115 protein-coding genes, 1 tRNA gene and 1 pseudogene (2 of these 117 running past the window's edge) are annotated in these 108732 nt (G+C 69.4%); 57 read left to right on the plus strand and 60 right to left on the minus strand.

Features of this window, described 5'->3' with window-relative positions; all coding sequences use genetic code 11:
• The 9 genes from GN153_RS08625 to GN153_RS08665 form a co-directional block, all read left to right on the plus strand.
• On the plus strand, window positions 1-251 hold the end of the coding sequence (locus GN153_RS08625) for a twin-arginine translocation signal domain-containing protein (protein WP_159901717.1). It extends 604 nt beyond the left edge of the window; the window shows 251 of its 855 coding nt (coding positions 605-855); the start codon falls outside the window, past its left edge; it ends in the stop codon at window positions 249-251.
• A 93-nt stretch (window positions 252-344) separates the two neighbouring features.
• Entirely contained in the window at window positions 345-530 is a 186-nt protein-coding gene (locus tag GN153_RS08630; RefSeq protein ID WP_159901719.1) for a DUF7550 family protein, read from the plus strand.
• Between the two features lie 46 nt (window positions 531-576).
• Window positions 577-704, plus strand: a tRNA-Met gene (locus GN153_RS08635).
• 176 nt (window positions 705-880) lie between these two features.
• Window positions 881-2452 carry a DUF6517 family protein gene (locus tag GN153_RS08640; protein ID WP_159901721.1) on the plus strand — a complete coding sequence of 524 codons (1572 nt, stop codon included), beginning with the start codon at window positions 881-883 and terminating at the stop codon, window positions 2450-2452.
• Window positions 2439-2999, plus strand: coding sequence for a hypothetical protein (locus GN153_RS08645; protein WP_159901723.1), 561 nt, complete (start codon window positions 2439-2441; stop codon window positions 2997-2999). The genes GN153_RS08640 and GN153_RS08645 overlap by 14 nt, the downstream gene beginning before the upstream one ends.
• A gap of 149 nt (window positions 3000-3148) precedes the next feature.
• Entirely contained in the window at window positions 3149-3925 is a 777-nt protein-coding gene (locus GN153_RS08650) for a 2-phosphosulfolactate phosphatase (RefSeq protein ID WP_159901725.1), read from the plus strand.
• Window positions 3926-4102: 177 nt separating this feature from the next.
• Window positions 4103-4858, plus strand: coding sequence for a winged helix-turn-helix transcriptional regulator (locus tag GN153_RS08655; protein WP_159901727.1), 756 nt, complete (start codon window positions 4103-4105; stop codon window positions 4856-4858).
• Between the two features lie 119 nt (window positions 4859-4977).
• Window positions 4978-5349, plus strand: coding sequence for a DUF7344 domain-containing protein (locus tag GN153_RS08660; protein ID WP_159901729.1), 372 nt, complete (start codon window positions 4978-4980; stop codon window positions 5347-5349).
• Window positions 5350-5363: 14 nt separating this feature from the next.
• Entirely contained in the window at window positions 5364-5648 is a 285-nt protein-coding gene (locus GN153_RS08665) for a HalOD1 output domain-containing protein (protein WP_159901731.1), read from the plus strand.
• A gap of 95 nt (window positions 5649-5743) precedes the next feature.
• Here the strand turns inward: GN153_RS08665 and GN153_RS08670 are convergent, their stop codons facing one another.
• The 5 genes from GN153_RS08670 to GN153_RS08690 form a co-directional block, all read right to left on the minus strand.
• Complete coding sequence (locus tag GN153_RS08670) at window positions 5744-6511, minus strand: enoyl-CoA hydratase/isomerase family protein (protein WP_159901733.1); 768 nt, start codon at window positions 6509-6511, stop codon at window positions 5744-5746.
• Window positions 6512-6561: 50 nt separating this feature from the next.
• Entirely contained in the window at window positions 6562-7731 is a 1170-nt protein-coding gene (locus GN153_RS08675; RefSeq protein ID WP_159901735.1) for an acyl-CoA dehydrogenase family protein, read from the minus strand.
• Window positions 7732-7813: 82 nt separating this feature from the next.
• On the minus strand, window positions 7814-9421 hold the full coding sequence (locus GN153_RS08680) for a lipopolysaccharide biosynthesis protein (RefSeq protein WP_236544777.1): 1608 nt from the start codon (window positions 9419-9421) through the stop codon (window positions 7814-7816).
• A gap of 3 nt (window positions 9422-9424) precedes the next feature.
• Window positions 9425-10561, minus strand: a complete 1137-nt coding sequence (locus GN153_RS08685) for a thiolase family protein (protein ID WP_159901737.1) — start codon at window positions 10559-10561, stop codon at window positions 9425-9427.
• Between the two features lie 85 nt (window positions 10562-10646).
• Window positions 10647-11252, minus strand: coding sequence for a HalX domain-containing protein (locus GN153_RS08690; RefSeq protein WP_159901739.1), 606 nt, complete (start codon window positions 11250-11252; stop codon window positions 10647-10649).
• Between the two features lie 146 nt (window positions 11253-11398).
• Here GN153_RS08690 and GN153_RS08695 point away from each other — a divergent pair, with 146 nt between their 5' ends.
• The 5 genes from GN153_RS08695 to GN153_RS08715 all read left to right on the plus strand — a co-directional run bounded on the left by GN153_RS08695 (window position 11399) and on the right by GN153_RS08715 (window position 13695).
• Complete coding sequence (locus tag GN153_RS08695) at window positions 11399-11836, plus strand: hypothetical protein (RefSeq protein ID WP_159901741.1); 438 nt, start codon at window positions 11399-11401, stop codon at window positions 11834-11836.
• Window positions 11837-11918: 82 nt separating this feature from the next.
• On the plus strand, window positions 11919-12545 hold the full coding sequence (locus GN153_RS08700) for a reverse transcriptase-like protein (protein WP_159901742.1): 627 nt from the start codon (window positions 11919-11921) through the stop codon (window positions 12543-12545).
• Window positions 12546-12732: 187 nt separating this feature from the next.
• Window positions 12733-12987 (plus strand): hypothetical protein, encoded by a 255-nt coding sequence (locus tag GN153_RS08705; protein ID WP_159901743.1) that lies wholly within the window; start codon window positions 12733-12735, stop codon window positions 12985-12987.
• Between the two features lie 39 nt (window positions 12988-13026).
• The gene (locus GN153_RS08710) at window positions 13027-13269 is read left to right on the plus strand and encodes a BolA family protein (RefSeq protein WP_159901744.1); all 243 of its coding nucleotides are present in this window, start codon (window positions 13027-13029) and stop codon (window positions 13267-13269) included.
• A gap of 84 nt (window positions 13270-13353) precedes the next feature.
• The gene (locus GN153_RS08715; RefSeq protein ID WP_159901745.1) at window positions 13354-13695 is read left to right on the plus strand and encodes a glutaredoxin family protein; all 342 of its coding nucleotides are present in this window, start codon (window positions 13354-13356) and stop codon (window positions 13693-13695) included.
• An 11-nt stretch (window positions 13696-13706) separates the two neighbouring features.
• On the opposite strand, the gene GN153_RS08720 is transcribed toward GN153_RS08715, so the two are convergent.
• Together GN153_RS08720 and GN153_RS08725 are read right to left on the minus strand one after the other, a co-directional pair.
• Window positions 13707-14012 carry a MazG nucleotide pyrophosphohydrolase domain-containing protein gene (locus tag GN153_RS08720; protein WP_159901746.1) on the minus strand — a complete coding sequence of 102 codons (306 nt, stop codon included), beginning with the start codon at window positions 14010-14012 and terminating at the stop codon, window positions 13707-13709.
• Between the two features lie 74 nt (window positions 14013-14086).
• The gene (locus GN153_RS08725) at window positions 14087-16345 is read right to left on the minus strand and encodes an NADP-dependent malic enzyme (RefSeq protein ID WP_159901747.1); all 2259 of its coding nucleotides are present in this window, start codon (window positions 16343-16345) and stop codon (window positions 14087-14089) included.
• A gap of 223 nt (window positions 16346-16568) precedes the next feature.
• Between GN153_RS08725 and GN153_RS08730 the strand changes: the two genes are divergently transcribed.
• Complete coding sequence (locus GN153_RS08730) at window positions 16569-17084, plus strand: COX15/CtaA family protein (RefSeq protein ID WP_159901748.1); 516 nt, start codon at window positions 16569-16571, stop codon at window positions 17082-17084.
• A 45-nt stretch (window positions 17085-17129) separates the two neighbouring features.
• Here the strand turns inward: GN153_RS08730 and GN153_RS08735 are convergent, their stop codons facing one another.
• Window positions 17130-18638, minus strand: a complete 1509-nt coding sequence (locus GN153_RS08735) for a replication factor C large subunit (RefSeq protein WP_159901749.1) — start codon at window positions 18636-18638, stop codon at window positions 17130-17132.
• A gap of 142 nt (window positions 18639-18780) precedes the next feature.
• Here GN153_RS08735 and GN153_RS08740 point away from each other — a divergent pair, with 142 nt between their 5' ends.
• The 5 genes from GN153_RS08740 (at window position 18781) to GN153_RS08755 (ending at window position 21464) form a co-directional block, all read left to right on the plus strand.
• On the plus strand, window positions 18781-18999 hold the full coding sequence (locus tag GN153_RS08740) for a hypothetical protein (RefSeq protein ID WP_159901751.1): 219 nt from the start codon (window positions 18781-18783) through the stop codon (window positions 18997-18999).
• A 186-nt stretch (window positions 19000-19185) separates the two neighbouring features.
• Window positions 19186-19341 carry a hypothetical protein gene (locus tag GN153_RS17490; protein ID WP_201287833.1) on the plus strand — a complete coding sequence of 52 codons (156 nt, stop codon included), beginning with the start codon at window positions 19186-19188 and terminating at the stop codon, window positions 19339-19341.
• A 96-nt stretch (window positions 19342-19437) separates the two neighbouring features.
• Window positions 19438-19920, plus strand: coding sequence for a cupin domain-containing protein (locus GN153_RS08745; RefSeq protein ID WP_159901753.1), 483 nt, complete (start codon window positions 19438-19440; stop codon window positions 19918-19920).
• Window positions 19921-20027: 107 nt separating this feature from the next.
• Window positions 20028-20642, plus strand: a complete 615-nt coding sequence (locus GN153_RS08750) for a VOC family protein (RefSeq protein ID WP_159901755.1) — start codon at window positions 20028-20030, stop codon at window positions 20640-20642.
• Between the two features lie 114 nt (window positions 20643-20756).
• Entirely contained in the window at window positions 20757-21464 is a 708-nt protein-coding gene (locus tag GN153_RS08755) for a helix-turn-helix domain-containing protein (RefSeq protein WP_159901757.1), read from the plus strand.
• A 45-nt stretch (window positions 21465-21509) separates the two neighbouring features.
• Here the strand turns inward: GN153_RS08755 and hmgB are convergent, their stop codons facing one another.
• Complete coding sequence (gene hmgB, locus GN153_RS08760) at window positions 21510-22847, minus strand: hydroxymethylglutaryl-CoA synthase (protein WP_159901759.1); 1338 nt, start codon at window positions 22845-22847, stop codon at window positions 21510-21512.
• Between the two features lie 123 nt (window positions 22848-22970).
• On the opposite strand from hmgB, the gene GN153_RS08765 reads away from it, so the two are divergent.
• Window positions 22971-24407 (plus strand): type IV pilin, encoded by a 1437-nt coding sequence (locus tag GN153_RS08765; protein ID WP_159901761.1) that lies wholly within the window; start codon window positions 22971-22973, stop codon window positions 24405-24407.
• A 96-nt stretch (window positions 24408-24503) separates the two neighbouring features.
• Here the strand turns inward: GN153_RS08765 and GN153_RS08770 are convergent, their stop codons facing one another.
• Window positions 24504-25748, minus strand: coding sequence for a hypothetical protein (locus GN153_RS08770; RefSeq protein ID WP_159901763.1), 1245 nt, complete (start codon window positions 25746-25748; stop codon window positions 24504-24506).
• A 56-nt stretch (window positions 25749-25804) separates the two neighbouring features.
• On the minus strand, window positions 25805-26392 hold the full coding sequence (locus tag GN153_RS08775) for a DUF2150 family protein (RefSeq protein ID WP_159901765.1): 588 nt from the start codon (window positions 26390-26392) through the stop codon (window positions 25805-25807).
• Window positions 26393-26711: 319 nt separating this feature from the next.
• Between GN153_RS08775 and GN153_RS08780 the strand changes: the two genes are divergently transcribed.
• Window positions 26712-28052 carry an NAD(P)/FAD-dependent oxidoreductase gene (locus GN153_RS08780; RefSeq protein ID WP_159901767.1) on the plus strand — a complete coding sequence of 447 codons (1341 nt, stop codon included), beginning with the start codon at window positions 26712-26714 and terminating at the stop codon, window positions 28050-28052.
• A gap of 33 nt (window positions 28053-28085) precedes the next feature.
• Here GN153_RS08780 and GN153_RS08785 read toward each other — a convergent pair whose 3' ends face one another.
• Window positions 28086-28487: a PaaI family thioesterase gene (locus GN153_RS08785; RefSeq protein ID WP_159901769.1), complete on the minus strand. Its 402-nt coding sequence runs from the start codon at window positions 28485-28487 to the stop codon at window positions 28086-28088.
• A 239-nt stretch (window positions 28488-28726) separates the two neighbouring features.
• Here GN153_RS08785 and GN153_RS08790 point away from each other — a divergent pair, with 239 nt between their 5' ends.
• Together GN153_RS08790 and GN153_RS08795 are read left to right on the plus strand one after the other, a co-directional pair.
• Window positions 28727-29488, plus strand: a complete 762-nt coding sequence (locus GN153_RS08790) for an SDR family NAD(P)-dependent oxidoreductase (RefSeq protein WP_159901771.1) — start codon at window positions 28727-28729, stop codon at window positions 29486-29488.
• A 103-nt stretch (window positions 29489-29591) separates the two neighbouring features.
• Window positions 29592-30230, plus strand: a complete 639-nt coding sequence (locus GN153_RS08795; protein WP_159901773.1) for a hypothetical protein — start codon at window positions 29592-29594, stop codon at window positions 30228-30230.
• A 12-nt stretch (window positions 30231-30242) separates the two neighbouring features.
• Here the strand turns inward: GN153_RS08795 and GN153_RS08800 are convergent, their stop codons facing one another.
• Complete coding sequence (locus GN153_RS08800) at window positions 30243-30866, minus strand: DUF6149 family protein (protein ID WP_159901775.1); 624 nt, start codon at window positions 30864-30866, stop codon at window positions 30243-30245.
• Window positions 30867-30983: 117 nt separating this feature from the next.
• On the opposite strand from GN153_RS08800, the gene GN153_RS08805 reads away from it, so the two are divergent.
• The 7 genes from GN153_RS08805 (at window position 30984) to GN153_RS08835 (ending at window position 40575) form a co-directional block, all read left to right on the plus strand.
• The gene (locus GN153_RS08805) at window positions 30984-32234 is read left to right on the plus strand and encodes an NAD(P)/FAD-dependent oxidoreductase (RefSeq protein WP_159901777.1); all 1251 of its coding nucleotides are present in this window, start codon (window positions 30984-30986) and stop codon (window positions 32232-32234) included.
• A gap of 84 nt (window positions 32235-32318) precedes the next feature.
• Window positions 32319-32744 carry a DUF7124 domain-containing protein gene (locus tag GN153_RS08810; RefSeq protein WP_159901779.1) on the plus strand — a complete coding sequence of 142 codons (426 nt, stop codon included), beginning with the start codon at window positions 32319-32321 and terminating at the stop codon, window positions 32742-32744.
• Between the two features lie 88 nt (window positions 32745-32832).
• Window positions 32833-33366 carry a DUF5815 family protein gene (locus GN153_RS08815; protein ID WP_159901781.1) on the plus strand — a complete coding sequence of 178 codons (534 nt, stop codon included), beginning with the start codon at window positions 32833-32835 and terminating at the stop codon, window positions 33364-33366.
• A 167-nt stretch (window positions 33367-33533) separates the two neighbouring features.
• Entirely contained in the window at window positions 33534-33764 is a 231-nt protein-coding gene (locus GN153_RS08820) for a hypothetical protein (RefSeq protein WP_159901783.1), read from the plus strand.
• A gap of 306 nt (window positions 33765-34070) precedes the next feature.
• Window positions 34071-34964 carry a mechanosensitive ion channel family protein gene (locus tag GN153_RS08825; protein WP_159901785.1) on the plus strand — a complete coding sequence of 298 codons (894 nt, stop codon included), beginning with the start codon at window positions 34071-34073 and terminating at the stop codon, window positions 34962-34964.
• 114 nt (window positions 34965-35078) lie between these two features.
• Window positions 35079-38342 carry a carbamoyl-phosphate synthase large subunit gene (gene carB, locus GN153_RS08830; protein WP_159901787.1) on the plus strand — a complete coding sequence of 1088 codons (3264 nt, stop codon included), beginning with the start codon at window positions 35079-35081 and terminating at the stop codon, window positions 38340-38342.
• A 94-nt stretch (window positions 38343-38436) separates the two neighbouring features.
• Entirely contained in the window at window positions 38437-40575 is a 2139-nt protein-coding gene (locus GN153_RS08835; protein WP_159901789.1) for a hypothetical protein, read from the plus strand.
• A 6-nt stretch (window positions 40576-40581) separates the two neighbouring features.
• Here GN153_RS08835 and GN153_RS17810 read toward each other — a convergent pair whose 3' ends face one another.
• Window positions 40582-40716 carry a DUF7503 family protein gene (locus tag GN153_RS17810; protein WP_268893124.1) on the minus strand — a complete coding sequence of 45 codons (135 nt, stop codon included), beginning with the start codon at window positions 40714-40716 and terminating at the stop codon, window positions 40582-40584.
• 401 nt (window positions 40717-41117) lie between these two features.
• Here GN153_RS17810 and GN153_RS08840 point away from each other — a divergent pair, with 401 nt between their 5' ends.
• Window positions 41118-42035: a response regulator gene (locus GN153_RS08840; protein WP_159901791.1), complete on the plus strand. Its 918-nt coding sequence runs from the start codon at window positions 41118-41120 to the stop codon at window positions 42033-42035.
• Between the two features lie 30 nt (window positions 42036-42065).
• Here the strand turns inward: GN153_RS08840 and carA are convergent, their stop codons facing one another.
• Complete coding sequence (carA, locus tag GN153_RS08845; protein ID WP_159901793.1) at window positions 42066-43118, minus strand: glutamine-hydrolyzing carbamoyl-phosphate synthase small subunit; 1053 nt, start codon at window positions 43116-43118, stop codon at window positions 42066-42068.
• 102 nt (window positions 43119-43220) lie between these two features.
• On the opposite strand from carA, the gene GN153_RS08850 reads away from it, so the two are divergent.
• Entirely contained in the window at window positions 43221-43634 is a 414-nt protein-coding gene (locus GN153_RS08850; RefSeq protein ID WP_159901795.1) for an Lrp/AsnC family transcriptional regulator, read from the plus strand.
• Between the two features lie 52 nt (window positions 43635-43686).
• Window positions 43687-44256 (plus strand): NUDIX hydrolase, encoded by a 570-nt coding sequence (locus GN153_RS08855; RefSeq protein ID WP_159901797.1) that lies wholly within the window; start codon window positions 43687-43689, stop codon window positions 44254-44256.
• Between the two features lie 21 nt (window positions 44257-44277).
• Here the strand turns inward: GN153_RS08855 and GN153_RS17495 are convergent, their stop codons facing one another.
• Together GN153_RS17495 and GN153_RS08865 are read right to left on the minus strand one after the other, a co-directional pair.
• Complete coding sequence (locus GN153_RS17495; RefSeq protein ID WP_201287834.1) at window positions 44278-44637, minus strand: hypothetical protein; 360 nt, start codon at window positions 44635-44637, stop codon at window positions 44278-44280.
• Complete coding sequence (locus GN153_RS08865) at window positions 44637-45677, minus strand: zinc-binding dehydrogenase (RefSeq protein WP_159901799.1); 1041 nt, start codon at window positions 45675-45677, stop codon at window positions 44637-44639. The genes GN153_RS17495 and GN153_RS08865 overlap by 1 nt, the downstream gene beginning before the upstream one ends.
• 139 nt (window positions 45678-45816) lie before the next feature.
• Between GN153_RS08865 and GN153_RS08870 the strand changes: the two genes are divergently transcribed.
• The 4 genes from GN153_RS08870 (at window position 45817) to GN153_RS08885 (ending at window position 48697) form a co-directional block, all read left to right on the plus strand.
• Window positions 45817-46221 (plus strand): hypothetical protein, encoded by a 405-nt coding sequence (locus GN153_RS08870; protein WP_159901801.1) that lies wholly within the window; start codon window positions 45817-45819, stop codon window positions 46219-46221.
• Window positions 46218-47192 (plus strand): hypothetical protein, encoded by a 975-nt coding sequence (locus GN153_RS08875; protein ID WP_159901803.1) that lies wholly within the window; start codon window positions 46218-46220, stop codon window positions 47190-47192. The genes GN153_RS08870 and GN153_RS08875 overlap by 4 nt, the downstream gene beginning before the upstream one ends.
• A gap of 31 nt (window positions 47193-47223) precedes the next feature.
• Complete coding sequence (locus GN153_RS08880; protein ID WP_159901805.1) at window positions 47224-47922, plus strand: molybdopterin-binding protein; 699 nt, start codon at window positions 47224-47226, stop codon at window positions 47920-47922.
• Window positions 47923-47986: 64 nt separating this feature from the next.
• Window positions 47987-48697, plus strand: a complete 711-nt coding sequence (locus tag GN153_RS08885) for an MBL fold metallo-hydrolase (RefSeq protein WP_159901807.1) — start codon at window positions 47987-47989, stop codon at window positions 48695-48697.
• 12 nt (window positions 48698-48709) lie between these two features.
• On the opposite strand, the gene GN153_RS08890 is transcribed toward GN153_RS08885, so the two are convergent.
• The 4 genes from GN153_RS08890 to GN153_RS08905 all read right to left on the minus strand — a co-directional run bounded on the left by GN153_RS08890 (window position 48710) and on the right by GN153_RS08905 (window position 52383).
• The gene (locus GN153_RS08890; protein WP_159901809.1) at window positions 48710-49021 is read right to left on the minus strand and encodes a DUF7126 family protein; all 312 of its coding nucleotides are present in this window, start codon (window positions 49019-49021) and stop codon (window positions 48710-48712) included.
• A gap of 55 nt (window positions 49022-49076) precedes the next feature.
• On the minus strand, window positions 49077-49994 hold the full coding sequence (guaA, locus tag GN153_RS08895) for a glutamine-hydrolyzing GMP synthase (RefSeq protein ID WP_159901811.1): 918 nt from the start codon (window positions 49992-49994) through the stop codon (window positions 49077-49079).
• Complete coding sequence (locus GN153_RS08900) at window positions 49994-51640, minus strand: CTP synthase (protein ID WP_159901813.1); 1647 nt, start codon at window positions 51638-51640, stop codon at window positions 49994-49996. The genes guaA and GN153_RS08900 overlap by 1 nt, the downstream gene beginning before the upstream one ends.
• A gap of 113 nt (window positions 51641-51753) precedes the next feature.
• Complete coding sequence (locus GN153_RS08905; RefSeq protein ID WP_159901815.1) at window positions 51754-52383, minus strand: alpha/beta hydrolase; 630 nt, start codon at window positions 52381-52383, stop codon at window positions 51754-51756.
• Window positions 52384-52435: 52 nt separating this feature from the next.
• Here GN153_RS08905 and GN153_RS08910 point away from each other — a divergent pair, with 52 nt between their 5' ends.
• Window positions 52436-53305, plus strand: coding sequence for a PspA/IM30 family protein (locus tag GN153_RS08910; RefSeq protein ID WP_159901817.1), 870 nt, complete (start codon window positions 52436-52438; stop codon window positions 53303-53305).
• Window positions 53306-53364: 59 nt separating this feature from the next.
• Here GN153_RS08910 and GN153_RS08915 read toward each other — a convergent pair whose 3' ends face one another.
• The 3 genes from GN153_RS08915 to GN153_RS17500 form a co-directional block, all read right to left on the minus strand.
• Window positions 53365-55320: an SLC13 family permease gene (locus GN153_RS08915; protein ID WP_159901819.1), complete on the minus strand. Its 1956-nt coding sequence runs from the start codon at window positions 55318-55320 to the stop codon at window positions 53365-53367.
• Window positions 55321-55363: 43 nt separating this feature from the next.
• On the minus strand, window positions 55364-55837 hold the full coding sequence (locus GN153_RS08920) for a hypothetical protein (RefSeq protein ID WP_159901821.1): 474 nt from the start codon (window positions 55835-55837) through the stop codon (window positions 55364-55366).
• Between the two features lie 176 nt (window positions 55838-56013).
• Window positions 56014-57618, minus strand: coding sequence for a hypothetical protein (locus tag GN153_RS17500; protein ID WP_201287835.1), 1605 nt, complete (start codon window positions 57616-57618; stop codon window positions 56014-56016).
• Between the two features lie 267 nt (window positions 57619-57885).
• Here GN153_RS17500 and GN153_RS08930 point away from each other — a divergent pair, with 267 nt between their 5' ends.
• Window positions 57886-59727 (plus strand): threonine--tRNA ligase, encoded by a 1842-nt coding sequence (locus GN153_RS08930; RefSeq protein ID WP_159901823.1) that lies wholly within the window; start codon window positions 57886-57888, stop codon window positions 59725-59727.
• Window positions 59728-59797: 70 nt separating this feature from the next.
• Window positions 59798-60223 carry a universal stress protein gene (locus GN153_RS08935; protein WP_159901825.1) on the plus strand — a complete coding sequence of 142 codons (426 nt, stop codon included), beginning with the start codon at window positions 59798-59800 and terminating at the stop codon, window positions 60221-60223.
• Window positions 60224-60259: 36 nt separating this feature from the next.
• Here GN153_RS08935 and GN153_RS08940 read toward each other — a convergent pair whose 3' ends face one another.
• The 3 genes from GN153_RS08940 to GN153_RS08950 form a co-directional block, all read right to left on the minus strand.
• Window positions 60260-60985 carry an SOS response-associated peptidase gene (locus GN153_RS08940; protein ID WP_159901827.1) on the minus strand — a complete coding sequence of 242 codons (726 nt, stop codon included), beginning with the start codon at window positions 60983-60985 and terminating at the stop codon, window positions 60260-60262.
• A 304-nt stretch (window positions 60986-61289) separates the two neighbouring features.
• Window positions 61290-62594 carry a hypothetical protein gene (locus GN153_RS08945; protein WP_201287836.1) on the minus strand — a complete coding sequence of 435 codons (1305 nt, stop codon included), beginning with the start codon at window positions 62592-62594 and terminating at the stop codon, window positions 61290-61292.
• A gap of 135 nt (window positions 62595-62729) precedes the next feature.
• The gene (locus tag GN153_RS08950) at window positions 62730-63221 is read right to left on the minus strand and encodes a hypothetical protein (RefSeq protein WP_159901829.1); all 492 of its coding nucleotides are present in this window, start codon (window positions 63219-63221) and stop codon (window positions 62730-62732) included.
• Between the two features lie 133 nt (window positions 63222-63354).
• Between GN153_RS08950 and GN153_RS08955 the strand changes: the two genes are divergently transcribed.
• The gene (locus tag GN153_RS08955; RefSeq protein ID WP_159901831.1) at window positions 63355-63774 is read left to right on the plus strand and encodes a hypothetical protein; all 420 of its coding nucleotides are present in this window, start codon (window positions 63355-63357) and stop codon (window positions 63772-63774) included.
• Between the two features lie 73 nt (window positions 63775-63847).
• The gene (locus GN153_RS08960) at window positions 63848-65077 is read left to right on the plus strand and encodes an ornithine cyclodeaminase (RefSeq protein WP_159901833.1); all 1230 of its coding nucleotides are present in this window, start codon (window positions 63848-63850) and stop codon (window positions 65075-65077) included.
• A gap of 338 nt (window positions 65078-65415) precedes the next feature.
• On the opposite strand, the gene GN153_RS08965 is transcribed toward GN153_RS08960, so the two are convergent.
• Window positions 65416-65679 (minus strand): DUF7553 family protein, encoded by a 264-nt coding sequence (locus GN153_RS08965; protein ID WP_159901835.1) that lies wholly within the window; start codon window positions 65677-65679, stop codon window positions 65416-65418.
• Between the two features lie 103 nt (window positions 65680-65782).
• Window positions 65783-66178 (minus strand): universal stress protein, encoded by a 396-nt coding sequence (locus GN153_RS08970; RefSeq protein ID WP_159901837.1) that lies wholly within the window; start codon window positions 66176-66178, stop codon window positions 65783-65785.
• Window positions 66179-66316: 138 nt separating this feature from the next.
• Between GN153_RS08970 and GN153_RS08975 the strand changes: the two genes are divergently transcribed.
• Window positions 66317-67270: a phytoene/squalene synthase family protein gene (locus GN153_RS08975; RefSeq protein ID WP_159901839.1), complete on the plus strand. Its 954-nt coding sequence runs from the start codon at window positions 66317-66319 to the stop codon at window positions 67268-67270.
• 31 nt (window positions 67271-67301) lie between these two features.
• On the opposite strand, the gene cruF is transcribed toward GN153_RS08975, so the two are convergent.
• The 3 genes from cruF to GN153_RS08990 are packed head-to-tail and all read right to left on the minus strand — an operon-like array spanning window position 67302 to window position 70652.
• Window positions 67302-68168, minus strand: coding sequence for a bisanhydrobacterioruberin hydratase (gene cruF, locus GN153_RS08980; protein WP_159901841.1), 867 nt, complete (start codon window positions 68166-68168; stop codon window positions 67302-67304).
• Between the two features lie 36 nt (window positions 68169-68204).
• Entirely contained in the window at window positions 68205-69089 is an 885-nt protein-coding gene (locus tag GN153_RS08985) for a prenyltransferase (protein WP_159901843.1), read from the minus strand.
• Window positions 69090-69134: 45 nt separating this feature from the next.
• Window positions 69135-70652: a phytoene desaturase family protein gene (locus GN153_RS08990; RefSeq protein WP_159901845.1), complete on the minus strand. Its 1518-nt coding sequence runs from the start codon at window positions 70650-70652 to the stop codon at window positions 69135-69137.
• A 130-nt stretch (window positions 70653-70782) separates the two neighbouring features.
• On the opposite strand from GN153_RS08990, the gene GN153_RS08995 reads away from it, so the two are divergent.
• Entirely contained in the window at window positions 70783-71475 is a 693-nt protein-coding gene (locus GN153_RS08995; protein ID WP_159901847.1) for an SDR family NAD(P)-dependent oxidoreductase, read from the plus strand.
• On the opposite strand, the gene GN153_RS09000 is transcribed toward GN153_RS08995, so the two are convergent.
• Window positions 71476-71817, minus strand: coding sequence for an amphi-Trp domain-containing protein (locus tag GN153_RS09000; RefSeq protein ID WP_159901849.1), 342 nt, complete (start codon window positions 71815-71817; stop codon window positions 71476-71478).
• Window positions 71818-71988: 171 nt separating this feature from the next.
• Between GN153_RS09000 and GN153_RS09005 the strand changes: the two genes are divergently transcribed.
• Window positions 71989-73566: a CocE/NonD family hydrolase gene (locus tag GN153_RS09005; protein ID WP_159901851.1), complete on the plus strand. Its 1578-nt coding sequence runs from the start codon at window positions 71989-71991 to the stop codon at window positions 73564-73566.
• 88 nt (window positions 73567-73654) lie between these two features.
• On the opposite strand, the gene GN153_RS09010 is transcribed toward GN153_RS09005, so the two are convergent.
• Both GN153_RS09010 and GN153_RS09015 read right to left on the minus strand, forming a co-directional pair.
• Window positions 73655-75067: a sulfatase gene (locus GN153_RS09010; protein ID WP_159901853.1), complete on the minus strand. Its 1413-nt coding sequence runs from the start codon at window positions 75065-75067 to the stop codon at window positions 73655-73657.
• Window positions 75068-75251: 184 nt separating this feature from the next.
• Window positions 75252-75842 carry a DUF1684 domain-containing protein gene (locus GN153_RS09015; RefSeq protein WP_236544778.1) on the minus strand — a complete coding sequence of 197 codons (591 nt, stop codon included), beginning with the start codon at window positions 75840-75842 and terminating at the stop codon, window positions 75252-75254.
• Between the two features lie 137 nt (window positions 75843-75979).
• On the opposite strand from GN153_RS09015, the gene GN153_RS09020 reads away from it, so the two are divergent.
• The gene (locus tag GN153_RS09020; protein ID WP_159901857.1) at window positions 75980-76234 is read left to right on the plus strand and encodes a hypothetical protein; all 255 of its coding nucleotides are present in this window, start codon (window positions 75980-75982) and stop codon (window positions 76232-76234) included.
• 35 nt (window positions 76235-76269) lie between these two features.
• Here the strand turns inward: GN153_RS09020 and GN153_RS17920 are convergent, their stop codons facing one another.
• The 3 genes and pseudogenes from GN153_RS17920 to GN153_RS09030 all read right to left on the minus strand — a co-directional run bounded on the left by GN153_RS17920 (window position 76270) and on the right by GN153_RS09030 (window position 78892).
• Window positions 76270-76968, minus strand: coding sequence for a DUF7305 domain-containing protein (locus tag GN153_RS17920; RefSeq protein ID WP_449329032.1), 699 nt, complete (start codon window positions 76966-76968; stop codon window positions 76270-76272).
• Window positions 76951-78033, minus strand: a pseudogene (locus tag GN153_RS17925) (DUF7289 family protein); the annotation flags it as partial. The gene GN153_RS17920 and the pseudogene GN153_RS17925, both read right to left, overlap by 18 nt.
• A gap of 286 nt (window positions 78034-78319) precedes the next feature.
• On the minus strand, window positions 78320-78892 hold the full coding sequence (locus GN153_RS09030) for a peroxidase-related enzyme (protein WP_159901861.1): 573 nt from the start codon (window positions 78890-78892) through the stop codon (window positions 78320-78322).
• A gap of 112 nt (window positions 78893-79004) precedes the next feature.
• Between GN153_RS09030 and GN153_RS09035 the strand changes: the two genes are divergently transcribed.
• Window positions 79005-79862, plus strand: a complete 858-nt coding sequence (locus tag GN153_RS09035) for a ZIP family metal transporter (RefSeq protein ID WP_159901863.1) — start codon at window positions 79005-79007, stop codon at window positions 79860-79862.
• 35 nt (window positions 79863-79897) lie between these two features.
• Here GN153_RS09035 and GN153_RS09040 read toward each other — a convergent pair whose 3' ends face one another.
• From GN153_RS09040 to GN153_RS09055, 4 genes are all read right to left on the minus strand, one after another.
• Window positions 79898-80968, minus strand: coding sequence for a CNNM domain-containing protein (locus tag GN153_RS09040; RefSeq protein WP_159901865.1), 1071 nt, complete (start codon window positions 80966-80968; stop codon window positions 79898-79900).
• Window positions 80969-81033: 65 nt separating this feature from the next.
• Window positions 81034-81918: a hypothetical protein gene (locus GN153_RS09045; protein ID WP_159901867.1), complete on the minus strand. Its 885-nt coding sequence runs from the start codon at window positions 81916-81918 to the stop codon at window positions 81034-81036.
• 95 nt (window positions 81919-82013) lie between these two features.
• Window positions 82014-83165, minus strand: coding sequence for a hypothetical protein (locus tag GN153_RS09050; RefSeq protein WP_159901868.1), 1152 nt, complete (start codon window positions 83163-83165; stop codon window positions 82014-82016).
• Window positions 83166-83304: 139 nt separating this feature from the next.
• Window positions 83305-83631: a transcription factor S gene (locus tag GN153_RS09055; RefSeq protein ID WP_159901869.1), complete on the minus strand. Its 327-nt coding sequence runs from the start codon at window positions 83629-83631 to the stop codon at window positions 83305-83307.
• A gap of 137 nt (window positions 83632-83768) precedes the next feature.
• On the opposite strand from GN153_RS09055, the gene GN153_RS09060 reads away from it, so the two are divergent.
• Entirely contained in the window at window positions 83769-84044 is a 276-nt protein-coding gene (locus tag GN153_RS09060) for a ubiquitin-like small modifier protein 1 (RefSeq protein ID WP_159901870.1), read from the plus strand.
• 35 nt (window positions 84045-84079) lie between these two features.
• Here GN153_RS09060 and GN153_RS09065 read toward each other — a convergent pair whose 3' ends face one another.
• The 5 genes from GN153_RS09065 to GN153_RS09085 form a co-directional block, all read right to left on the minus strand.
• Window positions 84080-85756: an aldehyde ferredoxin oxidoreductase family protein gene (locus GN153_RS09065; RefSeq protein ID WP_159901871.1), complete on the minus strand. Its 1677-nt coding sequence runs from the start codon at window positions 85754-85756 to the stop codon at window positions 84080-84082.
• Between the two features lie 56 nt (window positions 85757-85812).
• Window positions 85813-86523 carry a hypothetical protein gene (locus GN153_RS09070; protein WP_159901872.1) on the minus strand — a complete coding sequence of 237 codons (711 nt, stop codon included), beginning with the start codon at window positions 86521-86523 and terminating at the stop codon, window positions 85813-85815.
• Window positions 86520-87413, minus strand: coding sequence for a hypothetical protein (locus tag GN153_RS09075; RefSeq protein WP_159901873.1), 894 nt, complete (start codon window positions 87411-87413; stop codon window positions 86520-86522). Before GN153_RS09075 ends, GN153_RS09070 begins: the two co-directional genes overlap by 4 nt.
• Window positions 87414-87558: 145 nt before the next feature.
• Window positions 87559-88398: an RAD55 family ATPase gene (locus tag GN153_RS09080; RefSeq protein WP_159901874.1), complete on the minus strand. Its 840-nt coding sequence runs from the start codon at window positions 88396-88398 to the stop codon at window positions 87559-87561.
• A 163-nt stretch (window positions 88399-88561) separates the two neighbouring features.
• Window positions 88562-89539, minus strand: coding sequence for a beta-ribofuranosylaminobenzene 5'-phosphate synthase family protein (locus tag GN153_RS09085; RefSeq protein ID WP_159901875.1), 978 nt, complete (start codon window positions 89537-89539; stop codon window positions 88562-88564).
• A gap of 613 nt (window positions 89540-90152) precedes the next feature.
• Here GN153_RS09085 and ilvD point away from each other — a divergent pair.
• Window positions 90153-91913 (plus strand): dihydroxy-acid dehydratase, encoded by a 1761-nt coding sequence (gene ilvD / locus GN153_RS09090; protein WP_159901876.1) that lies wholly within the window; start codon window positions 90153-90155, stop codon window positions 91911-91913.
• A 204-nt stretch (window positions 91914-92117) separates the two neighbouring features.
• Here ilvD and GN153_RS09095 read toward each other — a convergent pair whose 3' ends face one another.
• Window positions 92118-93047, minus strand: coding sequence for an SDR family NAD(P)-dependent oxidoreductase (locus tag GN153_RS09095; protein WP_159901878.1), 930 nt, complete (start codon window positions 93045-93047; stop codon window positions 92118-92120).
• Between the two features lie 104 nt (window positions 93048-93151).
• On the opposite strand from GN153_RS09095, the gene GN153_RS09100 reads away from it, so the two are divergent.
• Complete coding sequence (locus GN153_RS09100) at window positions 93152-93484, plus strand: hypothetical protein (protein ID WP_159901880.1); 333 nt, start codon at window positions 93152-93154, stop codon at window positions 93482-93484.
• 101 nt (window positions 93485-93585) lie between these two features.
• Here GN153_RS09100 and GN153_RS09105 read toward each other — a convergent pair whose 3' ends face one another.
• The 3 genes from GN153_RS09105 to GN153_RS09115 form a co-directional block, all read right to left on the minus strand.
• Entirely contained in the window at window positions 93586-93780 is a 195-nt protein-coding gene (locus tag GN153_RS09105; protein ID WP_159901882.1) for a cold-shock protein, read from the minus strand.
• A gap of 86 nt (window positions 93781-93866) precedes the next feature.
• A complete protein-coding gene (locus GN153_RS09110; RefSeq protein ID WP_159901884.1) occupies window positions 93867-95162 on the minus strand; it encodes a DR2241 family protein in 1296 nt (431 codons plus the stop codon).
• Between the two features lies 1 nt (window position 95163).
• Window positions 95164-96039, minus strand: a complete 876-nt coding sequence (locus GN153_RS09115; RefSeq protein ID WP_159901887.1) for a CbiX/SirB N-terminal domain-containing protein — start codon at window positions 96037-96039, stop codon at window positions 95164-95166.
• 148 nt (window positions 96040-96187) lie between these two features.
• Between GN153_RS09115 and GN153_RS09120 the strand changes: the two genes are divergently transcribed.
• On the plus strand, window positions 96188-97432 hold the full coding sequence (locus tag GN153_RS09120; protein WP_159901889.1) for a hypothetical protein: 1245 nt from the start codon (window positions 96188-96190) through the stop codon (window positions 97430-97432).
• Here GN153_RS09120 and GN153_RS09125 read toward each other — a convergent pair.
• Entirely contained in the window at window positions 97407-97709 is a 303-nt protein-coding gene (locus tag GN153_RS09125; protein WP_159901891.1) for a DUF7521 family protein, read from the minus strand. The genes GN153_RS09120 and GN153_RS09125 overlap by 26 nt on opposite strands.
• A complete protein-coding gene (locus GN153_RS09130; RefSeq protein ID WP_159901893.1) occupies window positions 97706-98053 on the minus strand; it encodes a winged helix-turn-helix domain-containing protein in 348 nt (115 codons plus the stop codon). The genes GN153_RS09125 and GN153_RS09130 overlap by 4 nt, the downstream gene beginning before the upstream one ends.
• Before the next feature lie 160 nt (window positions 98054-98213).
• Between GN153_RS09130 and cysS the strand changes: the two genes are divergently transcribed.
• Complete coding sequence (gene cysS, locus GN153_RS09135) at window positions 98214-99692, plus strand: cysteine--tRNA ligase (RefSeq protein WP_159901895.1); 1479 nt, start codon at window positions 98214-98216, stop codon at window positions 99690-99692.
• Here the strand turns inward: cysS and GN153_RS09140 are convergent.
• The 6 genes from GN153_RS09140 to GN153_RS09165 all read right to left on the minus strand — a co-directional run bounded on the left by GN153_RS09140 (window position 99687) and on the right by GN153_RS09165 (window position 104412).
• Window positions 99687-100919, minus strand: coding sequence for a tripartite tricarboxylate transporter permease (locus tag GN153_RS09140; RefSeq protein WP_159901897.1), 1233 nt, complete (start codon window positions 100917-100919; stop codon window positions 99687-99689). The genes cysS and GN153_RS09140 overlap by 6 nt on opposite strands.
• 193 nt (window positions 100920-101112) lie before the next feature.
• On the minus strand, window positions 101113-101460 hold the full coding sequence (rpl12p, locus tag GN153_RS09145; protein ID WP_159901899.1) for a 50S ribosomal protein P1: 348 nt from the start codon (window positions 101458-101460) through the stop codon (window positions 101113-101115).
• A gap of 2 nt (window positions 101461-101462) precedes the next feature.
• A complete protein-coding gene (locus tag GN153_RS09150) occupies window positions 101463-102521 on the minus strand; it encodes a 50S ribosomal protein L10 (RefSeq protein WP_159901901.1) in 1059 nt (352 codons plus the stop codon).
• Window positions 102518-103159, minus strand: a complete 642-nt coding sequence (locus GN153_RS09155; protein WP_159901903.1) for a 50S ribosomal protein L1 — start codon at window positions 103157-103159, stop codon at window positions 102518-102520. The genes GN153_RS09150 and GN153_RS09155 overlap by 4 nt, the downstream gene beginning before the upstream one ends.
• Window positions 103160-103652: 493 nt before the next feature.
• Window positions 103653-104141, minus strand: coding sequence for a 50S ribosomal protein L11 (locus GN153_RS09160; protein WP_159901904.1), 489 nt, complete (start codon window positions 104139-104141; stop codon window positions 103653-103655).
• Window positions 104142-104211: 70 nt separating this feature from the next.
• Window positions 104212-104412, minus strand: a complete 201-nt coding sequence (locus GN153_RS09165) for a VNG_1110C family protein (RefSeq protein ID WP_159901905.1) — start codon at window positions 104410-104412, stop codon at window positions 104212-104214.
• 98 nt (window positions 104413-104510) lie between these two features.
• On the opposite strand from GN153_RS09165, the gene GN153_RS09170 reads away from it, so the two are divergent.
• From GN153_RS09170 to GN153_RS09180, 3 genes are all read left to right on the plus strand, one after another.
• Window positions 104511-105623, plus strand: coding sequence for an OBG GTPase family GTP-binding protein (locus tag GN153_RS09170; RefSeq protein ID WP_159901906.1), 1113 nt, complete (start codon window positions 104511-104513; stop codon window positions 105621-105623).
• 4 nt (window positions 105624-105627) lie between these two features.
• Window positions 105628-106074, plus strand: a complete 447-nt coding sequence (locus GN153_RS09175) for a TIGR04206 family protein (RefSeq protein WP_159901907.1) — start codon at window positions 105628-105630, stop codon at window positions 106072-106074.
• A gap of 94 nt (window positions 106075-106168) precedes the next feature.
• Window positions 106169-106927 carry a VOC family protein gene (locus tag GN153_RS09180; protein WP_236544779.1) on the plus strand — a complete coding sequence of 253 codons (759 nt, stop codon included), beginning with the start codon at window positions 106169-106171 and terminating at the stop codon, window positions 106925-106927.
• 30 nt (window positions 106928-106957) lie between these two features.
• Here GN153_RS09180 and dph5 read toward each other — a convergent pair whose 3' ends face one another.
• Window positions 106958-107776 (minus strand): diphthine synthase, encoded by an 819-nt coding sequence (dph5, locus tag GN153_RS09185; protein ID WP_159901908.1) that lies wholly within the window; start codon window positions 107774-107776, stop codon window positions 106958-106960.
• 247 nt (window positions 107777-108023) lie between these two features.
• Here dph5 and GN153_RS09190 point away from each other — a divergent pair, with 247 nt between their 5' ends.
• Window positions 108024-108732 carry the 5' portion of a class I SAM-dependent methyltransferase gene (locus GN153_RS09190; protein WP_159901909.1) on the plus strand. It continues 317 nt past the right edge of the window, so 709 of the gene's 1026 nt are visible here — the first part of the coding sequence; the start codon lies at window positions 108024-108026; its stop codon lies beyond the right edge, outside the window.

Raw genomic sequence — 108732 nt, forward strand, 5'->3', positions numbered from 1 at the left:
CCGCCGGAGCGGACGCCGACCCGACGGCCACCCTCCGGGTGGCAAACGGCGGCGACCGGGGCGGCACGCTCCGTGCGGCGCTGAACTACGCGGGCGCCGTAGACGCCTCCGAGACCCTCTCCGTGTCGGTCCCCGCGGGGGAGACGACGGCGACGGAGTACGGCCTCCCCTGGAGCGGCCGGCGCCTCGAGGTCGAGCTCGCGTGGGCGGGGGCCCACGAGCAGCGGACCATCGACCCCGAGAGCGGGTAGACGGCCGCGAGCGGCGGCGCTGGCCACGGCCCCCCATCGGCTGCGAGCCGGGGAACCGACACACGGAAGTGGTCGAGCGGAGAAGGCCGGCGTATGGCAGACGACCACGACGAGGACCGGCCGGCCTACGACCCGGATGCACCGACCCCGCCCGAGCGCGAGCCGCCGCTGCGCTCGACGGCCCCACAGAGCGAGTTCACCTCGGGCCAGGTCGGCGTCGGGGCCCTGGTCACGCTCGTCGGGCTGGTGGTCACCTTCGGCCTGCCGCTGCTCCTCTGAGCGAGATGGGAAGGTTAAAGACCGGGACAGCGCTACGACCGTCTGCGCCCGGGTGGCTTAGCTGGACATAGCGCCGCACTCATAGGGTTCTCACACACGCGGCACGCGTCCCCCGAGGTTCGTCCTCGGACCTGGGATATGCGGAGATCGAGGGTTCGGAGCCCTCCCCGGGCACTCTTTCCATGTCGAGCGACAGGACCCGCCAGCCACGGCTCCTCCTCCGAACGGCCACGGCCCTGCACGCCCGTCGGACCCGCCACGGCTCCCGGATGTCCGCCAGGCTGCCCGGTCACTACGTATCTAGCGCCCCCATTTAGGACGGTAGATCGCAACGGACCTCAACGCACGGGATGAGGGTACCACGCACGCGGACAGCAGCGGACGGAACCGACTCCGACGAACACACTGACGACGCGGGCGACCCGGAGTGTGCCGACTCCGGTGGAGCGCCGTCGACCGCGACGGGCCGACACTCCCGCCGCGCGTTCCTCGCGACCGCGGCCGCCGTGGGCGGGACGCTCGCACTCGCCGGCTGCAGCGAGATCACCGACCAGGAGTTCACCGCCGACAGGGTCGTGCTTCCGGAGGACGCACGCGAGGAACTGGTCCTCTCGGAAGTCGCGAGCGAGTCCCGGACGGTCTCGCGGACCCCCTCCGCGGGCGGTGTCGAGGGGGAGGTCTCGGTCACGAGCCACGCCGTGGCCTACCACCGCGGGCCGGCACGGGGCACGCCCACCGCGACGGAAGCGTTCCTGAGCGGGGTCAACGGCACGGAGGGCGCCGGGCCGGCGAAGGTCATGTCGGCCAGCGCCGCCGGGGTCGAGGAGGTTCGGCCCGACCCCGGGCGGCTCCCCTTCGATGTCGATTCGTCGCCGTTCTTGCCCGGCGACAGCGTCGGCCTGGTCGTCCCTGCCGGTGCACGCGACGGCGAGAGCGTCGACCCCACACGGACGCTCGCGCTGATTTCCGGCAGGACCTGGGCCGACCGACACGGACCGATGCGCGTCCCGGACCGCCACGGACCGATGCGGATCCCGAGTACCACTTGGATGCCCGACCGCCACGGGCCCCTCAAGGAAGAGATACCCCCGAGCCTCTGGATCCCGAGTACCACCTGGGTCCCAGAGGACCCGGGGAGTATCGGGGTCGTCGTCGAGACCGGCGAGCAGTCTCTCGAAGAGGTTGTCGGGGTATCCGCGGAGGCGGTAGACGCCGAGCCGGTCGAGAGCGGCGCGGAGTTCGACCCCGAGAGCACGATGATCGCACACCGCCCGGGTCGAACGTGGGCCGACCGGCACGGGCCGATGAGAGCCGAGACGGTCTTCGGCGCCGGGTTCCCGGCCCCGCTGGGCGGGGCGACCTTCGGGATGGGGGTGCTGTCGACGCCGACCGCGGAAGTCGGCGGGGAAATCCAGAACCCCTTCGCCAGCGAGGACCTGGGGACGCTGCTCGGCGGGAACCGCGCCCGGATGCTGCTCCAGCAAGCGGGCCTCGACCGGGCCGGGGAGTTCGAGTGGCTCGCCGGGCCGGAGGAGGCCACCGCCGAGAGGGTGGCCGAGACCCTCGGGAACGAGGGGACCCAGGTGCCAAAGACCTGGCCCGAGTTCGACTCGCTGTCCGTGCTGGGGGCCGACGCCGAGGTGAAGAGTTTCGCGGGGGTCATCGGCGGCGGCGAGGGACCGACTGCCGTCGGCATCCACGTCGCGCGGGTGCGGAGCGACGGCAACACCGTCATCGCGGCCGGCGTTCACCGGACGCCGGCCGGCAGCGCAAAGTCGACCGGGTATCCGGTGCCGCGACCCGACTACTACCCGGACGCCAGACCCGATTCCTACCCCGTACCGCGACCCGATTACTTCCGCTCGCGGGCGCTTGCCGGGGAGACGGCCGGACGGGTGGTGTACGCCGATGAGCCGGAGTAGCGACCCCGACGGGCGGGGCGCGCCCGGCGCATCCACCGTGTTCCGGTACGCGGTGTACTACCGGGCAGTCGCCACGGTCTCCTTTCTGGTCGGGATGGGCATCGCGCTGGCTGGCGTCTGGCTCGGCCTGGGCGAGGCCGTCTCTGTCGCGCTGGACAGCTTCCTCCAGGAGGGGGTGATGGGGCGGGCGATGGACGCCGCGAACCTCCCGCTGACGCTCGCGCTCGTCGCCGTCGGCGTGCTCGTCTGGCAGGTCGGCAAGACGGCCGCGTTCTACTGGACCTTCAGTGCGGCACTGGCGGAAGGCGACGCCAGTCCAACCGGTGGCGAGCCCGCACCGCCCGCGGGCTCCGGTTCCCCGGACACCCCGACCGGGGCGACGCAGGGCCGGGGTGAAACGGCCCCGTCGCGCCAGGGGGAGTCGACGACTCCGGCTGAGCCGACTGCCGGCTCCGAGACGGCCGGAGACGGGTCGGCCGACCCCCTCGCTGGCGGGACCGAAGCCGCCGAGGGCGGCCGGCCCGACGACGGCGGCGCCCCGGAGTGAAACGGTCCGGACCGCGGGGTCGTCCCACCTGCTGTCGGCCACCGTCCACGGACCTGGCCCGTTGCGCGGGGCTTTCGACTGACCGGTATATATTGCTCTATGTGTATATTAGCAGATTTTATTTATAAACGCCCGGAAAAAAATATACGATGGCAACCGACGTCGGCGGCGGCCGGCCGGCGAACCGCCTCGACGACCGACTCATCGAGCGGTGTGAGGCGCTCCCGGACCGGCCCGCCCCCGGGGTGTACGTGGTCATCGACACGATGCACTTCTCGAACACCGTCATCGAACTGCTGGCGAACGGGGCCGACCACGTCCACGTCGCTGCCGAGCGCGGGCTGGAGTTCGACTACCGCGCCTCGAATCCCGGGACGCTGGTCGGCGGCGAGGCAACCGCCGCGTACGAGCCCGCACCGGGTTACGACTTCATCAACTCCCCGAGCTACGTGCAGGACCTGACCGTCGAGGGGCGGCCCGTCAGCATGACCTCGACCAACGGCGGCCGGACTGTCACGACGCTGCGCGAACGGGGGGGCGACGGGGTCGATGTCTACGTCGGCTCGCCGCTGAACGCGGCGGCGCTCGCGACCCACCTTCGGGAGCAGGACCGCCCGGTCCACCTGGTCAGCGCGGGCACGAGAGGCGACGTCGCCGTCGAGGACCACGTCGGCGCTGCACTCATCAGCCGCTACCTCGACGGGCTCCCGGTCTCGGAGACCGAACGTCACCTGCTCCGCCAGCAACTGCGGGACGCGAAGGGCGTCGACTACGTCGAGAGCCACGAACTCCGGCGCCGGGACGTCCTCGACTTCGCGATGGACCTGAACGGCCGGAGCGTCGTTCCCCGGATGGTCGACGGTGCCCTCGTCGACATTGGGGGCGCTACGGAGAGCCGACTGGTCGGGGAACGGACCGCCGACTGAGACTGTCGGGCAAACCGGCAGCAGTCGGTACGGGACCCACACACGACCTGACAGTAACCCGGCCCGACCCCGTACGTTCGCTTTTTGCCGTCCGTCGGATACGGTGGTGCGGCGACGGAACATGCTGGCCCGCACGGCCCGGTATCGGTAGCGAGGTATCGGTCGAACTCCGGACTCATGTCAGGACTTCCGACCTACGCCGCGGGGGTCGTCGCCGCGGTCGCGCTGCTGGCGGCCGGTGTCGGACCGGCCGCGGCCACCCCCGCGGGGCAGTACGGCCCGACGACCGTCGACTGTGCCACCCAACCACCGACCGGCGCCGACGACGGTGCCCCGCTCCCGGCCGACGGGGCGGGTGACTCCGGTCCGAGGCTGCCTGTCGGTTCCGAGGTGTCGCTCGGTTTCGACGTGACGTCGCTCGCGGTGTCGGACGTGCCGCCGACGGTGCTGGTCCCGCTGGCCGGCTACAGCCGGTTCGACGACTCCGACCCCCTCAACAGTGACCTCCGGGCCCGACTGTACGAGACGGTCGCCGAGTCGCCGGGGACCTACCTCAGCGAACTCGCCGCGACGGCCGACGTGCCGGTGTCGACGGCCCGGTATCACGTCCGGGTCCTCGAACGCGAGGGGGTCGTCGAGACCGAACGGATCCGCGGGAAACGGCGGCTGTTTCCCGGGAACGCCGCGACCGGCCCGCTCGACGCCGCGCTCAACGACGCGTCGACGGAGCCGATCCTGCGGGCGGTCCGCCGCGAGGAACCCGTCAGCGTGTCGGGGCTCGCGGACTCGGTCGACCGGGCGGCGAGTACGGTTTCGTACCACCTCGCGCGCCTGGAGGACGCGGACCTGGTCGAGCGCGCCCGGGACGGCACGTCCGTCCGCGTCTCGCTGACGCCGGCGACCAGGGCGGCCCTCCGCGGGCCGTCCAACTGACGCCGCGTCGATGCCCGTGCGTGACCGCTCCCCGTCGCCACGCCGCCTCCCGTTTTTCGACCCTTTCGAGAGTTCCGTCAGAATCCCTTAGGAGCGTCCAACCCTCGGTCCGACTGACGATGTCACGGAATTCCCACATCGACGAGACGGGCGGAGAGCCCCCCCTGGCGCTGATGCGGGCCGTGCTGGACACGAACCGCATCCACGTGCTCGCTCGGCTTGAGGCCGCCCCCGGCCCGGTCGACGTCGAGGCGCTGGGCGACTCGCTCGCGGCCGAACGGACCGACGGCCGCCACTCCAGCCGGGACGCTCTCCGGATGCGGACAGCCCTGGTCCACGTCCACCTCCCCAAGCTCGAGGATGCCGACCTGGTCAGCCACGACCGGGAGCGCGGTGAGGTGAGTCCGGGCGAGTCGTTTCGACCGCTCTCGGAACTGCGCCAGGCGTGGGACCGCTGTCTGGCCGACTCCCGATACCACCCCAGCGAGTGACCGGGCGGGTAACGATGCCACTCGACTGCCGGGACGTCTCGACCGTGAGCTACGACCCCGCGACTGACTCGCTGGCCGTCCGGCTCGCCTGTGCGGTCGCAGCCGTCCGGGGGGTCGAGCCGACCCGGCTCCCGCCGCTGGCCGATGTGCTCGACCCGGAACCGCTTGAGCGGCTGCTCGCCTCGGCTGCCACCGACCCGCCGGCCGAAGTCTCCGTCCGGTTCCAGTACGCCGGGCTGGTCGTCCGGGTTACCGCCGACCGGATCTTTCTTCTGGACTGCGACGCGGCTGGCTGCTGAACCAGTCTCCGGCGGCCAGCCCGTGCTCGTTTCCCGGCAATATCGGCACTCCTCCGCCGCGGAGACCGGGGGCTACCCCCGCCGGAGGCCGCCGCTCACTCCCCCCGGAAGGTCGGCTCCCGACCCTCCAGAAACGCCCCCATCGCCTCGGACTGGTCGCGGGTGTCGAAGCAGGCGGCGATGAGTTCCATCGTGTGGTCGATTCCGCGCTCGACCCCCACGGAGCGCCAGGCGCGGAAGGCCTCCTTCTGCCGGCGCATGACCAGCGGGCTCTTCGCGGCGAGGGTCCCGACGAGGTCGTCGACTGCCTCGTCGTGGTCGTCGGCCGGGACCGCGCGGTTGACGAGCCCGAGCTCCGCGGCTTCCTCGCCGGAGACCGGCTCGCCGGTATAAATCATCTCTTTCGCGGCCTGGAGGCCGACCAGCCGGACCAGCAGGCCGCCCTGGATCCCCGTGACCAGCCCGACGTCGACCTCGGGCAGGCCGAGGGCGGCCTCGCGTTCGGCGACTCTGAAATCACAGGCCATCGCCAGCTCCAGGCCCGCCCCCAGCGCGTAGCCGCCACAGCCACAGACCGTGACGGCGTCGGCGTCCCGGACGTTCCGGATGGCACCCCGGAGGTCACTGAGCACGTCGCGGGCCTCGGTCGCCGAGAACCCTCGCACTTCGTCGAGCTTGAGCCCGCCGGTCAGGCCGTCGCCGTCGCCGGTGACAGTGAGGACCGCGACTTCCTCGGGTACGTCGGCGGCCGTCTCCCGCAGGTCGCGGATGAGCGCGGGGCTCAGGAGGTTCAGGTCGCCGGCGGACAGTTCCAGGTGGGCGACGTGCTCGCGGTCCGGGTCCCGGGAGAGCGTGACTGGCATGGTCGCGCTTTGCCGGGTCGACACATCAAGGTTGGTCGTCGCGGCGGGTGTCAGTACGACCGCGGGAGGTCGAGCACGTGGCGGGCGATGTAGTTTTTCACCATCTCGTTGGAGACCGGGGCGATGACGTTGATCATCGTCTCGCGCCAGTACCGCTCGACGTCGTACTCGGCGGCGTAGCCCATCCCGCCGTGGACGCGCATGGCGCGCTCGCAGGCCTCCAGGGAGTCCTCGCTCGCGCGCAGTTTCACGGCGTTCGCGGCCGCGCCGGCGTCGCGGTCGGTGTCGTAGAGCCAGGCGGCCTTCCGGACCATCAGTTCGTCCTGCTCGAGCTTGCTCCAGGACTCCGCGAGCGGGTGCTGGACGGCCTGGTAGGAGCCGATCGGCGCGTCGAAGACCTCCCGCTCGCGGGCGTAGTCGGCGCCTTTCTCGACCGCCGCCTGGCCGACACCGACTGCGTTCGCGGCGATGGAGATCCGCTCGGAGTTGGCAAAGGAGAGCAGATACCGGAACCCCTCCCCCTCCTCGCCGATGCGGTCCTCGGCGGGGACCCGCACCCCGTCGAACCACACCTCGTTGGAGTCGGCGGCGCCGCGGCCGGCCTTGGGGATCTCCGAGACGTCGACGCCGTCCATGTCGGGGCTGAACTCCGTGAAAAACAGCGAGAGGCCGGCAAAGCGGTCGTCGGGGTCGCGCTCGCCGGTCCGGGCCAGCAGCATGATCACGTCGGCCTCCTGGGCCTTCGAGGTCCAGATCTTCTGGCCGTCGACGACGTACTCGTCGCCCTCGCGGGTCGCGGTGGTCTCGACGCGGGAGGTGTCCGTGCCGGCGTTGGGTTCGGTGACGCCGGTACAGACCATCACGTCCCCGCTGGCGATGTCGGGGAGGTACCGCTCCCGGTGGTCGTCGTCGCCGTACTCGACGAGGGGGGCGGCGCTGAAGACGTGGTGGGAGGTGATCGAGGTGCCCGCCATCCCCGCCCCCGAGCGGGCGATCTCCTGCTGGACCAGCGAGGCCTCCTGGACGCCGTAGCCCTCGCCGCCGTACTCCCGGGGGACGGTGACGCCACACCAGCCGTCGTCGGCGAAGGCCTCGAAAAAGTCCCAGGCGAACTCGTGGTCTCTGTCCTTCCGGCGCCAGTAGTCGTCCCCGAAGTCGGCACAGAGCTTGCGGATCTGGTCGCGGATGAGCCGTTGTTCCTCGCTGAGCTGGAAGTCCATTGACGGGGACAGCGCCGGCACTCGAATAACTCTGTCCCCGGTCGGGCCGGCTGGGGTGTCGTCCCGCCGGCAACGACCACCGTCAGGGCAACACGGCCCCGAGGCTGCGCCGGTAGCGGGCGGCCAGCGTCCGGGCGACCAGACGGTCCTGGGCGGTCACGCCCAGGGCGACGAGCGTCCCGAGGTACACCGCCACGCCGACGGGGACGCCGGCGGCCAGCGACGCGAGCCCGCCGACCGCGGCTCGCGTCAGCCACATCGCGCCGGCCATCGCCACGCCCGCAGCCAGCGGCTTCAGGAAGGTGGCGTCGAAGGCGAACAGCCCCTCGTAGTGTCTGAGGACCAGGACCTGGAGGCCGTTCTGGAGGGCGATGGCCAGCCCGGTGCCCAGTGCCGCGCCGACGAGCCCGAACGCCGAGATGAACAGGTAGGTGAGGGCGACGTTCCCGGCCGCGAGCAGCCAGTCGAGCGCCATCCGGATGTACTGGTGGTCGGTCATCACGAGCAGCCACCCCGTCGCCCCGACCGCGCTGCCGGCGAGCACGCCCGCGAGGTAGACCACGAGCGGGAGATAGCCCGCCGTGTAGGTCGGGCCGAACAGCCCCAGGAGCTCGCGGCCGAAGACCGTCTGGACGGCCAGGATGGGGACGACGGCAGTGAGGATCAGCCGGGTGATGGACGTGTAGACCCGGTCCAGCGTGTCGACCCGGTCCTCGGCGTACAGCTCCGTCGCGACCGGCGGCAGGAGCATGTTGAACGCCAGCAGCGGGATCCAGGCCAGCGAGACGTAGACGAGCACGACGCCGTAGACCCCCGTCGCGGTCGCGGTGAGCAGGGCGCCGACGAGCAGGATGTCCACCCGGTTCTGGAACACCTTCCCGATGCTGCTGAGCGCGACCGGCGTCGCGTGGTTGTAGAAGGCCCGCAGCTCCGACCGGGCGCCCCGGACGGTCGGCCGGATGCCGGTCGCGGAGACCACCGCCGGCGCCCCGATGGCGACGAGCAGGGCGGTCCCGACCGCCAGCGCGCCCATCACCCCGACCACGGAGTATCCCAGCCCGACGGCGAGCAGGGCCGTCGCCAGCCGGACAGCCGGGAGTAACACCCGGGTGAAGGTCACCTCGCCACGCGCCGACCCGACCGCCCGCAGCAGCGAGGCGTGGGTCCGCACGATGCCCGTCAGCGCGACCACCGCCCCGACGGCCGCCATCGCCGGCGGGAACAGGGGGTGGGCGACGGTGAGCGCGTTGAGCCGGTCGGCGGTCGCCACCAGCGCCACGGCCAGCCCCGCCCCGACGGCGGCGGTCGTCAGGTAGGCCAGCCCGGCGACCCGGGCGCGCCGTCCGTGGTCGTCCTCGTACGCGGGGACGTACCGCTGGAGGGTCTGGACGGTCCCGAAGTTCACGAAGCGAAAGAGCAGCTGGGCGAGCCGCCAGGCCAGCGCGTAGACCCCGTAGACGACCGGGCCGAGCGCACGCGCGAGGACGAACTCGGTGGCGGTGGCGAGCACGCGCTGGAGCGACAGCCCGCCCGAGGTCACGACCGCGCCGTGGGCGATGGTGACCAGTGCGTCCCGTTCGTCGGCCGGGACGCTCTCCCGGTGCTCCGCCCGCGTCTCGTCGTCCGGCCGCGACTCCCCCGGCGGGGTTTCCCCCGCGGGCGGCCGGGACATCTCTTCGGCCTCGGTCATCTGCTACTGCACGCGGAACTCGATGGCCGCACCCTGGCCGTAGCCGACACACATGGTCGAGAGTCCGAGGCCGCCGCCCCGGCGCCGGAGTTCGTGGATCAGCGTCACGGGCAACCGGGCGCCGGAGGCACCGAGCGGGTGGCCGATGGCGATGGCGCCGCCGTTGACGTTGAAGACCTCGTCGTCGAAGCCGAGTTCGTCCTGGCAGTACAGCGTCTGGCTGGCGAAGGCCTCGTTGAGTTCGACGAGGTCGTAGTCGTCGGCAGCGTGGCCGGTCCGCTCCCAGAGCTGGCGGACCGCGGGGACGGGGCCGATCCCCATCACTTCGGGGTCGACGCCCGCGACCTCGTGGGCGCCGACCTCCGCCAGCACCGCCAGACCGTGCTCCTCGGCGTAGGCCCGGGAGGTGACCATGACCGCGGCCGCGCCGTCGGAGATCTGGGCGGCGTTCGCGGCGGTGACGGAGCCGTCCTCGCGGAACGCGGGCGGGAGCCCGGCGATCTTCTCTTTGGTGGTGCCCGGCCGCAGCCCCTCGTCCTCCTCGACGACTCCCTCGCCGGTGTCGATGGGAACGATCTCGTCGTCGAATTTGCCGGCTTCGGTGGCCTCACACGCCCGCTGCTGGCTGCGTGCGCCGTAAGCGTCCTGGCGCTCGCGGGGGATATCGTAGCGCTCGGCGACCTCCTCGGCGGTCTGCCCCATCTGGAGGTCGCGGGCGTCGTACTGGGCGGCGATGCAGTCGTAGGAGTCGATCCCGTAGTCGCGCTCGACGCGAGTCATGTGCTCGACGCCGCCGGCGACCATGACCTCGCGCTGGCCCGCCCGGATGGCGTCGCTGGCGTCCATGATGGCCTGGGCGGAGGAGGCACACAGCCGGTCGATGGTCCGGCCGGGGACGCCCTCGCCAAGCTCCGAGCAGAGCGCGATGACCCGGCCCATGTTGTTGCTGTGCTCTTTGACCTGCTTGGCACAGCCCCAGGCGACGTCGTCGACGTCCCCGGGGTCGATCCCCGTCCGGGCCAGTAGCTCGTTCACCAGGGGCACCGAGAGGCGCTCGCTTTTGACGTCCGCGTAGACGCCGCCGTCCCGGCCCTGTGGGGTCCGTACGCCCGCCACCACGACTGGCTGTCGGTCGTCCATTGGCTACGCCTCGGTCGGGGGGAATAAGTGCGTGGTGCTCGGCCGCCACGCCGGGGTGTTCGACTGGGTGACCCGGGCGCCCGGCTCAGTCCCCGGCGCCGGCCTCCCGGAAGGCCGCCTCGTAATCGTCGCCCACCCTGGAGAGGGCGACGTCGGCCCGCGTTTCCAGCCGCCGGACGCGCTCTGTCAGCGCCGCGTACCGCTCGCTTCGCTCCAGCTCCCGGGCCGGTTTCTCGGCCTCCAGGGTCGCCTTCTTCTCCGCGAGCGCGAAGTACTCCCGGAGCGTCTCGTCGTAGCTGGCGCGGGCGAGCATCGTCGCGACGGCGTCGGTGACGTCCTCGCGGGTCACCGGCTTCACGAGGTAGTCGTCGAAGGGCATGTCGAGGATGTCGAAGTCGGGGTCGACGGCCGTCACCATCACCACCCGGACGTCCAGCCCGCGTTCGCGGACCCGCTCGAGCACCTCGTCGCCGGCGAGTCCGGGCATCTGTCTGTCCAGGAGGAACACGTCCACACTCCCGTCGAGCGCCTCCAGTGCCTCTGTCCCGCCGTACGCGACCCGGACCTCGTACCGTCCCTGCAGCCAGGTCGCGTACAGGTCCGCGACGTCCCCGTCGTCGTCGGCGACGAGTACCGTCGCGTCTCCGGACGCGTCTCTCGCCCTCCGTCCCGGCGTGCGGTCGTCGGACACGGGTTACCACCGCCCGGTTCGCAAAGGGCGAGATTAAAGTTACCGGCCGCGTTCTCAGTCTTGATTCCGGGGAAGGGCGGCGGCGGGGCCGGCGGGCGGTGCCCGGGACCCGGAACGTCTTTGCCTCCCTGCGTCGACCCCACTGCATGGGCGAGGCGGACCCGACGGCCATCGAGCGCCTGGCAGTGACGGCGTCGGACCTGGTGGCGGCGCTGGAGACGAACCGCACCACCGGCCGGACGGCCGTCCTCCGGGTGACGCCACCGTTCAGCGGCCGGATGCGCGCCCGCCTGCACGTCGAGGGCGGCGAGGAGTACGACGAGCCCCGACCGGTCCACGTCCCGCCGCGGGCGCTCGTCGCCGAGGACGCGCCGGCGTACCCGACCCCCGCCGAGACCGAGGACGCCCTCCGCGCCGACCCCGACCGCGAGTACACCGTCGAGCGCCACCGGGCCCGCCACGAGGCCGCCGTCGAGGAGTGGCGCCGCGAGCTACTCGGGTCGGTCCGCGAGGAGGCCGCCGTCGAGACGCCGGCCGGGACGGTGACGGTCAGGGTGTCGCTGCTCGGTGACGTCCCGGAGTGACCGCGGGTCGCTCCAGTAACGGGCGGCTCGCAGCGGTCGCCGCGGACAGTACACTTACAATCCCGCCTGTCCTAGCCGTCGTATGGCCGCACACGGCCGGCCGGACCTCCGGGACCTGTTCGACGAGTCACCGACGCCGCACATCGCCCACCCGCCCCGGACACACCACCGAGACTTCTACCTCGCTACCGACGGCTCCTTCCGGGAGTCGGGCGGCGGGCTGGGCGCCGTGATCGAGACCCGCGACGGCGAGCGGGTCGCGCGGGTCGCGCTCTCCGACCAGGCCCCCGACAACAACGTCGCCGAGTACCGGGCGCTGCATCTCGGGCTCGACGTGCTCGCCGCCCGCTCGCCCGCCGGGGCCCGCGTGGGCGTGCTCGTCGACCACGACGACCTCGCGGCGAACGTCAACGCCGCCATCCTCGCGGCCCGGGGCGGGCATCCGGGGACGCCCCACCGCGTCAGCGTCCCCCGGGCCACCGGCCTCCACTGGCGGGGGATTCGGGCCCGCCTGCACGGCTTCGGCGAGGTCCGCGCCGCCCGCATCCCCAGCGACCGCAACCCCGCCCACCCGCTCGCCAACGCGCCCGGCCGGTACGCCCACGTCAACGGCGAACCCGACCGCTGTCTGCGCCCCGAAGCCCCCGGCACGCCCGGCGAAGAGCGCATCCCCCCGCCCTCGCGGTCGGACCGCGGCGCCGGCGACTGACCCGGGCGTTCTCTTCTTCCCGCTCGGTCGCTACCCACGGACAGAGGTCTGCTTATATTATTTTCGCAACTTATGTATATATAACTCGGAACCCTGGAAGACTCTTGAAGTGTGTTCCCCCAACGTGACTGGAGTAACGTTTTAGTGGGATCAGAAACGTATATTCAGACAGGAGGTGACGGCAACCATGGCAACCAGTCGTCGTTCCGGGCACAGCAGAGAAACCCCGTTCCGCTCCTTCCGGGACGGGTTGCCCGACCTGTCCCGGTACGACCTCCTGCTGGCGGCCATCCCGCTGGTGTTCGCCGTCGTGCTTGCCGTCCACGCCGCGCTGGGGGTGCCGTTCAGGGCCGCCGTCGCGACGGGGGCTCTGTTCAGCGCCGTCGTCGTCTTCGACGCCCTCTTTTTCAACCCGCCGACCGGTCCCGACCGGCCGGAGTGACGCGGCAAGCGTTTTGCCGGCCGGCGTACTGGATGAAGTATGGACCTGACCGAAGTCGAGCGGCTCATCGAGGACGCGGTTCCGGACGCGGAGGCGGAGGTGCGCCGGGCCCGCCACGAGGGCGACGACGACCACCTGGCGGCGACGGTCGTCTCGCCGGCCTTCGAGGGCGAGTCGCTGGTCGACCGCCACCAGCGCGTCTACGACGCGCTCGGCGAGCACATGACGACCGATATCCACGCCCTCGAGGTCGAGACGTACACTCCTGACGAGCGGGGGTGACCCACACCCTCAGCGCGCGGGAGTACCCCCCCGCGCCCGACGAGCGGGGTAATGCCTTTCCCCGCGGACCCGCTGGGTAGGGATATGACGTTCGACCCGAACCAGAGTCTCCCCCAGGAGGAGGTCACCGAGCGCGTCGACCGGGCCATCGAGGAGAACGAGGTGGTGCTGTTCATGAAGGGAACGCCGATGATGCCCCAGTGTGGCTACTCCGAGCGCGCGCTGGGGCTGCTCGGCAAGCACCGCGAGGACGTGGCGACCGTCGACGTCCTCGAGTCCCTGGAGGAGTTCCGGACCGCCCTCGAGCGACACAGCGGCCGCGAGACCATCCCCCAGACGTTCGTCGATGGCGAGTTCGTCGGCGGCAGCGACATCCTCGCCCAGCTGGAGGAGCGGGGCGAACTCGGCGAGAAACTCGCCGTCTGACGCGGCCGCGGTCACTCGCCCGACCCGGCAGTTCCCCGCTCGTCGAGCCGCCGCTCGTACTTCTCGAGTGACTCCTCCAGCGCTGCCGAGGCGTCGACGTCGAGCTCTTCAGCCAGTGCGAGCAGCGCGAACAGGGCGTCCCCGAGCTCGTCGCGGTCGACGTCGACCGTCCCCGGCGACGCGCCGTAGCCCGTCGACTCGGTAACTTCCTTGCCGAGCTCACCCACCTCCGAGACCAGGTCGAGCAGCCGGTAGGCCGGCGGCGCCTCCAGGCCGTGCTCCGTGACGAAGGCCGCGACCCGCTGTTGGTCGTCCATACGCCGGCCTCACACACCGCCGTAAAAAACCGTGTGGGTCCGTTGCGCCGGCTCCCGGCGGCCGGTGCCGCCGGCTACTCCTCCTCGTCCTGAGCGTCCACCACGGCGACCCCGGCGAGGTTGACGATATCCTTCACCTCGTCGCCGCGCTGGAGGACGTGGACCGGCTCGTCCATCCCGACGAGCATGGGACCGATCGCCTCCGCGCCGCCCAGCCGCTGGAGCAGCTTGTAGCCGATGTTGCCGGCCTCCAGGTTCGGGAAGACGAGGATGTTCGCCGGCTCGTCGAGCTCCGAGAACTCGTAGCTGTCCGTGAGAATGTCCTCGACGAGCGCGGTGTCGGCCTGCATCTCCCCGTCGACGGGGAAGTCGACGGTCGGGTCGGCCCGGAGGCTGTCGGCCGCCGAGCGGACCTTCCGGGTGCCCTCGTTGTCGACGCTGCCGAAATCCGAGTACGAGAGTAGCGCCGCCCGGGGCTCGACGTTGAACCGCCGGGCGAGCTCGGCGGTGTGGCGGGTCATCTCCTCCAGCACGTCGCTGGAAGGGTCCTGGTTGACCGTGGCGTCGACACAGAAGACGACACGGTTCTTGAAGGTGAGCATGTAGACGCCGCCGGCGTAGTCGGCGTCCTCGGCGGTCCCGATGACCTGCAGCGGCGGCCGGAGCGCAGCCGGGTAGTGGTGCATCAGTCCCGTCAGCATCGCGTCGGCGTCGCCCATCTCGACCATCACGCTCCCGAGGTAGTTGCCGTCCTGGATGAGTTCCTCGGCCTCCCGCCGGGTGAGCCCGTGGCGCTTGCGGAGGTCGTGGAGGCGCTCGGCGTAGGGCCCGAGGTTGTCCTCGTCGGGGTCGACGATCTCCGGGTCGAAGCTCAGCCCCAGCTCCTCCATCTGAGCCCACACCTCCTCGCGGTCGCCCAGCAACACCGGCTCGGCGATCCCCTGGTCGAGCAGCTGGTGGGCCGCCCGCACCATCTTCTCGTCGTCGCCCTCCGCGAGCACGACCCGCTTGGGGTCGCTTTTGGCCTTGTTCAGGACGACGCGCATCATCTCGCGGGACTTGCCCAGCCGGGCCTCCAGCCGCTCGACGTAGGCCTCGAGGTCCAGCGTCCGGCGGGCGGCGCCACTCTCCATGGCCGCCCGCGCCACGGCGGGCGCGACCTCGAACAGCACCCGCGGGTCCAGCGGCTTCGGGATGATGTACTCCGGGCCGAACTGCAGCGGCTCGTCCCCGTAGGCCTTCACGACGGCGTCGGGGACGTCCTCCCGCGAGAGGGTCGCCAGCGCCTCCGCCGCGGCCACCTTCATCTCCTCGTTGATCTCCTTGGCGCGGACGTCGAGTGCTCCCCGGAAGATGAAGGGAAACCCCAGCACGTTGTTGACCTGGTTGGGGTAATCGGAGCGTCCGGTCGCCACGATGACGGTGTCGTCGCGGGCCTCCTTGGCGTCGTGGTAGCCGATCTCGGGGTCGGGGTTGGCCATCGCGAAGATGATCGGGTTCTCGGCCATCGACCGGACCATCTCCTCGTCGACCAGGCCGCCGATCGAGAGCCCGACGAAGACGTCGGCCCCCTCCATGGCCTCCTCGAGCCCCCCCTCGGGAACGTCGCGGGCGAACTCCTGTTTGAATTCGTTGACGTCGCCCGCCTCGGCGCGCTCCGTGGTGATGATCCCCCCGGAGTCACACATGGTGATGTTCTCCTTCGTGGCGCCGAGCGAGACGTAGAAGCGGGCGGTCGCGATCGCGCTCGCCCCGGCGCCGGAGAAGACGATGTCGAGGTCCGCGAGCTCCTTGTCGCTGATGTCGACGGCGTTCAGCAGCGCGGCCCCCGAGATGATCGCCGTCCCGTGCTGGTCGTCGTGGAAGACCGGGATGTCCATCTCCTCGCGGAGCCGCTCCTCGACCTCGAAACACTCCGGAGCCTTGATGTCCTCGAGGTTGATGCCACCGAAGGTCGGCCCCATCGCCTTGACCGTGGTCACCATCTCCTCGGCGGTGTCCTGGTCGAGTTCGATGTCGAAGACGTCGATGTCGGCAAAGCGCTTGAAGAGGACGCCTTTCCCCTCCATGACGGGCTTGGAGGCCTCCGGCCCGATGTCACCCAGGCCGAGCACCGCCGACCCGTTCGAGACCACGCCCACCAGGTTCCCCTTGGCGGTGTAGCTGTAGGCCTGCTCGGCGTCGTCGCGGATCTCCCGGCAGGGGGCCGCGACGCCGGGCGAGTACGCCAGGCTGAGGTCCCGCTGTGTGTTCGTCGGCTTTGTTGTCGAGATCTCGATCTTCCCGGGGGGCTCCTCCCGGTGATAGTCGAGTGCGTCTTCGTCTAGTCCCATGGAGGCATCACCGGGCCCCGTAGCAAAAGCCCATCGGACGGGGTTTCGCTGGCTGTCGAACTCCCCGGGCTGGACCGGCCGCCCGCAACCCGGACGGACGGAGAGCCGGACCGACCGGGACCACTGACGGTCGGTGCGGGGGCGGCTCCGGACACGCGGAGCACGGGACGGCGCGCAGACAGCAAGAGTGGGGTTGATATGCGTCCGGTCCTGAGCGCCGAGTATGAGACGGCCCTCGTTTCGCTCGCTGGCGGCGGTCACTGCCGGGCTGACCTTCGCGCTGATCCTCGTGGGGATCTACACGAAGGCGACGGCCGCGGGACTGGCCTGCAACGCCCAGTGGCCGGGCACGAACGGCTTCCTCGGGCTGCTGCCGGCGGACGTTCCCTGTTTCATCGAGTGGTCTCACCGCGCGCTGGCAATGGTGACCGGCTTCGCCATCCTCGGCACGGCCGTCGCCGCCTGGCGCGGGGGGCTGGACCGCCGCATCCGGTACGCGACCGCCATCGCACTCGCCGTGCTCCCGGTTCAGGTCCTGCTGGGCGCGAACACCGTCTTCAACTACGGCGCCGTCGCCCAGGTGGCCCACCACGGCGCCGCGCTGGTCATCTTCACCGGCCTCCTGGTCGCGACGACGCTGGCATTCTGGGGGCCGACCGCGAGCACCGACGCCGACGCCGACGCCGCGGGCGCGAACCCCGGCGACCGCGAACGCGACGCCCGCACGACCGGGGACTGAGGCGCCAACCCCGGCTCGTTCGCCACTGACCGCTCCCGCCGGCTGCTACATGAAATCGGACAGTCCCGCCTGCTCGTCTCCCTCATCGCCGGCCTCGCCGTTCCGTTCGTCAGCCGCTGGTTCCGCTCCCTCCGCCACACCCGCGTCCCCGGAGGACGGTCCGCCGTCCGACCCCCCGCCGCTCGGCCCCGCATCCGTCCCCGTCTCCGCGTCGGGGTCCTCCCCGGGTCGTCCGCCAGCACTGCCGCCCTCGAAGGCCCCTTCGGAGCCCTCGACCGCAGCCTCCTCCCGGAGCCGCTGGGCGTCCTCGACGATGGACTGGACCTTGTTGGTGTCTTCGCCGCTGCCGGTGACGAAGGCGACGTGCTCGGCCTCCAGGTCGTAGCGGGCGGCCATCGCCACCGTCAGCTCGCGGTTCTTGCAGTGGTGGGTCATGACAGCCAGGCGCGGCATCAGTTCCCGGCGGGCGGTCCCCGTCGAGACGCCGTTCGTGGCCGCGACCTGTCTGGCGACGTAGTCACGCGTGTCCCGCGTCCCCCGCGTCCGGCCCAGCTTCGACCAGTAACTGGGCGGGCCGTAGCGGGTCCACCCGCCCTTGGGTTCGCGGCGGGCGGCCGCCACGCCGGCTGTCATGTTGTCGCCGGCGTACCGCCAGAAGCTGTAGTTCTGGGTGGCTCGCACCCGCCCGAGCCAGCGGTCGGCGTTCGCCAGGAAGCCGTAGGCCGCCGCCAGTTCCTCGCCCGCGTAGTCCTTGGGCATGTTGTCCTCGACCCAGTTGATGAGGTCGTCGGGCGTCTCGTCGACGTCGTAGGACGCCTCCAGAGCCTCCTGTGGCCCGGCCTCCTTGATCACGAGGTCGAGGAAGTCGAACACGCCCTCGGTGGTGTCCCGTTCGCCGGTCACCACGTCCTCGGCCGCGAGTCGGTCCCGGCCCTCCGCCAGCGCCTGGAGGTCGTTGACCGCCCCGCGGAGGTCGCCGCTGTTCTGCTGGGCGAGCGTCTCCAGGGCCTCGCTCTCGAACTCGATCCCCTCCTTCCGGCAGATGTCCCGCAGCACGGGGACGATCGACCGCGCGGAGACCGGCCGGAACTCGACCTCCCGGCAGGCCGACCGGAGGGTGTTCGACATCTCGTAGTAGTCGTTTGCGATCAGGACGACCGGCTGGCTGGCCTCCTTCACGAGCTCCGTGATCGCGCGGGTCCCGCCGCGGTCGACGTTGCCGTGGAGGTTGTCGGCCTCGTCCATCACCACCAGCCGTCGGCCGGTCCCACCAGCGGTCAGCGTCCCCGACTTCGCGGCCTCGCCCGCGACCCGCTCGACGACGTCCGCGGTCCGGGAGTCCGAGGCGTTGAGCTCGATGGTCGGCCACCCCATGTCCGCCGCGAGCGCGTGGGCCGCGGAGGTCTTCCCCACGCCCGGCGGGCCGTGCAACACGGCGGCCTCGCGGTGCTGGTCCCAGGTCTCGGCCCACTCCCGGAGTTCGTCGCGGGCGGTGTCGTTACCCCGGAGCTCCGAGAGCGAGGACGGCCGGTACTTCTCCGTCCAGTCGGTCATTGCCCCCCCTTGGCGCGAACTCCGTTTAGGGGTTGCGGAGGGGTCACAGCCACACGCCCAGCGGAACCGAGCGGCGGTCCGGTCGCGGCTCTCCGGCGGGTCGTACAGAAGGCTTTTCACCGCGTTTCCGCAGACCCCACACATGGACGAAGTGTTAGAGATATTTGAGTTCGACTTCGGCGAACTGGTCGAGGGAGGGCTCCAGGCGCTGCTCGCGGGGCTGCTCCTGCTTTTGGGTGTTGTCGTGATGCTGGCCTCGCTGGTGGTCGACGGCGTGTTCCTGTGGGGCGCACTCCTGTTCGTCGGTGGCCTCGTCGCAGGAGTGTTCGCGGTCGCGAGCTTCTTTGATACCTTCTTCTGACGGATACCATCCGTCTCGCGGCGCCGGCGGGTCCCGGCCCGAGGTTCGCTCGTCGGTACGTCGGGACCGCCTACCGTCGGCTGTCGCCCGCCCGCAGGTGGTACTCGTGGGGCCGCTCCTGAACCGAGTGCGGCTCCGTTCCGGGACTGCCACGTGGTTTAACCGTGCGCCGCCGCTACGGCTGCCATGTCATCCCGAACAACGCTCGGGTGGTCGCTGCTCTCGTCGGGCGTCGTGACACTCGGTCTCACGCTCCTGCCGGGGGACGACCTCTGGTGGGGTGTCGGTCTCTGCCTCCTCGGGCTCGCGGTCTTCTACACCGGTCGGAACCGGGGGCTCTGAGCAGGCCGGCGACCCCTGCCGGGTCGGAGGCCGCCCGTCCCGCGCTCAGAGCCGGAGCGGGTGGGATTTTTAATCGGACCGGGTCTGGTCGGTCCCATGCGAAAGACCAACGAGGGAGACCTCGACTGGACCGAGTACGACCACGAGGGCGGCGAGACGGTGTTCCGGCGCAAGCAGCTGGCCGACGCCGTCGGTGCCGAGGACATCGGCTGCAGCCTCTACGAACTCCCGGCGGGCAAACGGTCCTGGCCCTACCACTACCACACCGCGAACGAAGAGGCCATCTACGTGCTGGCGGGTGCGGGGGTCCTCCGGGCGGAAGACGGCGAGCACGACATAGTCGCAGGTGACTACGTGACCCTGCCGGCCGACGAGTCGGGTGGCCACCGCGTGGTCAACGACGGCGACGAGGAGCTGCGGTATCTCGCCGTCTCGACGATGCGCGAACCGGACGTGACGATGTACCCCGAGATGGACAAGGTCGGCGTGTTCGTCGGCGCGCCGCCGGGCGGCCGCAGCGGGCGGGACTTCCAGGCCTATTTCCCCGAGAACGCCGGGGTCGAGTACTGGGAGGAGTGAGGGCGTCGGGTCCGTCCCGCGGCCAGCGGCGGTCGGCAGGCTGACAGGTGGGTGACGGACGTATCACCTCAGGATAACTACTTGCCCGTCCGGTCCCTACGCGGGGTATGAGCGACGTACCCGTCGACGACGAGCTTCCGGATAGCCCGATGCACACCACCGGCACCGACCACATCACCATCTGGGGATCCAACGCCGAGTCCGTCCTGGACTTCTACCGCGACCTGCTGGGGATGCGAGTCGTGCTCCGCCAGCCCAACCTCGACGACCCCGACCAGACCCACCTGTTCCTCGATACGGGCGACGGCCGGATCATCACCTTCTTCGTCAGCGACGACCGGCCCGCGAACCGCCGCCCCCAGCAGACCACCACCGGCGGCGTCCACCACCTCGCCTTCAGCGTCGACCCCGAGGAGTTCCAGGAGGTCAAGGCGGCTCTGGAGGCCGACGGCCGCGGCTACAACGAGTTCGACCGCGGCATCTTTCACTCCCTCTATACCCGGGACAACGACGGGCTGATCATCGAACTCGCGGCCGACAAGTACGAGATCCCCGAGGACCGCCGCGCGGACGTGCTCGTCGCCGCCCAGCGCCACCGCGAGCAGGCGGGTGCCGAGTACGCCAAGGAGGAACACATGGAGGCCGCTCTGGAGGAACTGGGTATCGAGGTCGACCCCCACGACCTCTCGGAGGCCGCAAGCGGCGTCGGCGGCGTCGAGTGAGGCGGCTACGGAGGCGGTTCAGACGTAGCCCCGGGCGTGGTCCCGGCCCGCAGTTCGTCGTCTGTCGATCGGGATTTCGATGTACTTTTTGCCAATTCGTCCCTCGCGGCAGGCATGACACGCGGGCCGCGAGCCCAGCTGGCCGAGAAGATCGCCGGCGAGGTGACGCTGAGCGAGGAGCCCGGCGCGACCCTGCGGAAGTGGCGCACCGACTTCGAGGTCGCCCAGACCGACCTCGCCGAGGAACTCGACGTCTCTCCCTCGGTCGTGTCGGACTACGAGAGCGGCCGCCGGGAGAACCCCGGGATCGGGGTCGTCCGGCGGATGGTCGACGCCGTGCTGGACATCGACGAGCGCCGCGGCGGCTCGAAGATCCGCCAGCACGCCCGCGTCCTCTCGGCGGGCTTCGACAGCGACGTGGTCCACGACCTCCGGGAATACCCCGCGAACGTCCCGCTGGAGCGGTTCTACAGGGCCATCGGCGCGACCGAACTGGTCCGCGGGGACCGCGATACAGTCGCCGGACACACCGTCATCGACTCCGTCCGGGCAATCCAGCGCCTCTCCAGCGACGAGTTCTACCAGCTGTACGGACAGAGCACCAACCGCGCGCTCGTGTTCACCGGGATCACCCGCGGGGAGTCGCCGCTGGTCGCCCTGCGCGTGGTGACGCCGACGCCCAACGCGGTCGTCCTCCACGGGCTCGACGAGACTGAAGTCTGGGAGCACGCGGCCGAGTTGGCCCGGATCGACGGCTACTCGCTTGCGGCGACGACGCTGTCGCTCGAGGGGATGCTCGACGGGCTCGGAGACCTTCCCTGAGAAACGTCCGACGCGGGTCAGCGTACCGGCGGGCGGCCGACGGCGCTACTCGACGTAGGTGTACTTGCGCTCGCCCATCCGTCCCCAGCCGTCGAAGACGAACTCCTCCTCGGGCGTGGTCAGGGGCTCCATGTCGGTCTCCTCGTCGCGGTTGTGGACGTCGTGGATCGCCTCGTACTCCTCGAAGGTGATCGGCGTCCGGTCGGCGACCCGGTCCATGATGTCGATGGCACCGACCTCCTCGCGCCAGCCCTCCTGGACAGTTTCGGCGTGGATCTCCGCCTGCGCGCCGCTCCCGTAGGAGGCCACCAGCAGCCGCTTCCCGGTCAGGTCCATTCCCTCCTCGGCGGCGTACAGCAGCCCCGAAACCCGGGCGAGGTGGACTGACCCGGTGTACCAGTTGCCGACCTCACGGGAGACCGTGAGGGTCGGCTCGATGGTGCGAGCGTACCAGTCCCGGTAGTGGTCGGTCTCGGCCAGCGCGTCGGTGTACTCCGTGACCGCCTCCAGGTACGCTTCGTCGTCGTCGAAGGCCTCCCGCCGGGGCTGGCGGCCGATCTCCTCGACGAGCTCTTCCTCGACATCCGTGCCGCGGATCGCGTGGCGATAGCCCAGCACGGCAGCCTTGCTGACCATCCCCGGGAACGGCGTGTGGAACGGGGCGAACGCGAAGTTGTCGGGGTGGGTGTCCCCGCCGGCACTCTCGAAGTCCTCCAGGGCCTCCCGCATGCGGGCGAGGTACACCTGGACCGAGCGTTTGCCGTCGACGCTGGGGAACTGCTGGTCGGGCTTAAGGAAGTCCGTCTCGTCGGCGCTGCCGTAGCCCTGCTCGACGGAGAAGGCGGCCACGTCGGGGTCCTCGTCGACGAGCATCGCCACCGCGCCCGCGCCCTGGGTGGCCTCGCCGGGGTCGTCACGCTCGTAGAGGGCGGTGTCGGTCGCGATCACGAGCCCCGCACGGCCGCGGTTCCGACCCGCGCGGATCCAGTTGAACGCGTCGTCCAGCGCCTGCGTCCCCGAGATACAGGCGAACTTCCGCTCGCCCTTGTTGGCGTGGTGGAACGTGCCCGGATACCGCTGTTCGAGACAGCCCGCGATGTACGTCGAGACCGGCTTCGAGTGGTCGAAGGCGCTCTCCGTGGCCACGTCGATCCGGCCGATGTCTTCGGGCTCCAGCCCTTTGCGCTCCATCAGCCGGTAGGCCGCGTTCGCGCCCATCGTCACGATGTCCTCGTAGACGTCCGGGAACGAAGAGGCGTTCAGCCCCAGCCCCTTCGTGTACTTCTCCGGGTCGTCGCCCTGTGCCGGCGCGAACTCCTCGGCCAGGTCGAGTTTGAGCTTCCCGGTTCGCACCTCGATGCCGTCGATACCTACTTCGGTCATGTGCACCACTGCTTGTAGCTCCTATAAGAGTCCGTCGACTAATAGTTCGTCGCCTGTCGAACTCACTTCGCGTGGGCACCACAAGCGACTAAGCCGCAGCGGCAGTGATCTCTTACTATCCACATGGTCGGCTCCGGCGGCGCGCGCGCAAGCGGGGCGGGCAGGCGCGCCCAATCGGAGACCATCGGGGTGCTCCTCCTGACCGCCGTCGTGGTCGTGCTCGTCAGCGTCGTGGGCGCCGGGGTCATCGCCAACGTTTCGAGTCAGGCCCAGGCCGGCGAGGTCGCGGCCCGGGCCGACGTGACCATCACCAGTGACAACGTGACCGTCACCCATGGGGGCGGCGACACGCTTGCGGACTCGACGGTCCAGGTGATCCTCCGAAACGGATCGGACGAATCCCGATACGAGCTGTCGGATGTCGCACCCGCCGACCGAACCGGGGACGGCGACGGGCGGTTCGAACCCGGCGAGCGGGCGGTCCTCTCGCACTCCCTGACCGGAACCGTCTCGGTGCTGGTCGTCGACATCGAACGGGGGACCGTGCTCGGCCGCGGCGAAGCCAGCGATGTCTCGGACACGACGCCCGGCCCCCCGGAGTTCCGGGTCCGGATCGACAACACCGACTCCCCGGTGGCGGAGGGCGAGACGCTGACGGTTCGGCCGACGGTGACCAACCACGGTGACCGCCAGGGGACACGGGAGGTGAACCTCACTATCGACGGGACCGAGGTGGATACGCAGAGCCTCACGCTCGGAGCCGGCCGGTCCGAGCAGATCGAGCTGACCTGGCCGACTGCGAAGGGGGACAACGGGACCTACACCACCACTGTCGCAAGCGGGGACGATTCGGACTCAGCGCCTGTTCGCGTACTGGAACTGGCCGTCTTTGACGTGACGATTGACGGTACTAATTCGCCAATCCAGGAAGGAGACAACCTGACGACTAACACTACGGTCGAAAACACAGGTGAGAACCCTGATTCTCAGGCCATCGAACTAAACATCGATGGTATTGGCGAACCCTTCGACGCTGAGCGTGTCGGTCTGTACGGCGGTAATTCAACAACCTTCACGCTCGAAAACATCACAGAAGTGGGTGACGCAGGTATATATACGGTAGTAATCGCCAGTGATGACAGAAATGATAGTGCGAGCTTCATAATTAATGGAATACCGACCAATTTCACCAGTACTCAGGTTGACGATACCTCCCCGAATTCGGGCTCTCCAGCAGAATTCAATATCAGTTATGCGACTAACAATACAGCATTTAAAAATGTAACTGTCGTCGTGGAACGTCAGAACGGCGGCGGTAGACAAGAATTCAACTCTACTTTACAGACAGACTTTTTCAAATATACTGATGAAAACAATCAGAAAAGTGACTACGATATCACTTACCGCATCTATAATTTCGATGGAACAGTTGAAGACGAAGTTATAGAAACAGAAACCTCAGGTCAGGGAGGCGGGCCTCCTGGGCAGGGTGGTGACCCTCCTGGGCAGGGTGGTGACCCTCCTGGGCAGGGTGGTGACCCTCCTGGGCAGAGTCAGTGAACAGGTACAATTCTACATAAATGAATATTATTAGACATGAAGTTGGCTGGGGCGTCACTCACGAAGAGGTCATTCAATAGAAAATCGGATTTGACGCTATCTTGCCGGCACAAAATAGGTCGCTGTCTCGCCTGTCTCAAGCTCAAGTGTGATTATAAAGAAGTCATTAGGATTCGGGTCCCGGTCGAAATTTACAATCACTTCCGTTTCGGTCCCGTTGCCTTCAAGCGGGATATTCGGAGTCAATCTCTCAAATGGTCCACCGACATCAAGTGTTGGCGATATTATTTCAGGGAGCGTATCATCATCAGCATCTGCATAGAGGTCTGCCTCAGTTGGCTTGTTCGGGGTTTGTGACCGGTAAAAATTGATTCGTGCTTCGCTGAAGCTGTTATTACCGCCAGAGTTATTGAGGAAAATAGTCACATTTCCATTGTTTCCAAGATTTTCATCGACTAAGCGAATATCCCCTGGCCCAGCCGGATTAAATCCATTTGAGCCACTTTCGCGTCCTCCTGATTCGGGAGCTTCGTCCACGCCGACCGGGCCGCAGTCGATAGCGTAGGTCCCGGACAGGGTGAGTGTGAGGTTCCGCCCGGACGCGCCCGTCGTCACATTGATGTTCGCGGGGTCGACCTGACCGCTCAGAGCATCTACCCAAGCACTCCGGGGCAGTCGAGTCGGAACTGTGATGCTGTCCACGTCACGCTGAGAGGTGTCCAGCTGCCCAGGCTTGAAGTCGACCGAGACGGTCCGGCTGCTGGCTTCCCGGAACGAGCGGTTCAGCGGAATAAGTTGTATCCTGCCGTCGACCGCGCTGTTCGGGGCAGGCTGTATCAGCTGCTGACCGGACAGCAAGACTGCGTTCTCGCTGTAGTTGTGATACACGAGTGAGTTTTCATACCGGATCGTTCCGGCATTATCGAATTCTGAGTAAGAGGGAGTGTACTCGAAAGTCCGAGTGGTGATGTCGCTGCCCGGACAGACCTGGCTGGTGATTTCGCTGCCGCTCGCGTCCCTGACCACGACCGGTCGTGCCGCTGTCGTCTGCAGGACGCCGGAAGGGGAGGGTGGATTCAGTCCGAGGAGGCGTGCGGGAAACTGCGTCCCGAGTTCGACGCTGGCGAACCCGTCCTGTCCGGTCGATTTCGTCTCCAGAACCGCGTTGCGGAGTTCGACCATGTCGCCCTGGACCCGCTGGTTGTGGTTGAACTCCACCTCCTGGTTCTGGCTGGGGACGATGACCGCCTGATAGACTGAGAAGAGGATCACCAGCACGCCAAAGAGCAACACCGCGCCCACCTGAATCGACTGGGCGCGCTCGTCGTCCCACAGCCTCATTGCTCCTCCTTCCGGACCGCCGGACAAAAACCTGTTCGCCGGCCGCGCACCCGCCCTCAGTCCTCGCCGTCCTCTTCCTCGACGACCTCGGGGTCGGCGAGGGCGGTCTGGAGGCTGTCGAGTCCGTTGACCCACTCCGCCACCAGCCCGAACTCCAGGTCGTCGGCGAGTTCGCGGTCGAGTTCCCCGCCGTCGATGACCAGCGTCCCGGCCTGGACACAGTAGCCCAGGGCGGCCTCCATGTCCTCCTCGGCCTCGGCCTCCGCAGCGGCCTCGACGTATCCCGCGACGGTCCCCTCCTCGGCCGGGCCGCCGACGACGTACTCCTGGGCGGTGTAGAAGACACACATCAGCGAGGTCTGGACGCCGTCGATCAGCATCGCGGTCTCCTCGCTGTCGAACTCCCGCTCGGCGAGGACGACCTCCTCGATCTCCTCGAGTTCCCCCAGGGCAGTCTCCTCCTCGATCTCTCCGTTCTCGAAGTCGGTGAGGATCTTCGCGACCGCGATGGCGGTGTCGTCCTGCAGATTCAGGAGCAGCCGGGCCGAATCCTCGTCCTCGGGGTCGAGCTCCTCCGACTCCACGCGCTGTAACCAGTTGTGCCAGCGTTCCTCGGTGTAGTACTCGCCCGGGGGTTCGCTCATACTCCCCGCTACGCGCCTCGGGGGTTAGGGCTTTCGCTACCACCTTTTTTCGGCTCGGGTGCGCGAAGCGCACCGCTCGCCGAAAAAACGTGGGCGAAAAAAGCGCGAGCGGCTCTGCCGCTCGCGGGAACCGCGCGCCGGGGGCGCGCGGATGCTCGCTGTGGGCCTGCCCCTCCCCGTGCTCACGGCTTCGCCGTTCGTGTCGAGGCCTCCCTCCGGTCGGCCTCGCAACGCGCGATGGAACGCGCTCGCGGCCCGAGGTCCTGGGGCCGCACAGCGAACGACAAGGCATATCCTCGCCTGCCCGGAACGGGAGGCCATGATCGGCGTCGTCGGCGGGGGGATCGCGGGGCTGGCCGCGGCCCACCGGCTCCAGGACCACGGCCACGACGTGCGGGTCTTCGAGGCCAGCGACGACCTGGGCGGGCTCGCCGCCACCTACGAGACCGCCGGCGACCGCATCGAGGCGTTCTACCACCACCTCTCGAAATCCGAGGAGACCATCGTCGAGCTGGCCGCCGAGCTGGGGGTCGACGACCGCCTGGAGTGGCGCTACGGCTCCGACGGCTACTACGTCGACGGCGTCGCCCACCCGATGAACAAACCCTGGGAGATCCTCGCCTACCCCCACCTCTCGCTGTACGACAAGTTCCGGCTCGGAATGCTCGTCCTCGATATCGACGTCCGCGGCGGGATCCCCTCCTTCGACACCTACGAGCGCCTGGAGGACTTCGAGGACGTTCCGGTGAAGGAGTTCATCCTCGAGCATACCTCCCGGGGCTGTTTCGAGCGCTTTTTCCGGCCCCTCCTAGAGGCGAAGTTCGGCGACCGCTGGGAGGAGGTGAGCGCGGCGTGGCTGCTGGGCCGGGTCAAGTTCCGCGGCGAACGGGACATCCTCCGGGGCGAGGTGCTCGGCTACTTCGAGGGGGGGTTTGCCGTCCTGCTGGACGCGCTGGTCGAGTCGGTCGGCAGGGAGAACGTCAGCACGGGCGCACGCGTGACGGACCTCGACCTGAGCGGCGGCCGTATCTCCTCGCTGACCGCCGAGACCGACGGGGGGCGGGAGACCCACGAGGTCGAGGGAGTCGTCGTCGCCGCGATGCCCACAGTGTTAGAGGAACTGACGGGCTACACCTGCGGGATCGACTTCCAGGGGACGGTCTGTTCGGTGATCAGCACCGAGGAGCCGCTGACGGACGTCTACTGGCTCAACGTCGCCGACGAGGCGCCCTTCGGCGCGCTGGTCGAGCACACCAACTTCGTCCCCCCCGACCGGTACGGCGGCGAGCACCTGCTGTACGCCGTGAAGTACATCCAGGAGGCGTCGGACCCGCTCTGGCAGGCCGACGACGAGGGCGTCGAGGAGGCGTGGCTCTCCGGCATCGCGGACCTGTTTCCGGAGTTCGACCGCGACGCGGTCAACTGGATACGGACGGCCCGGAATCCCCGTACGGCCCCCATCTACGAGCGGGGCTACCTGGAGAAGGTGGTCCCCTACGACCTCGCCGACCCGGTCGCGGAGGGTGTCTACTACGCGGGGATGGCCTCCCGGGCCCAGTACCCCGAGCGGTCGCTGAACGGCGGCGTCGTCGCCGGCTTCGAGTGTGCCGACCGGGTCGCCGGCGTCGCCGACCCACCACACTCCCAGGCCGACGACTGAACCGGGTACTCGCGGGCCGGGTCCGGCCGACCGCTATGGGGTGAACACCGCGTACGAGCCCGTCGCGTGCGCGACCGTCTCCTCGGCCTGTGAGTCCCCCTCCTCGGCCTGTGAGAGCTCCGAGACGAGATAGACGACCGACCCGCCCTCCCGGAGGACGCTCGTCTCGCAGGTCACCCGGCCCGACTCGACCGGCTCGAAGTAACTGATCTTGACCTCGATAGTTGCACACTGCTGGTCGTCGTCGAGGCCGGCCGACACCGCTGCCCCCATCCCAGTGTCCGCCATCGCGTAGAGGACAGCACCGTGGAGCACGCCGTAGGGGTTCCTGAGTTCGTCGGTGGCCTCGAGTTCACCGCGGCTGTACTCCGGGTCGACCTCGGTGAACTCCAGGCCGACCAGGTCCGAAAACCCCCGTGGAAGGTCGTCGGTCATCCCGAGACACTCCACCCGCCGGCACTTGAATGTGCGGGTCGGTACCACACACAACCGGCGCGTGCGGCACCCGCGAGCGAGTGACGATACGTACCCAACACTTACCATTCTTTAGATTGACACGATATCATGGAAATTGCGACAGTTCCGGACGGCCACGGACCCGCCGACCAGCACCGCGCACCTCGAAGTTCGAGGCTGGAACGCGCGCCGGCCGCGAGCGCCCCGGGGGACGGGAGATGAGGGGGCTCGACGGGGCCGTCGCGGTCGTGACCGGTGCCAGCTCCGGGATCGGGCGGGCCTCGGCCGAGCGGTTCGCCGCCGAGGGCGCGAGCGTGGTGGTCGCCGACATCGACGAGGCGGGCGGCACCGAGACGGTCGAGCGCATCGAGGACGACGGCGGGGAGGCAACGTTCGTCGAGGTCGACGTCTCCGACCCCGACTCGGTCCAGGCCATGGTCGACGCCACCGTCGAGCGCTACGGCAGTCTGGACGTCGCGCACAACAACGCCGGCATCCTCACGGACTTCGTCCCGGTGACGGAGATCGAGGAGAGCGACTGGGACACGCTGATCGACGTCAACCTCAAGGGCGTCTGGGCGTGTCTGAAAGCCGAGATCCCGGCGATGCTGGAGAGCAACGGGGGGGCGGTCGTCAACACGACCTCGGAGGAAGGGTTGGTCGGCGGGCCGGCACGGGGGAGCTACGTCGCCAGCAAGCACGGCGTCGTCGGACTCACCAGAACCGCCGCGCTCGAGTTCGCCGACGCCGGGCTCAGGGTGAACGCCGTCGCTCCCGGCCCGATCGACACCGGCATGAGCCCGGACTCGATGGACGCCGAGGACCTCGAGGGGATGCGGGAGGCGGTAAGGGAGGAGATCCCGCTGGGCCGGTTCGGCGAACCCGAGGAGGTCGCTGGCGCGACCGCGTACCTCTGCTCCGAGGACGCCTCCTTCGTCACCGGCCACACGCTCGTCGTCGACGGCGGCCACATCGCCTGAGGCTCGTCCCGGAGCCGGAGAGGCAGCCGCGGTGGCCCCGACCCCGCCGCCACGCACCGCCGGGAGGCCGGAAACTATGTGGCTGGCCGCCCGAACGCGAGCCGTGAAGCGACGCGCCGTCCTCGCCTCGCTGGGTGCCGCGCTGTCCGGGCTGGCCGGCTGCGCCGCGTTGCCCGGCGACGGGGCTCCGCGGCGGACGCTGACGCCGGCGCCCGTCCCCACCGACACCGGTACGCCGCGGGCGCACGTGACGGAGACCGAAGCCCCCGGCTGTCCCGAGTTGCCGGCAGCGGCCGAGCGGTACGTCTGCTCGCCGGAGGCCGCTGCCGGGCTCGCGTTGCGCCCGACGACCGACGCCGGAGCCGGCGGGCCAGCCGGACGGGCCTTTACCCTGACCAACGGGACGGACCGGGTCTTCGAGACCGGCCGGGACCGGTGGCTGCTCGCCCGGCGGGCCGACGGCGGCTGGCAGACGGTCGACACCGGCGGGAGCAGCGCGGACCTCGCGCTCCCCACCGGCGGGACGTTCACCTGGGTCCTGGCCGGGACAGACGGGCAGAGGAGCGAAGAGAGCCGCGGGTCAAGCGGGTTGCGAGCCCGGGTTCCGACCCGGCTCGGTGTCGGCGGTCACGCCTTCGTCGTGACGGGACACGCCGGCGACGAACTCGTGGCCGTCGTCGCGCCGTTCTGGGTTCCGCGGCCTGGCGTCGGGACAGCCAGTCGGACCGAGGAGCGGGGCTGACCGGGCGCGGCCTCAGTCCGCACCGGCCCCGTCGGCCTCGTCGACCCCGTCGGCGTCTTCGGGGTCGACCCCCGGGGCGCGGTCGACCTCGACCTCCTCGGGTTCCTCGCCTCCCCCGACGACCACCTCGCCGTCGGCGGTCTCGACGTAGACGTCGTCGGCGAATCCGCCCTCGGCGTGGGGGTGTACGGGGTCGTCGAGTTTCTCCGGGGTCGATGGCGCGCCGGCGATCCCGCCGGCGGGCCGGAACTCGCCGAGCGGGTCGTCGATGGTGATCCCGTGCTCGCGGAAGAAGCCCTCGTAGCGGTCGTAGTGGGCCTCGACCTCGTCGGCGGGGAACTCCATCATCTCCGTCCAGCCGTGGTTGTAGAAGTCGAAGTTGGCCTGGGCGTGGGTGATCTCGCGAGCCTCGGCCTCGGGAAAGCCCGCCTCGAGGGCGGCGACGTAGGTGTCCATCGTCGCGTCGAAGAAGTCGTCCAGGTGGGCCCGGCGCTCCTCGCGGCGGCGCTCCTCTGCGCGGTCGAGGAAGACGCCCGTGTGGATGTCGACGAGCTTGTCGTTGGTGTACTCGCCGACGACCGGCATGGTCAGCGCCTTCTTCGCGGCCCAGTGGCGGACGTTCTGGCGGATCTTCATCGGTCACCGATATGGTCGCGAGACCCTTCAATTCCCCGTCCTGCGCCCGTCTGGTGCCGGGTCGCAAGCGGTCCCGAGATGGCAATCCACATTAGGCACGGGGTCAAACCAGTCTCCATGACCACGTCGCACGTCATCGTGGGCGACGGGATCGCCGGTAGCTCGGCGGCCGAGACGCTCCGCGAGGAGGACCCCGACGCGGACGTCACCGTCCTCACCGACGAGGGCGAGGCCCTCTACAACCGCATCCTGATAAAGGAGTTCGCCAAGGGGAAGCTGCCGGAGGCCCCGATCTCGATCCACGAACCCGAGTGGTACGACGAACGCGACATCGACCTCGAGCTCAACACCCACGTGACGGAGGTCGACCCCGACGCTCACACGCTCACGACCCACGAGGGCGAGACCTACGAGTACGACAAACTGCTGGTCGCGACCGGCGGGACGCCCGCCCAGCTCCCAGTCGAGAACGCCGACGCCGACGGCATCCACCACTTCTGGACGTTCCAGGACGCCCGCGGGATCCGGGAGGCCGCCGCCGAAGCGGAGACCGGCGTCATCGTCGGCGCCGGCCTGCTCGGGATCGACCTCGCGGCGGTCTGTGCCGCCCAGGACATCGACGCCCACTACCTGATGCGGGGCAACCGCTGGTGGCGCTACGCCCTCTCGCTGGAGGGCGCGGAGATCGTCCACGACGCCCTGGAGGAAAACGGCGTCACGCCGGTTTTCGACTCCGGCGTCGACCGCTTCGAGGTCGACGACGAGGGCCGCGTCACGGGGGCGGTCGACCCCAACGGCGACCACTACGAGGGGGAGTTCTGCGGCGTCGCCATCGGCCTGGATTTCAACACCGAGTGGCTCCGCGGGACCGGCGTCGAGACCGACGACGGCATCGTCGTCGACGAGTACATGCAGACCGGCGTCGAGGACGTCTACGCCGCCGGGGACATCACACGCTTCTACGATTCGATCCTGGGCGAACACGGCCAGAACGGCTCCTGGGGCTCGGCCAAGGAGCAGGGCGCCGTCGCGGCGAAGAACATGGTCGCAGACGACGAGGCAGAGGCGTTTCGCTGGGTCTCCTCCTACTCCATCACCCACTTCGATTTCCCCTTTCTCTCCTTCGGTCACCCGACGGTCGGCGACGACTCCGCCGAGCGGAAGTTCTCCGACAGCGAGTGGCGCCGCCTCGCGTTCAGGGACGGCAGGATCGTCGGCGGCGTCCTCATCGGCGACCTCTCCCAGCAGCAGACCTACAAACAGCTCATCCGCGAGGAGCGGGAGGTCGCCGACCAGAAGGAGCTGTTGCTCGAGGAGACCGTCGACATCGACAAGCTCGACGCGCCGCCACAGGCCGAAGCAGAGTAGCGGGCACCCCACAGTGAAGGCGCCCGCCAGCCCGCGAACGCCGAGACCGACGGTCTTTTCTCCGGACGCTGCCCACTTCGGGGCATGAACGGGAGCGGCGAGATGACGCTCGCCTTCGACCTGACGGCGCTCCAGGAGCTCGCGAAGCCCGACGCCGTCTTCACCGACGCCCGACAGTGGAGCGAGTACGTCGGGGTCGTCTCGGAGGAGCCGACCTACGTGGTGACGAACTTCACCCGCAAACACCGGATCCGCCAGGACTTCTTCTCCGGCCCGCGGGGCCGGGAGGAGAGCCTCGCGAACGTCAAAGACCAGTTCGGGACCGACCGCTACGTCTACGTCGGCACGAACGAGGAAGACCGCGGACTCGCGGAGGCGACCGGCTGGGAGTATCTCGACGTCGAGGAGGCCGCGGAGGCGGCCGGCTGGGACCTCGGCGAGCCGGACCCGCCCGACACCGGCGCCGCCGCGACCGACACCGACGACGGCGGCCGGGACGACTGGCCCTGACCCGCCCGCCGCAGCGAGCCCGCGGTCCGGGGGCGGCCGCGTCGGCCCGTTCCGCGGTCTTTATTCCCGCGCCACACCAAGCGGAGGTATGGCAGAGCCCGGCGTGCCCGGCGGCGCGGCCGAGTCGCTCGACCTCCCCTGCGGGCGGACGGTGAGCGTCCGCGACATCGACATCGGCGTCCGGGAGTTCGAGTGTCGCTGCGGGGCCGACCACGCCGTCGTGACCGACGCCCACCCGCTGGCACGGTTCGTCCCCGAGTCGATCGTCGACGTCCTCCGGGCGGCCGTCGACACCGCCGACGACTTCGAGGAGTTCTCGACACCCCACGTCATGGGAATGGTCGCCGAGGAGTTCCCCGAGCAGGTCGTCAGCGCCGACACCTCCGGGGACGGGCAGGTCGGGTACGCGCTCGTCTGGGTCGCCGACTTCGACGCCCGCCGGCTCCACGAGGTGGTCGTCGAGCTGCTGGTGGAGCTGATGGAGCACGCCGTCAGCCACGCCGAGGACGGCTCGGCGGTGTCGGAGTTCGAGCGCCGGATGCAGGAGTTCGACGTCGAGGCGTTCGTCGAGCGCTACCGCGCCGAGCGGGAGTTCGAGACCGAACACGACACGGCCGTCTGAGCGCTGCCGACTATATAGAATCGGGTTCGGTACGTATCTCTTCGGGGAGTTTCCGTATGACACGGTCGGGCAGGCGGGTGACGGTCACCGTCCGGCGATTTCCGCCGAATCGCCGTCCGACGCGTGTCTGACGCTGTTTAATGAGGGAGTAGGTTCATCCAGTAGATATGCGCATCCGCCGGGGTGAATACGAGCGCATCCGGTCGGTCCTGGAGCGCGCCGACCACGACGAACCGCTGACGGCCCGGGAGATCCTCCAGATCCTCGAGGACCACGGCGAGGAGTTCGACAGCGCTCACCGCGTCGCCACCGTCCTCGGTCGGCGTGCCGAGACCGGCGAGGTGGAGGTCATCCGCGACCAGCCCTACCGCTACCGCTTCGCCGACGGGAACAACTGATACTGTCGGCTGTGAGTAGTTTGAGATGTTCGCCGCCCCGGGTGGCGGAATTCTCCACAGACTTACAGCCGACAGTGTGAGCCCCCCCGCGGGCCTGTCACCGCCGCCCGCGTCTGCCCGCCGTCCTCTTGTACCGCTCTGGCTGTCTCTCCGACCCGAGACCGGGCACGCTCTGCGACGCGCCCGGAGACGTGCCGGATGGATGTCTCGGGATACACGCCGGATACGTTGTAGAAACGTCCGGATGCGTGCCGTGTCCTCCACGGTTGGGGGAGCTTTTCTACACTCGGGGTCCGACCGGAGGACATGGGAACGCCTGTCTCTCCGAGCCTCCTCGCGACGGCCACCGAGACCCCGGTTCCCGTCGGTGCGGAGGGGCTCGTCGACTACTGGCCGGTGTTCGTCCGCCTCGGCTGGTTCCTCGCTGGCGCGCTCGTCGTCCTCGTCGTCGGGTGGTATGTGTTCGTGCCTGCCGTGTTGCGGACGGTCCGCCGTCGCAACCGGAACAACCGGACGATCCAGGAGGCGTTCACCCGGTACACCCGCCTGCTGGTCGTCGTCCTCGCGGTCGTCGTCGGCGCCGGCGTCGCGGGCTACGGCGGCGTGCTCGCCGACTCCGCGCTGGTGGTCGCGGCCGCGACCCTCGCGGTCGGCGTCGCCGGCCAGACCGTCCTCGGGTCGCTGGTCAGCGGGCTCGTGCTCGTGCTCGACCCGGAGTTCAACGTCGGCGACTACATCGAGTGGGACGGCGGGGAGGGAACGGTCCGGTCGATCACCTTGCGGGTGACCCGGGTCCAGACGGTCGACGGGGGGCTCGTGACCGTCCCCAACACCGTCCTGACCGACCAGGCGGTCGCCCGCCCGTACGGGCGGTCGCGCCACCGGATCGTCGAGCGCCTGAAGTTCGCCTACGAGGCCGACGCCGGCGAGGCGCTCGGTGAACTCGAGGCCGCAGCCGCGGAGGTCGCGGGGATCGCCGAGGCGCCGGACCCGGCGGCGTATCTCGAGGAGTTCGGCAGCGACGCCGTCGTCGCCCGCATCCACTACTGGGTCGACGACCCCTCCGAGGGAGAGGTCATCGCGGTCAGGTCGGCGTACGCCCGGGCGGTCAAGCGCCGGCTGGAGGCTGCCGACATCACCCTCAGCCCCGCCTCCAAGCGGGAACTCCAGGGCCGGGTCGCACTCGACCGCGAGGGGTGAGTGGCGTGCGAACGGAACCCGTGTGAGAGCGTATCGATACGATTTTCGAAATCCGGCTTCGATCTTCGTACCGTATCGCCGACCTTATTACGATGTGCGGACTGCCCCAGGGTAATGACAGCCGGAGACGACCGGACGATCCTGCTGATTGGCAGCGGCCCGATCAAGATCGGCCAGGCGGCCGAGTTCGACTACTCGGGGGCGCAGGCCTGCCGCGCGCTCCAGGAAGAGGGGGCGCGAGTCGTGCTGGTCAACTCCAACCCGGCGACGATCATGACCGACCCGGAGATGGCCGACAAGGTCTACCTCGAACCGATCAATACGGAGGCCATCGCCGAGATCATCAGAAAAGAGCAGCCCGACGGGGTGATCGCCGGCCTGGGCGGCCAGACCGGCCTCAACGTCACCGCGGAGCTCGCCGAGGAGGGCGTGCTCGAGGAGCACGACGTCGACGTGATGGGCACCCCTCTCGACACCATCTACGCGACCGAGGACCGCGAGCAGTTCCGCCAGCGCATGGAGTCCATCGGCGAGCCGGTGCCCGCTTCCACGACCATCGACGCCGTCGACCAGGTCGAGGCGGCCGTCGAGGAGGTGGGCGGACTCCCGGTCATCATGCGGACCACCTACACCCTGGGTGGCGCAGGCTCGGGCGTCATCGGGGAGATGGAAGAGCTGAAGCAGGCCGTCCAGAAGGGACTGAATCTCTCGCGGGACAACCGCGTGATGATCACCGAGTCCATCGACGGCTGGATCGAGCTGGAGTACGAGGTGATGCGGGACGCCGACGACTCCTGTATCATCATCTGCAACATGGAGAACCTGGACCCGATGGGGATCCACACGGGGGAGTCGATGGTCGTCACCCCGAGCCAGGTGATCCCCGACGAGGGCCACCAGGAGATGCGCGACACCGCCCTGAAGGTGATCCGCGAGCTGGGTATCCAGGGCGGCTGTAACATCCAGTTCGCCTGGCGCGACGACGGCACCCCCGGCGGCGAGTACCGCGTCGTCGAGGTCAACCCCCGGGTCTCACGCTCCTCGGCGCTGGCCTCCAAGGCCACGGGTTACCCCATCGCTCGCGTGACCGCGAAGGTCGCCCTGGGTAAGCGGCTCCACGAGATCGAAAACGAGATCACCGGCGAGACCACCGCGGCCTTCGAGCCGGCCATCGACTACGTGGTGACGAAGATCCCGCGGTGGCCGGTCGACAAGTTCCGCGACGTGGAGTTCGAGCTCGGCCCGGCGATGAAGTCGACGGGGGAGGCGATGGCGATCGGCCGGACCTTCGAGGAGTCGCTGCTGAAGGCGTTGCGCTCGACGGAGTACGACCCCGCCGTCGACTGGAGCGACGTGAGCGACGACGAGCTGGAGGCCGAGTATCTGGAGCGGCCCACTCCGGCCCGCCCCTACGCCATGTTCGAGGCCTTCGAGCGGGGCTACGACGTGGAGACCGTCTCGGCGCTGACGGAGATCCGCGAGTGGTACGTCGAGCGGTACAAGCGGGTCGCCGAGGCCGCCGAGGCCGCGAGCGCGGGCGAGTTCCAGACCGCCGCCGACGCGGGCTTTACCGACCACGAGATCACCGCCCTCTCTGGCGGCGAGTTCGACGACACCCACGCCTCCTGGCTGCCCGACCGGCTGCTCGACGAGCGCGGCGCCGTCGAGGGCGACGCGGTCGAGACCGACGGCGGGTCCGCGGAGAGCGGGCCCTCGTCGGACCCACGGTCCGACGGCGGGACCGCGGCGGCACCCCCGGCGGTCGACGAGGTCGACGGCGCCACGACCGACCGCGACTTCAAGCTGGTCGACACCTGCGCCGGCGAGTTCGCCGCCACCACGCCCTACTACTACTCGACGCGGGACCCGATTTCGGAGCTCAACCGCGACGAGCTTCGGGTCGACCGCGACGTCGAGAGCGTCGTGGTCGTCGGCGGCGGCCCGATCCGGATCGGCCAGGGTGTGGAGTTCGACTACTGCTCGGTCCACGCCGTCCGCGCGCTTGAGGAGATGGGTATCGACGCCCACGTCGTCAACAACAACCCCGAAACGGTCTCGACGGACTACGACACCTCCGACGGCCTCTTTTTCGAGCCGGTCACCGCCGAGGAGGTCGCGGATGTCATCGAGGCCGCGGACGCCGACGGCGTGATGGTCCAGTTCGGCGGGCAGACGTCGGTGGACATCGGCCACCCGCTGGAGCAGGAGCTCGACCGCCGCGACCTGGACTGTGAGGTCCTCGGGACCTCGGTGGACGCGATGGACCTGGCGGAGGACCGGGACCGGTTCAACCGCCTGATGGACGACCTGGGGATCGCCCAGGCCGAGGGTGGCTCGGCCACCAGCGAGGAGGAGGCCCTGGAGCTGGCCCACGAGATCGGCTACCCCGTGCTCGTGCGCCCGAGCTACGTGCTGGGCGGGCGCGCGATGGACGTCGTTTACAATGACGAGGACCTGGAGACCTACATCGAGGAGGCCGTCCGGGTGAGCCCTGACAAGCCGATCCTCGTCGACGAGTTCCTCGCCGACGCCGTGGAGCTGGACGTCGACGCCGTCGCCGACGAGAACGATGTCCTGATCGGCGGCGTGATGGAACACGTCGAGACCGCGGGCGTTCACTCCGGGGACTCCGCGTGCATGATCCCGCCCCGCTCGGGGGAGATCAGGGACGTGATGCCCCGGATCCGCGAGGTCGTCGAGGACATCGCCGAGGCGCTCGACACGGTCGGCCTGCTGAACGTCCAGCTCGCGGTCAAGGACGGCGAGGTGTACGTGCTGGAGGCCAACCCACGCTCCTCCCGGACCGTCCCGTTCATCGCGAAGACGACGGGCGTCCCGCTGGCGAAGATCGCCGCAAAGGTGATGGCCGGCGCCTCCCTGGAGGGGCTGGACTACGAGGAACACATCCCCGAACAGGTCTCGGTCAAGGAGGTCGTCCTCCCGTTCGACCGGCTGCCCGGCTCGGACCCGCGGCTGGGCCCGGAGATGAAGTCGACGGGCGAGGTGATGGGTACCGCCGGCTCCTTCGGGAAGGCCTACCAGAAGGCCCAGATGTGTGTCGACAAGCCCATTCCCCTGGAGGGGACCGCGGTCGTCGACCTGCCGGTGCTGGGATTCGAGGAACATCTCGACGTGCTCGATTTCGACGACTTCGAGTCGACGGCGGCGATCGAGGAGGCCATCCGCGACGGCGAAGTCGACATGGTCATCTCGCGGGACCGGGAGGTGCTCGAGGTCTGCGTCGAGGAGACGGTCACGTACTTCTCGACCATCGAGAGCGCCGAGGCCGCACTCGAAGCGATCGACTCCGCCGACCAGCCGATGGCCGTCCAGGACATCGCCGAGCGCCCCAAAAGCCAGCGCGAGTGGGGCAGATAGCGGCCGCCGGCTCGGGCGGTTCGGCGAGCCGAGCCGGGCAGTAGCTTTTTCCTACTGCTCGTCGTTACCACTAAAAACTACGCGGTCACGACCAATGTCGGACACCGACAGTTACCTGACGTTCGCGCCGCTGTCAGAGCGCCCCGGGGTCGAGGTTATCGACCGCATCGAGCGGCGTCGCTACCGGCTACACACGCCCGAGGCGGTGTCGCCGGCTGTGGCCGACACCGGCAGCTTCCAGTTCCCCGTCGGCCGGGCAGTCCGTCTGGAGACCGCCGAGCTCGTCTTGCCGCGGGTCGTCGGTGTCTACGCCCGCGACGCCGACGGGGAGATGGTCGCCGAGGTCGAGCACCTCGACCAGGCCTCACTTCCCGAGGGGCGGTACACCCTCGAGCTCTCGACACAGATCAAGACCTACATCGAGGTCGAGGGCGCCGTCGACATCGCCGCGGACATCACCCAGACCCGGATCGACTTCGGGGAGCCGACGACGGTCCTGCTCGGCGCGCGCTCGCGACACCGCCGGCCCGCGACGACCATCACGACGACCGGGGACCCCCGCGACGTCATGCGGGCGGTCGAGGCCTTCGGCTCCGGGCTCAAGACGACCACCCCGGAGCGTTCGTACCCGACGATGCGCGGCCACCCGCCGGCCGTCGAGGTCGGCGACGAACTCGACATCCCGGCGACCGTCCAGGCCCCGGACACCGGCGTCCGCCTGGAACTCCCCCCCGACCTCTCCTACGTCCTCCCGGCGGCCCCGCTGGCCTACTACATGGGGGCCGACGTCGTGCCGGGGCCGGTCCCGCGGCTGGCCACCGGCGACGGCTTCGCGTACTCCCTGACGGGGCCCGAGGGCTTCGAGACCGAGGTCGAGCGGACCCTCAAGCAGGTCTTCTTCCTCGACTGCGTGACCCGAACCGAGGGGTACTACGACATCGACCTCCACGAGCGGGCGGCGGTCGAGCCGCTCGTCGACCTGGACTTCGCGGCGCTGTACGACCAGCCGCTGGCTGCCCAGCTCGAGGCGTATCTCGACGTCCCCTACGAACTCGTCGCCGAACACGTCCCTGAGTGGCGGCTGACCGCCCACGCCGAGCCGCTGGCCACGAGCGTCGAGCAACTGCCATACGTGGTCGACGACCTCGCCGTCGTCCGGACGACCGAGGCGCCCAGCACGACGACGGTCGAGGCGGTCGGCATCACCGACGGCGGGCAGCCCGAGGACACCCGCGGCGAAGTCTTCACCCGGTCGGCGGGCGCCGCGACCCGGGCGGGGGACGCCGCCACCCGCTCGACGGGAGCCTCCTCCTCAAGTGCCGACTCGCCGTACGTTACCCTGGAGTCGACGGACACGCTCGGACAGGCCTGGATCGGCGAGGGCGTGCCCATCGGCGCGAGCAAGCTGACCACCACCGCCTTCGAGAACCGCTTCGACCGGGAGCAGACCGACGGCGACATCGCGATCACCATCGTCCAGAACGACGCCCGGATGGACGAGGAGCGGGACCTGGTCGACGACGTGTACGGCAACCGCGAGGCCCTGCCCTTCGAGGTGGACGTGCGCCGGGACCTGACCGTCGCACAGCTCCGCGAGACCCTCCAGGAGCGCACGGACTTCTTCCACTACATCGGCCACACCGACGAGGAGGGCCTGGAGTGTGCCGACGGGAAACTCGACGCCGAAACCCTCGAGGAGAACGGCGTCGGCGCGTTCCTGCTGAACTCCTGTAACTCCTACGGGCAGGGCCTGGAGCTCATCGAGTCCGGCGCTATCGGCGGTATCGTCACGCTGAACGACGTGGTCAACGGCAAGGCGGTGAAGATGGGCGGGCTGATCGCCCGGCTGCTCAACGCCGGCTTCCCGCTCCATGCCGCGCTGGACATCGCGGGCGAGGAGAGTATTGTCGGGGGGCAGTATACCGTCGTGGGTGACGGTGGGATGACGGTCGCGCAGCCAGCAAGTAGAACTCCGTATCTTCTTGAGATCTCAGAGGCCGGACAGGGGTACATTCTCGGTGTCGAAACGTACGCAACGAATGACGCTGGTATCGGTTCAGTGTTTATGCCTTATCTCACCGGTGGCAGTAAGTACTCCGTCATTCCTGGAAGATGCACCGAGTTCCACGTCTCAGAAACTGAATTATCCGAGTTTCTGAAGCTAGAGAATGCCCCGGTAAGAATGGACGGGGGACTTAGGTGGAGTTATTCAGTGCGAGAAGAACTGAACTGAGTTATTTTAGGGTCCAGAAATCGTATTTCCGCCGCCCGCCGCAACAGCCCCCGCCTGCGAGAGCAGCAGCAGCGCGGTGGCCAGGACGCCGATCATTTTCGGGTGCTCTGCCAGGTACGAAGCGACCTTGCTGTCTGCCATGGTACACTCCGACAAATGGTGCGCGTTAAATTAAATTTTTCTGATATTTTCTTACATATTATATGTTATGGGTAGCCACACTCGCGCCGCGCGGACACTCAGGGCCCGTGGTTGGGAGTGTGTCACACGGGATGGCAAAATAAACAGGTGCCTACGACAAGAGTAGCCTCGGATTTCGAGGCTACCAATACTGTTATACAGCCGCCGGTACCAAACACCATCAGGACCGAAGTACATGTCAGAGGCACGAATCTGCTCGCGCGCACGCCACCGGGGCACTCCAGATATTCGCTCGCGTGGCGTCGTCGAACCGCGGTCCGGGCCGCCCGAAGAGCCGGGTGGGCGGTCGCGACGGCCATCCCAGACCGTCAGAAGCTGGATCCCCCTGGATGTGACCGGCGATGGACTGTGACGACCAGCCGGGAGTAGCGCGCATCCCGCGCGCGGCCCTCCGGACGAGCCGGCGCGCGGGCCAGAAGCGTCCCGCGTTCGTCCGGAGCGGGAATTTCGGGTCGACCGAGGAGCGGACCCTCGAGGTTCCGACGCCGCTGGCGGACATCAAGGACCACGACCCGGTGCGGGTGCTTCACGTCGACGACAACCCGGGGATCACCGACGTCACCGCGACGTTCCTTGAGCGGATCAACGACGACTTCGAGGTGACGACGACGACCACCGTCGTCGAGGCGCTGGACCTGCTCGGCGAGGGGGACTTCGACTGCGTCATCAGCGACTACCAGATGCCCCGCACCGACGGGCTCGAGTTTCTCGAACTCGTCCGCGAGCGGTACCCCGACCTCCCGTTCGTGCTCTTCACCGGCAAGGGCAGCGAGGAGATCGCGAGCGAGGCCATCGCGGCCGGCGTGACCGACTACATGCAGAAAGGCGGCGGGACCGACCAGTACGAGGTGCTCTCGAACCGGGTCGAGAACGCCGTCGACCAGTACCGCACCCAACAGCAGTTCTGGGACGCGCTCTCGTGGTACCAGCGCCTCGTCGAGCAGGGTGTGGCGGGGGTGTTCGTCGTCCAGGACCGCGAGCTGGCCTACGTCAACCGGAAGTTCGCCGACATCTTCGGGTACGGACAGGAGGAACTCCTCGGGGAGTCGCCGCTGGTGCTCGTCGCCGACGCCGAGCACGACGCCGTCGCGGACATGCTCTCCGACCTCCCCGAGCGCTGTGACGACACCTTCCGTGATTCGTTCACCGGGCGCCGGAAAGACGGCGGGACCCTGCGCGTCGAGGTCCACGGCGGCGTGACCGACTACGGCGGCGAGCCAGCCACGACCGGTATCGTCCGCGACGTCGACGAGAAGTAGAACGGAACAGTCCGAACCCGGTCGGCCGGCTCAGCTCTCGCCGTCCGCGAGTTCGAGCACGTCGTCGAAGAAGTCCAGCGAGTCGTTGGGCCCGGGGTTTGCCTCGGGGTGGTACTGCCGGGTGATGATCCCCAGGTCGTCGTTTTCGAGTCCCTCCGGGGTGTCATCGTTGACGTTGACCTGCGTGACGTCCAGTTGCTCGCCGGGGTCGGCGACGGTGTAGCCGTGGTTCTGTGTCGTCATCACGACGCGGTCGGTCCGCAGGTCGCGAACGGGCTGGTTGACCCCGCGGTGGCCGAACTCCATCTTCTCCGTGGACCCACCCAGAGCGTTGGCGACGACCTGCTGGCCCAGGCAGATGCCCGCGAGCGGCAGGTCCCCGACGTACTCCTCGACGACCTCGCCGGCCTGCTCGAAGTTCTCCGGGTCGCCCGGCCCGTTCGAGATGAACAGGAGGTCCGGGTCGACGGCGGCCACGTCGTCGACGGTCGCATCGTAGGGAAGCCGGTGGACGACCGCGTCCCGCTCGACCAGCGAGTCGGTGATCGACCCCTTGGCGCCGCAGTCGACCAGCGCGACCCGCTCCCCCTCGCCCTCGGGGTTGTGGACCTCCGCCTCGTCGACGGAGACCTGCTTGCCGATGTCGCGGTGTTCGGACATGTGCTTGCACTGCCGGAGCTGCTCCAGCGCGTCCTCCTCGGTGACGTCCGGCCCGGCCGCGACGCCACACTTCATCGCCCCCTCGTCGCGGATCTCGGTGACGATCTCGCGGGTGTCGAGGTGGTCGACGCCCGGCACGCCCTCCTCGCGGAGCCACTCGGCGACGTCGTCGGTCATCTCGCGGGCGACGACGGCGCTGGGCTGGACGCTGTCGGACTCGAACCGCTCCTCGCGGACGCCGTAGTTGCCGATCAGGGGGTAGGAGAAGGTCAGCACCTGCTCCCGGTAGCTGGGGTCGGTCAGGCTCTCCTCGTAGCCCGTGTAGGCCGTCGTGAAGACCAGTTCCCCGCGCGTGGTGCCCGGCGAGCGCGCGCGCGCCTCGACGACGCGCTCACCCTCGATGGCGATGTAGGCGTCCGACATTACGAGATGCGTATCACACTCCGGCAGATAAGCGTTGCTTTCGAAGACGAGTTACGAAATTCGTAGCGTTGAAGTACCGACCGCCGGTACGATCAGGCCTCGATGGACGACTTGGACCGGGCGATCCTCGACATCCTCCGCCGGGACGCCCGAACGCCGTACACCGAGATCGCCGACGAGGTCGGTACCTCCGAGGGGACGGTCCGCAACCGCGTCGAGCAGCTGGTCGAGGACGGCATCATCGAGCGCTTTACCGTCTCGACCCGTACAGGCAACGTGAAGGCGATGGTGGAGGTCAGCGTCGACGTCGACGTCCGCACGGAGGGGCTGACGGGGGAGCTGGCGGAGTGGCACCAGGTGGACTTCGTCTGGCAGGTCTCCGGTGAGGAGGATATCGTGGTCGTGGTCGACGCCGCCGACACCTCGGCGCTCAACGACATGATCACCCGCGTCCGCGAACTCGACGAGGTCATCAACACGAAGACGCGGCTGATCCTCGACGAGCGGCTCGGGTAACGGCTGTCCGCAACCGAAGCCGGTTTGTGGATGCTCCCCTTTGAGTGGGCCAATGACTGTCGAGGAGCCCGCCGGCGGCCGGACACACGCGAACGCCGGCGAGGACGTCATCGCCGTCGACGCCGACGACAACCCGCAGGGGCTGGTCAACAGGCTGGACGCCCACACCGGGGAAGGGATCCGCCACCGCGCGTTCACCACCCTGCTGTTCGACGGCGAGGGGCGGATCCTGCTCGCACAGCGCAGCCCGGACAAGCGGCTGTGGGACACCTACTGGGACGGGACGGTCGCCTCCCACCCCGTCGACGGCCAGACGCAGGTCGAGGCCGCCGAGCAGCGCCTGGAGGAAGAACTCGGCGTCACCCCCGAACAGTACGACGACCTCCGGGTCACCGACCGCTTCGAGTACAAGCGCTACTACCTCGACGAGGGCGTCGAACACGAGGTGTGTGCGGTGCTCCGGGCCACCCTCTCGGATACCGTGTTGGACCCCGATGATTCGGAGGTCGCGGGGCTGATGTGGGTGCCCTACGAGCGCCTGCACCGCAACCCCCGGTGGTACCGCCAGCTCCGCCTGTGCCCGTGGTTCGAGATCGCGATGCGCCGGGACGTCCGGGACTGAAACCGGCTGCTTTTCCGGCGGCTACGTCCGCGACTTCACCGCCGCCCACACCGCCACTGCGCCGAGCAGGAACGCGGGGATCAGCGGCAAGACGAGGTAGGCGTCCCGCAGCGTCAGCCCGAGCGATTCGATGAACCCCCGGGCCTGCGGGAGATAGAGGATCGCGGCCGGAACGACCAGAAAGCAAACCAGGATGACGCCGACCAGCAGCCAGCCCCGCCAGTCAAAGCCCGACTCGCTGGGCGGGGCCTGGTGTGGCCGCACGCCCTCCGGGTCGTGGATGTACGGCTCCTCCTCCCGACCCGAGCCGTCGTCGGCGCCGGGGTTGCCGGGAGTCCCGCCGGGCTCGACCGTCGGTGCGTCGGCGCCCTCGTCGGCCATCAGTACTCGCTGTCGGGCACCACGACGACCTTGCCGAAGCCCTCGCGCTCCTCGATCATCTCGTGGGCGCGGGCGGCCTCGCTCATCGGCAGCGTGTCCCGGATGCGGGGCTCGAAGGCCCCCTCCCAGACCAGTTCGAGGACGTCGTCGACCTCGCCGGGGGTACCCATCGTCGACCCGATGACCTCGAGCTGGTTCCAGAAGATCCGGTTGAGGTCGGTCTCGGGGTTGCCGCCGGTGGTCGCCCCGCAGGTGAGCACGCGCCCGCCCTTCGCGAGGCTGGCCAGCGAGTCCTGCCAGGTCTGGGCGCCGATGTGGTCGACCACGACGTCGACCCCGCGGCCACCGGTCGCGTCGCGGATGGCGCTCGCGAAGTTCTCCTCCTCGTAGTTGATGGTGTGGTCTGCACCGACCTCCGCGGCGTAGTCGAGTTTCTCCTGGGTGGACGCCGTGGCGTAGACCTCCGCGCCGACGTAATCGGCGATCTGGACGGCGGCGTGGCCGACCCCGCCGCTCGCGCCCAGCACCAGCACTTTCTCGCCGGGACTGACGTCGCCCCGCGAGAGCATCATCCGCCAGGCGGTCTGGAAGACCAGCGGCGCGGCCGCGGCGGTTTCCCAGTCGACGTGCTCGGGGACCGGGACGAGATTTTCAGCGGGGACCGCGGCGAGTTCGGAGTGGACGCCGCGGGTGTGCTCGCCCAGGATCTGGAAGCGCTTGCACAGCGTGGTCTCCCCGTGCCGGCAGAACTCACACTCCCCGCAGTAGAGGCCGGAGGCGACCGCGACGCCGTCGCCCTCCTCGAAGCGCCCGACGTCGGCGCCGACCTCCTGGACGACACCCGCGGCGTCGCTGCCGGGGATATGCGGCATCTCGACGTTGATCGTCGGCAGTCCCCGCCGGGTCCAGATGTCGAGGTGGTTCAGGGCGCCGGCCTTCACGTCGACCAGCACCTCGTCGTCGTCGACCTCGGGGTCCGGAAACTCGCCGTACTCGATGACGTCCCTGTCGCCGTGCTCGGTGAACTGAACTGCCTGCATACCCGGGAGGTAGGGTGGCCCGTGAAAAACACTGACGGTGGCCGTCGGGTGGGGGTCGGTGTGACCGGCGGGCCGGCGCCTCCGACTCCGTCGCATGCCGGGAGACAGAGATTTGCCCCGCCGCCCCGTTCCCCCGGGCATGCGGCGACGTGCCCTGCCCGCCCTGCTCGCTGTGCTCGTCGCGCTGAGTGGCTGTACGGCACTCCTCCCCGCCTCGCATCCCCCCGCCGGGCTGGCCGAGGAGCCGCCGCGGGTGCTCTGTGACGCGACCTGGACCGACGGCGAGGTCACTATCACGGTCGCGGCCGGCCACGCGGTCACCGCCGACTGGGCACTGAACCTCTCGGTCGCCGGGACCGCGGAGGGGACGACCCTGTGGGCCTCGACGGTCGCGCCCGGGGCTGCCCGGGGCTCGTATCCGGTCGAACCCGGCGACAGCCTCACAGTCCCGGTCGAGGCGGACCGGGACCGCGTCCGGGTGACCGTCGCCTCGCCCCGGACGGCCACGACCCTGTGTACGCTCTACCGAGGTGGTGGCGGATGAGTGACGAGGCCGGTGCCGACGGGGGAGCGGACAGCGGCGGGCGGCTCGGACCGCTGCGTACGAGCGCGGCCTTCGTCCGGGCCCACTGGGCGGTCCTGCTCGCCGTCGCAGTCCTCGCCCTCGCGCCGGCGGTCCCCTGGGTGCTGGTCGCCGACGTCCACCGCTCGGTTCCCTGGGACCCGGTCGATACCGACCGTTCCGGACCGGCCGTGATGGAGGACGTGACCGACCAGCTCCGCGAGGTCGACCACCGCCGGGTCTCGCGGGTGTACCTGCTCGAGAACGGGACCCGCACTCCCTACGCAACCTACGAGACGGTCCGGGAGTTCAGTCGCTACCAGTACGTCGCCACGCTCGTGCGCTGGCGGGGGATGCCCGACGACTCCGCGCTGTTCGCCGACCGCTTTCGCGCCGAGGTGTCCGTCGACGGGCCGGTCCAGGTGGTCCAGTACGCCGACGACAGCCTCGTCGCGCAGGGCTACCGGTTCAGCCCTGACCCCAGCCTGCTCCCCGAAGAGCCCGTCGGGAACCGCTCTGTGACGCTCCCGCCGGGCGCCGCGGGTGTCTCCTGGAACCGGACGAACACCCTCGGCCCCAACGAGAGTCTGGCCGGCCTCTACCGCCCCTACTTCTCGCCGCGGGGCGGCGGCTGGGCGGTTCGCTCGCGCAACGACTCCGCGGTCGTCGTCGGCATCGACGACCCCGAGGCGGTCTTCGCGACCGTCCCGATGAAAGCGCAGGCAGTCCACTCAGGCACGCGAGTCCGGGCCGTTCTCGACGCCGAGACGGGGCGCCCCGAGCGGGTCGTCGAGCACCGCGTGGTCACCCAGCGCGTCGACGGCGAGTTCCGGCGGCGCCACTACCTGGTCGTCACCCGCTTCTCGGCGTGGGGGCGTGCCGACGCCCGGGAGCCGGACTGGGTCGGCGACGGCGACCTCGACAGGCTGGTCGAGGACCTGCTGTACTACTGAGTTTTTGTACCTCCGCATCCCAGGCCACCCTATGGTCGACTTCCAGTCCCGCGACACGCGCCGCACCCTCGGCGAGGGCGAGGACGAAGGCGAGGACGAAGCGGGTGCCGGGACAGCCGACGCGGAGGGCGAGACAGCACCGGACAGCGGGGCGGTAGACCCGGACAGCGAGACGGACACAGCCACGGCCACGGATTCTGCAATCGAGGGCGGCGAGGAGACTTCCGACGCCGTTCCGGTCCCTGAGGAGATGACGTACGCGCTCGTGACGGTCGGCTCGCCGACGGGTGACATCGACCCCGCGGACGCCGCGGTCCCGGCGCTGGACGGGACCGAGGCGCGCGTCGTCACCCGCCGCAGCGTCGAGACCTCCCTCGACGCCGTCCAGTCGACCGTCGGCGACCTGGTCGACCGCCCGGAGGTCGCCGCGGTCGTCACCTTCGGCGGCGTCGGCGTGGGCCCCGGCGACGTGACCCCTGGGGCCGTCGAGCCCCTGTTCGACAAGCGCATGGACGGCTTCGGCGAACTCTATCGCGTCCTCGCCCACGAGCGGGAGGGGACGGCCGTCGTCCGCGCGCGAGTGACCGCCGGCCTCGTGGGGGACGTCCCCGTCTTCTGTCTGCCCGGCGACCCCGACGCCGCGCGCCACGGCGTCGAGGGGCTCGTACTGGCCGAGGCCGAAGCCATCGCCGAAGAGGCAACCGGCGGCGACTCGCCCGAAGACGTCTGAACCGTCGGGCCCGCCGCTGTTCCGGGTCCCGCCCCTTTTGCCCGCTCGGCCCCAACGAGGAGGTATGGTGACGACCCTGACCGACGACGTCTGGTGGGTCGACTTGCAGGGGACCAACGCCTTCCTGGTCGACGACGGCGCGCTGACGCTCGTCGACGCCGGGATGCCCTGGCACAGCTCCCGGCTGGCCCGGGCCATCTCGCAGGTCGGCAGCGTCGGCGACATCGAGCGGGTCCTCGTCACGCACTTCGACATCGACCACGTCGGCGGACTCGGGCGCCTCGGCGGGCTCGACGCCACCGTCTACGTCGGAGCCGGGGACGCCCCCTACCTGCGCGGCGACGAGCGCCCGCCCTGGAGCAACCGGAAGGGCGTGCTCCAGCGGGCGCTGGACCTGACGCGCTCGACGCCGGACCTGCCCGTCGAGGCCGTCGAGGACGGCGAAACCGTCGGCTCCTTCACCGCCTACCACACGCCCGGCCACACGCCGGGTCACACCGCCTTCGTCAGCGAGGAACTCTCGGTGGGCTTGCTCGGTGACCTCGTCGTCGAGTCCGACGGTCGGTACGAGCTCCCCCCGTGGTATCTCAACTACGACGGGGACCGGGCCCGCGAGAGCCTCGTGGACTTCGCCGACCGGGCCGGTGACTTCGCTGTGGCCTGCCAGGGTCACGGTACCCCCTTCGTCGACCGCGGGTCCGAACGCGTCGCCGACGCCGCGCGGCGAGCCGGGGAGAGCGGGAGCGGCACCGACGCGACCGGAACGCGCGCGTAGACCGGGAGCCGGCTAAAGCTCGGCGGCGACCGCGTCCGGGCCCAGCAGTTCCGGGTCGACGACGAGGTCGGCCTGTCCGCGGGCGAAGTCCGGAAGCGATTCGGTGTCGTAGACGACCACCTTCAGGCCCTCGTTGAGGTCGAGCGCGACGGGGATCGAGGTCGCCTGCCGGACCTCGGTCAACACGTAGGCACCGGCCTCGAGCACGCCGGCCTCCTCCAGGGCCGGCCGGTTGGCCACGTCGACCCGCGCGACCTCGTGTCCCTCCGCTTCGATGGCGGCCGCGATGTCGCGCTCGTCGGGCCCGGCGACGATAACTCTCATGGCAGACGCCAGGGAGTGCTACCGGATAGGTGTCCCGCTCTCGGTATCCTCACGGTCATTCGTACTCGATGGTCGCGGGCGGCTTGTGGGTCACGTCGTAGAGCACGCGGGAGACGTTCTCGTTTTCCCCGGTGATGCGGGACTGGATGCGCTGGAGGGTGTCCCAGTCGACCTCCTGGGCGCGGGCGGTCATCCCGTCCCGCGATTCCACGGAGCGGACGGCGACCACCCAGCCGTGGACCCGGTTGTCCCCCTTGACGCCCGTCGCCTTCCCGATGACCGCCGCCAGGGCCTGCCAGGGGTCGTGGTCGGCGAGTTCCTCCTCGACGACGTGGTTTGCCTCCCGCGCGACGGCGAGTTTCTCCTCGGTCACCTCGCCGAGGATCCGGACAGCGAGGCCGGGCCCGGGGAACGGCATCCGCTCGCTGATGAGTTCCTCCAGGTCGAGCGCGCGGGCCACCTCCCGGACCTCGTCCTTGTAGAGATCCCGCATCGGTTCGACGATCCCCTCGAAGTCGACGACCTCGGGCAGGCCGCCGACGTTGTGGTGGCTCTTGATGGTGCCCTCGCTCTCGATGCGGTCGGGGTAGATGGTCCCCTGGACGAGGTAGTCGGCGCCGACCTCCCCGGCGACGGCCTCGAACTCGCGGATGAACTGCTCGCCGATGGCGTGGCGTTTCTCCTCGGGGTCGGTGACGCCCTCCAGCGCCCCCAGAAAGCGGTCTTTGGCGTCGATTATCCGCAGCGAGTCCATGTACTCGAAGGTCTCCCGGATCTGGTCGGTCTCGCCTTTCCGCATCAGCCCGGTGTCGACGTAGACGGGCGTGAGCTGGTCGCCGACAGCCTCGTAGGCCAGCGCGGCGGCCGTCGAGGAGTCGACGCCCCCCGAGAGGGCGATGACCGCGTTCCTGTCGCCGACTGCCTCGGCGATCTCGGCTTTCGCTTCAGGAATAAAGGAGTCGACGTCGACCATCAGTCGTCACCCCCCACGCGGGCGGGTTGCTCGGCAGTGACGATGGCATCGAGAAAGCCTACAAATGGCGGGCTCGCCCGCGTCGGCCGCGAGCGGAATTCGGGGTGGAACTGCGTCCCCAGGAAGTAGGGGTGGTCGGGCAGCTCCAGCACCTCCATCCGGTTGCCCGACGTGCCCGAGAACACCATCCCCGCCGCCTCCAGGTCGGGGATGTACTCGGGGTTGACCTCGTAGCGGTGGCGGTGTCGCTCGGTACAGGTGCTCGCGCCGTACAGCTCGCGGGCCAGCGTCCCCGCCTGCAGGTCGGTCTCGTGGGCGCCCAGCCGCATCGTCCCGCCCATGTCCTCGGTCTCCTTCTGTTCGGGCAGGAGGTCGATGACGGGGTGGGGCGTGTCCTCGTCGAGTTCCGCGGAGTGGGCGCCCTCCAGGCCCAGGACGTTGCGGGCGAACTCGACGACGGAGAGCTGGAAGCCGAGACACAGCCCGAGCAGGGGGACGTCCTGTTCCCGGCAGTAGCGGATGGCCTCGACCTTCCCCTCGGTTCCTCGCGAGCCGAAGCCGCCGGGGATGACGACGCCGTCGACGCCGTCGAGCTGGCCGTCGTGGCCGTCGGCCAGGTCCTCGGAGTGGACCCACTGGCGGTCGACGTCGACCCGCTTTTCCAGGCCGGCGTGTTTCAGCGACTCGTGGATCGAGATGTAGGCGTCCTCCAGGCCGTACTTGCCGACCAGCGCGACCTCGACTTCCCCCTCGGACTCGCGGGTGACAGTCTCCCGCCAGGTGGTGTCGCGCTGTCCCTCGGGGAGTGCCTCCCCGGCCAGGCCGAGGTGGTCCATCACGTACTCGTCCAGCCCCTCGTCCTCGACGACCAGCGGGACCCGGTAGATGTCCTCGACGTCGGGGTTCGAGAAGACGGCGCCGGTGGGGACGTCACAGAACAGGGCGATTTTCTCGCGGGTCTCCTCCTCGAGGGGGTCCTCACACCGGCCGACGAGGATGTCCGGCTGGAGGCCGATCGAGCGCAGCTCCTTCACGCTGTGCTGGGTGGGTTTGGTCTTCTGCTCGCCGTTTTTCGAGTAGGGGACGAGCGTGACGTGGGTGAAGAGAATATCGTCGTCGTCCTCCTCGTGGGCGAACTGGCGCAGGGCTTCGAGGTAGGGCATCCCCTCGATGTCGCCGACCGTCCCTCCAACTTCGACGATGCAGACGTCGGAGCCCTCCGCTGCTTCGCGGATGCGCCGTTTGATGTCGTCGGTGATGTGGGGGATGATCTGGACCGTCCGGCCGAGATAGTCACCAGCACGCTCTTTCTCGATGACCTCCCGGTAGACCTTCCCGGTGGTGACGTTGTGGTCGAAGGTCATGTCGATGTCCAGAAAGCGCTCGTAGTTGCCCAGGTCCAGGTCGACCTCGCCCCCGTCCTTGAGGACGTACACCTCGCCGTGCTGGAAGGGGTTCATCGTCCCCGCGTCCACGTTGAGGTAGGGGTCGATCTTGACGGCGGTGACGTCGAAGCCGGCGTTGGCGAGCAGCCGGCCCGTGCTGGCGGCCGTGATGCCCTTGCCGAGCCCCGACATCACGCCCCCCGTGACGAAAACGAACTTCCGGCCCAGACTCGGGTCGTAGCCCGTCTGCTCCGTTGGCATACTGACGGTGTGCCGGGCGTCGCCTAATGCGTTACGGACCCGCCGGCGTTTGTGACCGACCGCCAAACTCCGGCGCCCTCGCCACCCCAGTCCTGCCCTCCGCCTCAGACCGGTCAGCGTTCCGTTTCCGGTCCGAGCGCGGCGGCCAGAAACTCCGCGACCTGCCGGGCCACCCGGTCCTGTTGTCCCACGAAGAAGTGGTCCGCGGGCACGCCCGTCACGCTCGCGTCGCGCTCGCGGGCGCGCTCGACGACCGGCTCCCAGTCGACAGTGCCGTCGCGCTCGCCGTAGACGACCTGCAGCGGCGAGGTGACCCGGTCGACGGCCTCGACAGTGGACTCCCCCCCGGAGGACGCGGGCGGCGCGAGGACCGACGTGGCGACAGGGGCCGTCCCCGCCTCGCACTCCTCGGCCGCCGCGAGCAGGCCCACGCCGGCCCCGAAGCTGTAGCCGAACAGTCCCGCGCGGTCGGAGCGCTCGCGCGCCCACGACAGGGCCTCGCGGACGTCCCGGCGCTCGGCGCGGCCCTCGTCGTAGGGGCCGTAGTCGACCCGCAGGCAGGCAACGTGGCGCTCGCAGAGCTCCTCCCCGAGCGCCCGGAGCCGTCCGTCCCGGCGGTCCCCGCCCATCTGCGGGTGTGGCGGGCACGCGACGACGACGGCGTCGGTATTCCCCCTCTCCGGTGTGTCCAGTGTCGCCTTCAGCTCCCGTGCTCCCTGTATCCGCAGCCGCTCGGAGTTCATGGCCCCCCTACGTGTGTCGGAATTTTAAGTCTCGCCGCCGCCAAACGGGTGTATGGGAATACTCTCGCGTGCGTCCTACGTCATCAGGTCGAAACTCAACGCCCTGGTGAACAGGGCGGAGGACCCGACCCAGACGCTCGACTACTCCTACGAGCAGCTCCGCGACGAACTCCAGGACGTCAAACAGGGGATCGCCGACCTCACCACCCAGAAGAAGCGGCTGGAGATCCAGAAACGGCGCCTCGAGGACAACGTCGAGCGCCACAACGAACAGGCTCGCGAGGCGGTCCGCCAGGACCGCGACGACCTCGCACGGCGGGCGCTGGAGAAAAAAAAGCAGAAGATGAGCCAGATCGAGCAGCTCGAGGCCCAGATCGGGGACCTGGAGCGCAACCAGGACGACCTCGTCGAGAAGAAAGAGCAGCTCCAGCAGCGCATCGAGGAGTTCCGCACGCGCAAGGAGACGATGAAGGCCCGTTACGAGGCCGCCGAGGCCAACGCCCGCGTCTCGGAGGCGATCACCGGCGCCGGCGACGAGATGGACGAAGTCACCCGGACAATCGAGCGCGCCGAAGAGCGCACCGAGGAGATGGAGGCCCGGGCCGCGGCGCTTGATGAACTCCGGGAGACCGGGGCGCTCGAGGACGGCGTCTCCGAGAAGAGCAAGCTCGACCACGAGCTCGAAGAGCTCTCGGAGCAGAGCGGGGCCGAGCGGGAACTGGAGACGCTGAAAGCCGAGATGGCCGACGACGAGGAGGACGTCGAGGCCGAGACGGAACCCGCCGGAGGCACCGAGCCCGCCGGGACCGGCTCTGGGGCCGGAGCCGACGTCGACCCGGAGGACGTCGACGCCGAGGTCCCCGACGTCGACGAGGCCGAGGTCGACGCCGAGCTCGAGCAGCTGAAAGAGGAAGAGACCTGACAGGAGGGAACGGTACGGCCCGGAACGGCAGGCGAGAGGTCTTCGGAGTCAGGGACGGCTCAGACGCCGTACAACAGGGCGATAGTGGCCGTGGAGACGACCGCGAGCAGCGCAACGAGCGGGAGGCCGACCCGGGTGTAGTCGGTGAAGCGGTAGCCGCCGGGCCCGTAGACCATCAGGTTGGTCTGGTAGCCGATGGGGGAGATGTAGGCGGCGCTGGCGCCGAAAAGCACCGAGAGCACGAACGGCAGGGCCGACGCGCCGATGGTGGCCGCGGTGTCGACCGCGACCGGCCCGAGCAACACGACCGTCGCCACGGGCGTGACGACCGACGCCGCCCCGGCGGCGAGCAGGTAGACGGCCCCCAGCGCCGCAACTGGCGGGAGCCCCCCGGTCAGACCGCCGATGGCCTCGCCGAGGACCGCCGCGCCGCCGGTGCGCTGGAGCGCAACCCCCAGCGGGAGGATGCCCGCCAGGAGGAAGACCACGTTCCAGCTGACCGCGTCGTAGGCCTCGTTGGCGTTCAGACAGCCGGTTACGACCATGGCGACCACCCCGCCCAGTGCGGTCACCGGGATGGCGAGCGGCGTCGCCGCCGCGAGTAGGACCGCCCCGAGCAGGATGCCGACCGACAGTGGGGCACGCAGGCCGACCCCGTCGCCGGTGTCACTCGAGCCGTCGGCATCGCCGGGGCCGGCATCGAGGTCGGCGGCAAGGCCGGCGGCTCTGTCGGCGTCGGCTATCGTATCGGCTGCCGCGTCAGAGCGGTCGCTGACGGGGATCACGTCGCCCTCCTCGCGGAGGAAATCGACCGAGGGTTCGGTCGTCCGGAGCAACAGCGTGTCGCCGGTCTCGATGGGGCGGTCCGCGAGGTCAGCGGTGGTCACCGTCCCGCCGCGCCGGAGCGCGAGCACCTGGGTGCGGAATCGCTCGGCCAGGCGGGCCTCCGTCGGCGTCGTGCCGACCAGCCCCGAGGACGGCGGGACGACCACCTCCGTCAGGATCCCGGGGTGGGCCCCTTCGAGGTCCTCGCTCTCGACCCGCTCGCGCGGGAGCTGGCGGAGGTCGTAGGCCTCCGCGAAACGGTTGACCTCCTGCCGGCTGGCCCGGACGGTGAGTACGTCGCCCGCGGCGACCCGCTGGCCGCTGCCCGCGATGTAGCTGTCGGTGACCGTCCGGGACCGCAGCCCCTCCTCGTTGTCCTCGACGACACGCTCGCGCCGGCGGTCGACCTGGAGGACGTCGAGGTCGAAGTCGAAACCCAGCGTCTCGTCGAGGTAGAGTTCCGTCGGGGTCCGGCCGACCAGCGGCGAGCCCTCCCGGACCCGGACCTGCGCGAGCCGCCGGCCGAGCCCGTAGCTCTCGACCACGTCGGCCCGCGGGGCGCGGCGGGCGGGGGTCAGCCGGTAGCCGACCGTCAGGAGGTATGCCAGGCCGGCGACGAGCACGACCACGCCGACGGGGGTGATCTCGAACATACCGAGCGGGCGGCCGACGGCCTCGCGGAGCACGTCGCTGGCGAGCAGGTTGATCGACGAGCCCACGAGCGTCAGCGTCCCCCCGAGCATCGCGGCGAAGGAGAGCGGCAACAGGAACTTCGAGGGAGAGACGTGGATGTCGTCGGCCAGCCCGGTCACCACCGGGACGAAGACCGCGACCACGGGCGTGTTGTTGACGAGGCCGGCGAACACGCCAGTCGAGGCGGTGGTCGCACCGAGCAGGCGGCGCTCGCTGCCCCGTGTGAAGCGGGCGAGCCGGCCGCCGAGCCAGCCGACGACACCAGTCCGTTCGAGCCCGCTGCTGAGGATGTACATCGCGACGATGGTGACCACGGCCGGGCTGGCGAAGCCGGCGATAGCCTCGGTGGCCGGCACCTGCGTGAGCGGCTCCAGCACGGCCAGCGAGACCAGCACACCGATCGCGGTGATATCCGGCGGGACCGGTTCGAGGACGAACAGCACAACGGCGACGCCGACCAGCGCGAAGACGACGAGCGCCCCGGTCGGGAGTGCCATACGGAGCGTGTGCCCGGGGCGCGCAAAGGGGTTGTGGTGACACTCACCGCAGCGACGCGACGGTCTCGCGCAGCCGGTCGACCGCCGCCGCCGTCTTCGGGCCGGCCGCGCGCCAGTAGACCGCCCCGTCGCGGTCGACGAGGACGGCGTGGACCCGGGATTCGGTGTCGATGTCGAGCGCGCGGCGGAGGACGCGCTTGTCGGTGTAGACGGTGACCGTCCGGTCGCGGGCATCGGCGTCGGCGACCCCGGCGCGCATGCCGCCGTCGATGAACCGCCGGGCCGGGGCGTACAGCCGGGAGATGACGGGCAGCTCGTAGTAGCGCACGCCCTCGAACTCCGCCTCGACGGCCGCGGCGGCCGGCAGCCAGCTGTCCACCTCGGCCTGCTGGCGCCGGCGGAAGGCGACGAACACGAGGTTCAGCGGCGCGCCAAAATCCCCCGGCAGCTCGAGCGTCCGGCCGGTGAGCGTCTCGCCGGTGACTGTCGGGAACCGGGGTTCGGTTCGGACTGTCATGGGTGTACTACGCTGCTTCCCCTCAAAACCATTCGTCCGGTGCGCAGGCGAGTGGTAAGCCGCCACGGAAGGAGAGAGCCCATCAGCCATGAAGGACAGCGCGGTCGCGCGGGACCGAGGGAGACTCACGGAGGGAGCGCCCGGGGTGGGCAGGCAGCCTGCGAACGCGACGCTCGCTATCGGTAGCGCCCGAACAGGATACCAGCGCCAGCCACCGCCAGGAAGGCCACGAGCGTGCCAGCCGAGAGAGTCCACCCCCGGCCCGCTTCGGCCGCTTCATCGGTCGGTGTTCCCCGCTGTTGCTCGTAGCTCTCACTGACCGTGAGCCGACCGACTGTCGTCCCCTCGACTGCGACGGTACCTGGTCTTGCCTCGAACTCGAGTGGGACGGTCCGGCGCTCGCCGGGCTGGACCGTGACGGTCCGTTCGGCTACTCGAACGCCGTCGACGGTCACAGCAAGCGTCTTGAATCCGGGTCTGTCACCGTGGTTGACCACCGTCGCGATGACATTCGTCGTCCGGCCGGACCGGACCCAGTCGGCCAGTCCACCGACGTCGACGACCGACACCGCGGACGCGTTCCGTGGCGTTGCGGCTGTCGTCGACGTCGGGGTCGAAATCCCGGCCTCAGGCGCAGAGTCGCTCAGCGTCGGCGCCGAAGCTGGCGCTGGCGTCGCCTCCGAGCCCGGAGCCGCCGGTGTTGTCGGTGGTTGGGTCGGCGTCGGTGCGGGTGTCGATGCTGAGGTCGGGGGCGGTGTCGGCGTTGGTGTTGGCGTCGGTGGTGGGGTCGCGGTCGGTGTCGGCGTTGGTGTTGGCGTCGGTGGTGGGGCCGCGGTCGGTGTCGGCGTCGGTGCGGGGGTTGACGTCTGTGTAGGGGTCGGTGCTGGCGTCGTGCTCGGCGTTGGTGTTGGCGTCGACGTCGGTGCTGGGGTCGGCGTCGGTGCTGGAGTTGCGGTCGGTGCTGGGGTTGACGTCTGTGTAGGGATCGGCGTCGGTGTCGGTGCTGGGGTCGGCGTTCGAGTTGTCGTCGGTGCCGTCACCCTCGCTGGCGTTTCCTCTGAAGGGGCGCCGTCTGAACCTTCACCTTTTCTTTTGTTTTCAGTATCCGGCTCGCCCTCCCCGGTGTCGTCCCGGGCATCAGCATCACTGCCCCGGTCAGCGCCGTTCTCGGCGGTCCTGTCCTCGCCACTGTCAGTATCGCTCTCGTCGCGACGGTCCCGGTCGGTCTCGTCGTGGCTGTCCTGTCCGGTGTCCTCAGTACCCGCGTCGGGGTCGTTCTCCCGCTTGTTACGGTCGGGATCTTTTCGGGGCGTATCGTCGCTGTGCTCGTCGGCGTCTTCACCATCCTCATCCTGCCCGGTGTTCTCCTCTTCCTCTTCCTCTTCCTCTTCCTCTTCCTCTTCCTCTTCCTCTTCCTCTTCCTCTTCCTCTTCCTCTTCCTCTTCCTCTTCCTCTTCCTCTTCCTCTTCCTCTTCCTCTTCCTCTTCCTCTTCCTCTTCCTCTTCCTCTTCCTCTTCCTCTTCCTCTTCCTCTTCCTCTTCCTCTTCCTCTTCCTCTTCCTCTTCCTCTTCCTCTTCCTCTTCCTCTTCCTCTTCCTCTTCCTTTTCGGCGTCGTCCATCTGCAAAGTGAGGTCTGTGCCCGTGGTTGCCACCGTCGACAGCTGTGTCCCAGTCACTGACGGACTACCAGTCGCATCGGGCCCTCCACCAAACGCCGCAGGTGGGCCGGCCAGCATCCCGACAGCCAGAACCAAGAGAACGCCGACGGCGAGAAGCCTCATGCTCGACGGGACGGAGTCGTAAGCCAATTGTTACGAGTTCCCAATGTTCGGTAAGTGTGTCGTACCCGGGAACGCCTGCGGACAACTCCCCGATGCAGCAGGGGAGGGCTAAGGAGACGCGGCGGCCTGCAGGAAGACGGTACCGTCCGAGACCAGCTGACCGTTCGAGTACGACACCCAGTGCGCCGCCGGAGCGTCCCCGGCGCCGGCGAGAGGGCAGACCTCCCATCCGGCACGCTTTTTACCGGCCATCGGGTTTGGTGGGGTATGCGACTGCTGTTCATTCACTCCGACCATCTGGAGTTCGAGGCCCGCGAGGAGGTCTCAGAGGACCTCGCCGAGCGGGAGGGCGTCCCGCTGGAGGGACGGATGGAGGAGTGTGTCACCGTCTTCATCAGCGTCGAGTCCGACGACGAGGAGAACCTCGATGGGGTGGTCGAGAACGCCCTGGCGGAGATCGACGACGTGACCGGCCAGCTCAACACCGACCGGGTCGTCCTCTACCCGTACGCCCACCTCAGCGACGACCTGGCGAGCCCCGACTCGGCCACGACCGTCATGCAGAATCTGGAGGCGGCGATGAGCGAGGAGTACGAGGTTCTCCGGGCGCCCTTCGGCTGGTACAAGTCCTTCGAGGTCTCCTGCAAGGGTCACCCGCTCTCGGAGCTCTCCCGACACGTCGCCGCCCACCGCGACGAGGAAGGGGAGGACGAACCGGACCGCGAACCCAGCGACTGGCTGGTCATGCGTCCCGACGGCACGACGGCCGACGCCCTCGACGCGAAAGCCGAGACGAGCCCTGACATGCGGGCCTTCATCGAGGACGAGGTCGAGGACGTCACGGCCAGCCCCGGCGAGGAGCCCCCGCACATCGAGCTGATGCGCGAGAAGGAGCTCGTGGGCTACGACGAACTCTCCGACGTCGGGAACCTCCGCTTTTACCCGCGCGGGAAGCTCATCCGGGACGCCCTGATGGACTACGTCGACGACCTCGTCGTCGACTACGGCGGGATGCCCGTCGAGACCCCGATCATGTACGACCTAGGCGCCCGGTCGATCAACGAACACGCCGGGAAGTTCGGGGAGCGGCAGTACCGCTTCGAGTCCGGCGACCGCCGGATGATGCTGCGGTTTGCCGCGTGTTTCGGCCAGTTCTCGATCATGCGCGACATGCACATCTCGGTCAACGACCTCCCCCTCCGGGTCTACGAGATGTCGACCTACTCCTTCCGGCGCGAACAGCAGGGGGAGGTCGCGGGGCTCAAGCGCCTGCGCGCGTTCACGATGCCGGACATGCACACCGCGACGAAGGACATGGACCAGGCCCGCGAGGAGCTGATGGCCCAGGCCAAGCTCGCCCTCCAGACCTCCGAGGACCTCGACATCAACTACGAGCCCGCAATCCGGATGACCCGGGAGTTCTACGAGGACAACGAGGCCTGGGTGCAGGAGGTCGTCGACGAGCTCGGCAAGCCCGCGCTGCTGGAAGTCATCCCCGAACGGCACCACTACTGGTCGGCGAAGATCGACTTCGCGGCCATCGACAGCCTGGGCCGGCCCATCGAGAACCCGACGGTCCAGATCGACGTCGAGAGCGCCGAGCGCTTCGACATCGAATACATGGACAGCGAGGGCGCCCACAACCCCCCGATCCTCCACTACTCCCCCTCCGGCGGCATCGAGCGCGTGATGGCCGCCCTGCTCGAGGAGACCGCGGACATGGACACCCCACAGCTCCCCACCTGGCTCTCGCCGACGCAGGTCCGCTTCATTCCCGTGAACCCCGACGAACACCTCGAGTACTGTGACGAGCTCGCCGACCACCTCGAAGAGGCCGAGGTTCGGGTGGACATCGACGAACGCGACGAGTCCGTCGGCAAGCGGATCGCCGGCGCCGAGACCGACTGGGTACCCTACTACATCGTCGTCGGCAACGACGAGATCGAGAGCGACCGGATGGGCGTCAACGTCCGCATCGCCGACGAGGAGCGCGAGATGACCCTGGCCGAACTCGAGGAGACCGTCCGCGAGGACGTGGCCGACCTCCCCCAGCGCTCGCGGTACCTCCCGCGGTACGTCTCGAAGCACCCCTCCTTCACCGGCGGGTAGGACCGCCGGGGCGGCACCCCACCCCGGGTTACCGGTAGGCTCTTTGTGCCCCCCGCTATCACGTCGCGGTATGTACGACGACATTCTCGTGCCGACCGACGGGAGCTCCGGCACCGCCGAGGTACTGGACCACGCGCTGGCCATCGCGGAGGAGGGGACGACGGTCCACGGGCTCTACGTCGTCGACAAACGGCACATCATGGCGGCCGACGAGGGCTCGAAGGAGGAAGTGCGGCGGTCGCTGCAGGAGGAAGGCGAGCGCGCGCTCGACGACGTGGCGGTGACAGTCGAGGACGCCGGGCTGACCGCCAGGACGGTCTGCGAGGAGGGGATCCCACACCGGACCGTCGTCGAGTACGCCCAGGACAGCGGCATCGACCTCGTCGTGATGGGAACCCACGGCCGGACCGGGCGACAGGGCGTCGAGGCGCTGGGGAGCACGACCGAGCGCGTCGTCGAGAACGGCTCCGTTCCGGTGCTGGTGGTCAATATCTGACGGGTCTACCCGGTCCCGGAGTTCGGAACCGGCCCGTCACTCCGACAGCGGCTCCGTCACCGCCGGGGTGTCGTTGCTCGGGTCGTTGACCGCCTCCGAGACGGGATAGGCCCGCATCTCGCCGTCGTAGGGTTCGAGGAGGTCGGCGGCCTCCCCGGCGGGCGCGCGCAGCCACTCGCGCTCGCGGCCCTCGGGGAGGACCACGGCCATCCGGTGGTGCAACTCTGCGACGGTCGCGTTGGGCTCGGTCGTGACGATAGTGAAGGTCTCCACGGGGTCGGGTCCGCCGGGGTCGCCGGGTCCGTCGCCGCCCGCGTCCGCGCCGAAGTCGGCCAGCCCAGTCTGCTCGGTCGCGGGCTCGAAGGGCGTCCACAGGCCCGCCATCGCGAAGGGGCGCTCGTCGGCCAGCGTCACCCGGTAGGGCTGTTTGCCGCCCTCCTCCTCGACCCACTCGTAGAAGCCGTCGGCGAGGACGAGACACCGGCCGCCCTCCTCCCGGCGGAAGGCGTCCCGGAAGCTGGGCTTGTCGGCGACGGTCTCCGCGCGGGCGTTGATGAAGCCGCCGTCGTCGCGGCTGTCGGCCCACGACGGGACCAGCCCCCACTCCATGGTCCGGACCTCGCCGTCGCGGTCGTCGCCGATGACCGGGAGGGACTGTCGCGGGGCCGCGTTGTAGCGTGGCTGGAACTCCTCGCGGAAGATGGCGTCGAACCGCCGTTCGACGACCTCCGGCGGCGCGAACAGGCTATAGCGCCCGCACATACCGGCGAGTGGGGCGCCACCGGCATAAGTCGCCCGCGACTCGGGGCAGTAGTGTTTATTTTAGCAGGATTACCGGTCAGTACAGCAAGAAAGCCCCGACCTGTTCGACTCGGGGGGCTCGCTGCGGTCCTCGCCTCCCGTCGGTCGGCTGCGGTCCTTGCGTCGCCCGCCGTCGTCGAACAGGTCGCCCCTTTCAGTCCCGCCCGATTCGGCTGTCTAGGCCGGGCGGGACTGAAAGGGGCCGGCGGCTTTCTTGCTGGTCTCAGTACCACTGGCAACGCGACTGCGTAACGAAACACGACCCTCAAAGCCGGTGGCCGCAGGCGCAGTTGCCCAGACAGTAGGTCGTCCCGCTGTCGCCGTGGCGGAAGGCCAGCCGCCGCAGCGCCTGCGCCGGCTCCGACGCCGCGCTCTCGGCGGGTCGGACGGTCGCCGCTGTGGCTCCGTAGGGTCGGGGGCCGACCGCCAGCCGCGCCGTCACCTCGCCGGCCGCGTGGTCGATAACCGCCACTTCGTCTTCGGTCTGGACGGGGACGTACAGGCGCTCGCGGTCGGGGCCCCAGGTCCCGACGAACGCCGACCCCCCGAGGTCGATCCGGTCGCGGACCTCGCCAGCGGCCAGGTCGAGAACGGTCACGTCGTTCGACCCGGGCGTGAAGACGTAGCCGGTCTCGGAGTCGGGGCCGACCTCGCTGGTCAGCGGCCGCTCGCCGAGGCCGTCCTCGGCGGTCAGCCTGACCCGCTCGCGGGGTTCGAGGGGGTCGCTGACGTCCCAGATGCTCTCGGTACCGGTCGCTCCCTCGTCGTGCTCGACGAGCAGCGTCTCCCCGTCCCAGGCGGCGGTCCCCATCCACGGCGCGGCCGGGCCGCTCCCGGCCGGCGACACCTCGACCTGCCCGGCTATCTCGAAGGCCTCGACGTCGATGACGGTCAGCGTGTCCCCGAAGAGGTCGGGGACGTAGGCCACCTCGCCGTCGGGGTGGACCGTCACGTCGCAGGGGCCGGGCCCCTCGTTTCGCCCGCGGCCACCCTCGGGCGTCCGGTCGATCTCGCCGGTCACCTCGCCGAAGCGCTCCGAGTCGGGGTCGACATCGACGCGGTACTGGGTGTGGGCCGGCTCCCGGGCGCTGACGAGGAGGTGGGCGCCGTCGGGCGTCCGTTCGAGCCAGTTGGCGCCCGAGCCGGTTCCGACCCGGGTCGCCTCCGAGAGCGAGTCGGCGGCCAGCGCCCGGACCCCGCGGTCGGCGTTGATCCAGAGGTGCTCGTCGGGGCTGTCGACGAGCCGCGGGGAGAACTGGTTCGAGGGGAACGACGAGGTCACGCCGGCGGCCCGCGTCCCGACGACCTCGTCGGTTTCGGCGTCGACCACGCTGACGCTGCCGTCCCCGGTGTTGAACACGAACACCGTCGGCGCGCCCTCGACGGCTCCGGGGGTCCCGGCGTCGTCCCCGGACGCGCAGCCGGCCGTCGCGACGGCGCCGGCCGCGGCCGTCGCGCCCAACAGCCCCCGGCGCGAGATAGGGGCGGCGTCGTCGCCGTCGGGGTCGTCGCTGGCGTCGGAGCCGTCGCCAGCGTTCGGGTAGAGTACCGGGTGGTCGGCGTCTGTCACGGGCTGTGTTGGGGTCGCCGTCGTATAGAGGCACCGCCGGCGGGCGCGACAGTCGGGCGAGCGCGTGGCTGTTCCGGCACGGCACGACGAGGGTGGCGGGCCCCCGCACTCGCGGTGAGAGGTCCCTCCCGACGGCTACCCGACGAGCCACACCAGCGCCGGGAACAGGGCCGCGACGCTCGCCACGTAGACCGCCGCGGAGACGAGCCACTCCCGCCGGACCTGCGGGACGCGCCCCGGAGCGACGGTCCCGTACCGCGGGAGCACGAAGTAGGAGAAGAAGGCGACCATCACAGGTAGCTGGACGAGCGCGGCGACGGCGAGCGCGAGTACCGGGATGCCGGCGACCGCGGGGCCGGGCGCGCCGAGGGTCGCCGCGAGCAGCGTCAGCGCCGTGAAGGTGAGGCCGGCGGCGGTTCCGGAGCCGTAGTGGACGGCGAGGGCGACACGACGGGATGCGTCGGCAGTGTCCGACCCCGTCAGCGCGCCGGCGGCGACGAACGGGGGCGTCATTCCCTCGGCGAGCAGGGCGCGCATCGGGACGTCCATGACCAGCGTCGCGAGCAGGCCGGCGGTCGCACCGACGAGCGCAAGCCCCGGCACCGACAGCGACGGCGGGAGCGTCATGGCGAGGTCTCGGGCGCGGACCCACTACAAGCCCGTGCATCGTAGTCGGCGGCGGATGGGCCGGCCCCCCGACTCGCCGCGAGCGGGCGTGTCGCCCACGGGACTAAGAGGGAAGCCGCCCTACCCGACGGTGATGGCCGGCGACCCGGCAGCGAGCGATGGGGCTGGGGACGACGACCCCGGGAACGGCTTCGAGATCCCCGTCCGCCCCGAGCGGCGCTACCCGTACGACGAGGGAGTTACCTACGAGGGGTCGACGGTCTTCCGGCTGACCCCGTCGGCCGACCACGGGGATGCTGCACTGGTCGCCCTCGTCGAGGCGGTCCTGGATGCGGGGCCGTACCGCTTCGGGGACTACTACGACCTGCCGATGCCGGTGTACCTCGTCCGGGACGAGGGGACGGGTGACGTCTTCCGGGTCTCGGTCCGGGACGGCCGCGTCGGGCTGCACGTCCTCCCCGAGACCGAGCCGGCGGGGCTACGGGCCTTCTACGAGCGCCTCGTCGGACGGGGCGATACGGAGTGGCGGGTCGACTGCCGGACCGAGCGTTGAGCCGAGGACAGGGAGGGTGCCCGGAGTAACGGGGCCCCAAAACGGTCTTGAGCGTCCCCCATCTGGCAGTGGTATGGCGTCCCGTCAGGTCGAACTCGAGGGTCACATCATCGACTCCGGGATGATGGGGACCTGCTTCGGCATCATCATGGACATGGGCGGCTCCTTCGAGGTCGAGGAGTTCCGCATCGGTCGACACGAGACCGAGGAGTCCTACGCCCGGCTGGTGGTGGAGGCCGACGACCCGGACCACCTCCAGTCGATCATCCACGAACTCCACCAGAACGGCGCGAACCCCTCCGACCCGGAGGACGCCCGCCTCGAGCCGGCGCCGGCCGACCAGGTCGTCCCCAAGGGGTTCTACTCGACGACCAATCACCCGACCGACATCCGGGTCGACGGCGAGTGGCTCCCCGTCGAGAACATCGAGATGGACTGTGCAGTCATCGTCGAGCGCGACGGCGACGGGCCGCGCGCGTACACGGAGGTACTCAACGCCATCGAGGAGGGCGACACGGTGGTGACCGGCGAGGCCGGCATCCGCGTGCGCCCGCCGGAGCGCCCCCGCGGACGGGACGGCGCCTTCGGCTTCATGCAGGGTGGTGTCTCGTCGGAACGCCCCTCCGAGACGACCATCTCGAACATCGCGGAGGCCATCGCCGAGACCAAGGCGAAGGACGGGAAGGTCCTGGCCGTGTGTGGCCCGGCGCTGATCCACTCGGGAGCCCGCGAGGACTTCGCACGGCTGGTCCGGGAGGGCTATGTCGACATGCTCTCGACCGGGAACGGGTTCGCCGTCCACGACCTGGAGCGGGACCTCTACGGCACCTCGCTCGGGATGGACACCGAGAGCCTCGACCACCCCCGGAAGGGCCACAAACACCACATCTACACCATCTCCGAGGTCATCCGCGCGGGCGGCATCGAGGCGGCCATCGAGGAGGGGCTGGTGGATTCGGGCGTGATGTACGAGTGCGTCCGGAACGATGCCCCTTACGTGATCGCGGGGTCGATCCGCGACGACGGCCCGCTGCCCGAGACCATCACCGACGCCGTCGAGGCCCAGAACGCGATCCGCGGGCAGGCCCACGAGGCCGACCTCGTCCTCATGCTCTCGACGCTGCTCCATTCGGTCGCAGTGGGAAACTGCCTCCCCTCCACGACCAAGACCGTCTGCGTCGACATCAACCCCGCCACGGTCACCCAGCTACTGGACCGGGGCAGCGCCCAGGCGGTCGGGATGGTCACCGACATCGGGACGTTCGTGCCGATGCTCGCGGAACACCTGTTCGACGAGCGGTAAGGACAGCCATCCGCGGAGCGGTCGGCGGTGAAGCAGTCGGCGGTGGAGCGGTCGGCAGCGTGGTCGGCGGTGGAGCGGTCGGCGGCGAAGCAGTCGGCGGTGGAGCGGTCGGCGGCGGCCTACCAGGGGTGGCCCGTCGGCGGCGGCCCGGCGCGCGTCCCGTCGCGCGCCGGGCCGGGGAAGGGTAGGCTTACAACAAGCATCCGCGGCGCTTCGCGCCGCGGTTCCCTGCGAGCGCTCTACCGAGCGCGAGCAGCCTTTTTCACTATGTTTTTGCGAGGAGGGTCCGCCTCGCGCCTGCCGGCGCGAGTGCGAGACCCGACGAAGCAAAAAGTAGTCTAGACGCCCTCGATCGTCTCCCGGAAGGCGTTGATCTCGTCGTTGGCCTCGTCGAGGGTCGCGGCGGCGTCGTCGTCCAGGTCGGGCTGGATCTCGTCGAGCCCGGACTGGATCCGTGCGAGCCGGCCGTGGTCGACGTCGCGGTCCCCCTCGGCCAGCGAGCCGAGCTGGTCGCTCAGCTCGCGGAGCCGGCCGGCGTGGTCGCCGGCGTCGTCTGCAGCCGATGCGAGCAGGTCACTGGCGGTGGCGAGGTTCTCGCGCATACCCAACAGTCCGCGGAGCGGGTGCAAAACAGTTGTGCACGACACGTCCGACGGCCGGAGTCGCGGCGCGCACCGGCCAGGCCGGTCCGGACGCCGTCCCGCGTCACTCGATGAGCGGGACACACCGGACGGCCCGGTCGGCCTCGAGCAGGAGGTTTTGAGCGGTCGAGCCGAAGACCATCTTCCCCACGGGGGTGCGCTTGCGGATGCCGATGACGTACTCGTCGGCGTCGAAGTCGTCGGCCGCGGCCAGCAGGTCCTCGATCGGCTCGTTCCCGCGGACGAACTGGTGGCGCTCGACGACGGCCTCCCCCAGCCCCTCCTGCAGGATGTCGAGGGCTTCCTCGCCTGTGGCCATCTCGTCGCTCGTGGTCTCGTCGCCGCCGGGCTCGGAGGTGACGATACAGACCTCGTCGTCGGCCCCGAGCGCATCCGAGAGGTAACCGAGGAGTCGTTCACTCGTCTCCGGTCCGTCCGTGCCGACCAGCAGGCGTGACATGGTCGGGGATAGTCGGGGGGCTGAAATAAAAGTGCACCCCGAACGGGTCGCGCGTCCCTCGCTCGTGGCCCCGCATGCGGGCGGGTACCCAAACGCATTGGGTAACTAACTTAGTACCAGGAGCCCGTTAGGAGAGGTGTGGACGAGTCCCAGCTCACCGAAGGGAAGGCCATCCACAAACGGACCGGCCAGACCTTCTACTATGCGACCCGTCTGCTCCCGACGCGGATCAGGGAGCAGACGTACGTACTCTACGGCTTCTTCCGGATCGCGGACGAGGTAGTCGACGGCGACAACGGCCTGCGCCCCGACGAACAGCGCCGGCGGCTCGAGGAGATCCGCGAGGCGGCTCTCGGGCAGACAGAGGCGCACGAACCGGTCGTCGACGCCTTCGCCGAACTCCGCGAGCGCAACGGTATCCCCGACCGGGAGGTCGAGGAGTTCATCGACGCCATGCAGGCGGACATCGACACCGACCGCTACGAGACCCGCGAGGACCTCGCAGGGTACACCCGCGGCTCCGCGGCCGCGGTCGGGCACATGATGACCGCGATCATGGAACCGGACGACCCCGAGGCCGCCCACCCACACGCCGGCACGCTGGGCGAGGCGTTCCAGCTCACCAACTTCATCCGCGACGTCCGCGAGGACATCCGCGAACTCGACCGGGTGTACCTCCCTCTGGAGACCCTGGAGGCCCACGGGTCGAGCGTCGAGGAGATCCGGAACTGCGAGCCCACCCCGGAGTTCCGGGCTGCGGTCCGGGCGGAGCTTCTGCGCACCGAGAACAAGTACCGCGAGGGCGTGGCGGGCATCGAGTACCTCCCGGAGGACTGCCAGTTCGCCGTGTTGCTGGCTGCGGTGCTGTACGCCGAGCACCACCGGCTGGTGCGCGACCGGAACTTCGACGTGCTGACCCGCCGGCCGTCGCTGTCGCGGCGCCGCAAGCTGTGGACGGTCGCGAAGACCTGGTGGCACTGGCGCCGGCTCAAGGACCCTGTCTCGGTGTTCCGGCGGGTCAGCGCCGTCCCGACCAGCGACGGCGAGACCCCCGGGGCCGACGAGGGTCCCCACGTCCCCCACCCGGAGTAGGTCGGAGCCGCGTTCGCCTTCCCGTTCCCGACTATCCTGACTGCCGGCCGGCGACCCGCTCCCAGACCCGGAAGTCGAAGCGGTCGAGGCGGACCAGCCCGACCGCGAACAGCCCCGCGACTGCGACCGGCACCCACGCCCCGTAGAAGGCGTTGACTCCTCCCCACAGCAACACGAAGCTCACCAGGTCGTCGAGCACGTACGGGCACTCGCGCACGCGAGCGAGCAGGGCCGCCCGGCTGAACGCCAGGTCGACAGCCAGGACGGACACCGTCGCACTCAGCACCCACCCGGCGTAGTTGCTCAGCGGGACGCCGTAGTATCCCCCCTCCGCGTACGACCAGAACCCGAGCGCGACCGCGCCGGGGTCGAGCACGAGGTCGACCGCGATGACCGCGGCGATGACCGTCCCGAGCCTGACTGTGGGGTTGTTCGCCCGCTCGCCGAGCAGGAGGAGACAGAGCAGGTAGCTGTTGAGCACCAGCGGGAGGAAAAAGACCGGGAGTCCCAGGGGAAGCTCGCCGCCGAGGGTCGGCCCCAGCGCGACCCCGTAGGAGAACTCCCCGTAGGGCCACCCGGTCGCGAGCCCGACGGCCTCGATCCCGTAGGCGTAGGCCACGAGCGCGCCCAGTGCCAGCGCTGCCCGGCGGTCGAGGAGGGGGGCGAGCCCGCCGACCAGCGGAAGCCGCATCACCACCGTCCCGAGCAGGACCAGATACGGGTTGAACGAGAGCACCTCGGGGAGCAGCCCTTCGGCGCTCGCGAGCAGCAGGAGTGCCCCGGTCACCGGGAAGACGACGGCGATGGTAAAGCGGTTGTTCCGGACCAGCCGGTCGAGCAACGCCTCGACGTCCCGGCGGTCGACAGAGCGTGCCGAGGCGACCACCCCCTCGCTCATCGCCGGTTACCCCCGGGTGGCCGGCGGCGCGCGGGCTCACCCATTCAGAACCACCCAGACCCCGCCCATCGTCAGGGCCGCGCCGGCGACCGTGTTGATGACCGGAAACCACCAGTACGCGCGGTCCACCGACACCGAAGAGAGCGCAAAGAGGACCGTCAGGACGGGATAGGCTCCGAAGACCGCGCCCAGGAAGGGGTGGAGCAGGCCCATCAGGACTGCGGCGGCGAGCCAGACCGCCCCACAGTAGACGAGCGTCGGGCGCTCGCCGAGCACCGTCGCGGTGGTGTCGATACCGGCCTCGCGGTCGGGTTCGATGTCCGGGACCGCGGAGAAGGTGTGCATCCCCATCGTCCACAGCCAGCCGCCGGCCACGGCCAGGAGCGGCGGGGATTCCCCGGCGATGGCGATGTAGGCGACCACGCCCGGCAGGACGTACAGCCCGTTCGACAGCGAGTCCAGGAAGGGCGTGGTCTTGAACCGCAGCGGCGGGGCGCTGTACTCCACCGCGAGGAAGTAGAACGCGGCGAGCGCGTAGATCCCCTGGATGGTGAGCGCGAAGCCGAAGAGGGTCCCGACGGCACCGGCCAGGTAGACCACCATCACGACGATCCCGTCGCCGGTGTACTGGACCTCCCGGCCGCCCTCGCCTTTCTTGGGATTCTTCTCGTCGATATCGACGTCGAAGATGTCGTTGACACCGTACAGAAACAGGTTCGCGGGAATCAGAAACCACGCGAACAGCGCGAGCGCGAGCGGCTGGAAGAACTCCGCCGGGGAGTCGGCGGCGTAGACGACGCCGACGACGACGGGGCCGGCGAGATACAGCCAGAAGCGGGGCCGCGAGAGCCAGAACAGGTAACCGAAAAACGACTGGTCGGAAGGGGCAAACGCCGCCAGCCGCTCGCCGACGTCGCTCATCCCGCGTCCGCTCCCTGGTGGGCCCGTCTCATTGCTGGTTGGTCTTCATCCCTGTTCGTCGAGCAGCGCTTCGGCCGCGTGTTCGCCGCTTATCAGACACATCGGGACGCCGATACCGGGCGTCGTGAAGGAGCCAGTGAAGTAGAGCCCGTCGACCGCCGAGGAGCGGTTCGAGGGGCGCAACAGCGCTGTCTGGCGGAGCGTGTGGGCGAGTCCCAGCGCGGTCCCGTCGGTGGCGTTGTACCGCTCGACGAAATCCGAGACCGCGAACTGCTCCTCGACGACGACCCGGTCCCGGAGGTCGACGCCGGTGTTGTCGGCGATGTCCGCGAGGATCTTCTCGCGGTATTCCCCCCGTATCTCGTCGCCGTCGTGCAGAGCCGGCGCGATGGGGACGAGTACGAAGAGATTCGAGTGGCCCTCGGGGGCGACCGCATCGTCGGTCTCGGAGGGGACACAGAGGTAGTAGGCGGGCTCGTCGGGCCAGCCCGGCTCCTCGAAGATGGCCTCGAAGTGGCTGTCCCAGTCCTCGGGGAGGACGAGCGTGTGGTGTTCGAGCGGGTCGACGTCGCCCTCGACGCCCATGTAGATGAGGAAGGCGGAGGGGGCGTAGGTCCGGGAGTCCCAGTAGTCGTCGTCGTACTGGCGCTCGTGGGTCGGGAGCAGGTCCCGTTCGGTGTGAGCGTAGTCGGCGTTCGAGACCACGTAGTCGGGCCGGTACTCGCCGTCGACGGTGTCGACGACGAAGCCCTCCTTCGCGCGTGTGATCCCCGTCACCTCCGTGCCGGTCTCGTAGGTCACCCCGAGCTGGTCGCCCAGCTCGGCCACCCCGTCGACGACTGCGCCGATCCCGCCGGTTCCGGTGCCCCGCTCCGTCGACTCCTTCGGGCGGGGGTAGTAGACGCCGAGGTTGAAGTCGACGTGGCTCATGATGTTGTAGAGGGCGGGCGTGTTGTGCGGTGCCCCGCCGAGGAAGACCAGCGTGTACTGCATGATCTGCTGGAGCTTGGGGTGGTCGAAGTAGTTCTCGACGTGGCTCTGCATCGAGCCCACGAGCCGGAGGCCGATCGGGGCGGCGCGCATCACGTCGGGGTCGACCCAGTCCCGCAGCCGCGAGCGGTCCTCGTAGACGAACTTCTCCATCGCCGTCTCGTAGTGGTGCTGGCTGGTCTCCAGATACTCGTCGAAGGCCGCGCCCGCGCCGGGCTCGTAGGACTCGAAGACCTCCCGCATGTGGTCGCCGTCGCCGCGGGCGTCGACCCGGTCGCCGTCCTTGAAGAAGATGCGGTAGTGGGGGTCCAGCGGTTCGAGCTCATAAAAGTCCTCGGGCGAGCGCCCGAAGTGCCCGAAAAAGCGCTCGAAGACGTCGGGCATCAGATACCACGAGGGGCCCATGTCGAAGGTGAACCCATCGCGCTGGAGGCGGCTGGCACGGCCGCCGAGCTGGTCGTTCTTTTCGAGGAGTGTGACGTCCAGCCCGGCGTCCGCGAGATAGCAGGCGGCGGACAGCCCGCCGAAGCCGCCACCGACGACCGCGACCGTCGACTCCGAGAGCCGTGTCATCGGTCCACGGTTAGGAACGAGTCCCAATAAACGGGCCGTTTCGGGCGGCCAGCGCGGCCCCGCTCGACCGGTGGCAGACCGGCGCCGGACCGACCCGCCGACCTAAGTCGCTCCCGCCCAACTCCTGTGTATGGACGGACAGACCGCCGTCGTCACGGGAGCGAGCCGAGGGATCGGCGCCGCCGTCGCGCGGGCGTTCGGGGACGCTGGCGCGCACGTCGTGGGGTGTGCCCGCAGCACGGACGCCCTGGAAGAGGTCATCGGGGACATCCAGGAGCGCGGCGGCACGGCGACCGGGGTCCGGGCCGACGTCCGCGACGAGTGGGACGTCGAGCGGGTCATGGACACCGCCGCACGCGAGGGCGGGAGGATAGACGTCGTGGTCGCCAACGCCGGCGTCTACCACGGCGACCCCGGCAAGACGCCGCTCCAGGAGGAGTCCTACGCCGCAGTCGACGACCACCTCCGGACCAACGTCCGCGGAGTGTTCGCGACCGTCCGGGAGGCGCTGCCCCACCTCGCCGACGATGCCCGGGTACTGGTCTCCTCTGGCGAAGTGGCGCGGGAGTCCCGTCCCGGCTACGGCTCCTACGGCGTCTCGAAGGCCGCTGCGGAGGCGCTGGCCCGGGGATTCGCCGCCGACCTGGAGCAGGTCGTCTGCGTCGTCGACCCCGGGGTCGTCGCGACGGAACTGACGGACGGCCAGGGCCGGGAGCCCGAGAGCGTCGCCGGTCAGTTCGAGTGGGCCGCCACGGAGGCGGCCGCCGCCGAGGTCGACGGGCAGGTCGTCGACCTCAAGACCTGGCGAGCGGCCACGCGGTAGTCACTCGACGCCGGGCGCGCGCTCGTCGGTCCGTCCCGGCAGCTCCACCTCGATCTCGAGTTCGGGGTCGTCCACGCCGTCGAAGTCCACTTCGAGGCAGACCGGCTCGCCGAAGGCAAAGGGGAGTTCCCACTCGTCGGTGGTCAGTGTCAGCTCGCCGCCCTCTTTGAGCTGTTCGCCCACGTCGACCAGGAACCGGCCGGCCTCCGCGGCGTCGAGCCGGAAGGTCTCCTCGTAGGCCCGTCCCTGGCGGATCGTCGTCCGCTCGGTCTCCCCGTCGTCGCGGTTTTCGTCGGTCCCGCTGTCGTCCGCTGTCCCCGGGTCAGTCTCTGGGTCTGACATGGCTGTGAGTGTCGACCGACAGCGTCGGTCCGTGCCCGGGATACGTGAGGACGGGTGAAGAGCAATGCGGTGGTGTTTCCCCACACCCGGACAGGATGAAACACCTCTGTAGCTGATGGCTCGACGTAGGTTGTAAATAATCTTTTATGACTGGCAACGCATGGAGAGGCCATGACAGACAGTGACAGTCTAGCACAGTCGATCGGCCTCACGCGGCGTCGGTTCCTGGCGTCGGTGGGGGTCGCCGCCGGAGTCGGAGCGGGAGCACTGTCGGCGGTCTCCGATCCGGTAGCAGCACAGGAGGGTGAGAGCGAGGGCGAGTTCACGACCGAGCGCGTCGAGATCGACTCGTTCGACGGGACGACCATCGTCGCGACGCTGTACGACCCGGGGGTCGAGGAGCCACAGCCGGCAGTGTTGATGACCCACGGCTGGGGCGGAACCCGACAGGACCGGGACCCGCAGGCGTCGCTGTACGCCTCCAACGACTACGTGGCTCTGGCGTATGACTCCCGTGGCTTCGGCGAGTCCGGCGGACAGGTCTCCTCGACCGGACCCAACGAGCAGCAGGACGCCGCGGCGCTGGTCTCCTGGCTGGCCGACCGCGACATCGTCATGACCGACGGGGAGGACGACCCCCGGGTCGGGATGGACGGGTTCTCCTACGGCGGCGGCATCCAGCTGCGGCTCGCTTCCGCGGACGACCGCCTCGACGCGCTCATCCCGCGGATCACCTGGCACAACCTCGCCCAGTCGCTGGCGCCAAACGGCGTCCTCAAGGAGGGCTGGCAGCTCCCACTGCGGGTATCCGGGCAACAGGACGGCAACCTCGACGCCGAAGCGGTCGAGATCGGCGAGAGCATCGCCCGGAGCGGGACGATGAACGAGGCCGAACGGGAGTACTACCGGAGCCGGTCGGCGGTCACCTTTATCGACCAGATAGACACGCCCGCGCTGTTCATCAGCGGCTGGCAGGACCGCCTGTTCCCGCCCAACCAGGTGTTCGCCAACTTCCGGGGGCTGCGGGAGAACGGCGTCGAGACGCGCCTCCTGATGCACAACACGGGACACAACTTCTTCAGTCCCGAGCAGTCCGAGACCGAGCGCTCGGTGATCACGGACGCAGTCGTCGGGTGGATGGACTACCACCTCCGCGGCGAGGAGCCACCGGGCCTGTCGACGGTGACCTACTACGACGACACGCTCGGGGACTTCCGCACCGCCGAGTCGATGCCCCCCGCCGACGCCTCCGAGCGGACCTACAACCTCGGCGAGGAGGGGGAGCTCGACGCCTGGTACATCGAGCGGCCGGACAGCGGGGGCTCGAACCGTACGGCCGTCAGCATCGACCTGCCGGTCGAGGGCCGCACGGAGGTCGTCGGCGTGCCGACCCTCCGGGTCGAGGCCGGTGCCTTCGCCGCAAACGACAGGGCACGGCTGTTCGCGGCGCTGGAGGACGTCGGCCCGGACGGAGCGAGCGGGCCGATCAACGGCCAGGTCATGGCTTACGAGGTGGCCGGCTCCGGGACCGTCGAATTCGACCTCGCCGGGCTCCAGCACGTCGTCGAGCCGGACCACAATCTCCGGCTGACGATGACGCTGGTCGACGACCTGCTGACCAGCGTCCCGCTGGATTTCGTCCCGAGCGCGCTCTACGTCGACTCGACGCCGGGCACCTCGGCCATTCTCGCCGACCCGGTCGCCAGCGGCGAGGAGGCCACGCTGTCCGTGCCCACGCGCTCGCTGTAGGCGGGTCGGGACGGGAAGCTGGCCCGGTCAAGACGCCCGCTGGTTCGCAGGTGTCGGCCCGTCGGCCTCAGCATTCCCGAAGCAGGGCTCACAGATACCCCATGTGTTCGAGGCGGTCGCGCATCTCCGGAGTGACCTCCATCCGGTCGTCGTCGCCGGTGTCGGTCGGGAGAGTCAGACCGCTCGCGGCCAGCTGCTCGGACAGCTGCCGGGCCACGCGCGGGTAGCGTTCCGCCACGTCTTCCTCCTCACCCGGAAGGAGGAACAGTTCCTCGCCCTCCTCGCCGGTCAGGAGCTTGAACCGGCCGTCGTGGACGCTGTTGAGCGCGTCCCAGCGGTACTGACTCACGTCGAAAGAGCCGTTCCGGTCGAGCAGCTTCTCCCGGTCGGACGCCCGCGACCCCCGCTGTGCGAAGGCGTACTCCCGGCGCTGTTCGGTGAGGTTGACCCCCTCGAGCTGGGGGCTTCCGGCCCCGAGCTGCTCGAGGATCGTTCTCGTGAAATCGACGTGCTGGACCGGGCCGTCGCTCGCGTGGGAGACGCCCGAGAGCCCGTGTGTGACCATCGGCACGTGGAGCAGCTCGTCGGTCAGGAGGACGTGGTGGCCGAGCCAGCCGTACTCCCCGAACGTCTCGCCGTGGTCGCTGGTCACGACGAACACCGTTTCACCGGGAAGGGCGTCCTCGACGTAGTCGAACAGCCGGCCGACGAGGTCGTCGATGTAGGAGAGTTCGGCGTCGTAGGCGGCTTCGATCGCCTCCATCTCGGCGCTCGACAGGTCGAGGCCGTCGGCGACGCGACCGAACACGTCCTCGAAGACGCGCTGTGATATGTCAATGATCTCGTCGACCGACTGGCCGGTCTCCTCGGCGTACGGCCGCAGGAAGTGTTTCGGCGGGGTGTAGGGGTAGTGTGTGGCGTTGTAGTGGAGATACAGGAAGCAGGGGGTGCCGCTCCGCGCGGTGGACCCGAGCCACCGCTCGGCCGCGTGGGTCACCATCGACGACCCGTTGTGGAGGGACACGTCGGTCGACAGCCCCGGCCCGTACCGCCGGATGTTTCTGAGGTAGTCACCGACTGCCCGGACCCCGACCGTGCGATGAATGTTCCTGAGCGTCGGGAACATGAACCGGTCGAACCCCCGGTCCATCCCCGTCGCCGAGCAGACGTACTGGTTGGTCCCGATGCCGAGTGACTCGTACCCGACCTCCGAGAGCAACTGTGGCATCGTTTTCAGCGACTCCGGGAGCCGACGGACGTCCGGCGACTGGATCCCCACCTGGTGGGTCGAGAGGTACGTCCCGGTGAGGATCGAGGCCGTCGACGCCGGCGTCCAGCGAGTCTGCGCGATACAGGTGTCGAAGGACTCCCCCGCAGGCCGGTCGGCGATCCGCTGGATGTTCGGGGTCGTGTCCCGCGCGTGCCCTCCCATGGTCGTCCGGTCGGCCCGGATGCTGTCGATGGTGACCCAGACGACGTTCGGACCGGTCACACCCGTCATGGAGTTGTGACGGCCGCGCTCGGGTAAATTTATAAACTCCTTACGGCCGGCCGGAGTTCGGCGGACTGGTCCCCTCAACCGACCCCGGGCGGAGCCGCGGCTCGATGACGCCGGCCTCCCCATACCGGCCGACTGTCGCACCGGTCAGTCGCGGTGAGGTTACCGGGACCGGGTGGCCGCCCGGTCAGTGGCCCGTGTGGTCGTGAGGGTCGGCCGGCTCTCCCGGGAAATCCTTCTCCCCGGCTTCGATACGGACGTCCAGCCAGTTTTCCATCGGGATCAGCGGACACTCGTAGGCGTAGTTGTAGGCACACGTCGGGTTGTACGCCTCGTTGAAATCCAGTATCCAGCCGTCCTCGGTCCGGTGGGTCGCCGGTTCGAGGTCGAGATAGCGCCCCGCGTCGTAGGTCTCCTCGCCGTTGGTGTCGTCGCGGAACGGCACCCAGAAGCGGTCGGCGTCGCGGTCCGGCCGGTACGCCTGCAGGACGTACGCCTCGCCGTCGACCTGGAACCGGAACTCGCCCCACCGCAGGTACGTCTGTTCGCCGTCGGCCGTGGTCTCGACGGTGACCTGCTCTTTCTCGTCGTGTTCGTCGAGCGAGACGACGAAGCGATATTCCGGGTCGACCTCGTAGTAGTCGAGCCCGGGGAACGATTCCCCCTGCATGTCCCGGGGGAGCGGCGAGCGCGCCGACTCCCGGAAGTGCTCGGCTTTCGCCTCCCGCGCCTCTTCGAGCTGTCGGGCCCAGTCGTCCGTGGCGTCTGTCGTTGTCACTGTCACACCTAATATTGTATTTTGTGCACAATAACAATTGCGGTTAAGGAGAAAAGTACGCATTTTGCGGGATAGTGCGGTAGTAGTATTGCAAGGTGAAAGAAACATTAAATGGTGTGCAGCCCCTATCGTGGGTCGTGTTCGACAGAACGAACTGCCAGAAGTTCGGCGCAGTCGCAGCAGTCGCACAGGGGCTCGCAACCGCCGTCGCGCCGCGGTTGAGTGCCCGCCTCGGGTCGAAGCTGGTCGAGCAGAACTACGAGAATGCCGGTGGTCTCGAACCCAGGCCCGGGTACCTCCGGCAGCTACGGGCGCTCGGGGTCGGAATGGCGGCTGCCGGCGTGGCTGGACTGCTCCTCGAAGCCGCCGCTGACGACGGGGAGAACGAGTAGCATAAGAAGCGCGGGACCTGCAGTGTCGTCGACAGTCAGTCGGCTATCCTGACAGTGTTTGCACTGATGTGGAGATACGAGACCTCCGCGAACTCGGTCTCGACAGATTCGATAACGCGGTCGTCCAGGGAATCGTCGTACCCGATATTTGCGTTGCCGGTCATCTCGACGTCGTCTGCCGTCGAGACGACAGCACCTTCGACGTTGGGCGAGTACTTCCCTCCGCCCGCGACCTCGACCGCACCCGTGTATATCGCCCCGTAGTACTTCGTGAACCGGTCGACGTCCCGCGAGTAGGTGACCAGCGAGTCGGTCTCGTCCGGGCTACCCCACACCGCCTGTCCCGTCATGTCGTAGGTTCCGTTCACGTACACGCGAACGGTTCCGTCTCCGACGATCTGCAGATCCGGCGTCCCCGTGTTGCCGTTTCCATTCCCGTTCCCCTTTCCGTTGCTGTTGCCGTTTCCGTTCTCGTCACTACCGTCGTCGTTGTCACTGTCGTCACCCTCGTCATTGTCGTTTCCGCCACCCTGGCCGTCGTTGCCCCCCTGACCCGGATTAGAGGGGTTGCCACCGCTGTTACTCCCGCTTTCTCCTTCATCGCTGCTGTCGCCCCCACCAGCCTGAGGTGGTTTTGAACCGCCGGGTTTCGCGTGCGTCTGGAGCGTCACTTTCGGATTGGCGCCCCCCTTACTCCCCGGGCCGGCGTCGACATCCCCGTCGACGAAGACCACGATGTCCCCGTCGGTCGTGTCGAACGTGGTTTGGGTCCCGAATATCGTATCGTCGTCGACGAAGTATTGGCCGGCAGTCACTGTCGAGAAGTTCCCCGGCGCGCTCTCGTTTCGCAGGCGTGTGCGCGCGGCACTGATCTTGTCGGCTGCGGGTGTGAGTTGCGACACCGCGTCGACGTTCTCTCTGGTCGTCCCGGTAATCTTGCCTTCGTCATCCGTCGTTCCCCCCAAGGTGATGTTGCCGTCCACGCCGGAGGCACCCGACTTGATGCTCAGGTTCCCGCTCGCGGTGACCGCCGAATCGAACGTGACGGGCTGGGGCGGGGGCACGAGCGTCACGTGGACGATATCCCGCGACGGGACGTAGCGGACCTCGCTGCTGGTCCGCTGCTCGAAGTACTGCCCCCACGCGCGGTAGAACTCGCTTTGGACCGTGACGTTGATCCGCTGGTCCTGGAGCGGGTTCCGCAGGTCCGGACTGCCGGGGTTCGGGAACACCTGGCGGTTGCCGACAGCCTCGATCGTCGCCCTCCCGCTCACTGACCCCTGGCCGGTCACGTTGATCATCGGGAGTGTGAGTGTCCCGTTGCGGTATTTGAACTCCGGCGGCGAGACCATCTGTCCGCCGCCGTCGGCGTTCTTCCAGACCCCGCCGCCTTGGTAAGCGAGAGTCACCGCCTCCGTCTCGTACTCGACTTTCCCCAGGGTCAGATTCATCACTCGCGTCGCCGTCCCCGACCGGTCGGTGGCGGTGACGTTCATCCAGCCGGCAGACCCGTCAACCCGGTACTCCCCCGTCCCTCCGTCCGACAGCCGCACCGTGTCGGTAGATGGGCCACCCAGCGCGACCAGAGCAGCCCTCGAATCGACGAGTTTGAGGACTTTCTCCGACTGTGCAGCGGACAGCCGGGATTCCGTTTCCTGAAAGAAGCCGGCGCTGAGCGCGACGATAACTGTCGACCCCCCGATGACCAGTGCAAGGAGCAGCACTATACCGATGACCGACGCTTGGCCCCGGTCGTCCGAGCGACCGGGCAGGTTCGGTGGCGTTCGGGCGAGGGGCATAGATATTCTTTACTGGCTGGCTGATCGAAATAAACCCCGCCGAGCGGTTTCTATCCTTGAAAATGGCGTACCGGCCCCGGACTAGGTGACCGACGACTGCCTTATCGAGCGCTTCCCGGACCAGCGAAACCGGCGGTACAAGCCCAACTCGCCGGAGTTCGCGACATGCAGCTCGCGCCGGCCGGTTGCGGCGCGATTATCAAACCCGACTACGGGCTCCGTAGGAGGGGTGAGGTCGGACCGCCTCCGGAAGCCGAGTGTGAAGACGGGCGCCCGCTGTGGATGCTTACCGTCCGATAGTGTAGAATTCCTCGTTCGGACGCATGTCCGTGAGGTGTGCCATCCGGTTCGAGAGGTTGTAGAAGCTGGTGACGGCGCCGATGTCCCAGACGGCCTCGCGGCTGAACCCGTGGTCGAGCAGCCTCTCGATGTCGTCCTCCTCGACGGCGGCGGGCTCTTCGGTCAGTTTGACAGCCAGGTCGAGCATCGCGCGGTGTTTCTCGTTGATCTCGGCGCTGCGGTAGTCGGTCGCGAGCTGGTCGGCCAGCCGCGGGGCCTGCGCGTAGATCCGCACCAGCGCTCCGTGGGCGACGACGCAGTACAGGCAGTCGTTGACCCCGCTGATCGTGACGACGATCATCTCGATCTCCTCTCGCTCCAGCGCGGTCTCCTCCAGCAGCGCGTCGTGGTAGTCGAAGAAGGCCCGGGCCTGCTGTGGCCGGTAGGCCATCGCCGGGAAGACGTTGGGCGTGAATCCGGCTTCCTCGGTCTCCTCCTCGATGCGCTCCTGCAGGTCTGCGGGCAACTCCTCTACGTCCGGAACGGGAAAGCGCGTCATCGGTGGCTCGGAATCTGCCATACGCGACCCCTCGGCACACGTCGGCTTAGGTTTTGTCACCCCGGCCGACTCGCCTCCGAACCGGGTGAACCGACCGACAGCCTTATACTGAAACACCGTCTCGTTCCCGGTAATGAGTATTAACGAACGCACTTCGATTAATAATCCGTTCGACTGGCTCTCGCCGCTCGGGCTCGTCGCGACGGTGATGCTCGTGGTGCTGTCGGCGGTCGGGCTCGCCGCAGGGGCGGAGAAGGTGACAGTCATCGCGTGGGTCGCCTTCGTGGCGATGGCGGCCGGCGCACTCGCGGGTGCGCGCGCGACAACGTCGTACCCGACGCGGCTCGTCTGGGGGTACGGACTGGCGAGCGGCGCGATGGTCGCCAGCTCGGCAGTCTTCCTGTTGCCGCAGGCGATCGGGCTCTCGCCCCGGGTCGGCGGGTTCGGCGTCGCCGCCGGCCTCCTGCTGGGGTACGCCGCCCACGTGATCGGCCACCGGCTGGCCCACGTCGACGTGGGGCTGGACCTGACGGCCGCCCAGATATCCGCCCACGCGCTCTCGGCGGGGGCGATCATCGGGCTCGTCTACGGGGCGATGCCCGAACTCGGGCTGTTGCTCGGGCTGGCGATCGTCTCCCACAAGGGGCCGGCCGGCTATGCCGCCGCTCACCGGCTTCGGACCGGCGAGTTTCCGGTCTCCGCGCTGCTGTTGCCCGCGGCCGGCGTCGGGCTGACGGCCATCCCGGCCGCGCTCCTGCCCGTCCCGGAGGTCGCTGCGCTCAACGCCGCCGTCTTCGGCTTCGCCACCGGCATCTTCCTGCACGTCGCGATGGACTTCCTGCCCTCGTGTGAGGTCGGCGGCGAGGTCGACGAGGTCTGTTCGCTGTCGGAACACTCCCACGCACAGCTCGACCGGCTCCGGCTCCACGCCGTCGCGAGCACGTTCGTCGGCGGATTCGCGGTCTTCGTCGCCTGGCTGGCAGTGGCCTGACCCCGTGGCCGGGCCGCCGGCGGACCGACCGTCTTTCAGGTGTACTCCGAGTCGAGGTCGAAGCGGTCGTCGAGCGGGTCGCTGAGCTCGCCCGTGATCTCCTCGAGGGCGTCGGTCGCCGTGACGAGGCCGACCACGCGCTCGCCTCTCACCACCACCGCGAGCTCCTGTCGTTCGGCCTGGAACTGGTCGATGAGGTCGCTGACGGCGGTGTCCGGGCTGACCGTCATCGTCGGAATGGCGACCGACTCCAGGTCGACCGCCCCGTCTTCGGCTCCGACGAACAGCGCCGGCGTGTAGACGACGCCACGGACGTCGTCCAGACTCTCGCCGACCAGCGGGAACCGGGCGTGTGGCGAGTTCCGGATCCGCTCGGCGTTGGTCTCCCAGTCGTCGTCGGTCGACAGCGCGACGACCTCCTCCCGGGCGACCATGATGTCAGCGACGGTCCGGTCGCCGATCTCCAGGGCGTTCATCACCTCCTCGCGGCGCTCCTCGGGGAGGTCGCCCTCCGCCAGGACCTCCCCCAGCCGGTTGCGCAGGTCCGCGCGGGACTCGATGACGTCCTCCTCGGTCTCCAGCCACGCGCCGGTCATCTCGACCCCGAACAGCCGCAGCGTCCACTTCGCGACGCCGTCCCCGAGCTTGATCACCGGCGAGATGAGCACGTAAAACCAGTGCAGCGGCGCCGCGCCGTACCGACAGACCACCCGCGAGCGCTCGACGCCCAGGTAGGTCGGCGTCTGCTCGCCGTGGGTCAGGTGGACCAGATTGATGATCAGGTAGGCGATCAGCGCCCCGGCTCCCACCGTCGCGAAGAAGGAGCCGGCAAACAGCGGCTCGAACAGCGCCGCCAGCGCCGGCTCGGCAACGATCCCGACGGCGATACTCGAGGCAGTGATCCCGACCTGGCAGGTCGTCAGGTACAGTTCGAGTTCCTGTGTCATCTCCCAGGCGCGCTCGAGCCTGGCGTCCCCGTCGATGAACTCCTCCTCGGTGAACTGCCGGGCGCGTGTCAGCGCGAATTCGATGGCGACGAAGAAGCCGTTTGCCAGGATGAGCAGCAGTCCGGCCACCAGGCGGACGGCGATCTCGAGGGGTGTCACACCTGCGACCTACGCCCGGTCAGGCGGATAAAAGACACGACCTGGGCTGTCGGCGGCCCCACGTCTCACTCCTGCGGGGCGACCTCGACGGTCCGCTGGGACCGGTCGCCGGGCCAGTGCAGGTGGTAGGTCGCCTCCGTCGGGCCGTCCGTTTCCGACCACTCCCCCGGCTCGCCCAGCGCGTGCGTCCCGGGGGTCCACGTCTCGGTCCCGCCGGCCGGGACCAGCCGGGAGACGGAGGCGACGGGGGTGTACGCGACCCGCGGTCCGGAGCGGTTCAGCGCCCCGACGAACCGGCCGTCCCGGTCCCCCCCGTTGGTGACCGAGACCTCGACGGCCGGCGACGCGCCCGCCTCGACCGAGTCCGGCACCGACCAGGACACGGACAGCGGCGGCGACCCGGCGGCCAGCCGCTCCCGGACATCCGGCGATGGGACCCAGACGTTGTCAGACCACGTCAGTCCGGCCCCCTCGGGCGCGCCGGTCGCGGGCAGCGGGAAGCAGACCCACCCCTCGCCGCTGTCGGCGTCGTAGCGTCCCCCCTCGTCGTCGTAGAGCCGCCAGAGGTCCGTCGGGCCGTCGGCCTCGATGGGGTCGTAGTGCTCGCCGTCGAACCGGAAGGCGAGGTCGGAACGGGCCGGCGGCTCCCCTCCGGTGACCGACAGCGAGAGGAACAGGTACTGCGTGTCGGCCTCGCTGGAGACGCCAAGCGAGTCCGGGGTTGCGAGGTGGACCAGGGCCGGCTGGAGCGCCAGGACCGACGCGTCCAGCGAGCCGCTGGGAGTCGACCCGTCCGGCGTCGGGGTCGTGTCGTCCCCGTCGGAGCCACCAGTCCCGTCGCCGGGCGCGTCGTCGCTCGGGCTCGCGGGTTCGGCCGGCTGTCCGGACGCGCACCCAGCCAGGCCAGCGAGGCCGGCCCCACAGAGCGCGAGCAGGTGTCGTCGTCTCATGGACTGGCGTTTCGGGGGGCGGATAAAGTGCTTTCAGGAGGCTACAGCGGTCGTTTCACACTCCGGGAGTTGCTCCGGTCGCGGCGGGAGGGAGGTCAGGACCCGCCGATCGGGTTGTCACCGTCGGTCCCACCGGTACCCGCGCCACCGGAGAGTGCCGTCCGGGTGTCTGAGACGACGTTGAGGACGATACTCGGGCCCTGGTAGTCCGCGTCGACGTCGCGGATCCCGGGACCGAAACCCTGGTTCCGCTCGGCATATCCGAACCCGGCATCGAGCAGCTGGACGAGTCCGGTCTGCCGTGCAGCGTCCGGCGTCACGTAGGTCAGCACGACAGTAGTCTCGGTTTCCTCCGGCCCGACGTTCACCCCGGCGCCGGCCGCCCGGGCGTCCTCGTAGAGCCGCTGGAACAGTTCGGCGAGGGCTCCGCCCGGCCCCCCGAGGTTCTCGAGCAGCAGGCTCGTCCCCGCGACCATCAGCGTGACGAAGGCGGGGTCCCAGACGGCCCCCATGTACATCGTGTGGTCCCCGAAGATGGACTGGTAGTTCCCGGTGTACTTGTTCGCGTCCCGTAACAGCGGGGCGTTGCCCCGTTTTGCCTCTATCGCCTGCTCGACGGCGGCGGTCGCCGGGAGGTCGCCGCTGGCGAGTGTGCTGCCGGCGACCAGGCCGCCGCCGTCGGCCTTGATTCCGATGGCGGTCTCCTCGACCGCGGCGGGCTGTGTCGCTACAGCGGAGCCGTCGTCGCCCCCACCGGGCCCGCCAGCCGTGACATCCGCGACGCCGGCGGTCTGGAGCGCGTTCGTCTCTGCGGTGTACACCTCGTAGTCGCCGACCTCCCCCGCCGACTCGACCGAGGGAGCCGAGCTCACCAGACCGCGGAACGGTGCCGTCCGGAAGCCCCCGCTCATCGCGACCGTCCCCATCCCGACCGGCAGCCCGGTGTCGCCGACGAAGCTCCCGCCGGTGACCATCGCCACCTCGTCGACCTCTGTCGGGCTGACCGGCGAGCCCGTCATCCCGCCGCTCCCGCCACCGGTGACCTGCTGGCGGTACGCCGACGGCAGGTTCTCGAGAAACGAGGCGACGTCGGCGGTCAGGAAGAACATGTTGTGTGCTTCCGTCCGCGCGGACGGGTCGTACAGCCACGACCGCGGCCCCAGCACTTCGCTGGCTGCGAACCCCCCGGCCCCGACGACACTCGCGGCACCGAGCCCCTGCAACAGGAGACGACGTGTGATCTCCATGCGCGCCGATCATGGTAAGAGCTGCTTAATCCGACCGGTTGCGGCACACTTCGCAGACTTCCGTACCTACTGCACGCAGTCCCCGGGTCAACCGCACGGCGTCGTGCGGTCGACCCCGAGAGCAGCACAGCAGCCCGTATCAGCTGTACTCGCGCCAGCGGTTGCCACACTCCGTGCACTTGAAAAATCGGGTTGGAGGTTCGTCGGCGGAGCCGGTCTGTTTGATCGTGTACCACGCCACACCGTGGCCACACTCCGCACACGTCACGTCCTCGGAAGTCGGCTTGCCCTCGAAGTTGGCCCCCTCCTCGGTCTCGACGAGTTCCTCCCCGCTTTGTTCGTCGGTCGTGACGAAGGCGGCCGCCCGCTCCTCGTCCTTGCTGACGGTCGCCCCGCAGGAAGAACAGACCATCTCGTCGCCGTCCGAATGCATCATCGAGCCACACTCGTCGCAGAACTGGACCATAGCTGTGACCACCTCTCTCCTGCCCCTAGCTTATCGTCCGGACGGTATATACCCGGCGTCATGCGGGAGACCCCGCGGCTCTCGTTCCCGGCCGGCGAGGACCAAGCTACAAGACGACTGCGGACGGACCGGGAGGTATGCAAGTCGAGTGTGTCTTCTTCGGGCCCTTCCGCGACGAGGTCGGCGAGAAGACCGTGACCAGGGGGACTGACGCGGCGACGGTCGGCGAACTCCTCGCAGAGGTCGAGGCCGCGTACCCGGGACTCGAGGGGCGGCTCCTGGACGGGGAGGAGGTCGTCTCCGAGGTCGCGGTGACGCTCAACGACACTCACGTCCAGCACATCGACGGCGCCGAGACGGAACTATCCGAGGGGGATGTCCTCCGGATGACCCCCGCCGTTTACGGCGGATAGCGGGGAGGAAACGGCCGGCTCCGGGGGCGGGGACGTCAGTCGTCGGCCGGCGCCGGCGTGGAGGTCGACGTGACCCGGTCGTCCGGGACCGTCCCGTCGTCGTTGTACCCGCGGAGCTCGTAGTACTCCCGGACCGAGGACTCGAGGTCCGGGATATCGTAGGGCAGACGGTCGTCGTCGGCGTCCCGACCGCGCTTGTTGTTGAAGTGTCGCTCGCGCTCGATGACGCTCGCGCCGACCTCCAGCAGCTCCTCGTAGTCGGCGTCGAACAGCGCCTCGAACCCTTCCTCGTCGATGTAGCTGCCCGAGAAGGCACAGACGACACCGGAGTCCCGGAACGCACAGAAGTTCTCCTGCTCGACGACGGTCTCGGCTTTCCCCTCGGTGCCCTCCGGGTCCAGCCCGCCGCGGTACTCGATGGACTGCATGGTCGCGAACATGTGGTCGGCGCCGCGGTTGGCGACGGCGTACTGCAGGCCCAGGCCGTGGAGCACCCGCCCGTCGTGGGCGGCGAACTCCATGCCCTTGACCGTCATGTCCTCGACGCCGAGCTCGTCGTGTGCGCGGTGGACCCCCTCCGCGAGCAGGTCGCCGACCCCCTCGCGGTGGGCGATCTTCTCCGTGACCTCGCGGGCCAGCTCGGCGTTGCCGAACTCGTCCTCGCTGGCGAGATACGCCGAGACCGTCACGCCCGCGGAGATGGTGTCCATCCCCAGCTCGTCACACAGCTCGTTTGCCTTCATCACGTCGACGATGTCGCCGACGCCCTGGTTCGAGCCGAAGGAGTAGACCGTCTCGAACTCCGGCCCCTCCGTCTCGACGCCCTCCGCCTCGTCGCGGGTGGGGAGCTTGCAGGCGAAGGCACACGCCGAACACGACCCTTTCTTGTACTTTTTCTCCTCGACGGCGTTGCCGCCGATGTCCGCGGCGTGCTCGAAGTGCATCTCCGAGAAGTAGCGGGTCGGCAGCGAGAAGTTGTCGTTGATGAACTCCGTTCCCGAAGTGGTGCCCTGCCGTTTCATGATGTCGTCGGCGGTGGCGGCCTCCCGGTGGATCTCGCTTGCGGCCTCCGCGGGGACCTCCACCTGCGGCGGAGCGTCACCCTCGAAGGTGACACACTTGACGTTCTTCGAGCCGAGCACCGCCCCCAGCCCGCCGCGCCCGAACGCGCGGGAGTCGAAGGTCATCACGCTCGCAAACCGCACCTGGTTCTCGCCGGCCGGGCCGATCGCCAGGCAGTGCTCCGGTCCGAGGCCGTGTTCGGCCTCCATGTAGTCGCTGACCGCCGAGACCTCCGCGCCCTCGAGGTCGGGGATTTCCTCGAATTCGACGCCGTCGTCGGTGACGTGGACCGCCAGGAGTTCGTCGCTCGCACCCGCGAGTTCGAGGACGCTGATCCCCGCGTCCGCGAAGTTGCGGGACATGTAGCCGCCGGCGTTGGTCGAGGCGAGCCCGTCTGTCAGCGGCGAGAGGGCGGTCATGTTCATCCGGCCGGTGAAGCTCATCTGGGAGAGCTGGAGCGGCCCGGTCGAGACGTACGCCCGGTTCTCCGGCCCGAACGGGTCGGCGTCGAAGGGGATCCGGTCGTGGGCGAGGTGTGTCGCGGTCGCGCGTCCCCCGACCGTCTCCGCGAGCAGGTCGGAGATGTCGACCCGCTCGGCCGTCCGTTCGCCGACGTCCACAGTGAGAAGCGGCCCTCGTGCGTGAAGCATACCCACACTGTCGGCCGAACGACCTAAAGAGGTTTCGGGGGCCGGGCCGTCCCGGGTCAGTCCTCGCGAATGGCGCGTCGCTCCTCGACCACCGGACAGCTCAGGAGCCGGACCGTCTCCATATCCAGAAACTCGACGATCTCGGTGCCCTCGCGGGTACACGAGACCTCCGGAGGCTCCGAGAACCACTCGCAGTTCTCGCAGTAGGTGTGTTTCGACACCTCGGCGTAGCGGCGTCCCTCCTCGCCGCCGACCTGCTCGGTCGCTTCGAGGGCCTCCCACACCTCGTCGGGGTCGACGTCACCGACCTCCTGTCGCTCGAAGACCCCCTCGTCCCCGAAAGGGTCCCCGCGGGGGTCCGGGTCGCCGAACGGGTCCTCGACCCCCTCGTCCGGCTCCAGGCCCGCGGTCCCGCCGAGCGCGCCGGCCCCGCTCGCGGTGGATATCCCGCCGTCGTCCGCCTCGCGTGCTTCATCGGCTTCGGAAACTTCCGGCAGGGGCTGCCACGCGCTCGCGTCGTCCGTGGAGCCACTGTCGCCGGACCGGTCGTCGTCGGAGCGCGTTCCGACGGGCTCGTCTCCGGTGTCGTCGGCCGCCCCCGCCGGCCCGCCTGACGGGGCTCCGAGCCCGTCGAAGGGGTCGCCCGCCCGGTCGGTCGCCACGTCGGCGAACGGGTCCGTGTTGTCGGCCGTGTCCGCGCCGTCCGACAGCCGCTCCCGGTCTTCGCCGTCGCGCCGGTCGTCGTTGTCGGGCGGTTCCTCGCTCATTGCTCCTCACCGGATTCGAGCTGCGAGGCGACGAGCAGTTTCGGCTTGGAGAAGAAACCGCTCGCCTCCTCGACGTCGGTGACGGTCGCCTCGCAGTGGGGACAGTGCGGGTCGGTCAGCAGCGCGATGTCGACGCCGTTGCCGCAGTTCTCGCATCTGGCGCGGTCGACGTCGGCCTTGGCGGCCGCCCGCTTGACGCGCTCGACGGCGTCCAGTCCGGTCTCCGCCTCCACGCTGTCCCGCAGGTCCCTGACCGCCCAGGCGACCGTTCGGAGCCGTTCCTGGACCGTGTCCAGGTCCGCCTCTATCTCCTCGACAGCCGTCTCCTGTTCGGGGATCGTGGCGTCGAGGCGCTCGGTCAGGTGCCCGACCTCCTCCTCGAGGTCGTCGACCTGCTTGCCGAGGGCGACGAGGCGCTCGAACTCCTCGTGGTCGTGGTCGGCAGGGGCCTTGGCGTCGGCCTCCTGTTTGACCTGGATCACCCGCTCGCGGACGTCCTCGATCTTCTCCTGGAACTCCCGTTCGACGCTGTCGACGCGGCTCTTCAGCCGCCCCTCGACAGCCTCGGTAGCCCCGGAGAGCGACGCCTCGACGGCCTCCTCGACCCGCTGGTCGACCGCCGCCTCGACGCGCGTGTCAAGCTGCTCGCCGAGCCGCTGGTCGACCCGGGAGTCGACCACCTCCGCGACCTCCTCGTCGCTGGGCGCGCCGACTTCGAGCTCCGCGGCGTCGAGGTCGCCGTCGAGTTCGGCCGTCGCGCGGTAGGAAGCGAGCATCTGGACCAGCACCGTCTCGCGGGTCACCTCCAGCTCCCGGGCCTGCTCGTCGAGCCAGCTGTCGAGCTCCGACGGCAGCCGAACCGTCACCGTCTCCGTCGACTCGCTCGCCATTGTCCTCCTTTGTCAAACGAGCCAGTTAAGCGTTTGCCGTCGGCTCCGGCGCGAGTAGCGGGTCTTTACGGCGGAGAGTAGGACCCGTCTACCCGCTCCGAGAGGAGGACACTCGCGTCCCGCTGGTGGCTACTCCGCCGTTGCGTTACCGGATCTTGCGGACGTCGCTGATGTCGAAGCCGGCCTGGCCGAGGTCCGTCTCGAACTGGACGATGTTCTCGGCCTCGATCTGCGAGAGGACCCCCCTGAACTGCTTGACCACGAGCGTCCGGGCGCGGGTCGAGCCGCCGGTCTCCCACTGGAACCGGAGCGTCCCGCTGCAGGCCTCCACCAGCTGGCCCAGCTCCACGTCGGTGAGCGTCTCGTGGTTGACGTGGAGCAGGATGAGTCCCTGCCACTGGTGAGCAGCCTTCTGGATGCCCGAGACGAGGTAGGTGATGTCCGACCACGACAGCTCCTCCCCGACGGCCCCGACCAGGTCCGACAGCGAGTCGACGACGACCAGGCTGTTGGGCGCCCGCTCGCTCAGGGCGTTGCCGAGCGCGCTGAGCAGTCCCTCCCGCTCCTCGTGGCGCTTCCGGAGGTTCTTGATGTCCGGTGTCTCCCCGGCGTACCAGCTCCGCGGGACCGGGCTGACGTGGAAGTACTGCCGGGACAGCGACTCGAAGCGCACCGGCTCCAGCCCCGCCTCCGCGAGCTCGCTGTCCATCGACAGCCCGATCTCCTCGCGGAGCTGGTCCTCCTCGCCGGTAAAGGAGATGTAGTGGACCTCTTCCGGGAGTCGGGCTCCGTCCCCGACGTCGCCGTAGTGGAGGTCGAACAGCTCCTCGCCCGCCTGCGCGAGCCCGTTCATCACGGCACTCGTGTAGAGGAACTCCCGGGAGCCCGCGCCCGCCTCCCCGGCCAGCAGGACGACACTTCCCGGCGGCGCGCCGCCGTCGATGAGCCCGTCGAGACGGCTGATCCCGAAGGGGATGCGGTCCATGCCCCGAAAAATCCGCCGAGCCGGTTAAATCCCTAGCCGCACCCGGAGCGGCAGCGGGTCTACGGAGAGGCGGACCGCCGTGCGCACGCACGGGACTGGGGCCGGTTCGCCTCTTCCGGGCCGGTTCGCCTCTTCCGGACCGATTCGCCCCTTCTGAAGCGACTCACTCCGCGAGGGCAGCACCCGTATTTCGCGGCGCGACGACACGGGCGATCCCGTCTACACCCGCAGCGTCGAGCGCCGCCTCCCCGGCCGCCCGCGCCGCCGCGGCGTCGTCGGCGCGGGTGACCCCGTAGACCGTCGGCCCCCAGGAGGACTGGCCGGCCCCGCGTATCGCGGGGTCGTCGCCCAGCGCGTCGACAAGCGTCCCCGCCGGCGGGCGGTAGACCCCGCCCTGCTCGTCGGCGTACCAGGCACCGTTGAGACGGCCCAGCCGGGCCACCGCGCTCCCGAACGCTTGCAGGTCCCGCTCGGCGACCGCCGGCAGCATGCGGCGGGTCAGCAGGCCCGCGATGTCGTCCGCGATCCCCGGGTCCGCGCGCTCAACGGCCGTCCGCATGCTCGCGTCCTCGCTTTCGCCGTGGCGGCCCGCCTCGACCCCGGGAGTCACCAGCAGGAACCGCCAGTCGGCGGGCACGTCGCGCCGGACGATAGGCTCCGGGACGTCCCAGGCGCCGCGCTCGGGCGGGGCGGTGGTGAAGCGCTCGGTGGGGTGGCCGGCGTCGACAACGAAGCCGCCGGACTCGAAGGTAGCGACCCCGACGCCGCTGCGTCCGCCCCGTCCGAGAGTGGGCGCGGCCGTCCGCGCGTCGACGTAGGTGCCGTGGGCGCGGGCGACGGCGACCAGCGTGGCGAGCGCGTACTGCGTCCCGCTGCCGAGGCCGACGTGACGCTCGAAGCCCTCCTCGAGGGTGACCTCGGAGCCCGCGACGTCGTGGCCCCGCTCGCGCAGGAGGGCGACGGCGTCTGTCGCGAAGTCCTCGAGGGGGTCGGGAGCGTGGATGCCGTCGGCGGGTTCCGCGGAGACGACCGCGCGTGGCTCGTCGAGCGCGACGCCCACGCCGCCGTAGAGGCGCTCGTGGGCGAGCGCGAGGTTCTGGAAGCCGAAGTGCAGGCGCGCCCCGGTCTCGACGGTCGCCATACCCTGATCTGTGGACCCCGGTGTATCAACCCCGCGACCCCGCTTCGGTGATGTGGATTCTGATTGAACTGCCGCTGTCAACAGCAAGAAAGCCCCCGGTGTCGTCGGGCGCGAAGTGCCCGACTGCCCGGGAGACCAGTGGTCTCCCGCTGGCTCGCGGGCTGCGACTCGCTGCGCGCTTCCATCGCTCACCCCGTTCGCTCCGTCCAGTGCTTGCGTCGTCTCGCTCGGCGAGCCACCGGCCCCTTTCAGTCCCACCCTGCTCGCGGCTTCGCCGCTCGCGTTTCCGTTGCGCTCACTCCGTTCGCGCAACGCACGCCACACGCCTCCCCGGCCGACTGCGGTGTCTGCTCACGGGTGCTTCGCGCCCGTTCGCACGGGCCGAGGCGCCGTAGGCGCCTCGCGGCTCACTCGCTTCGCTCGCCTTCCGAGCCTTCCCTCGTTGCACTCGGGAAGACCTCGCACGGCGCTCGTCGCGCGAGAACACGCGCGACAGCGCGCGCCGGATGGTCAGCTCAGTCTGCATGGATCCGGGATGTATGAGCACTCCATCCGAGGCACGACGCTTCCGCCGACAGCCGAACTTAAGTCCGGCCGGCGCGAGGCTCCGGGCATGAGCCAGCAGCGCCCCAGCCGGGTCGACAGCGACTCGATGGAGTACGACAAGGACCCGGACCTGCCGAGCAACGAGGTGACCCAGGGCGCCGAGCGCGCCCCCCACCGCGCGATGTTCCGCGCGATGGGCTACGACGACGAGGACCTGGCCTCGCCGATGGTCGGCATCGCCAACCCCGCCGCCGACATCACCCCCTGCAACGTCCACCTCGAGGACGTCGCCGACGCCGCCTACGAGGGGATCGACGACGCGGAGGGGATGCCCATCGAGTTCGGCACGATCACCATCTCCGACGCCATCTCCATGGGCACCGAGGGGATGAAGGCCTCCCTCATCTCGCGGGAGGTGATCGCCGACTCCGTCGAACTGGTGGCCTTCGGCGAGCGGATGGACGGCCTGGTCACCATCGGGGGCTGTGACAAGAACATGCCGGGGATGATGATGGCCGCGATCCGCACCGACCTGCCCTCGGTCTTTCTGTACGGCGGGTCGATCATGCCCGGCGAGCACGAGGGCCGCGAGATAACGGTCCAGAACGTCTTCGAGGGCGTGGGGGCGGTCGCCTCCGGGGACATGACCGAGGAGGAACTCGACGAGATGGAACGCCACGCCTGCCCCGGCGCGGGCTCCTGTGGCGGGATGTTCACCGCGAACACGATGGCCTCGATCAGCGAGGCGCTGGGCTTTGCCCCGCTGGGCAGCGCCAGCCCGCCCGCCGAGGACCAGTCCCGCTACGTCGAGGCCGAGCGCGCCGGCGAACTCGCTGTCGAGGCCGTCGAGGCCGGCCGCAAGCCCTCCGAGTTCCTGACCGAGGACTCCTTCGAGAACGCCATCACACTCCAGGTCGCCATCGGCGGCTCGACCAACGCCGTGCTCCACCTGCTCGCGATGGCCGCCGAGGCCGGCATCGACCTCGAGATCGAGGAGTTCGACGAGATCAGCCGGCGCACCCCCAAGATCGCCAACCTCCAGCCCGGCGGCACCCGGGTGATGAAGGACCTGCACGAACTCGGTGGCGTGCCCGTGGTGCTCCGCCGGCTGCTGAACGCCGACCTGATCCACGGCGACGCGATGACCGTGACCGGCCGCACCATCGCCGAGGAGATCGACCACCTGGAAGACCAGGGTCGACTCCCGCCCGAGGAGGAGGTCGAGGCCGACTGGCTCTACACCGTCGACGAGCCCAAACAGGAGGAGGGCGCCATCAAGATCCTGAAGGGCAACCTCGCGCCCCGCGGGGGCGTGCTGAAGGTCACCGGCGACGACAAGTTCCACCACGAGGGCCCTGCCCGGGTCTTCGAGAGCGAGGAGGACGCCATGCGCTACGTCCAGGAAGGGCACATCGAGTCCGGCGACACCCTCGTGATCCGCAACGAGGGGCCCCGCGGCGGCCCGGGGATGCGGGAGATGCTCGGCGTCACCGCGGCGGTCGTCGGCCAGGGCCACGAGGAGGACGTCGCCCTTCTCACGGACGGCCGCTTCTCCGGAGCGACCCGGGGGCCGATGATCGGCCACGTCGCTCCCGAGGCCTACGTCGGCGGACCCATCGCAGCCCTCGAGGACGGCGACCAGGTCACCGTGGACATCCCCGACCGGACGCTGGCGGTCGACCTCTCCGAAGAGGAGATCGACCGTCGACTGGAAGAGCGCGACGCCCCTGACCCGCCGTACACGGCCGGCATCCTCGCGAAGTACGTCCGTGACTTCGGGTCGGCCGCCAACGGTGCGGTGACCAATCCCGGCGCCAAGGAGCAGTAGTCGCCCTCCCCCCTCTCGCGTCCGAACGGAGTGAGGACGCGGCTTTTTTCGCCCACGTTTTTGCCGTGAGTGGTTCGCCGGAGGCGAACCCGAGCGGGAAAAAGGTGGTCTGTGACTTCGGGTCGGCCGCGAACGGTGCGGTGACCAATCCCGGCGCCAAGGAGCAGTAGTCGCCCTCCCCCCTCCCGCGTCCTCACTCCGTTCTCAGACCGTCTCTTCGGCCCTCGCGTACTCGGCCAGCGGTTCCTCGACATCGAGCAGCCGCGCACTCTCGGCCCAGAGCCGGCGGGCGTTCTGTGGGTTCCGGGCCGCCCCGGAGGGTTGGGTCGGCTCCTGGCCGGCGAAGTATCGCCCGGTCACGTCGGCGGCCCGGTCCGAGACCGCGACGAAGAGCAGTTCGGCGGCGCCGTCCGCGACCGACGTCACTCCGGGCACGGCGTCGAGCAGCTGGACCAGCCGCGGGAGCGGCCCGGGGAGAAACCGGGTGAAGCCGCTGCCGGGGATCGCGCCAGGATGGACGCTGTTCGAGGTCACGGAGCGGCCGGCGGCCTCGAGCCGGCGGGCGAGTTCGGCCGCGAAGAGGACGTTCGCGAGTTTGGAGTGGCTGTAGGCCCAGCTCCCGGCATCCGGGTCGGGCTCGGTCGTCCGCTCGATGTCCAGCGAGGTGCCCGTATGGGCCGCGGAGGCAGTCGTGACGATGCGAGCTCCCTCGCGCAGGTGGTCGAGCAGCTCCGCCGTCAGCAGGTACGGCGAGAGGTGATTGACGTGGAAGGTGTACTCGACGCCGAGGCCGGTCCGGCGGCTCTCCCGGAAGAAGCCCCCGGCGTTGTTCAGGAGGAGGTCGAGCCCGCCGGTCTCCGCGCGGACCGTCGCCGCCAGCTCCCGGACGGCGTCGACGTCGGCGAAGTCCGCGCGGACGAACTCGGCGTCGGTACCTGTCCCGGCGAGGTCGTCGACCAGTTCCGCGCCCGCCTTGCCGTCCCGGCCGTGGACGACGACGGTGTCGGCGCCGAGCCGGCCGAGCGCGAGCGCTGCCTCGCGGCCGATCCCGCTCGTGGAGCCGGTGACGAGTGCCTCCATCCCCGAGAGGTCGGTGCCGTCGACACCCGCCAGTCGCTCCGGTTGCTTGGCCATACGCCCTTTCGGGGCTCGTCGGAGGAAAACCTGTGCTCGCGTGGGGGACAACGGGCTGTCGTGAGCGGGGCCAGCCACAAGAGTCTCCGGCGCGTGCCGGCGGTATGGACCAGCCCGAACCCGCGGAAGGGTGGCCGGAGGAGCCGCTGTCAGCCGAGGAGGCCGCCAGCCTGCTCGACGACCGCCCCGACGCCGTCGCCGTCTGGGTGATGCACCACGACGACGGCGTCCGGTCGAGCGTCGTCCCCGCTGACGCGCCCGAGGACGCGGTCGTCGACATCGTCCTCGAGACCGCCGAGGCCTTCGAGATGTACAGCTACAGCCGCGGCCGGTGGATGGACTACGGGGCACAGCGGAAAGACGACGAGGACGCCCCCTCGATGGCGGGCACGCTCGACAGCTACGAGGTGCTCGCGGGGGAGTCGGCGTCGTTCTGAGCAGCCGTTCCGGTCGGAGGAGTCGCCGTCAGCCGTCGACCGCCGGCTTGCAAGACGGTGCCGTCGCTAGCCGGTCGAATAAACGCAAAATGGAAGTCACCTTACAGCCGGGTCAGGTTCTGCGCCCGCGGCCCTTTCGGTGCGTCTTCGATTTCGAACTCAACCTCTTGACCTTCTTCGAGATCCGGGCCGCCGACGTCCTCCATGTGGAAAAAGACGTCCTCGTCCGCATCCTCAGTGTCGATAAAGCCGTAACCGCCGGTGTCGTTGAAGAAATCAACCTTACCTTTCGCCATTGCAACTGTATAGACGCGGACCCAACAGATAAGGCTTGTGTAAGTGATACGTCCGTGACTCCCGGTGACACGGCGCCGGCTCGGCGCTACCTCCCGCTTTCCCCACAGCCGTCATCGGCCGCGCCGTCCCCGCCGGCCTCCTCGCCAGCACTGTCGTCGGTATCGCCTCCGCTCCCATCCTCCTCGTCCCGGTCGGTCGGGACGCCACAGAGGTCTCCGTCCTCGAAGCGCTTGGCCCGGAGAAACCGGGCCCGGTAGCGGTTGGCGCCGTCGGCGAAGTCGGCCTCCCGCACCTCCCCGGCCCGGCCGTCGGCCACGGCGTCGACGATCTCCTCGACCTGGGCTTTCTCGCTCGGCGTCAGTTCGAACTCGTAGGTGCGTGACTCCTCTGCCTCCAGCCTGGTCCACCGGCGGGCGGCCGCGACGACCAGCGAGCAGGGCTCCCGGCAGGGGAAGACGCCGTCGCCGCTGTCGACCGAGAGCGGCGTGTCGGCGTCGTACTCCCACTCCCGGCGTTTCAGACACTGCGAGTCGTCACAGCAGGCCTCGGCCACCCAGTCGACATGCTCGTGACCCTCCCCGCGGTTCCAGGTCTGGACGACGCCGTAGATCCCCGTCTGCCGGGCGACGGTCTCCTCCCAGTGGGTCACGTCCAGCTCCCCCTCGCGCTCGCGGTGCCAGTTTGCCACCGTCGCCGGATAGAAGCCCTCGACCGCCCGGACGAGCTCCGCGGGTTCGAGGTCGACGAAGGCCCAGCCGCGCTGGAGCGTGGGGGCCGTCGAGAGCGGCCGGTAGCGGCCGCGGTCGTCCTCTTTCCTGAGTCTGCGGGCGTCGTGGGGGTCGGTGTACCCCTCCAGCTGCCCGGCCGGCGTGTCGGCGTCGTCGACGTGCCGGAGCGTGTAGCGGCGCCGGCGTCGGTCCCCGTCGGCACCCCGACTGCTTCCCCCAGCGTCCCGGCCGCGCTCCCGCCCGGGGTCGGCCAGCCGGACCTGCACCGAGAGCTGGCCCCACTCGCGAGCGACACCGCCTCCCCGCGTGAGCCTGCCGCGGCGGTCCGGAGGGTGGTACTCGTCGGCCCGTTCGACCCACCGCAGGAAGTCCCACTGTGCTGGCTCTTGTGGCATCTCCTGGTGCCAGACGTACCACTCCCGGACGTGAGCGGCGTGCTCGCGAGCGCGCGCGTCGAAGTCCGCGGCGTCGAGTCCGCGGTGCTCCGCTCCGGGAACGGCGAACCGGAGACCGTCGCTGCCCCGCCGGACCACCAGCCCGTCGAAGTCGACCCCGTCGTCTGCGACCGTCCGCAGCGCCGCGACCGCCTCCGACAGCCGGTCTCCACGCCCGCCGCTCGCGTCGCCGCCGTCGCCCTCGCCCGCTCCGGTCATCTCAGTCCCCACCCGCGCGGGCCGACCCCGCGGCGTCCGCGCCGGTCCGTGCCTCGACATCTGCCCCGGCGTCGGCCGCCCGTTCGAGGATGACGTCGGCCATCAGCGGCTCGGTCCCGACCGCACCGGCGTACCAGACGTCGTGGCCGTCGACCCGGGCCGGCACGTCGTACTCCCCGCGGCCGGACCCCTCCTCGCTCAGGCCCATGTCCGCGGGGATGTCCTCCTGGGTGTGGTAGCCGTCCGCGATGAAAAGCGGGACGACGACGACGTCTTCGCTCTGGAAGTGGTCGGTCACGTCGTCGACCTCGGGCTCCTCGTCCATGAACAGCGCGCGGACCTCGGCGAAGCGGTCCCGGTCGCGGATCCGGTCGGCGTGGTACTCGACCGCCTTCGCGGAGTTCTCGTTGCGCTTGGTGCCGTGGCCGACGACCGCCAGTCCCACGTCCGGTCCCACGCCGGGGTCGCCGGTGACGGTCTCGGCGCGGCGGATAATGACGTCGCTCATCGCGTCGTGGGTTCCGACCGGCCCACAGTAGTGGACGGTCTTGTCGACGTCGGCGGGTTCGAGGGTGACAGAGCCGGCGCCGGTCCCGTCGGAGTCCCAGTCTGCAGCCTCGAAGTCCAGGCGGAGTTCGCGGGGGATGACTTCCTCGGTGAAGTAGCCCTCGCTGACGAACAGGGGGACGACGTACACCTCCTCGGCGACGACGGTCCGGAGGCCGTTTCGCAGCGACGGCTCCTCCTTCCAGTAGGCTTCCCGGACCTCGCCGACGGCCCCGGCGGCGCGGATCCGGTCGGCGTGGTCCCGAGCAGGCGCACTCGAGGCGGGGTTCAGGTGCGAGCCGTGGGCGACGACCAGCAGTGCCTCGCTCATCGGCCTCCCTAGACCCGGCGCGCTCTTAGCCTCTGTCCCTCGCTGCCGGCGCCCGCGCTCGCTGTCGGGGTCCGGCCGCCATCGGGCTGTCGCGACCCGTCAGGGTTTTGTTCCCGACAGTTCGAGCACGCAACATATCGGTGACGCCATGGGAACCGGAACGCGCGGTCGGTCGGCGGGTGTCATCCTGGCCGGGGTGGGCGTCGTGGTGGCGCTCGCGCTCGGCGCGGGGCTGCTCCTGACCGGCGGCACCCCCCTGCCATCGGCCGACGAGGCCGCCCAGCAGTACTCGGGACTCGACGCGTACAACGCGACCTACACGGTCACGTTCGATGAGCCCGGGGAGACGCGTACCGTCAGAGTCCGGAACACGGTGAGTCCCGACTCGGGTGAACTCCGGTCGGAGGCGCTCGCGCCGCCCAGCCGGGCCGGCAACCTCCGCGTGTACAATGGCAGCGTCGCCTGGCTCTACAACGCGACGAGAGACACCGTGACCAGGGTCACGCAGGCGGAGCCCCAGGTCGTCCCCCGGCAGCGGGCGGTGGTCCGGAGCGTCGTCGCCGCCGCCAACGGCGAGGACCCCTCCTCGCGGGTCTCGCCGCTCCCGGTCGTGCCGGGGTCGGAGGGCGGGTCGGCCGTCGAGAACGCCACCGGTGAGCTGGAAGCGTCCTACGAGGGGACCGCGACGGTCGCCGGCCGGGAGACCCACGTCATCTCCCTGACGCCCGCGGCGAACGCCACCACGTCGATCACCGAGCAGACGCTCTGGCTCGACGCCGAGTACTTCGTCCCGCTCAGGGTCAACGCCACCCTCGTGTTCGAGGGGAACCGGACCGTCATCTCACAGGAGGCCACCGAGGTCTCCTTCGAGCCCGACCTCCCGCCGGGGGTGTGCGAGTTCGACCCGCCCGCGGGCGGAGACCCCGAGCGCACGACCGCGGCGGTCACCACCTACGAGTCGCGGGCCGACCTGGCAACGGCGACGGCGTTCCCGGTCCCCGACCCCGCCGTCCCCGGCCGGTTCGAACTCTCGCGGGCACAGCTGACCGTCCGCCCCGACCGGGCGGCGGCGGTCCTCCGGTACACCAGCGGCGTGAACGTCATCTCGGTCGTCGCGGGCAACGGCACGGAGTTCGACACCGCGACCGGGGAGCCGGTGAGGATTGGCAACCGGACCGGCCGCTTCGATGTCTCCGGGCAGGTCGGCCGGGTCGTCTGGACCTGCGGGAACTACGAGTACGCGGTCGCCGGAACGGTCCCGCGGGAGACGCTCACGGAAGTGGCCCGCTCGGTGGCCGACAGCGCCGACGCGTGTATCCCCGCCACTGCCTCCGACCCCGCCCCCATGCCCGCCATGGACACGGCCGCTACCGCTGGTACAGCGAGTACGTGATGAAGGCCAGGCCGGCGAACTGCAGTGTCTGAGCGAGCAGGAAGGCCGGCTGTCTGAACCCGACCAGCGAGGCGTCCAGCCGGATGAGAAGCGTCGTGAGGAACGTGAGGGTGAAGGGGACCGCGGTGAGGAGGATCAGCCCGGCAGACAGCAGGCGCATCGACCGGCTGTCGTTGCGCCGGAAGCCGCGGTAGGCCTGGTACCCGACGACCAGCCCGAGCACGACCGAGCCCAGCGAAACGCCGAGCACCGCCATCGAGAGCAGGTGCGAACTCATAGTTCCTCCCACATCTCGGTGAAGCGGTCGGCGGGGTCCTCGGCCTCGGCGCGCTCGACCGCGGTGTGCATCTCGCCGTCCTCGAACTCCACCGCGAAGGAGTCCAGGCGGGCGACGAAGACCTTGTAGTGGTTGCCGTCGGGCTGGGGCTGGAGCTGTTCCTCGACGAGGTCACACTCCTTGAGGCGGTCGATACGCCGGTAGACCGTGGTCAACGACGCGTCACATCGCTCGCTCAGTGTTTTGGCGGACATGGGTTCGGCGCTGGTCTCCGTGAGGATCGCCCGAGCGTACTCGTCGTTGAGCAACGCGAGTACCTCCCGGTCGTCGCACTCCTCACTCACACGCGGCCCGTCGGCCCCGCGACACTTAAATCCGGAACGGTCTTTGCAGACCCGGCGGATCCGCCGGGTCGAGGATGCAGTCTAACCCCGGGAGCGGTGCGGCGAGCGGGGCGGCCGCGGGTCGCTCCCTTTTTTACCGTGGCTGTGTCACCTCCGGGTGATGACACTGCGGGTGACGAACAGCCTCACGGGCGAACGCGAAGCCTTCGAGCCACAGGACGACGAGGTGCTGCTCTACTACTGTGGCCTGACGACCTCCGACCCCGCCCACCTCGGCCACGCCCGCGGGTGGGTCCACGTCGACGTCATGCACCGGTGGCTGGAACACCTGGGCTACGACGTCCGTCACGTCGAGAACTTCACCGACGTCAACGAGAAGATCGTCGCCCGCGTCGGCGAGGCCGGCGACAGCGAGGCCGACGTCGCCCGCTCGTACATCGGGTCGATCATCCGCGATATGCGCTCGCTGAATCTCCTGCGGGCCGACGTCTACCCGCGCGTCTCCGAGTCGATAAGGGAGGTCATCGACCTCGTCGAGACGCTGGTCGAGAAGGGCTACGCCTACGAATCGGGCGGGTCCGTCTACTTCGACGTCACCGCCTTCGAGGACTACGGCAAGCTCTCGAACCAGCGCGTCGAGGAGATCAAATCCCAGGGCGAGGAGACCGGCGAGAAACGCCACCCCGCGGACTTCGCGCTCTGGAAGGCCGACGGCGTCGCCCCGGAGGACATCGCCGAGCACCGCCACGAGGGGGCCGCTCCCGCGGAGGAAGCCGTCGAGACCGCCCGGACCTGGGACTCGCCGTGGGGCGAGGGGCGGCCGGGCTGGCACATCGAGTGCTCGGCGATGAGCATGACCCACCTCGGCGAGACCATCGACATTCACGTCGGCGGCCAGGACCTGGTCTTCCCCCACCACGAGAACGAGGTCGCCCAGAGCGAGGCCGCCACGGGCGAGCAGTTCGCCCGCTACTGGCTGCACGTCCGGCTGCTGGACGCCGCCGACGAGGAGAAGATGTCTTCCTCGCTCGGTAACTTCGAGACCGTCGCCGAGGCCGTCGACCGGTACGGGCCGAACGTCGTCCGGACCTTCCTGCTCTCGACGGCCTACCACAGCGAGGCGGTCTACAGCACGGCGACGATGGCCGAGGCCCGCCAGCGCTGGCAGAGTCTCGAACGGGGCTACGAGCGGGCGGTCGAAGCCTGCGACAGCGTCGACGCGCGGACCACCGTCGACGACCCGACGCTCCGGGGAGCCGTCGACGGGGCCCGCGAGGACTTCACCGAGGCGATGAACGACGACTTCAACACCCGGCGGGCGCTCGCCGCGCTGGAGGAGCTCGTATCGGCGGTCAACGCCCACGTCGACGACCACGGGGAGTACGACTACCGCGGGCTGCGCCGGGCGGTCGAGGCCATCGAGGAGCTCGGCGGCGGGGTCTTCGGCCTCGAATTCGGCGACGGGGAGCCGGGCGGCGAGGTCTCGGTCGCCGCGGACCTCGCAGAGCTCCTGCTGGAGGTGCGCGAGCGCGAGCGGGCGGCCGGCAACTACGACCGCGCCGACGAACTCCGGGACGAACTCGAGGCGCTGGGCGTGGAGGTCCAGGACACCGACGACGGCCCGACTTACCGGCTATAGGCCGACCGCGAGCGGAACGAGCAACACCCCCATCAGCGACACCCGGCGGGCGCCGAACCGGGCGGGGACGAGTCCGACCGCGGCGCTGACGGCGAAGATTCCGACGCCGACGGCGCCGGCCAGCGCACCCACGACCAGGCAGAGCAGGGCGAGCACCCCCACGGAGATGTAGGTCTGGTCGGCGCGGTTGGCTGCCGCGAGGTAGCGGTCGCCGGCCCAGGGCACCAGCAGGAAGCCGACGGCCGCGGCGAGCGCGCAGCCGGCGAGCAGGAGCGGCAGGTTCAGCGGGACGCCCGCGCCGTCGAGCGCGACCAGCACCCCGGTGTGGGCGTCCCGGAGCGCGACGAGCGCAAAGAGAGCAAAAACCGTATTGGCGGTGTTGACGCCGCTGGTGACGACCACGTAGGTCCGCGGACCGCGGCCGGGCAGGACTGCAAGCGCCCCCACGGCGGCAACCCCGCTGGAGATACCGGAGATGTAGCCGACGATGGCGCCCGAGAGGGTACCGACCAGCGCGGTTCCCGCCAGTGCTCGCTTCCCGACAGTGACCGCGGCATCGGCCTGTGGCGGGACGCCGTCACCGCCCAGCGCCTCGACCAGCACCGGCGCGCCGAACAGGCCGGCGAAAAGCGGCGCGAGCGTCCCGCCGGCCGCGAGTCCGCCGGTCTCGAGGTCGAGGGTCGCGAGCCCGAGCAGGCCGCTGGCGCCGACCGCGAGTGCGGCACCGAGCCGGGCCCGCCAGCTTCGCTCCCCGACGACAAGGAGGACCGCGATGGCCCCCAGCACGAGCGGGAGGTGGGGTTCGAGCGCCGGATAGACTCGGGACATGACAGCGGTCACGGGGAGCGCGAGCGGGACCGCCAGCGCGATGGCGAGCCCGCTGCCCAGCGCCGAGAGCCGGAGCGCCTCCCGGCCCCGGCCCTGGATGACCAGGCGGTGGCCAGGGACCGCCGTCGCGGCCATCGCGGCGTCGGGCACGCCCAGCGCGAGCGCGGGCACCACGTCCAGGAAGGTGTGGACGACGCCGGCCGCGAGCATGGCCGCGCCGACGAAGCGGGGCGGCCCGGGGACGACCGGCACCGCGGCCGCCAGCAGGAGCGCGAAGTTGTTGGCGTGCAGGCCAGGAACGAGTCCGCTGACGGTGCCCAGCACAACACCCCCAAAGACAAACAGCAGGGCGGCCGCCGCCGTCCCCGGGTCCGTGACGACCGTGACACCGACGTCCATCCGGGCAGTCTGGCCCCGTCACCGGCCATAAGGCTACGGCTGGCTCGCCCGTCTCTCGACCGTCAAGACCCGACTGTGGACGGCGAGAGCGTGGACCGTCGCCAGCCGGCCCGGGGGAACGAAGAGGGAAGACGGCGACGTGGTGACGGCGCTGTCGCTGTCGGTCGACGGCGCCAAAAGAAATGTCGCGGGTTCAGCCGAACAGCTCGCCGAGGCCCTCGCCGGAGGCCTCCTCGTCGTCGTCGTCGCCGGCTTCCTCTTCCTCGGCCGCTTCCTCCTCGGCTTCCTCTTCTTCAGCCTCGGCTTCCTCCTCGGCCTCCTCGGCCGCGGGGGCCGCGCCGCCACCGCCGGTCGCGGCGGGGACTGCGGCGGCCTCCTCGACGGCCTCGTCGATGTCGACGTCCTCGAGGGCCGCGACCAGCGCCTTGACGCGGGATTCCTCCACGTCGACGCCGGCGGCCTCGAGCACGCCCGTCAGGTTGTCCTCGTTGATCTCCTCGCCCGATTCGTTCAGGATGAGTGCTGCGTATACGTACTCCATTGTTAGTCACCGAACATGTCTCCGAGGGCCTCGCCGGCGTCGCCGCCGTCGTCGTCATCGTCGTCCGCATCGGCTTCTGTGGCGTCGTCAGCATCGGCGTCGTCGGCGTCCTCGGTGTCGTCCGGTTCGGTCTCGGACGACTCGGTCTGGTCGTCAGCCTGTTCCACTTCCTCGACGCCCTGCAGCTCCTCGGGCAGGGCTTCGGGGTCCTCGACCCGCGCGGCGAGCGCGCGGACCTGACCGTCGGCCTTCCCGATGAGGTCGGGCAGGACGTCGGGGTCCTCGATGGCAGCCTGAATCCCCAGGCTCTTGGCCTCGCCGCTTGCCTTCCCCAGCAGGGCCGGCAGCGTCGACGCGGTCGGGAACTCCGCGTTGAGCGCGAGGTTGCGTCCCCGTGCGGCAGCGGCCTCGATGTCGGCGCGGTACTCCTCGAGGTCCAGTTCGAGGTCTTCGGGCTCGAAGAGCACGCCCTCGGCGACCACGCCGCGCAGGTCGAGCCCGACCTCCTTGGGCTCGATGCCCAGCTCCGAGAGGACGTTCGCGAGGTCAGCCGAGACCTCGCCGCCCGCTTCCAGGACGGTCGAGTCCTCGAGCACCTTGATCGACCCCTCCTCGATCCGGGCGTTCGCGCCGACGGTCTGCAGTTCGCCGACGAAGGGCCCGGGGTCCATCCCCGTGTCGCCCTCGGGGATGACGATGTCGTTGGGTGCGACTTCGCCCGCGTTGATCGGCGCGGAGGTCTTCGAGGCCTCCAGTTGCTGGTAGAGCCCGAAGGGGTTCTCGTTGGTGCCGACCAGGCCGACCTGGCCGCTCACGTAGCCCGGCAGCTCGTCGAGGCCGGCCTCCTCCAGGGCCCGCACCAGCAGGGTGTTCCGGGAGACCCGGATCTCGGCCGTGCCGTGCAGGTCACGGCGCATGTCCTGGAGCTGGCGGCTCGGGATGCCGGTGATGTCGATGACGCCGACGCTCTCGTAGCGCTCGAGGAAGTCGGCGATCTCGTCGACCTCTTCCCGTTTCCACTCGGGGATGGTCTCGGTCTTGCGCTCGCTCTCTGCGCTCATTGGGCCACCTCCACGGCCGGGCCCATGGTCGTCTTCACGAACACGGAGTCGACGTTCATCGGCCCCTTCTCGAGGTCGGCGTGGAGTCGCCTGATGATGACGTCGATGTTGTCGGCGATCTCCTCGGCGGACATGTCCTCGGCACCCACGCGGGTGTGGAACGTCCGCCGGTCGCCGCTGCGGACCTGCACGGAGTTTTTCAGCCGTTCGACCTGCTCGACGATGTCGTCGTCGGGGCTGACCGGCTCGGGCATCTTCCCCCGGGGGCCGAGCACGGTCCCCAGGTAGCGCCCGATGTCCTGCATCAGCGCCTCCTCCGCGAGGAAGAAGTCGGTCCGCTCGGCCAGGTCCTTGGCCGCGTCGTCGTCGTCACCGAGGTCGGCCAGCTCGTCGGGGCTGAGCACCTCGTCGGCGACCTCCTCGGCACGGACCGCGGTCTCGCCGTCTGCGAAGACCACGATCGACGTCTCCTGGCCGGTCCCCTCCGGCAGTACGATACTCTCGTCGATACGGTTCGATGGGTCGTCGAGGTCGATGTCGCGCAGGTTGACCGCGAGGTCTACCGTCTCACGGAAGTTCCGTGGTGGGGCATCCTCGAGTGCGCGCGAAACCGCCTCCTCTATGTCCTGGTCTGCCATTGTTCACCTCCGTAGTGCGCCGATGGCTCCTACGGGTCAGTGAAACAGGCCTGCGCCTGTCTCGTCCGTGTCCATGCCCACGCCGAATTTAAACCCGTCGAAGGCTCGTCGGCCCGTCTGCCGGAGAAACCGGCGGGTCGACGGGCCACAGAACCGACTGGCCGGGCGGAGACACCGAGGGTCGTCGCCGGCGGCTTACGCCGCCGCCTCCTCCGCAAACACACCGAAAAACTCCCTCAGGTCGCGTTTCGAGCCGTTCGAAGCCTACGCTGTCGCTTCGGCTTCGAAGACAGGACACCAGCGGACTCACACCGCTCGTCCGTCGAGCCGTCGCCTCGTCAGCGGCCTACGCGGCCGCTTCCTCGGCGAAGACACCGAAAACTCGCTTCGCTCGTTTTCGAGCGTTTGCGTCGTCGCCGGCGGCTTACGCCGCCGCCTCCTCCGCAAACACACCGAAACGCTCCTTCCAGTCGCGTTTCGAGCCGTTCGAAGCCTACGCTGTCGCTTCGGCTTCGAAGACGTCGTCGTACTCGCCGGCGTCGATCTTCTCTTTGAACTCCCGGGGGTTCTCGCCCTCGATGGTCACGCCCAGGGAGGTGCAGGTGCCGACGACCTCCTTGGCGGCGTTTTTCAGGTCGTAGGAGAGCAGGTCGGGGTGTTTCTGCTCGGCGATCTGACGGACCTGGTCGACGCTCAGGTCGGCGACGAAGTTCTCCTGGGGTTCGCCGCTGCCGGTCTCGAAGCCGGCCTCGTCCTTGATGAGCTCCGCGGTCGGCGGGACGCCCACCTCGATGGAGAAGGAGCCGTCCTCCTCGTACTCGACGGTGACGGGAACCTCGGTGCCGTCGAACGCCTCGGTCCGGTCGTTTATCTCCTGAACGACCGCCTGGACGTCCACCGGCGTGGGGCCCAGTTCCGGGCCCAGCGGCGGGCCGGGGTCGGCCTGCCCGCCGGGGACGAGTACCTCGATGGTTTCAGCCATACCATCAGGTCCGTCGGGGCGCGTTTAAGGATTTCTTTACGCGGCGGAGACGCCGGGGGACGCGGCGGCATCACGCGACCGTGACGCCGTTACGGGCCAGAAAGTCGGAGACGTCCTTGATCTCGACGGGGCTGCCAATGATGCGGACCCGCGAGTCCTCCTCCCGGACGGTGACGGTAAAGCGCTCCTCGAGGGCGCCGTCGAACCCGTCCATCGCCGCCCGCGGGAGGAGGATCTGCGTGCTGTCGCGGAAACGGGCCGCGTCTGTCATTGTCGGTGATCCCGTCGCTCGTCGTATTAGTGTATCGAAACAATCCGGGCTGGAGCGGACGGAAGCGCTTTTCCCCGCCGGCGGCCGACGGACAGTCGATGGGCCTCGAGGAGGAGATCGAGGAGCTCGAACAGGAGATCGCCGAGACTCCCTACAACAAGTCGACCGAGCAGCACATCGGCCGGCTGAAGGCCAAGCTCGCCGAAAAAAAAGAGAAGCTCGAGCGGCAACAGTCCTCCTCCGGCGGCGGCCCCGGCTACGCCGTCGAGAAGACCGGCGACGCCACCGTCGCGCTCGTGGGCTTTCCCAGCGTCGGCAAGTCCACGCTGCTGAACGCGCTCACGAACGCCGACAGCGAGACCGGGGCCTACGAGTTCACCACGCTGGACGTCAACCCCGGCATGTTGCAGTACCGCGGTGCGAACATCCAGCTTCTGGACGTCCCCGGCCTCATCTCCGGGGCGGCGAGCGGCCGCGGCGACGGCCAGGAAGTTCTGTCGGTGATCCGGACCGCCGACCTCGTCGTCTTCATGCTCTCCGTCTTCGAGATCCAGCAGTACGACCGCCTGCGCGAGGAGCTCCGGAAGAACAAGATCCGGCTGGACACCGAACCGCCCCGCGTCTCGGTCCGCAAGAAGGCCAAAGACGGCATCTCGGTCACCGCCAGCGTCGACCTCGACCTGGACGAGGAGACCGTCAAGGGCGTGCTCCGGGAGCGGGGCTTTGTCAACGCCGACGTGACCATCGGCGAGCAGGTGGACATCGACCGGCTGCTCGACGGCGTACTGGACAACCGCGTCTATCTGCCCTCCATCGTCACCGTCAACAAGGTCGACCTCATCGAGCGGGACTACCTCGACACCGTCCACGCGGAGCTGCGCGAGCGCGACATCGACCCCGAGGAGGCCGTCTTCATCAGCGCCGAACAGGAGAAAGGGCTCGACGCCCTCAAGGAGCGCATCTGGGAGGAGCTGGGCCTGATCCGTATCTACATGGACAAGCCCGGCCGGGGAGTCGACAAGGAGGAGCCGCTCGTTTTACGCGAGGGCGACACCGTCGACGACGCCTGTCACAAGCTCGGTGGCAGTTTCGAGGAGCGCTTCCGGTTCGCCCGCGTGACCGGCCCCAGCGCCAAACACGACGAACAGCAGGTCGGCCGCGACCACGAACTCGCCGACGAGGACGTGCTCCGGATCGTCACCCGGAAGTGACGACATGGACCGCGAGCACCGTCGGCTGCTGGTCTACGCCGCGCTCTTTCTGGTCCCCTGGTCGGTGGTGAACGCCCGCGGGGTCGTGACCTTCGTGTTCCCCTTCGGCCTGCTGAACTTCGCCCCGCTGGAACTGACCGACGTCGTCTCCTTCGCCACGGTGTACACCGAGCGGCTCCCCGAGTTCCTGCTGGGCTGGCCGGTCGGCGTCGGACTCTACGTCGCCGGGCTCGCGAGCGTCCTCTCCGGCCTGCTCTTCGACCGCGAGGACCCCCGGGTCACCGCCGGGCTGTTCGCCTTCGCCGGCGTGACGCAGGTCACGCTCGCGCTGGGGTTCTCCCGGCGGGTCGGGACCACCGCCGTCCCCGTCGGGGCGGCCCTCCTGTGGCTCGCCGTCTGGTGGTACGACTGGCCGGCCATCCGACGAACTCTCTCCGTCGAGGAATCCTGACGGCCCGTGACGGCCCGCGAGCGTCCCGGCAACTCTCGACCACCCGCGGCGGGTCGGACAGGTTTTTGCGGCTGGTGGGCCTACTCCGGTCCGTATGAACGACTATCTGCTCGACCACGTGATGATGCGCGTCGAGGACCTGGAGGCGTCGCTGGAGTGGTACACCGGGCACCTGGGCTACGAAGAGACCGGCCGCTGGGAGGCCGACACCTTCACCAACGTCTTCCTCCAGGCGCCGGGCGCCCACGACGACGGCGCCCTCCTCGAACTCACGTACAACCACGACGGGCGGAGCTACGACATGGGGGACTCCTGGGGCCACATCGCCGTCCGGTGTGAGGACGTCTACGACGCCTACGAGGAGCTGATGGACAGCGGCGTCGAGGACTACCGCGACCCCGACTCCTGTGGCGGCTCGTATGCCTTCGTGAAAGACCCCGACGGCCACGAAATCGAAATCGTCGAGCGCGACCACGGCGCCACGTACAGCCTCGACCACACCATGATCCGCGTCGAGGACGCCGACGAAGCCATCGGCTGGTACACCCGGAAGTTCGACTACGAGCTGTTCCGGCGCGAGGAGTTCGAGGATTTCGCGCTCTACTTCCTCAAGCCCGGCGACGCCCCCGACGAGGCGATGTCGGTGGAGCTGACCTACAACTACGACGGCCGCAGCTACGACCTGGGCGACGCCTGGGGCCACGTCGCGGTCCGGGCCGACGACCTCCACGAGTCCTGGGACGAACTCATGGGTCGCCACGCGGAGGACTACCGCGACCCCGAGAGCTGCAACGACATGTACGCCTTCACCAGGGACTGCGACGGCCGCGAGATCGAGGTCGTCACGCGGTAGCGCGGCGGCCGTCGGCCGGCGATTCCCGCCTCAGCCTCCCTCGCCGACGCCGTCGGGCAGCCCGCCGAACGCCGCCAGCGCCTCGCGTTCGAGCGGGTGGAGCTCCCCGGGAACCACGAGCAGGTGCAGCGGCGGACCGAAGTCCCCGCCGGCGAGCGCGTCGAGCCGGTCGGCCCGGACCGTCGGGTCGTCGCTGCCGGCCCGGCCGACCACGACGCCCGCGCCCGAGAGGCCGGCGTCGGCGAGCAGCCCGGCCGCGTGGTCGCCGGTCATGTAGCGGTCCCCGTGTTCCCCCGTGCCCGCCCCGCGCCCCCCGGGGTCGTGTCCCTTGTCCCGGTCGATGTCCAGGTAGACCAGCGTGTGCAGCCCGCGTTCGCGGTTGTCACCGATAGTGGCGAGGACGCTGTCGGGGACGCCCTCGCCGCCATGAGAGGACTCGAAAGGCAGGGTGGTGGCCTTCCCGAAGCGGTAGTTCTGGAGGCCGGTCAGCGAGGCCGCCGCTGTGCTCGCCGTGGTTCCGTGGATCACCTGGGTTTCGACCCCGCGTTCGTGGGCGCGCAGCCGCAGGTCCGCGTGCGTGGTCGAGACCATCGGGTCGCCGCCGGTCAGGAAGACCGCGTCGCCATCGCTCGCGGCGTCGAGTATCGGCCCGGGGTCGCGCTCGACGCCGGCCCGGTCCCGGACCTCGATGTCGACTCCGTGGGCGTCCTCCAGATCCGCGACGGTCGCCCCGGCCAGCCGGCTGGTGTAGAACTCCGCGAAGACCCGGTCGGCTCCCCGGACCGCATCCCGGCCCCGGACCGTGACCGAGCGCTCGTCGTACAGCCCCAGGCCGACAAAGGTGAGCATACCCGCCCTCGACGCGAGAAGGGCATAAGTCGTGTGCCCGCGGCCGGAGGGCTGAGTTCGAAGGACCTCGCTGGTAGACGTCGGCCGCCCTCGCCGCGCTCGACCGGCATCCGCCAGGCGGGAGTAGGTCCCACCGGCTACAGGCAGTGGTGGCCTTGCTCCGCCGCTTGGACCGTGTGCCCGGTTTCTTCCCGACGGTTTCCCGCCACATCGTCACGCTTACCGCCCGCCGTCGCCCAGGTCGTGTATGGTCCACTGCGTGCGCGTCGCCCGCGAGGACGGGGAAGCGGCCCGCCAGCGCCTCGCCGAGCGCGACCTCGTGGACGGGAGCCACGAGATCCGGGCCGAAGACGGCACGCTCTACATCCCCGTCACAGACCCCGCTGCGGTCCCCGGGACCTTCGAGGTGGTCGACCGCGACGTCCCCCGTCGCGAGACCGAGACGATGCCCGCGGACCTGCTCGACTTCGAGCCCTCCTACGAGCGGCTCGGCGACATCGCCATCGTCGACGAGGACGACCCCGAGCGGGCGCGGGCGCTGGCCGACGCCATCGTCGCGTCGGCGCTACCCGTCGAGACCGTCCTCAATCGCGCCTCGAAGGTCCGCGGCGAGAAGCGGGTTCGCGACTGGGAGGTGCTCGCGGGCGAGGGCACAGAGACCGTCCACCGGGAGTACGGCCACGAGTTCGCCCTCGACCTCGCGGCGGTGTACTTCTCGCCGCGGCTGGCCACCGAGCGCCACCGCGTCGCCGAGCAGGTGAGCGCCGGCGAGCACGCCTTCGACATGTTCGCCGGCGTCGGCCCCTTCGTCGTCCCCTTCGCCGCCCGCGGCGCCGAGGCGGTGGGGGTGGACATCAACAGGACCGCGGTCGAGTACCTCCGGGAGAACGCCCGCCGGAACGGCGTCGCCGACCGGGTGACCGCCATCCACGGGGACGTCCGAGACGTAGTCTCGG

This window comes from Salinirussus salinus (genome assembly GCF_009831455.1).
In the GTDB taxonomy this organism is placed as follows: Archaea; Halobacteriota; Halobacteria; order Halobacteriales; family Haloarculaceae; genus Salinirussus; species Salinirussus salinus.

Coding starts and splice junctions, on each gene's coding strand:
- GN153_RS08940 (WP_159901827.1), bottom strand. CDS start 60,985: ATGTGCGGGCGCTATAGCCTGTTCGCGCCGCCGGAGGTCGTCGAACGG.
- GN153_RS08875 (WP_159901803.1), top strand. CDS start 46,218: ATGAGTGACGAGGCCGGTGCCGACGGGGGAGCGGACAGCGGCGGGCGG.
- GN153_RS08810 (WP_159901779.1), top strand. CDS start 32,319: ATGAACGGGAGCGGCGAGATGACGCTCGCCTTCGACCTGACGGCGCTC.
- GN153_RS09080 (WP_159901874.1), bottom strand. CDS start 88,398: ATGGACCGCATCCCCTTCGGGATCAGCCGTCTCGACGGGCTCATCGAC.
- GN153_RS08680 (WP_236544777.1), bottom strand. CDS start 9,421: ATGACCGAGGCCGAAGAGATGTCCCGGCCGCCCGCGGGGGAAACCCCG.
- cysS (WP_159901895.1), top strand. CDS start 98,214: ATGACACTGCGGGTGACGAACAGCCTCACGGGCGAACGCGAAGCCTTC.
- GN153_RS08800 (WP_159901775.1), bottom strand. CDS start 30,866: ATGAAGATCCGCCAGAACGTCCGCCACTGGGCCGCGAAGAAGGCGCTG.
- GN153_RS09150 (WP_159901901.1), bottom strand. CDS start 102,521: ATGAGCGCAGAGAGCGAGCGCAAGACCGAGACCATCCCCGAGTGGAAA.
- GN153_RS08735 (WP_159901749.1), bottom strand. CDS start 18,638: ATGACCGACTGGACGGAGAAGTACCGGCCGTCCTCGCTCTCGGAGCTC.
- GN153_RS08750 (WP_159901755.1), top strand. CDS start 20,028: ATGAGCGACGTACCCGTCGACGACGAGCTTCCGGATAGCCCGATGCAC.
- GN153_RS09105 (WP_159901882.1), bottom strand. CDS start 93,780: ATGGCGAAAGGTAAGGTTGATTTCTTCAACGACACCGGCGGTTACGGC.
- GN153_RS08740 (WP_159901751.1), top strand. CDS start 18,781: ATGGACGAAGTGTTAGAGATATTTGAGTTCGACTTCGGCGAACTGGTC.
- carB (WP_159901787.1), top strand. CDS start 35,079: ATGACAGCCGGAGACGACCGGACGATCCTGCTGATTGGCAGCGGCCCG.
- GN153_RS17495 (WP_201287834.1), bottom strand. CDS start 44,637: ATGGCCGACGAGGGCGCCGACGCACCGACGGTCGAGCCCGGCGGGACT.
- GN153_RS08870 (WP_159901801.1), top strand. CDS start 45,817: ATGCGGCGACGTGCCCTGCCCGCCCTGCTCGCTGTGCTCGTCGCGCTG.
- GN153_RS08825 (WP_159901785.1), top strand. CDS start 34,071: ATGGGAACGCCTGTCTCTCCGAGCCTCCTCGCGACGGCCACCGAGACC.
- GN153_RS08890 (WP_159901809.1), bottom strand. CDS start 49,021: ATGAGAGTTATCGTCGCCGGGCCCGACGAGCGCGACATCGCGGCCGCC.
- GN153_RS08640 (WP_159901721.1), top strand. CDS start 881: ATGAGGGTACCACGCACGCGGACAGCAGCGGACGGAACCGACTCCGAC.
- GN153_RS08840 (WP_159901791.1), top strand. CDS start 41,118: ATGGACTGTGACGACCAGCCGGGAGTAGCGCGCATCCCGCGCGCGGCC.
- GN153_RS08865 (WP_159901799.1), bottom strand. CDS start 45,677: ATGCAGGCAGTTCAGTTCACCGAGCACGGCGACAGGGACGTCATCGAG.
- GN153_RS08665 (WP_159901731.1), top strand. CDS start 5,364: ATGCCACTCGACTGCCGGGACGTCTCGACCGTGAGCTACGACCCCGCG.
- GN153_RS09175 (WP_159901907.1), top strand. CDS start 105,628: ATGGACCGCGAGCACCGTCGGCTGCTGGTCTACGCCGCGCTCTTTCTG.
- GN153_RS09055 (WP_159901869.1), bottom strand. CDS start 83,631: ATGGTCCAGTTCTGCGACGAGTGTGGCTCGATGATGCATTCGGACGGC.
- GN153_RS08900 (WP_159901813.1), bottom strand. CDS start 51,640: ATGCCAACGGAGCAGACGGGCTACGACCCGAGTCTGGGCCGGAAGTTC.
- GN153_RS09095 (WP_159901878.1), bottom strand. CDS start 93,047: ATGGCCAAGCAACCGGAGCGACTGGCGGGTGTCGACGGCACCGACCTC.
- GN153_RS17810 (WP_268893124.1), bottom strand. CDS start 40,716: ATGGCAGACAGCAAGGTCGCTTCGTACCTGGCAGAGCACCCGAAAATG.
- GN153_RS08905 (WP_159901815.1), bottom strand. CDS start 52,383: ATGAACTCCGAGCGGCTGCGGATACAGGGAGCACGGGAGCTGAAGGCG.
- hmgB (WP_159901759.1), bottom strand. CDS start 22,847: ATGACCGAAGTAGGTATCGACGGCATCGAGGTGCGAACCGGGAAGCTC.
- GN153_RS17490 (WP_201287833.1), top strand. CDS start 19,186: ATGTCATCCCGAACAACGCTCGGGTGGTCGCTGCTCTCGTCGGGCGTC.
- GN153_RS08935 (WP_159901825.1), top strand. CDS start 59,798: ATGTACGACGACATTCTCGTGCCGACCGACGGGAGCTCCGGCACCGCC.
- GN153_RS08850 (WP_159901795.1), top strand. CDS start 43,221: ATGGACGACTTGGACCGGGCGATCCTCGACATCCTCCGCCGGGACGCC.
- GN153_RS08790 (WP_159901771.1), top strand. CDS start 28,727: ATGAGGGGGCTCGACGGGGCCGTCGCGGTCGTGACCGGTGCCAGCTCC.
- GN153_RS09140 (WP_159901897.1), bottom strand. CDS start 100,919: ATGGACGTCGGTGTCACGGTCGTCACGGACCCGGGGACGGCGGCGGCC.
- GN153_RS08645 (WP_159901723.1), top strand. CDS start 2,439: ATGAGCCGGAGTAGCGACCCCGACGGGCGGGGCGCGCCCGGCGCATCC.
- GN153_RS08780 (WP_159901767.1), top strand. CDS start 26,712: ATGATCGGCGTCGTCGGCGGGGGGATCGCGGGGCTGGCCGCGGCCCAC.
- GN153_RS08655 (WP_159901727.1), top strand. CDS start 4,103: ATGTCAGGACTTCCGACCTACGCCGCGGGGGTCGTCGCCGCGGTCGCG.
- GN153_RS08720 (WP_159901746.1), bottom strand. CDS start 14,012: ATGGACGACCAACAGCGGGTCGCGGCCTTCGTCACGGAGCACGGCCTG.
- GN153_RS08685 (WP_159901737.1), bottom strand. CDS start 10,561: ATGGACGACCGACAGCCAGTCGTGGTGGCGGGCGTACGGACCCCACAG.
- GN153_RS08915 (WP_159901819.1), bottom strand. CDS start 55,320: ATGGCACTCCCGACCGGGGCGCTCGTCGTCTTCGCGCTGGTCGGCGTC.
- GN153_RS08960 (WP_159901833.1), top strand. CDS start 63,848: ATGGCGTCCCGTCAGGTCGAACTCGAGGGTCACATCATCGACTCCGGG.
- GN153_RS08715 (WP_159901745.1), top strand. CDS start 13,354: ATGACGTTCGACCCGAACCAGAGTCTCCCCCAGGAGGAGGTCACCGAG.
- GN153_RS08725 (WP_159901747.1), bottom strand. CDS start 16,345: ATGGGACTAGACGAAGACGCACTCGACTATCACCGGGAGGAGCCCCCC.
- GN153_RS09060 (WP_159901870.1), top strand. CDS start 83,769: ATGCAAGTCGAGTGTGTCTTCTTCGGGCCCTTCCGCGACGAGGTCGGC.
- GN153_RS08885 (WP_159901807.1), top strand. CDS start 47,987: ATGGTGACGACCCTGACCGACGACGTCTGGTGGGTCGACTTGCAGGGG.
- carA (WP_159901793.1), bottom strand. CDS start 43,118: ATGTCGGACGCCTACATCGCCATCGAGGGTGAGCGCGTCGTCGAGGCG.
- GN153_RS09110 (WP_159901884.1), bottom strand. CDS start 95,162: ATGACCGGAGCGGGCGAGGGCGACGGCGGCGACGCGAGCGGCGGGCGT.
- GN153_RS08995 (WP_159901847.1), top strand. CDS start 70,783: ATGGACGGACAGACCGCCGTCGTCACGGGAGCGAGCCGAGGGATCGGC.
- GN153_RS09100 (WP_159901880.1), top strand. CDS start 93,152: ATGGACCAGCCCGAACCCGCGGAAGGGTGGCCGGAGGAGCCGCTGTCA.
- GN153_RS08630 (WP_159901719.1), top strand. CDS start 345: ATGGCAGACGACCACGACGAGGACCGGCCGGCCTACGACCCGGATGCA.
- GN153_RS09115 (WP_159901887.1), bottom strand. CDS start 96,039: ATGAGCGAGGCACTGCTGGTCGTCGCCCACGGCTCGCACCTGAACCCC.
- GN153_RS08985 (WP_159901843.1), bottom strand. CDS start 69,089: ATGAGCGACGTCGGCGAGCGGCTGGCGGCGTTTGCCCCTTCCGACCAG.
- cruF (WP_159901841.1), bottom strand. CDS start 68,168: ATGAGCGAGGGGGTGGTCGCCTCGGCACGCTCTGTCGACCGCCGGGAC.
- GN153_RS09070 (WP_159901872.1), bottom strand. CDS start 86,523: ATGAGCGAGGAACCGCCCGACAACGACGACCGGCGCGACGGCGAAGAC.
- GN153_RS08930 (WP_159901823.1), top strand. CDS start 57,886: ATGCGACTGCTGTTCATTCACTCCGACCATCTGGAGTTCGAGGCCCGC.
- GN153_RS08920 (WP_159901821.1), bottom strand. CDS start 55,837: ATGACAGTCCGAACCGAACCCCGGTTCCCGACAGTCACCGGCGAGACG.
- GN153_RS09005 (WP_159901851.1), top strand. CDS start 71,989: ATGACAGACAGTGACAGTCTAGCACAGTCGATCGGCCTCACGCGGCGT.
- GN153_RS17500 (WP_201287835.1), bottom strand. CDS start 57,618: ATGAGGCTTCTCGCCGTCGGCGTTCTCTTGGTTCTGGCTGTCGGGATG.
- GN153_RS09170 (WP_159901906.1), top strand. CDS start 104,511: ATGGGCCTCGAGGAGGAGATCGAGGAGCTCGAACAGGAGATCGCCGAG.
- GN153_RS08910 (WP_159901817.1), top strand. CDS start 52,436: ATGGGAATACTCTCGCGTGCGTCCTACGTCATCAGGTCGAAACTCAAC.
- GN153_RS08965 (WP_159901835.1), bottom strand. CDS start 65,679: ATGCGCGAGAACCTCGCCACCGCCAGTGACCTGCTCGCATCGGCTGCA.
- GN153_RS09085 (WP_159901875.1), bottom strand. CDS start 89,539: ATGGCGACCGTCGAGACCGGGGCGCGCCTGCACTTCGGCTTCCAGAAC.
- guaA (WP_159901811.1), bottom strand. CDS start 49,994: ATGGTCGACGTCGACTCCTTTATTCCTGAAGCGAAAGCCGAGATCGCC.
- GN153_RS08755 (WP_159901757.1), top strand. CDS start 20,757: ATGACACGCGGGCCGCGAGCCCAGCTGGCCGAGAAGATCGCCGGCGAG.
- GN153_RS08730 (WP_159901748.1), top strand. CDS start 16,569: ATGAGACGGCCCTCGTTTCGCTCGCTGGCGGCGGTCACTGCCGGGCTG.
- GN153_RS08745 (WP_159901753.1), top strand. CDS start 19,438: ATGCGAAAGACCAACGAGGGAGACCTCGACTGGACCGAGTACGACCAC.
- GN153_RS08785 (WP_159901769.1), bottom strand. CDS start 28,487: ATGACCGACGACCTTCCACGGGGGTTTTCGGACCTGGTCGGCCTGGAG.
- GN153_RS09165 (WP_159901905.1), bottom strand. CDS start 104,412: ATGACAGACGCGGCCCGTTTCCGCGACAGCACGCAGATCCTCCTCCCG.
- GN153_RS09075 (WP_159901873.1), bottom strand. CDS start 87,413: ATGGCGAGCGAGTCGACGGAGACGGTGACGGTTCGGCTGCCGTCGGAG.
- GN153_RS08855 (WP_159901797.1), top strand. CDS start 43,687: ATGACTGTCGAGGAGCCCGCCGGCGGCCGGACACACGCGAACGCCGGC.
- GN153_RS08705 (WP_159901743.1), top strand. CDS start 12,733: ATGGCAACCAGTCGTCGTTCCGGGCACAGCAGAGAAACCCCGTTCCGC.
- GN153_RS08880 (WP_159901805.1), top strand. CDS start 47,224: ATGGTCGACTTCCAGTCCCGCGACACGCGCCGCACCCTCGGCGAGGGC.
- GN153_RS09000 (WP_159901849.1), bottom strand. CDS start 71,817: ATGTCAGACCCAGAGACTGACCCGGGGACAGCGGACGACAGCGGGACC.
- GN153_RS08970 (WP_159901837.1), bottom strand. CDS start 66,178: ATGTCACGCCTGCTGGTCGGCACGGACGGACCGGAGACGAGTGAACGA.
- GN153_RS09125 (WP_159901891.1), bottom strand. CDS start 97,709: ATGAGTTCGCACCTGCTCTCGATGGCGGTGCTCGGCGTTTCGCTGGGC.
- GN153_RS09010 (WP_159901853.1), bottom strand. CDS start 75,067: ATGACGGGTGTGACCGGTCCGAACGTCGTCTGGGTCACCATCGACAGC.
- GN153_RS08805 (WP_159901777.1), top strand. CDS start 30,984: ATGACCACGTCGCACGTCATCGTGGGCGACGGGATCGCCGGTAGCTCG.
- GN153_RS09045 (WP_159901867.1), bottom strand. CDS start 81,918: ATGAGACGACGACACCTGCTCGCGCTCTGTGGGGCCGGCCTCGCTGGC.
- GN153_RS08955 (WP_159901831.1), top strand. CDS start 63,355: ATGGCCGGCGACCCGGCAGCGAGCGATGGGGCTGGGGACGACGACCCC.
- GN153_RS08775 (WP_159901765.1), bottom strand. CDS start 26,392: ATGAGCGAACCCCCGGGCGAGTACTACACCGAGGAACGCTGGCACAAC.
- GN153_RS08660 (WP_159901729.1), top strand. CDS start 4,978: ATGTCACGGAATTCCCACATCGACGAGACGGGCGGAGAGCCCCCCCTG.
- GN153_RS08670 (WP_159901733.1), bottom strand. CDS start 6,511: ATGCCAGTCACGCTCTCCCGGGACCCGGACCGCGAGCACGTCGCCCAC.
- dph5 (WP_159901908.1), bottom strand. CDS start 107,776: ATGCTCACCTTTGTCGGCCTGGGGCTGTACGACGAGCGCTCGGTCACG.
- GN153_RS09180 (WP_236544779.1), top strand. CDS start 106,169: ATGAACGACTATCTGCTCGACCACGTGATGATGCGCGTCGAGGACCTG.
- GN153_RS08695 (WP_159901741.1), top strand. CDS start 11,399: ATGGGCGAGGCGGACCCGACGGCCATCGAGCGCCTGGCAGTGACGGCG.
- GN153_RS09065 (WP_159901871.1), bottom strand. CDS start 85,756: ATGCTTCACGCACGAGGGCCGCTTCTCACTGTGGACGTCGGCGAACGG.
- GN153_RS09030 (WP_159901861.1), bottom strand. CDS start 78,892: ATGGCAGATTCCGAGCCACCGATGACGCGCTTTCCCGTTCCGGACGTA.
- GN153_RS08765 (WP_159901761.1), top strand. CDS start 22,971: ATGGTCGGCTCCGGCGGCGCGCGCGCAAGCGGGGCGGGCAGGCGCGCC.
- GN153_RS09050 (WP_159901868.1), bottom strand. CDS start 83,165: ATGGAGATCACACGTCGTCTCCTGTTGCAGGGGCTCGGTGCCGCGAGT.
- GN153_RS08990 (WP_159901845.1), bottom strand. CDS start 70,652: ATGACACGGCTCTCGGAGTCGACGGTCGCGGTCGTCGGTGGCGGCTTC.
- GN153_RS08950 (WP_159901829.1), bottom strand. CDS start 63,221: ATGACGCTCCCGCCGTCGCTGTCGGTGCCGGGGCTTGCGCTCGTCGGT.
- GN153_RS08700 (WP_159901742.1), top strand. CDS start 11,919: ATGGCCGCACACGGCCGGCCGGACCTCCGGGACCTGTTCGACGAGTCA.
- GN153_RS08815 (WP_159901781.1), top strand. CDS start 32,833: ATGGCAGAGCCCGGCGTGCCCGGCGGCGCGGCCGAGTCGCTCGACCTC.
- GN153_RS09035 (WP_159901863.1), top strand. CDS start 79,005: ATGAGTATTAACGAACGCACTTCGATTAATAATCCGTTCGACTGGCTC.
- GN153_RS09120 (WP_159901889.1), top strand. CDS start 96,188: ATGGGAACCGGAACGCGCGGTCGGTCGGCGGGTGTCATCCTGGCCGGG.
- GN153_RS08835 (WP_159901789.1), top strand. CDS start 38,437: ATGTCGGACACCGACAGTTACCTGACGTTCGCGCCGCTGTCAGAGCGC.
- GN153_RS08770 (WP_159901763.1), bottom strand. CDS start 25,748: ATGAGGCTGTGGGACGACGAGCGCGCCCAGTCGATTCAGGTGGGCGCG.
- GN153_RS09155 (WP_159901903.1), bottom strand. CDS start 103,159: ATGGCAGACCAGGACATAGAGGAGGCGGTTTCGCGCGCACTCGAGGAT.
- GN153_RS08650 (WP_159901725.1), top strand. CDS start 3,149: ATGGCAACCGACGTCGGCGGCGGCCGGCCGGCGAACCGCCTCGACGAC.
- GN153_RS08710 (WP_159901744.1), top strand. CDS start 13,027: ATGGACCTGACCGAAGTCGAGCGGCTCATCGAGGACGCGGTTCCGGAC.
- GN153_RS08820 (WP_159901783.1), top strand. CDS start 33,534: ATGCGCATCCGCCGGGGTGAATACGAGCGCATCCGGTCGGTCCTGGAG.
- GN153_RS09160 (WP_159901904.1), bottom strand. CDS start 104,141: ATGGCTGAAACCATCGAGGTACTCGTCCCCGGCGGGCAGGCCGACCCC.
- rpl12p (WP_159901899.1), bottom strand. CDS start 101,460: ATGGAGTACGTATACGCAGCACTCATCCTGAACGAATCGGGCGAGGAG.
- GN153_RS08675 (WP_159901735.1), bottom strand. CDS start 7,731: ATGGACTTCCAGCTCAGCGAGGAACAACGGCTCATCCGCGACCAGATC.
- ilvD (WP_159901876.1), top strand. CDS start 90,153: ATGAGCCAGCAGCGCCCCAGCCGGGTCGACAGCGACTCGATGGAGTAC.